The 92,623-nt window shown below is 61.0% G+C and carries 84 protein-coding genes and 1 pseudogene (1 of these 85 cut by a window edge); 49 read left to right on the forward strand and 36 right to left on the reverse strand.

Annotated elements, in window-relative coordinates:
- From HNQ39_RS24535 to HNQ39_RS30705, 3 genes are all read left to right on the forward strand, one after another.
- Positions 1-45, forward strand: partial view of a phytanoyl-CoA dioxygenase family protein gene (locus HNQ39_RS24535; protein ID WP_184203119.1) — the final stretch only. 849 nt of this gene lie to the left of the window's left edge; the window shows 45 of its 894 coding nt (coding positions 850-894); its start codon lies beyond the left edge, outside the window; it ends in the stop codon at positions 43-45.
- Between the two features lie 383 nt (positions 46-428).
- Positions 429-1,448, forward strand: a complete 1,020-nt coding sequence (locus HNQ39_RS24540; RefSeq protein WP_184203121.1) for a Gfo/Idh/MocA family protein — start codon at positions 429-431, stop codon at positions 1,446-1,448.
- On the forward strand, positions 1,445-2,362 hold the full coding sequence (locus tag HNQ39_RS30705; RefSeq protein ID WP_184203123.1) for an AAA family ATPase: 918 nt from the start codon (positions 1,445-1,447) through the stop codon (positions 2,360-2,362). The genes HNQ39_RS24540 and HNQ39_RS30705 overlap by 4 nt, the downstream gene beginning before the upstream one ends.
- Positions 2,363-2,540: 178 nt before the next feature.
- Here the strand turns inward: HNQ39_RS30705 and HNQ39_RS24550 are convergent, their stop codons facing one another.
- Both HNQ39_RS24550 and HNQ39_RS24555 read right to left on the reverse strand, forming a co-directional pair.
- Positions 2,541-3,248, reverse strand: a complete 708-nt coding sequence (locus HNQ39_RS24550; RefSeq protein ID WP_184203125.1) for an NAD-dependent epimerase/dehydratase family protein — start codon at positions 3,246-3,248, stop codon at positions 2,541-2,543.
- Complete coding sequence (locus HNQ39_RS24555) at positions 3,245-3,613, reverse strand: DUF423 domain-containing protein (RefSeq protein WP_184203127.1); 369 nt, start codon at positions 3,611-3,613, stop codon at positions 3,245-3,247. The genes HNQ39_RS24550 and HNQ39_RS24555 overlap by 4 nt, the downstream gene beginning before the upstream one ends.
- A gap of 97 nt (positions 3,614-3,710) precedes the next feature.
- Here HNQ39_RS24555 and HNQ39_RS24560 point away from each other — a divergent pair, with 97 nt between their 5' ends.
- Positions 3,711-4,328 carry a hypothetical protein gene (locus HNQ39_RS24560; protein ID WP_184203129.1) on the forward strand — a complete coding sequence of 206 codons (618 nt, stop codon included), beginning with the start codon at positions 3,711-3,713 and terminating at the stop codon, positions 4,326-4,328.
- 19 nt (positions 4,329-4,347) lie between these two features.
- Positions 4,348-4,965, forward strand: a complete 618-nt coding sequence (locus HNQ39_RS24565) for a hypothetical protein (RefSeq protein WP_184203131.1) — start codon at positions 4,348-4,350, stop codon at positions 4,963-4,965.
- A gap of 9 nt (positions 4,966-4,974) precedes the next feature.
- On the opposite strand, the gene HNQ39_RS24570 is transcribed toward HNQ39_RS24565, so the two are convergent.
- The 4 genes from HNQ39_RS24570 to HNQ39_RS24585 are packed head-to-tail and all read right to left on the reverse strand — an operon-like array spanning position 4,975 to position 8,357.
- A complete protein-coding gene (locus HNQ39_RS24570) occupies positions 4,975-5,280 on the reverse strand; it encodes a hypothetical protein (RefSeq protein WP_184203133.1) in 306 nt (101 codons plus the stop codon).
- A gap of 6 nt (positions 5,281-5,286) precedes the next feature.
- On the reverse strand, positions 5,287-6,105 hold the full coding sequence (locus HNQ39_RS24575) for a carbohydrate ABC transporter permease (protein WP_184203135.1): 819 nt from the start codon (positions 6,103-6,105) through the stop codon (positions 5,287-5,289).
- A gap of 3 nt (positions 6,106-6,108) precedes the next feature.
- Positions 6,109-7,014 carry a carbohydrate ABC transporter permease gene (locus HNQ39_RS24580; protein WP_184203137.1) on the reverse strand — a complete coding sequence of 302 codons (906 nt, stop codon included), beginning with the start codon at positions 7,012-7,014 and terminating at the stop codon, positions 6,109-6,111.
- Complete coding sequence (locus HNQ39_RS24585; RefSeq protein ID WP_184203139.1) at positions 7,011-8,357, reverse strand: ABC transporter substrate-binding protein; 1,347 nt, start codon at positions 8,355-8,357, stop codon at positions 7,011-7,013. The genes HNQ39_RS24580 and HNQ39_RS24585 overlap by 4 nt, the downstream gene beginning before the upstream one ends.
- Here HNQ39_RS24585 and kynU point away from each other — a divergent pair.
- The 7 genes from kynU (at position 8,330) to HNQ39_RS24620 (ending at position 16,671) form a co-directional block, all read left to right on the forward strand.
- Positions 8,330-9,562 (forward strand): kynureninase, encoded by a 1,233-nt coding sequence (gene kynU / locus HNQ39_RS24590; RefSeq protein ID WP_184203142.1) that lies wholly within the window; start codon positions 8,330-8,332, stop codon positions 9,560-9,562. The two genes, HNQ39_RS24585 and kynU, sit on opposite strands and share 28 nt — an antisense overlap.
- 96 nt (positions 9,563-9,658) lie before the next feature.
- Entirely contained in the window at positions 9,659-11,647 is a 1,989-nt protein-coding gene (locus HNQ39_RS24595; RefSeq protein WP_184203144.1) for an alpha-amylase family protein, read from the forward strand.
- A gap of 25 nt (positions 11,648-11,672) precedes the next feature.
- Positions 11,673-11,975 (forward strand): hypothetical protein, encoded by a 303-nt coding sequence (locus HNQ39_RS24600; protein ID WP_184203147.1) that lies wholly within the window; start codon positions 11,673-11,675, stop codon positions 11,973-11,975.
- On the forward strand, positions 11,972-12,373 hold the full coding sequence (locus HNQ39_RS30710) for an HNH endonuclease (RefSeq protein WP_184203149.1): 402 nt from the start codon (positions 11,972-11,974) through the stop codon (positions 12,371-12,373). The genes HNQ39_RS24600 and HNQ39_RS30710 overlap by 4 nt, the downstream gene beginning before the upstream one ends.
- A gap of 36 nt (positions 12,374-12,409) precedes the next feature.
- Positions 12,410-14,689 (forward strand): DUF1592 domain-containing protein, encoded by a 2,280-nt coding sequence (locus HNQ39_RS24610; protein ID WP_184203151.1) that lies wholly within the window; start codon positions 12,410-12,412, stop codon positions 14,687-14,689.
- Positions 14,690-14,755: 66 nt separating this feature from the next.
- Positions 14,756-15,193, forward strand: a complete 438-nt coding sequence (locus HNQ39_RS24615) for an NTF2 fold immunity protein (protein ID WP_184203153.1) — start codon at positions 14,756-14,758, stop codon at positions 15,191-15,193.
- 161 nt (positions 15,194-15,354) lie between these two features.
- The gene (locus tag HNQ39_RS24620; protein WP_184203155.1) at positions 15,355-16,671 is read left to right on the forward strand and encodes a DUF1552 domain-containing protein; all 1,317 of its coding nucleotides are present in this window, start codon (positions 15,355-15,357) and stop codon (positions 16,669-16,671) included.
- Positions 16,672-17,095: 424 nt separating this feature from the next.
- Here HNQ39_RS24620 and HNQ39_RS24625 read toward each other — a convergent pair whose 3' ends face one another.
- The 4 genes from HNQ39_RS24625 to HNQ39_RS24640 all read right to left on the reverse strand — a co-directional run bounded on the left by HNQ39_RS24625 (position 17,096) and on the right by HNQ39_RS24640 (position 22,347).
- Complete coding sequence (locus HNQ39_RS24625; protein ID WP_184203157.1) at positions 17,096-19,573, reverse strand: alpha-ketoacid dehydrogenase subunit alpha/beta; 2,478 nt, start codon at positions 19,571-19,573, stop codon at positions 17,096-17,098.
- Positions 19,574-19,770: 197 nt separating this feature from the next.
- Positions 19,771-20,817 (reverse strand): acyl-ACP desaturase, encoded by a 1,047-nt coding sequence (locus HNQ39_RS24630; protein WP_184203159.1) that lies wholly within the window; start codon positions 20,815-20,817, stop codon positions 19,771-19,773.
- Positions 20,818-21,556: 739 nt separating this feature from the next.
- A complete protein-coding gene (locus HNQ39_RS30715; protein ID WP_184203161.1) occupies positions 21,557-21,961 on the reverse strand; it encodes an HNH endonuclease in 405 nt (134 codons plus the stop codon).
- Complete coding sequence (locus tag HNQ39_RS24640) at positions 21,958-22,347, reverse strand: hypothetical protein (RefSeq protein WP_184203163.1); 390 nt, start codon at positions 22,345-22,347, stop codon at positions 21,958-21,960. The genes HNQ39_RS30715 and HNQ39_RS24640 overlap by 4 nt, the downstream gene beginning before the upstream one ends.
- Before the next feature lie 231 nt (positions 22,348-22,578).
- On the opposite strand from HNQ39_RS24640, the gene HNQ39_RS24645 reads away from it, so the two are divergent.
- The gene (locus HNQ39_RS24645) at positions 22,579-23,154 is read left to right on the forward strand and encodes a hypothetical protein (protein ID WP_184203165.1); all 576 of its coding nucleotides are present in this window, start codon (positions 22,579-22,581) and stop codon (positions 23,152-23,154) included.
- Between the two features lie 87 nt (positions 23,155-23,241).
- On the opposite strand, the gene HNQ39_RS24650 is transcribed toward HNQ39_RS24645, so the two are convergent.
- Positions 23,242-26,382, reverse strand: a complete 3,141-nt coding sequence (locus HNQ39_RS24650) for a DUF5695 domain-containing protein (protein WP_184203167.1) — start codon at positions 26,380-26,382, stop codon at positions 23,242-23,244.
- Positions 26,383-26,644: 262 nt separating this feature from the next.
- Positions 26,645-28,882, reverse strand: coding sequence for a glycoside hydrolase family 127 protein (locus HNQ39_RS24655; RefSeq protein WP_184203169.1), 2,238 nt, complete (start codon positions 28,880-28,882; stop codon positions 26,645-26,647).
- Positions 28,883-28,899: 17 nt separating this feature from the next.
- Here HNQ39_RS24655 and HNQ39_RS24660 point away from each other — a divergent pair, with 17 nt between their 5' ends.
- The 3 genes from HNQ39_RS24660 (at position 28,900) to HNQ39_RS24670 (ending at position 31,010) form a co-directional block, all read left to right on the forward strand.
- Positions 28,900-29,637, forward strand: coding sequence for a DUF1684 domain-containing protein (locus HNQ39_RS24660; protein ID WP_184203171.1), 738 nt, complete (start codon positions 28,900-28,902; stop codon positions 29,635-29,637).
- Between the two features lie 69 nt (positions 29,638-29,706).
- Positions 29,707-30,471: a prepilin-type N-terminal cleavage/methylation domain-containing protein gene (locus tag HNQ39_RS24665; RefSeq protein ID WP_184203174.1), complete on the forward strand. Its 765-nt coding sequence runs from the start codon at positions 29,707-29,709 to the stop codon at positions 30,469-30,471.
- On the forward strand, positions 30,471-31,010 hold the full coding sequence (locus HNQ39_RS24670; protein WP_184203175.1) for a DUF1579 family protein: 540 nt from the start codon (positions 30,471-30,473) through the stop codon (positions 31,008-31,010). Before HNQ39_RS24665 ends, HNQ39_RS24670 begins: the two co-directional genes overlap by 1 nt.
- Positions 31,011-31,022: 12 nt before the next feature.
- On the opposite strand, the gene HNQ39_RS24675 is transcribed toward HNQ39_RS24670, so the two are convergent.
- Complete coding sequence (locus HNQ39_RS24675; protein WP_184203177.1) at positions 31,023-31,724, reverse strand: DUF6062 family protein; 702 nt, start codon at positions 31,722-31,724, stop codon at positions 31,023-31,025.
- Positions 31,725-31,752: 28 nt separating this feature from the next.
- The gene (locus HNQ39_RS24680; RefSeq protein WP_184203179.1) at positions 31,753-34,125 is read right to left on the reverse strand and encodes a diguanylate cyclase domain-containing protein; all 2,373 of its coding nucleotides are present in this window, start codon (positions 34,123-34,125) and stop codon (positions 31,753-31,755) included.
- 81 nt (positions 34,126-34,206) lie between these two features.
- On the opposite strand from HNQ39_RS24680, the gene HNQ39_RS24685 reads away from it, so the two are divergent.
- Positions 34,207-35,376 (forward strand): serine hydrolase domain-containing protein, encoded by a 1,170-nt coding sequence (locus HNQ39_RS24685; RefSeq protein WP_184203181.1) that lies wholly within the window; start codon positions 34,207-34,209, stop codon positions 35,374-35,376.
- A gap of 69 nt (positions 35,377-35,445) precedes the next feature.
- Entirely contained in the window at positions 35,446-36,306 is an 861-nt protein-coding gene (locus HNQ39_RS24690) for an SMI1/KNR4 family protein (protein ID WP_184203183.1), read from the forward strand.
- A 52-nt stretch (positions 36,307-36,358) separates the two neighbouring features.
- Here HNQ39_RS24690 and HNQ39_RS24695 read toward each other — a convergent pair whose 3' ends face one another.
- From HNQ39_RS24695 to HNQ39_RS24715, 5 genes are all read right to left on the reverse strand, one after another.
- Positions 36,359-36,616, reverse strand: coding sequence for a hypothetical protein (locus HNQ39_RS24695; RefSeq protein ID WP_184203185.1), 258 nt, complete (start codon positions 36,614-36,616; stop codon positions 36,359-36,361).
- A 19-nt stretch (positions 36,617-36,635) separates the two neighbouring features.
- Entirely contained in the window at positions 36,636-38,708 is a 2,073-nt protein-coding gene (locus HNQ39_RS24700; RefSeq protein WP_184203306.1) for a prolyl oligopeptidase family serine peptidase, read from the reverse strand.
- 1,623 nt (positions 38,709-40,331) lie between these two features.
- Positions 40,332-41,753, reverse strand: a complete 1,422-nt coding sequence (locus tag HNQ39_RS24705) for an O-antigen ligase family protein (RefSeq protein ID WP_184203187.1) — start codon at positions 41,751-41,753, stop codon at positions 40,332-40,334.
- 40 nt (positions 41,754-41,793) lie between these two features.
- Positions 41,794-42,807 (reverse strand): sugar transferase, encoded by a 1,014-nt coding sequence (locus HNQ39_RS24710; RefSeq protein ID WP_184203189.1) that lies wholly within the window; start codon positions 42,805-42,807, stop codon positions 41,794-41,796.
- A gap of 55 nt (positions 42,808-42,862) precedes the next feature.
- A complete protein-coding gene (locus HNQ39_RS24715) occupies positions 42,863-43,189 on the reverse strand; it encodes a P-loop NTPase family protein (RefSeq protein ID WP_184203190.1) in 327 nt (108 codons plus the stop codon).
- A gap of 95 nt (positions 43,190-43,284) precedes the next feature.
- Between HNQ39_RS24715 and HNQ39_RS24720 the strand changes: the two genes are divergently transcribed.
- Positions 43,285-43,812, forward strand: coding sequence for a helix-turn-helix domain-containing protein (locus HNQ39_RS24720; protein ID WP_184202748.1), 528 nt, complete (start codon positions 43,285-43,287; stop codon positions 43,810-43,812).
- A complete protein-coding gene (locus HNQ39_RS24725) occupies positions 43,707-44,228 on the forward strand; it encodes an HARBI1 family protein (protein WP_246386085.1) in 522 nt (173 codons plus the stop codon). Before HNQ39_RS24720 ends, HNQ39_RS24725 begins: the two co-directional genes overlap by 106 nt.
- On the opposite strand, the gene HNQ39_RS24730 is transcribed toward HNQ39_RS24725, so the two are convergent.
- Positions 44,186-46,102: a GumC family protein gene (locus HNQ39_RS24730; RefSeq protein WP_184203192.1), complete on the reverse strand. Its 1,917-nt coding sequence runs from the start codon at positions 46,100-46,102 to the stop codon at positions 44,186-44,188. The genes HNQ39_RS24725 and HNQ39_RS24730 overlap by 43 nt on opposite strands.
- A gap of 141 nt (positions 46,103-46,243) precedes the next feature.
- Between HNQ39_RS24730 and HNQ39_RS24735 the strand changes: the two genes are divergently transcribed.
- From HNQ39_RS24735 to HNQ39_RS24745, 3 genes are read left to right on the forward strand one after another with little or no spacing between them, the layout of a single operon-like run.
- Positions 46,244-47,248 (forward strand): hypothetical protein, encoded by a 1,005-nt coding sequence (locus tag HNQ39_RS24735; protein ID WP_184203194.1) that lies wholly within the window; start codon positions 46,244-46,246, stop codon positions 47,246-47,248.
- Complete coding sequence (locus tag HNQ39_RS24740) at positions 47,245-48,297, forward strand: asparaginase (RefSeq protein WP_184203196.1); 1,053 nt, start codon at positions 47,245-47,247, stop codon at positions 48,295-48,297. Before HNQ39_RS24735 ends, HNQ39_RS24740 begins: the two co-directional genes overlap by 4 nt.
- Positions 48,275-48,952, forward strand: a complete 678-nt coding sequence (locus HNQ39_RS24745) for a DNA alkylation repair protein (protein WP_184203198.1) — start codon at positions 48,275-48,277, stop codon at positions 48,950-48,952. Before HNQ39_RS24740 ends, HNQ39_RS24745 begins: the two co-directional genes overlap by 23 nt.
- Before the next feature lie 180 nt (positions 48,953-49,132).
- On the opposite strand, the gene HNQ39_RS24750 is transcribed toward HNQ39_RS24745, so the two are convergent.
- Positions 49,133-50,023, reverse strand: a complete 891-nt coding sequence (locus tag HNQ39_RS24750) for an alpha/beta hydrolase (RefSeq protein ID WP_184203200.1) — start codon at positions 50,021-50,023, stop codon at positions 49,133-49,135.
- A 240-nt stretch (positions 50,024-50,263) separates the two neighbouring features.
- On the opposite strand from HNQ39_RS24750, the gene HNQ39_RS24755 reads away from it, so the two are divergent.
- The 5 genes from HNQ39_RS24755 to HNQ39_RS24775 are packed head-to-tail and all read left to right on the forward strand — an operon-like array spanning position 50,264 to position 55,485.
- Complete coding sequence (locus tag HNQ39_RS24755) at positions 50,264-51,928, forward strand: peptide ABC transporter substrate-binding protein (protein ID WP_184203202.1); 1,665 nt, start codon at positions 50,264-50,266, stop codon at positions 51,926-51,928.
- A 2-nt stretch (positions 51,929-51,930) separates the two neighbouring features.
- Positions 51,931-53,091: an AAA family ATPase gene (locus HNQ39_RS24760; protein ID WP_221290304.1), complete on the forward strand. Its 1,161-nt coding sequence runs from the start codon at positions 51,931-51,933 to the stop codon at positions 53,089-53,091.
- Positions 53,088-53,678 (forward strand): hypothetical protein, encoded by a 591-nt coding sequence (locus HNQ39_RS24765; RefSeq protein ID WP_184203204.1) that lies wholly within the window; start codon positions 53,088-53,090, stop codon positions 53,676-53,678. The genes HNQ39_RS24760 and HNQ39_RS24765 overlap by 4 nt, the downstream gene beginning before the upstream one ends.
- Complete coding sequence (locus HNQ39_RS24770) at positions 53,675-54,634, forward strand: ABC transporter permease (RefSeq protein ID WP_184203206.1); 960 nt, start codon at positions 53,675-53,677, stop codon at positions 54,632-54,634. Before HNQ39_RS24765 ends, HNQ39_RS24770 begins: the two co-directional genes overlap by 4 nt.
- A gap of 2 nt (positions 54,635-54,636) precedes the next feature.
- The gene (locus HNQ39_RS24775) at positions 54,637-55,485 is read left to right on the forward strand and encodes an ABC transporter permease (RefSeq protein WP_184203208.1); all 849 of its coding nucleotides are present in this window, start codon (positions 54,637-54,639) and stop codon (positions 55,483-55,485) included.
- Between the two features lie 62 nt (positions 55,486-55,547).
- Here HNQ39_RS24775 and HNQ39_RS24780 read toward each other — a convergent pair whose 3' ends face one another.
- The 4 genes from HNQ39_RS24780 to HNQ39_RS24795 form a co-directional block, all read right to left on the reverse strand.
- Positions 55,548-57,626: a hypothetical protein gene (locus tag HNQ39_RS24780; protein WP_184203211.1), complete on the reverse strand. Its 2,079-nt coding sequence runs from the start codon at positions 57,624-57,626 to the stop codon at positions 55,548-55,550.
- Entirely contained in the window at positions 57,623-59,680 is a 2,058-nt protein-coding gene (locus tag HNQ39_RS24785) for a redoxin domain-containing protein (protein WP_184203213.1), read from the reverse strand. The genes HNQ39_RS24780 and HNQ39_RS24785 overlap by 4 nt, the downstream gene beginning before the upstream one ends.
- Before the next feature lie 18 nt (positions 59,681-59,698).
- Entirely contained in the window at positions 59,699-61,201 is a 1,503-nt protein-coding gene (locus HNQ39_RS24790; RefSeq protein ID WP_184203215.1) for a DUF4139 domain-containing protein, read from the reverse strand.
- A gap of 195 nt (positions 61,202-61,396) precedes the next feature.
- On the reverse strand, positions 61,397-62,257 hold the full coding sequence (locus HNQ39_RS24795; protein ID WP_184203217.1) for an SMP-30/gluconolactonase/LRE family protein: 861 nt from the start codon (positions 62,255-62,257) through the stop codon (positions 61,397-61,399).
- Positions 62,258-62,312: 55 nt separating this feature from the next.
- On the opposite strand from HNQ39_RS24795, the gene HNQ39_RS24800 reads away from it, so the two are divergent.
- Genes HNQ39_RS24800 through HNQ39_RS24860 form a run of 13 tightly spaced genes read left to right on the forward strand, consistent with a single transcriptional unit; the run spans position 62,313 to position 72,476 of the window.
- Positions 62,313-62,543, forward strand: a complete 231-nt coding sequence (locus HNQ39_RS24800) for an AbrB/MazE/SpoVT family DNA-binding domain-containing protein (protein WP_184203219.1) — start codon at positions 62,313-62,315, stop codon at positions 62,541-62,543.
- A complete protein-coding gene (locus tag HNQ39_RS24805) occupies positions 62,536-62,928 on the forward strand; it encodes a type II toxin-antitoxin system death-on-curing family toxin (protein WP_184203221.1) in 393 nt (130 codons plus the stop codon). Before HNQ39_RS24800 ends, HNQ39_RS24805 begins: the two co-directional genes overlap by 8 nt.
- A gap of 2 nt (positions 62,929-62,930) precedes the next feature.
- Positions 62,931-63,773: a carboxylating nicotinate-nucleotide diphosphorylase gene (gene nadC, locus HNQ39_RS24810; RefSeq protein ID WP_184203223.1), complete on the forward strand. Its 843-nt coding sequence runs from the start codon at positions 62,931-62,933 to the stop codon at positions 63,771-63,773.
- On the forward strand, positions 63,770-64,510 hold the full coding sequence (locus HNQ39_RS24815) for a biotin--[acetyl-CoA-carboxylase] ligase (protein WP_184203225.1): 741 nt from the start codon (positions 63,770-63,772) through the stop codon (positions 64,508-64,510). Before nadC ends, HNQ39_RS24815 begins: the two co-directional genes overlap by 4 nt.
- The gene (locus tag HNQ39_RS24820; RefSeq protein WP_184203227.1) at positions 64,500-65,300 is read left to right on the forward strand and encodes a class I SAM-dependent methyltransferase; all 801 of its coding nucleotides are present in this window, start codon (positions 64,500-64,502) and stop codon (positions 65,298-65,300) included. Before HNQ39_RS24815 ends, HNQ39_RS24820 begins: the two co-directional genes overlap by 11 nt.
- Positions 65,301-65,344: 44 nt before the next feature.
- Positions 65,345-65,926 (forward strand): hypothetical protein, encoded by a 582-nt coding sequence (locus tag HNQ39_RS24825; protein ID WP_184203229.1) that lies wholly within the window; start codon positions 65,345-65,347, stop codon positions 65,924-65,926.
- Positions 65,923-66,564, forward strand: coding sequence for a hypothetical protein (locus HNQ39_RS24830; RefSeq protein WP_184203231.1), 642 nt, complete (start codon positions 65,923-65,925; stop codon positions 66,562-66,564). Before HNQ39_RS24825 ends, HNQ39_RS24830 begins: the two co-directional genes overlap by 4 nt.
- Positions 66,564-67,298, forward strand: a complete 735-nt coding sequence (gene lptB, locus HNQ39_RS24835) for an LPS export ABC transporter ATP-binding protein (RefSeq protein ID WP_184203233.1) — start codon at positions 66,564-66,566, stop codon at positions 67,296-67,298. Before HNQ39_RS24830 ends, lptB begins: the two co-directional genes overlap by 1 nt.
- On the forward strand, positions 67,295-68,434 hold the full coding sequence (locus HNQ39_RS24840; RefSeq protein ID WP_184203235.1) for an LptF/LptG family permease: 1,140 nt from the start codon (positions 67,295-67,297) through the stop codon (positions 68,432-68,434). The genes lptB and HNQ39_RS24840 overlap by 4 nt, the downstream gene beginning before the upstream one ends.
- 7 nt (positions 68,435-68,441) lie before the next feature.
- A complete protein-coding gene (locus tag HNQ39_RS24845) occupies positions 68,442-70,070 on the forward strand; it encodes a DUF3084 domain-containing protein (protein WP_184203238.1) in 1,629 nt (542 codons plus the stop codon).
- Complete coding sequence (locus HNQ39_RS24850) at positions 70,067-70,453, forward strand: hypothetical protein (protein WP_184203240.1); 387 nt, start codon at positions 70,067-70,069, stop codon at positions 70,451-70,453. Before HNQ39_RS24845 ends, HNQ39_RS24850 begins: the two co-directional genes overlap by 4 nt.
- On the forward strand, positions 70,450-71,955 hold the full coding sequence (locus tag HNQ39_RS24855; protein ID WP_184203242.1) for a sialate O-acetylesterase: 1,506 nt from the start codon (positions 70,450-70,452) through the stop codon (positions 71,953-71,955). Before HNQ39_RS24850 ends, HNQ39_RS24855 begins: the two co-directional genes overlap by 4 nt.
- On the forward strand, positions 71,952-72,476 hold the full coding sequence (locus HNQ39_RS24860) for a lysozyme inhibitor LprI family protein (RefSeq protein WP_184203244.1): 525 nt from the start codon (positions 71,952-71,954) through the stop codon (positions 72,474-72,476). The genes HNQ39_RS24855 and HNQ39_RS24860 overlap by 4 nt, the downstream gene beginning before the upstream one ends.
- On the opposite strand, the gene HNQ39_RS24865 is transcribed toward HNQ39_RS24860, so the two are convergent.
- The gene (locus tag HNQ39_RS24865) at positions 72,473-75,118 is read right to left on the reverse strand and encodes an ATP-binding protein (RefSeq protein ID WP_184203246.1); all 2,646 of its coding nucleotides are present in this window, start codon (positions 75,116-75,118) and stop codon (positions 72,473-72,475) included. The genes HNQ39_RS24860 and HNQ39_RS24865 overlap by 4 nt on opposite strands.
- Before the next feature lie 167 nt (positions 75,119-75,285).
- Here HNQ39_RS24865 and HNQ39_RS24870 point away from each other — a divergent pair, with 167 nt between their 5' ends.
- The 3 genes from HNQ39_RS24870 to HNQ39_RS24880 all read left to right on the forward strand — a co-directional run bounded on the left by HNQ39_RS24870 (position 75,286) and on the right by HNQ39_RS24880 (position 78,867).
- A complete protein-coding gene (locus tag HNQ39_RS24870; RefSeq protein WP_184203248.1) occupies positions 75,286-76,035 on the forward strand; it encodes a PEP-CTERM sorting domain-containing protein in 750 nt (249 codons plus the stop codon).
- 43 nt (positions 76,036-76,078) lie between these two features.
- Positions 76,079-76,315 (forward strand): hypothetical protein, encoded by a 237-nt coding sequence (locus tag HNQ39_RS24875; RefSeq protein WP_184203250.1) that lies wholly within the window; start codon positions 76,079-76,081, stop codon positions 76,313-76,315.
- Positions 76,316-76,719: 404 nt separating this feature from the next.
- Positions 76,720-78,867, forward strand: a complete 2,148-nt coding sequence (locus tag HNQ39_RS24880; protein WP_184203253.1) for an ATP-dependent helicase — start codon at positions 76,720-76,722, stop codon at positions 78,865-78,867.
- Between the two features lie 15 nt (positions 78,868-78,882).
- Here the strand turns inward: HNQ39_RS24880 and HNQ39_RS24885 are convergent, their stop codons facing one another.
- The 9 genes from HNQ39_RS24885 to HNQ39_RS24925 form a co-directional block, all read right to left on the reverse strand.
- Positions 78,883-80,583 carry a hypothetical protein gene (locus HNQ39_RS24885; protein WP_184203255.1) on the reverse strand — a complete coding sequence of 567 codons (1,701 nt, stop codon included), beginning with the start codon at positions 80,581-80,583 and terminating at the stop codon, positions 78,883-78,885.
- A gap of 20 nt (positions 80,584-80,603) precedes the next feature.
- Entirely contained in the window at positions 80,604-81,104 is a 501-nt protein-coding gene (locus HNQ39_RS24890; protein ID WP_184203257.1) for a hypothetical protein, read from the reverse strand.
- 28 nt (positions 81,105-81,132) lie between these two features.
- A complete protein-coding gene (locus tag HNQ39_RS24895) occupies positions 81,133-82,026 on the reverse strand; it encodes a molybdopterin-dependent oxidoreductase (RefSeq protein WP_184203259.1) in 894 nt (297 codons plus the stop codon).
- Between the two features lie 161 nt (positions 82,027-82,187).
- Positions 82,188-83,213, reverse strand: a complete 1,026-nt coding sequence (locus HNQ39_RS24900) for a hypothetical protein (RefSeq protein WP_184203262.1) — start codon at positions 83,211-83,213, stop codon at positions 82,188-82,190.
- 130 nt (positions 83,214-83,343) lie between these two features.
- The gene (locus HNQ39_RS30880; protein ID WP_184203264.1) at positions 83,344-84,372 is read right to left on the reverse strand and encodes a carboxypeptidase regulatory-like domain-containing protein; all 1,029 of its coding nucleotides are present in this window, start codon (positions 84,370-84,372) and stop codon (positions 83,344-83,346) included.
- Positions 84,373-84,438: 66 nt separating this feature from the next.
- Positions 84,439-85,251: a carboxypeptidase-like regulatory domain-containing protein gene (locus tag HNQ39_RS24910; RefSeq protein WP_184203266.1), complete on the reverse strand. Its 813-nt coding sequence runs from the start codon at positions 85,249-85,251 to the stop codon at positions 84,439-84,441.
- A complete protein-coding gene (locus tag HNQ39_RS24915; protein WP_184203268.1) occupies positions 85,248-86,132 on the reverse strand; it encodes a M56 family metallopeptidase in 885 nt (294 codons plus the stop codon). Before HNQ39_RS24915 ends, HNQ39_RS24910 begins: the two co-directional genes overlap by 4 nt.
- Complete coding sequence (locus HNQ39_RS24920) at positions 86,113-86,520, reverse strand: BlaI/MecI/CopY family transcriptional regulator (protein WP_184203270.1); 408 nt, start codon at positions 86,518-86,520, stop codon at positions 86,113-86,115. Before HNQ39_RS24920 ends, HNQ39_RS24915 begins: the two co-directional genes overlap by 20 nt.
- A 210-nt stretch (positions 86,521-86,730) precedes the next feature.
- Positions 86,731-87,348: a hypothetical protein gene (locus tag HNQ39_RS24925; protein ID WP_184203273.1), complete on the reverse strand. Its 618-nt coding sequence runs from the start codon at positions 87,346-87,348 to the stop codon at positions 86,731-86,733.
- 56 nt (positions 87,349-87,404) lie between these two features.
- On the opposite strand from HNQ39_RS24925, the gene HNQ39_RS24930 reads away from it, so the two are divergent.
- The 4 genes from HNQ39_RS24930 (at position 87,405) to HNQ39_RS24945 (ending at position 91,745) form a co-directional block, all read left to right on the forward strand.
- On the forward strand, positions 87,405-87,578 hold the full coding sequence (locus HNQ39_RS24930; protein ID WP_221290307.1) for a DUF4926 domain-containing protein: 174 nt from the start codon (positions 87,405-87,407) through the stop codon (positions 87,576-87,578).
- A gap of 47 nt (positions 87,579-87,625) precedes the next feature.
- The gene (locus HNQ39_RS24935) at positions 87,626-88,210 is read left to right on the forward strand and encodes a hypothetical protein (protein ID WP_184203275.1); all 585 of its coding nucleotides are present in this window, start codon (positions 87,626-87,628) and stop codon (positions 88,208-88,210) included.
- Between the two features lie 203 nt (positions 88,211-88,413).
- Positions 88,414-90,090 (forward strand): YncE family protein, encoded by a 1,677-nt coding sequence (locus HNQ39_RS24940; protein WP_184203277.1) that lies wholly within the window; start codon positions 88,414-88,416, stop codon positions 90,088-90,090.
- Positions 90,090-91,745, forward strand: a complete 1,656-nt coding sequence (locus tag HNQ39_RS24945; protein WP_184203279.1) for an NHL repeat-containing protein — start codon at positions 90,090-90,092, stop codon at positions 91,743-91,745. The genes HNQ39_RS24940 and HNQ39_RS24945 overlap by 1 nt, the downstream gene beginning before the upstream one ends.
- Positions 91,746-91,751: 6 nt before the next feature.
- Here HNQ39_RS24945 and HNQ39_RS24950 read toward each other — a convergent pair.
- Positions 91,752-92,213 (reverse strand): annotated as a pseudogene (locus tag HNQ39_RS24950) (transposase); the annotation flags it as partial.
- A 25-nt stretch (positions 92,214-92,238) separates the two neighbouring features.
- On the opposite strand from HNQ39_RS24950, the gene HNQ39_RS24955 reads away from it, so the two are divergent.
- Entirely contained in the window at positions 92,239-92,394 is a 156-nt protein-coding gene (locus tag HNQ39_RS24955) for a hypothetical protein (protein ID WP_184203281.1), read from the forward strand.
- The last annotated feature ends 229 nt before the right edge of the window (positions 92,395-92,623 follow it).

Below are 92,623 nucleotides of genomic sequence, written 5' to 3' on the forward strand. Positions count from 1 at the left end.
GTCAAGATGGGCGGTGGCATGGCTCCTCCCACTATGGGGGGATAGGGCCTGAAAGTCCCTGGCTAGGCCGCACTGCGTGCGAAGCGGGCCGAGCCCGCACCGAATCTTTCTCCGCGGCCTCGGGCCGCTTGACGCGAAGCGTCGCCTAGGCGGGGACTTTCAGGCCCCGACGAACAACGTCCAAAACGCGCTGCGGCCCGGCGGAATCTTGCGAATCCGCCGGGCCGCTCACGTCGGGGGAGCCTCGCCTCTGGGAGTCATCATGACCCATGAGACTGGCTCACGGGCTAAAATCAGCCCGCGAGACCCCCCCGGAGACTATGACTATTGTGCATGCCACCACCTCCTTCGTTTTGAGATGCCTGCATTTTAGGCCACTCCGAGGCAGGTAGCAAGGGATTTTTCCACCCTATGGCGAACTACACCCCATGAGCAAGACATACAAGCTGGGCGTCGCTAAACTCGTCCACGACCACGTTTGGGGAGAGCTGAGCCACTGGAGCGCCACGGGACGCGTCGAGGTGGTCGCTGTCGGTGAGGCCAATGAGCGCCTGCGCCAGCGCTTCGCCGAAAAATTCCCCGCCGCACGCCTCTACGACTCCTGGGAAGCCATGCTCGCCGCCGAGAGCGCGCTTGATATCGTCCAGATCGCCGCCGAGAACTCGGTCCACGCCGAGATCACTGAGGCCGCGGCGGCAAAGGGCTGCCACGTCATCTCCGAGAAGCCCATGGCGGCAACTCTAGAGCAAGCGAATCGTATGGTCGCGGCGTGCGAGAAGGCCGGTGTCCAGCTCATGGTCAACTGGCCCACGGCGTGGATGCCCGCGTTTCAGGAGCTGGAGCGGCTGATTCTCTCCGGCGCGATCGGGGAGCTACGCTACTTCAAGTACCGCTCGGCGCACAACGGCCCCAAGGAGATCGGCTGCGACGAGACCTTCTGGAGCTGGCTCTACGACGAAGAGAAAAACGGGGCGGGGGCCTTTATGGACTACTGCTGCTACGGCTCGGCGATGATGGCGCGCTTCCTGGGGCTCCCCGAAAAGGTGATCGGGATGCGCGCGGTCTTGGCCAAGGACTACCCGATCCCCGATGACAACGCTTTAATCGATGCCTGGTACAAGGGCGCGCACTGCGTCGCCGAGGCGAGCTGGACCCAGGTGACCGGCTATGTCACGGGCAACCCCTACGCCTACGGCTCCGAGGGCGCGCTCTGCCTGCAAGGCGGGAAAGTGCACTTGATGAAGCCGGGTAAACCGCTGGAGATTCTGGACCCGACCCCGCTGGAGGCACCCAAGCGCAACGCTCCCGAGTACCTGCTCCACTGTATCGAGACCGGCGAGGCGCTGGAGGGAGTCTGTAGCGCCAAGGTCTCCCGCGATGCCCAGGAGATCCTGGAGGCCGGAAAGCGCGCAGCGGACAGCGGGCACGTGCAGGTGCTGCCACTGTGATTCAGAAGCTAGAAGACAACCTCAGTAGCGTAATTCGGGGAAAGGACGAGGCGATCCGCTTGGTGGTGATCGCCTTGCTCGCGGGGGGACACGTGCTCCTGGAGGATGTCCCCGGCACGGGAAAGACGACGCTGGCCAAGGCGCTCGCACGCTCCATCGACGGCACCTTTCGGCGCATTCAGTTCACCCCCGACCTCCTGCCCGCCGATATCATTGGCTCCAGCTTCTACCGCCCCGCTGAGGGGACCTTTGAGTTCCGGGAGGGGCCGGTCTTCTCGCATATCCTGCTCGCCGATGAGATCAACCGGACATCGCCGCGGACACAGTCCGCACTTCTTGAGGTGATGAGCGAGGGCCAGGTGACAATTGAGGGGCTCCGGCGCGTGTTGCCGCAGCCGTTCTTTGTGATCGCGACCCAGAACCCGGTGGAGTACCATGGTACCTACCCGCTCCCCGAGGCGCAGCTCGACCGGTTCGCGCTCCAGCTTGCGCTGGGCTACCCGACCCACGACGATGAGCTGGCGATTCTCTTTGCCCAGAACGACGGCCACCCGCTCGACTCGCTGAAGGCGGTGCTCACCACCGACGATGTCCTGACACTGCAGGCGTCGGTGCGCCGGGTGCGGGTGGAGAAGGCGGTGGCGCAGTATCTCCTCAACTTGGTCGAGGCGATCCGAAAAGACGCGCGGCTACGGCTGGGGCTCTCCCCCCGCGCCTCGCTGGCGCTCTACCGCACGGCACAGGCCCGCGCCCTCACCGAAAAGCGGGAGTTCACCCTCCCCGAGGACATCCGCGCCCTCGCCGTGCCCGTGCTCTCGCACCGCATCCAGCTCGACACCAAGGCCAAGTACGGCGGTCTGCTGCCCTCCCAGATTATCGAACAAGCGCTGACGAGCGTCCCGGTACCCCGGTAACGTGGTTTAGCCATCTCCCCGCGCCTTAGAGCGCCTCCCCTCTTCCCCTTGTGCTCCTTCGTCGCGGGAAGAGGGGCTTGCCTCACCTGCCTAAAGCCCCTCTTCCCAACGAGGAACGAGTGCCAAGGGGAAGAGGGGTGGCTGAGTTCCACGAAGCCGGGGAGATGGCCAAACTCTGCTACGGGGCCGCCGGAACCACGTCCTCAGGCTCCCACCCAAGGTGCTCACGGGCGGGGGCGAGGCTGAGGAGCTCAAAGTCGGTCTTGGAGGTGGCGTGGACAATGGCGTAGCCGATGTTCTCCGCCGTGACGCAGCGGGCGAGGAAGCTGGCGGCATCGCGGGGGGAGAGCCAGATCGCGTTGGCGCGGCCCTCTTTGAGCCACTCGTGCTCGTAGTCTAAGAACCACCCGATCCGCACGGCGATAAACTCCAGCCCGTGCTTGTCGTGGTAGTAGCGGCCCATGGTCTCGCCCATCGCCTTGGTCACGCCATAGAGGCTCACCGAGCGCGGCAGGTCGGTGTTCTGGACCGTGTGGCCGTGGGGGTAGTAGCTCACCGCTTGGACCGTCGAGGCAAAGACAACACGCTTGACCCCCGCCGCACGCGCCGCCTCAAACACATTGTACAGCCCGACCACGTTGTTGGGAACCAGCTCCTCCACAAACGGGGCCTCGTCGCTGGTGGCCGCCAGGTGCACCACCGTGTCGCAGCCCGCCATCGCCGCGGTCAGGGTCTCGATACTCGAAAGATCGGCGACAATGGTCTCGGGCTCGCCCTCGATAGGCCGCCGGTCGAGGATCTTTAGGTCGAACTGCGCATGAAAAGTGGGCAGGATATGGGGGCCGATACGCCCGCCGGGGCCGGTAAGAAGGACGCGGTGTTTCACGCCTTGAGTTTACCCGCGGAGAGGGCAAGATAGCCCCAGCCCAGCAGAAAACAAACTCCCCCGAGCGGCGTGATCGCGCCCAGCCACTTGATGCCGGTCACCGCAAGCAAGTACAGGCTCCCCGCAAAGATAACCTGCCCGGCCAGAAAGAGCTTCCCGACCGTCTGCGTCACCTTGAGCTCCACCTGGCCCGCCAGGGCCGCCACGAGAAGGAGGGCCAGTGCGTGCGCCAAGTGGTAGTGCGCCCCGGTCTTCCAGACCTCCAGCCCTGCCGCATCGACTTTATCCTTCAGCCCATGCGCCCCAAACGCCCCCGCCGCCACAGCAAGCCCTGCGCTCATCGCCCCGATTCGAATGAGATTCATTTTTTATTTTTATCATGGATATTGTCGAGAATCCTTGCCTGAGGTAGGATGGGGGATTATCAAAAAAGTATAATTATTCGGAATAAAGGTCTTAAGAATGAACCGTCTTTTTTCTAGGAGCTCTGCGCCTGCACAAACAATTGTCGTGCCCAATAATTTTGCGAATACGGAGACGGAGTATATGTTGGGAACAGCTCCCTTTAATAATCCGAGTCGCTACCAGCAGATTTTTGATGCCAACCAATTTCCTGCCTCGCCTGGAGGTATTTTGATCTCGAAGATCGCCTTTCGTCCCGGATTTGCACAGGAATCTTTCCGACGGAAAATCACCAGTATTCAGTTTAATCTGTCTACAACAAAACAGTCTCTGAATGGCTTAGATGCAGCTTTTTCTCGGAATATAGGAGGGAATGAAGCTGTTGTCTACCGGGGAAGTATTACCTTTAGAGCCTCCGTGACAAATCGTAAAGGTGCTTTTAATTACGATATTCTAGTCACATTGGAAAAACCGTTTCTCTATAATCCTGCAGACGGGAATCTTCTGCTGGATATTCGGGATTTTACAGGAGATGGTATCGCGTTTTTTGTTGCGTCTACGGTCGATGCCACCACGCGGCTTGTCTATGCGGATACCAATCCAACTCTTGCCCAGGCAGGGCGTGTGCAACCAGGCGGCATGATTACGCAATTCACCTACACCCCCGTGACCAAGTAGCTCCTAAGGAATTTCCACAATGCGCTTTGTATTTCTTTCCCCGGCTGATCCCCAGCCCCTGCTTGTCCCGCAGACCGCGGCCACGTTCCAGACCGACGGCAAAATGCAGACAGCCCCGTTTAATGTCCCCAGCCGCTACCAGCAGGTCTACGATAAGAGCGAGTTTGCGGCCCTCAAGACCCCCGTGCGTATCACGGAGCTCGCGTTTCGGCCCGTTGAGGATCAGCAGGCCCAAGGGCACAAGATCGAGCGCATTCAATTCCGCCTCTCAACCTTCAAGCAAAGTCCCGCGGAGCTCTCGACGATCTTTGATAAAAACGTGGGTCGGGACGAAGTCGTTGTCTTTGAGGGGCCACTGACCCTGCGGACCCGGATGCGGCGTAGCCGTGGCAGTACGCTGCAGTGCGATATCGCCGTTCCCCTCAGCAAGCCGTTTGTTTATAACCCGGCGGAGGGAAGCCTACTCCTGGAGATTCGGAACTTTGGCGGTGCCAATGCGACTTTCTACGTGAACGGCTGCGATGCCCCCACGACCCGTATTGTCTATGCCGATGCTATTCCCAACAGAGTAGGGGCGGGGATCATCCAAAACGGCGGAATGGTCACCCAGCTCACGTTTGCCTCTGTGGCTAAGTAGGCGCTTCCGCTACTGAGGCAGGGAGTAGCTCTGAAGGAGAACTCTCAGTTTCTTTGCGATTCCCCACACCCAGTAGGCTTGCCCAAGAAACACGGCAGACATGAAGACCCCAATCACAATCGTCGCGGTCTCCATTCCGTCTGGAGCGCTGCGGTAGACCCGTAGCCACTGGAGCGGGTTGGCGATCAGGGCGATACTGAGGAGAGCACCCGCTCCGGCCATGGTTAGCCGGTAGCCGAAGCGGGTCATGCGGTAGTTGCGGCGACGTTGCTCGGGAGTGAGCTCGGTGGGGGCTGGTTGCTCCTGTCGCTGCACGGTTTCTCAGCCCTTCACGGCGCCGCTGGTGAGGCCGGAGATGAACTCTTTCTGGAGCACTAGGAACAGCGCGACCACGGGGAAGATCATCACGACCGTCCCTGCCATCATCATGCCGTATTTCTGGCTGTAGAGCCCCACTAGGCTGGAGAGGGCGATGGGGAGCGTGTGGTGCGCGGGGCTCTGGAGCATCATCGACGGCCACAAGAGGCTGTTCCAGCTTCCCATGAAGGTCAGCAGGCAGAACGCACCTGTCATGGGGCGGATGATGGGCAGGATGATGTTCCAGTAGATCCCAAACTCCGTGCAGCCATCGATACGTGCCGCGTTGAGCAGCTCATCGGGGACTCCGAGCATGGCCTGGCGGAAGAGAAAGATCCCAAACACGTTCCCCGCCGAGCCGATCAGCATTCCCGCATAGGTATCGACCAGCCCGAGCTGGTACATGAGCTGGTAGCCAGGGCCAAGGGTCACCGCGCCGGGGATAAAGACCGTCAGTAGCTGCACCGCCATCAGGGCCTTCTTCCCCTTGAACTCGTACTTGGCCAGGGCGTAGCCCGCCAGTGAGCAGAAGAAGAGCTGGAGAATCACGCCCGCGCAGGCCAAAAAGACCGAGTTCACGAGCGCCCGGATGTAGTTGGGGCTCTGGAGTTCCCAGAGGTCGGCGTAGTTCTGGAGAGTTGGGTGCGATGCCGTGAAGATCTCCGAGAACACCTGGTCCGTGGGGCGGATCGAGGCCAGCAGGAGCCAGACCACCGGAATCAGTGCCCCCAGTACCGAGAGGCTCAGGATGAGGTAGGTGACGATTTTTCCAAGAAGCTTCATGGCTTAGGCGTCCTTCTTTGCTGCCCCGGAGAGCCAGAGCTGGATGGCGGAGATCGCGGCGAGCATCAGCGCCAGGGTCCAGCCGACCGCGGCGGCGTAGCCTAGGTTCCCCGGGTTGAGGCCATTGTTAAAGAGATACATGATGATCGTCAAGCCGCGGTTGTCCGGCCCTCCACCGCCCAGCAAGAGGCGCGGCAGCTCGTAGAGCTGGAAGCTTCCCACGGTCATGGTCACCAAGACGAACATCAGCACGGGGGTGATCGCCGGCAGGGTCACGGCCCGGAAGCGCTGCCAGCCATTGGCACCGTCCACCATCGCCGCCTCGATCAGCTCCTGGTCGACATTCTGGAGGGCGGCCAGGAAGTAGATCATGTTGTAGCCGATACTGATCCACGCCTGCACCAGCACCAGCGCGGGCAGGACATTCTGCGGGTCGGAGAGCCACTTCTTGTCCAGCATCGCCTCGCCCAGCACCTTGGAGAGACCGATATTGACCAGGCCAAACTTGGGCTGAAGGAGCACGGAGAACAAGACACCCACCGCCACTTGCCCCAGCAGGTTCGGCAGAAAGACCGCGAGGCGCCACACCTTGACCCCCTTGAGCCACTTCTGGGAGAGCAGCATCGCCAGCCCCAGCGAGAGCGGGAGCTGGATCGCCACCGAGAGCAGTGCAAAGAGCGCCGTGTTGGCGACCGCCTGGTGGAAGTCCGGGTCCGAGAAGAGGAAGGTGTAGTTGCTCAGCCCCACAAACTTGGCGTCTTTGGGACCGCTGGTGGCGTAGAGCGAGTAGCTCAGGCTCTTGAGGTACGGGTAGGCCGAGAAGACCAGAAAGGTCACCACAAACGGCAAGACAAACCAGTACGGCGCGAGCTTTTGCTGCTTCTTAAAAAAGGATGAACTCTCTCTCAAAACGGATCTCTTCCCATCTGCTTGCGAACCTCATCGGCGCGGGCGGTGAGGGTGGTGCGGACAAAGCTATCCCAGCCGGCGTCCTCACCGTGGGTGTTGTAGTACTCGACACACTGGATCAGCGCCTGCCCAAGCTTGGCCTTGCCGAGCTCGACAAACGGGCTGGCGTACTGCGGCGGCACCTGGGGCGCGAGGGCGGCGTAGTCGCGTCCTATCTTCTGGCCGGCGTAGTAGTCGTAGGACTTATCGAAGGCGGGCTGGTTCCAGGCGGAGGGCACGGGCGGCAGGATATTGGTGTCGGCGTAGCGCTCCGCGAGGTCCTTCTCATTCAGATAGAGGAACTTGGCGAAGTCCCAGGCAAGGTCCTTGTTCTCACAGGCCTTCGTGATCCCGAGCATCGTCCCGCCCCAGGTGCTCGTGCGGCGGCCACCGGGCACGGCGGCGGGAAGGGGCATCAGGCCCATCTTCCCCGCGAGCTTGCCGACATCTTTCTCGTGGTTCTTGCTGCGCCAGTCTGGGGTCACCACACTCAGGAAGTAGCCGCTCTCCAGCGCCTGGGTCATGACTTGGCCAAACGAGCTGGAGAGGGCGTTGCCCATCTGGCGCTTGCTGTTTTTGGCCACCAGCGGGACATACCACTTCATGGTCTCGATTCCAATGGCGTTGTCGAAAATCACCTTGCCGTCGGCATCGAAGTACCCGCCGTCGCGCTGGAAGAGGCACAGCTCCAGCTGGGAGCCGCTGGAGTCAGACATCTCTAGGAGGTACTGCTTGCCCGGCTGCTTGACCCGCACGCCAGCCTCGATAAATTTATCCCAGGTGTCGAGCTGAGTCGGATCGAGCCCGAGCTCTTTGAACTTCTCGCGGTTGTAGGCCAGCATCACGGGGTGGACATCGTGGGGGAGGCCGAAGATACTCCCGCGGTTGGTGTAGGGCGCAAAGCGGCTCGCAACTATTTTCTTATCGAGGCCGTCGTTTTTCAGCCGGTCGGTGATATCCAGGAAGCCGACATGCTCCTTGGGCCCCCGGAAGAACGACCCGGCGGCACTGATCTCGATCTCCACCATGTCGGGGACATCCAGGTCCGCTTGAAACGCCGCCCGAAGCCGCTGGTTGAGCCCCTGTCCATCGACCAGCTGCAGGTCCACACTCACCCCCGGGTGCGCCTCCAAGAACTTGGGGAGCGCCTTCTGGTAGGCCTCGTAGTGCGGACGCGCAAACGTCCAGTAGGTCAGGGTTGCCTTCTTCGGTTTTTTGGCCTGATCTTTGGCCAGGAAGAGCCCGGAAACAACGGCGAGACAGAGGATGGCAAGCGGTGCCGGGCCGTAAGGAAATACGCGCATCGTCCGATATTATACACAATTTCTGTGATTCTAAACGATTAGATAAAATTGGCGCTAGGTACAATCCGGGCATGATCTATCTCGATGGCAACTCGCTGGGCTTGCTCACCGACGAGGCAGAGGCGGCGGTGCTACGGACGCTGGCGGAGTGGCGGGAGCTGGCCATTCATGGCTGGACCGAGGGGACACACCCCTGGCTCTTTCTGGCGGAGCGCACCGGGGCGCAGCTGGCGCGGCTGGTCGGGGCGGAGGCGGCAAGCGTTATTGCGACCGGCTCGATCACGGTGAACCTGCACCAGCTCCTCGCCACCCTCTACGACGGCAAGAGGAAAGTGCTGATCGACGAAGGGGCGTTCCCGACCGACCGCTACGCCCTCCAGAGCCATCTCGCGTTGCGCGGCGTTCCGGGGGCGCTGGAAGCGGTCGCCCCCGACGAAGCGGCGGTCGAGGCGGCCTTTGCGACGGGAGAGTTCTCCTGCGCGGTCTTGCCGTCGGTGGTGTACACGACAGGGCGGCTCCTCGATATCGCGCGGCTGGCGGCGAGTGCCCGTGCCCAGGGCGTGGTGCTTCTCTGGGACCTGGCGCACTCGATTGGAATCGTCCCGCACCAGCTCGATGCGTGGGGCTGCGATGCGGCGTTCTGGTGCGGCTACAAGTGGCTCGCGGCGGGGCCGGGGAGCGTGGGAGGACTCTATCTCAACCGGCGGCACCACGAAAAAACGCCGGGGCTCCAGGGCTGGTTTGGGAGCCGAAAAGAGGCGCTGTTTGCCAACGATGACACGCTCCAGCCGGCCGACGGCGCGGCGCGGCTCCAGCTAGGGACATCGCACGTGCTCTCGCTCGCGCCGCTGGAGGTCACGGCAAAGGCCCTTGCGGACTACGGGATCGAGCGCCTGCGTACCGAGTCGCTGGCCCTCACGAGCCTACTCCGGGCCGAGGCCGAGAAGGCAGGCTTTACGGTAGCGACGCCGCGCGAAGACTCGCAGCGGGGGGGGCACCTCGCGATCCTACACCCGCAAGCGGCGGCGCTCTGTCGCGGCCTGCGCCGCCACGAGATAATTCCAGATCATCGCCCACCCGATCTCATCCGCTTCGCCCCACACCCGCTCTACACGAGCCCAGAGGACTGCCGGGCGGCAATCGCGCGGCTTGCCCAGCTTGTCGCTGAGGGCGTACACGCCGAGGGGGGGGGGCTGGTGCCGTAGAGCGATTTTTTACCAGTAATTCGCCAACCCAGGCCATTGAAGGTTAGGGCGCGAAAGTATTAAAATCAACCAATAACCAAAGGGGTTTTATCACCTATGTCGCTACGTTTCCGTCAGGTTCACCTCGACTTTCACACCTCGCCCGATATTCCTGGAATCGGGGCCGAGTTCGATGCCGCAGAGTTTGCCAGCACGCTGGAGAGGGCCAGCGTGGACTCCATCACCTGCTTTGCCCGGTGCCACCACGGCTGGCTCTACTACGACAGCAAGGCCCACCCGGAGCGCGTCCATCCCCACCTCCGCAACCGCAACCTCCTGCCTGAGCAGATCGCGGCGTGCCATGCCAAAAATATCCGAGTACCGATCTATGTAACGGTCCAGTGGGACGACTACACGGCGGAGCGGCACCCCGAGTGGCTGGTGATCGACGAAGACGGCAGGCAAGTGGGGACAAAGCCCTTTGAGCCCGGCTTCTACCGCGTGCTGGATGTCTTTCACTCGGGCTACCGGCAGTTTCTCTTCGACCACATCAAGGACTTGTTTGCCTGTGTCCCCGAGGTCGATGGCCTCTTCTTTGACATTGTCCAGCCGCGCGCGTCGCTGGCGACCCACTGGATCGCGGCGATGGACGCGGTGGAGCTCAACCCCCAGGATGCCGGCGACCGCCAGCGCTTCGCAACCCAGGTGATCCAGGACTGGGAGGCGGAGATGACCGCGTTTGTGCGCACGCTCAGCCCGGACTGCACGATCTTCTACAACTCCGGCCATGTCGGAACCCGCCACCGCGGCGAGGCGGAGAGCTACACGCACTGGGAGCTGGAGTCGCTGCCGTCGGGGGGCTGGGGGTATCTGCACTTCCCGCAGGCACAGCGCTACGCCCGCACCCTGGGGCTGCCCTGCCTCGGCATGACCGGCAAGTTCCACACGTCGTGGGGGGATTTCCACTCCTTTAAGAACCCGGCGGCGCTGGAGTTTGAGTGCTTCCACATGCTCGCTCTCACCGCGCAGTGCTCGATCGGGGACCAGCTGCATCCCTCGGGCAAGATCGACGCCGCCACCTACGACCTGATCGGCGGGGTGTATAGTCAGGTGAAGGCAAAAGAGCCCTGGTGTGTCGGGGCGACCCCAGTGACCGATGTGGCCCTGATGACCAGCGAGGAGTTCACGGAGTACCACCCGCACGGGGGCCGCAACCTCGCGCATATCCATGGCGCGATTCGCATGCTCCAGGAGCTCGGTGTTCAGTTTGACATTGTCGATAGCCAGTCGGACTGGATGCGCTACAAGCTGCTGATCCTCCCCGACGAGATCCCCTTCAACACGCGCCTCTCTAGCAAGCTCGATGCCTTTGTCTACAACGGCGGCACCGTGATCGCGTCGTACAAGTCCGGCCTCGGCGACGACGGCCAGTTTGTGACGGGCGAGCTGGGTGTTAAGGCCGTGGGCGATGCGCCGTTCTCGCCAGATTTTATCGTCCCTGGCAATGGGATCGGGGAGGGGCTCCCGAAAACGGGCCACGTGATGTACCAAAAAGCGCTGGAGGTCGAGCCTGCCAATGGGGGGAGCGTGCTCTGCTGGACCGAGGTTCCCTACTTCAACCGCACCTGGCGCCACTTCTGCTCCCACCGCCACACGCCGTCGTCGGGGGAGCGCAAGTACCCCGCGGTGGTCGCCAGCGGGGCTGGGGTCTACTTCGCCCACCCGATCTTCCGCCAGTACCAGGAGAGCGCTCCGCTCTGGGTGAAGACCATGCTCAAGGACGCTATCGCGATGCTCCTGCCCAAGCCCGTGCTCACGGTCAAGGGGCCATCGTCGCTGCTGTCGTCGCTCAACAAGCAAGAGGCCGAGGGGCGGCATATTGTCCATCTACTCCACTACATCCCCGAGCGGCGTGGGCAGGCCTTCGATGTGATCGAGGACGTGATTCCCGTGCACAACATCGAGGTCGTCGTGCGCCTCAGCCAGCCTGTCAGTAGCGTCACCCTCGTCCCCGGCGGAGACTCTCTGCCCTTCACTACTGAGGGCGGTGCGGTAAAGTTCATCGTCCCGACCGTCAACGGCCACGCCATGATCGAGGTTCGGTAGCCGCGGAAAGTGATACAATTTTCCCATGGAAGATGCTCAGTTTCGCGCTTGTGCAGGTGACATTCAGGGCTTTGGACGGACACCGTTCGAGGCCCTGGAGGCACTCCTGAGTCGGTTGCCGCAGGAGCTACCCTCGCCGATTACAATCTGGCCCTTCAACCGCGGTGACAACTTCTTCAGTGCCGAGCAACAGGCTCGCCTACAAGAGCTGAAAGCGCGCCAAATGAGCCTGACCAGTGACGAGCAGAGTGAGCTGGAGACCTTGGTCGCTCGCTCGTTTGAAGCGACAATTACACGGGCACAGTCCCTCCAGCATGTCAAGGCATGAATGCGTTCTATCCTCGTGTGGCTGAGCGAGCCGGTCATCGGTGTGAGTACTGCCGCGCCCCTGAGAGAGTCTTCAACTTTGCTTTTCAGGTGGAGCATATCTACCCCGTTCACCTGGGCGGTTTGGATGTGCTCACTAACCTCGCGCTGTCGTGTGAGTCGTGCAACCTCTACAAAGGCGGTGCGATCACAGGCTGGGATGAGCTCAGCCAGCAAGAGGTTTCCTTATTTCACCCACGCCTGCAGGTATGGGAAGAGCATTTTGAGTGGGACACAACTCTAGGACATCTGGAAGGCAAGACTGCAACAGGGAGAGCTACCGTCCATCGGCTTCGCTTGAATTCGGATTTTCAGTGTCGCGCACGTCGGATATGGGCACCCATGGGACTTTTTCCGTGAACTCACCCGGATAAAATTGCGTTTATATAAACAGCTATGCTCTCTAAACGACTGCTTCTCGGAACCAGCCTGACCTTGGCGCTCACGGGCCTGGGGGTGGCACAGACCAAGCAAAAAGCTAAACCTAAGTCCTCGGCGATGGCGGCAAAACCGACGGGCGCGCAGCTTTTTGCGGCCCAGTGTGCGCCGTGTCACGGGGCGAAGGGGGAGGGGGGCGCGGGCTACCCCAAGGCGCTTGCCGGGACCCAGACCACGCAGGAGCTGGCGAGCTTTGTGAGTAAGACCATGCCGCCGGGGGCAAAGCATATCGCGGTAGCCGATGCGAGCCTTGTGGCGGCGTTTATGCAGGATGCGTTCTACTCCCCGATTGCCCAGGAGCGCAATCGCCCCGCACGCGTGAGCCTCTCGCGCTTGACGGCGCGGCAGTTCAAGAGCGCGGTGGCAGACCTTGTGGGGAGCTTTCGGGGCAGTGCGACTGTCGGGGCGGAGCGGGGACTGAAGGCGCAGTACTTCAAGGCCAAGCGCTTCGACCAGAAAGAGCGGGTCCTGGAGCGCACCGACCCGCAGGTGGCCTTTGACTTTGGGATAGTTGGCCCGGTCCCCGATCAGTTTGAGCCGCACCAGTTCTCGATACGCTGGGAAGGGAGCCTGGTCGCGCCCGATACCGGGGAGTACGAGCTGGTGGTGAGGAGCGACCACGCCGTGCAGCTCTGGATCAACGATAACAAGAAATCCCTGATCGATGCCTGGATCAAGTCCGGCAAAGACACGGAGTTTCGCGCCCCGATCTACCTCCTGGGCGGGCGGGCGTATCCTATCCGGCTGGAGTTCTCAAAATCGACGGTCGGGGTGGACGATACGGAGAAGAAGAAGGGCAAGCCCGCGCCGCCTGCCTTTGTGACCCTGGCCTGGAAGCGTCCGCACCTCACCGATGAGCCCATCCCGAGCCGCTGCCTGGTGCCGCGCTCGGTGCCGGAGACGTTTTTGGTGAACACGCCGTTCCCGCCCGAGGACCGGAGCATGGGCTACGAGCGCAGTAGCATGGTCTCGAAGGCCTGGGACGAAGCGGTGACCAGCGCGGCTTTGGAGACCGCGCAGTTCGTGGCGAGCCGCAAGTGGGGGATGGACGACAAGGTCTTCGCCCGGACTTTTGTGGAGCGTGCCTTCCGCCGCAAGCTCACCGAGCCCGAGGTGGAGCGCTACGTGACGCGGCATTTTTCGCAAGCACCCGACACCGAGACCGCGCTCAAGCGTGTGGTCTTACTAGCGCTCAAGTCCCCGTTTTTCCTCTACCGCGAGAACAACACGGCATCGAAGCTCGCGCTAACCCTCTGGGACTCGCTGCCCGATGAGGCGCTGCTCAAGACCGAGCTAGCGACTCCCGAGGCGGTTCGGGCGCAGGCGGAGAAGATGCTGGCCGACCCGCGCGCCTGGAGCAAGGTGCGCGAGTTCCTGCTGACGTGGCTCAAAGTGGACCAGTACCCCGACCTCGCCAAGGACAAGAAGCGCTTCCCAGAGTTCGATGACGCCGCGGCGTCGGACCTGCGGACATCGCTGGAGCTCTTCCTCGAAAATACCGCCTGGGGCGAGAATTCCGACTTCCGTGAGCTGCTCCTGAGCGACAAGGTCTACCTCAACGGGCGGCTGGCCAAGGTCTACGGCGCGTCGTTGCCGTCGGACGCGCCGTTTCAGGCGGTGAGCCTGGACGGCAGCAATCGTGCGGGGGTCTTGACCCAGCCGTATATGCTGGCGAGCCTGGCCTACTTTGCCACCAGCGACCCCATCCACCGGGGCGTGCTCATCACCCGCAACTTCTTAGGCCGCGTCCTCGCCCCGCCGCCTATCGCGGTGACTCCCACGCCCCCGGACCTGCAACCCAAGCTGACCACTCGCCAGCGGGTCGCGCTCCAGACCAAGCCTGCCGCCTGCAATACGTGCCATAGCATGATCAACCCGCTGGGCTACCCGCTGGAGCGCTTCGATGCCATTGGGAAGCTGCGCGACAAGGAAAACGACCAGCCCATCGACGCCACGGGGAGCTACCAGACCCGCAAGGGGACCCTCGCCAAGTTCAACGGCCCCCGCGAGCTCGCCCAGTTCCTCGCCGACAGCGACGAAGTCCACGCCACGTTCGTCGAGCGGCTCTTTCAATTTGTCACCAAGCAGCCCATCCGCGCCTACGGCCCCAAGACATCGCTGGAGCTTCAGAAGCGCTTTGTGGAGAGCGGGTTCAATATCAAAAAACTCCTCGTCGAGATCGCCGTGGTGGCGTCGTCCCCCGCACCGACGGGGAACTCGGGTTCGGGCGGCGGATAAATACGGGCGCATAAATGGGCCCGCTGTTGCGGCAAGACCCATAAATGGGCCTGAAGAGGAGATTTGATGAATCCTGAGGATGTATTGAAGGAGTTTATTATTGCGATGAACGCTTGGGAGACATCAACGTGGCAAGCATACCAAGAAGCAAAAGATAATGGAGATCAGATTGCCTATGCAATATTTGAAGATTCTAAAGAGCCTCTCAAGACTATATTTGAAAAATATTGCACGCGGCGAGATAGACCTTATGGGCGATATTCTGAAAACTCATTGCCTAGTTTCTCACACCCTTCGGATTATGATCCTGAGAATGAGCACATTGTAGAAGTGATTTATGCATCTCCTCGAAGAGTTATTATCTCAACTCATAAACCCAATAAAGCGTTACCGTCAGCCCGCACCGTCACCGAATATGTTCTTCTTAAGAAGGCAGGCGAATGGCGAGTAGACAACAAAAAAATCTTATACGATGATGGCACCAAACTCCCCTACTTTCTTTAGGTATTTGAGGCCCATTCATGGGTCTTGCCGCAACAGCGGGCCCATTTATGCGCCCGTATTTATCCGCCGCCCGTTCTCGTCCGCACGAACGCGAAACGCCGCCCGTCCGAAACACACCGCCCGTGAAATGCGGCAATAGGAACAAGGTACAATAAAACACCATGCAAAACACACGACGAGACTTTCTGCGCGAGCTAGGGCTCAGTGCCGCCGCGCTTCCATTTCTGGCCAACCTGCCGTCGCTGGCGCACGCGCAGACCGTGGGCAAGCGCAAGCAGCGCCTGGTCGTGCTGTTCTCGCCCGATGGCATTGTTCCCAGCACGTTCTGGCCCGATGAGGTGGGGGAGAGCTTCACCCTCAAAGAGAGCCTGACGCCGCTGGAGCCATTTAAGAAGCAGACCCTGATCCTCAACGGGGTCTGCGATAGAGTGCGCGGCGATGGCGACAGCCACATGCGTGGGATCGGGTGCTTGCTGACGGGAGTCGAGCTCTTTCCCGGCAATGTCCAGGGCGGCTCGGACACCCCGGCGGGCTGGTCGAGCGGCATCTCCATCGACCAGGAGATCAAGAATTATTTGCAGGCCAGCCCGGCTACCCGGACGCGCTTTGGCTCGCTGGAACTGGGTGTCATGGTGCCCGAGCGCGCCGATACCTGGACCCGCATGAGCTACGCCGGGGCCAACAAGCCGGTCGCGCCCATCGACGACCCCTACCAGCTCTTTGGCAAGCTCTACGGGCGCTTGAAGGACCAGCAGAGCCTCAAGAGCGTCTTGGACGACCTCAAGGCCGACCTCGACACGCTCCGCAAGAGTGTCTCGGCGCAGGACCGGCAGATTCTGGAGGAGCACACGGCGCTGGTGCGCGATCTGGAAAAAGAGCTCCAGGCCGCCAGTGCCGCAAGCGATGTGGGCCACGCCGTGCCACAGCTAGAGCCCGGTGTCCGCCGCGACAACGATGCCATGCCGCAGCTCAGCAAGCTCCAGATCGACCTCTTGGTGCGTAGCTTCTCCGCCGACTTTGCGCGGGTTGCGACCTTTCAGTACACCAACTCGGTGGGGCAGGCGCGCATGCGGTGGCTCGGGATTCAGGAAGGCCAGCACGATCTGTCGCACGAGCCGGATACCAACAAAGACGCGCAAGAGAAACTCACCAAGATCAACAAGTGGTACTGTGAGCAGCTCGCCTACCTTGCCAAGCGCCTCGCCGAGACCCCGGAGCCAGGTGGGACGGGGAGCCTGCTGGACAACACGCTGATTGTCTGGACCAACGAGCTGGGCAAGGGGAACTCGCACACGCTGGACAATATTCCCTTTGTCTGTGTGGGGAACATGCCTGGCCTGACCATGGGCCGCTCGCACAAGTTCATGCGCGTCCCCCACAACCGCCTGCTCCTCTCGCTCGCGCATGGCTTTGGGCACCGCATCACCAAGTTCGGCAACCCGGACTTCTGCGGCGACGGGCCCTTAAATTTGGCCTAGGCTGTTTAGCAGACCAGTGCCTTCTGGCGATAGAGAAGTATCTTCAGACGAAAGGAGGCGCAAACTTTGAACGATTTGTTCACGTCCGCCTCCGGGGTCGGACGCAACTAGCCTGCTTTAGTCGAGTGGGTGGGGTGCAAAAAACTCCGGACAGAGGGGCACGAGAGGCTTTGGTCTCCCGTGCCCCTCGCTATTTGTCGTAGAAAATATTTTTTGAAAATTTTAAGTGTAACCCGAAGTGTAAGGGGAGTGTTATTTCGAGGGTCTATAGTGTCTTCAAGTTCCTTGCAGTTCCCCCCACTTAGGAACGAATATTAAGCTTCCGCAGACCACAGACCTGTTGCGGGGTGGCAATCCAACGTTGTTCACCGCCACCCCAGACCTCTAGCGTGTGTCTTCGGAAGCTTAATGTGCGTTTAAGGGCCTACACCCCGGCGCTGTTGCGGCGTAGCAGGTCCGCTTCGTCGCAGGCGCGCTTGGGCTCGTAGCCGTCGAGCGGGAGCAGGTGCGTGTGAACCGCGTCCAGGAAGTCCACTGGGAAGGGGAAGAACGCGTCTTCGACCTCATCGGGCGGGGTGATCCAGTTGCGCGCACCCACCACGATGGGCGGGGCATCCAGGTACGAGAACGCCGCGCGGCCGATGTGCGAGGCCATGGTGTGCAGGAAGCTTCCCCGCTCGCAGGCATCCGACGCTAGCAAGATGCGCCCCGTCTTCTTCACGGACTCGATCACCGGCTCGTAGTTGAAGGGAACCAGCGAGCGGGCATCGATAATCTCCGTGGAGATATTCCAGTTGTCCTCCAGAATCTTTGCGGCCTCCAGCGCGCGGTAGAGGGTCGCACCGACCGTGAGGATCGTGAGGTCCTTGCCGGCCTTCTTGATCTCGGGCTCGCCAATCGGGACGGTGTAGGGCTCCAGGGGGATTCCGGCGGTGCCATGGAAGCGCTCAGGCATGTTGTAGAGGCGCTGGCTCTCGAAGAAGACCACGGGGTCGGTGCCGGTGAGGGCGGACTGCATCAGGCCCTTAGCATCGTAGGGCGAGGCGGGGAAGACCACCTTTAGGCCTGGAATGTGCGCCACGAGGCTGGTCCAGTCCTGCGAGTGCTGTGCGCCGTACTTGCTGCCCACCGAGACACGCAGCACGACCGGCATCTTCAGCATCCCGCCAGACATCGACTGCCACTTGGCGAGCTGGTTGAAGATCTCATCGCCCGCGCGGCCCATGAAGTCGCAGTACATCAGCTCGACCAGTGCGCGGCCTCCTTCGAGGGCGTAGCCGACCGCGGTGCCGACAATCGCGGCCTCGGAGATGGGGGAGTTGAAGAGCCGGTGGTAGGGAAGCGCCTCGGTCAGGCCACGGTAGACCGCAAACGCCCCGCCCCAGTCGCGGTTCTCCTCGCCGTAGGCCACGAGGGTCGGGTCGGCGTAGAAGCGGTCGATAATCGACTCAAAGAGCGCGTCTTTGAAGCCCACGCAGCGTGCATCGGAGAGCAAGCTGCCATCGTCGGCGATCCCCGTGCGGCTCTTGCTGGCCAGCTGCTTGGTGCGTGGGTTGTCGTCCTTGGCCAGCAGGGTCTCGGGCGTCCGATTGGAGTCTAGGTTCTCGACATGCTCGTTGGAGTACATCGTGCTCTCCAGCAAGTTGCCCACCGCAAAGAGATTGGCACGCGGTGAAAGATCAAGGTCGATCGCTTTCTTGTAGGCGCGGAAGAGGATGCTATCCAGGTGCGCGTACTCGGCCTCAAAGTCTTGCCGGAGCGCGACCCCGGCGTTGATCAGGTCCTCCCGGAAGGTCACCAGCGGATCGACACTCTGCCAGGCCTCGATCTCGGACTTCTCGCGGTAGCTGGATTGGTCCGACGGTGAGTGGCCGCTAAACCGATAGGTGACGGTATCAAGGAGGACGGGGCCCTCGCCGGCCTCCAGCAGGGCTTTCTTGCGCGCGATGGCATCGATCACGGCGAGGGGGTTGTAGCCATCGACCCGCTCGGCGTTCATCTGGTCCGGGTTCAGGCCCGCCCCGAGGCGCGCTAGGACCCCAAAGCCACCAGTCTCGCCCACGGGCTGGCCGCCCATGCCGTAGAAGTTATTGACAAAGTTAAAGATAATCGGCAGGCCACCGCGGACGTGCTCGGGCCAGAGGGTCTTGAACTGGTCCATGGTCGCAAAGCAGAGCGCCTCCCAGACCGGGCCGCAGTTGGCGCTGGCATCCCCGATATTGGCGATCACGATGCCCTTTTTCTGGTTCACCCGCTTGTAGAGCGCCGCCCCCGCCGCGATATCGGCCGAGCCCCCGACAATGGCGTTGTTGGGAAAGACCCCAAAGGGTGTGAAGAAGGCGTGCATCGAGCCGCCCATTCCCTTGTTGAAGCCGGTCTCGCGCCCGAAGATCTCCGCCAGGGTGCCGTAGAGGAGAAAATCAATCGCCAGGTCCTGCACCGTGTTGGCCGCCGCGTCTTTCTCCACCACACGCAGCACCGAGCCATTGTCGTAGCTGCGCATGATCTCCAAGAGGGCATCGTCGTTGAGCTTCTCAATCGCGGAGAGGCTCTTGGCGAGGATCTCCCCGTGGCTGCGGTGCGAGCCGTAGAGGTGGTCGTTGGTATCGAGCAGGTAGGCCTGCCCCACGGCGGTCGCTTCCTGTCCGATGGAGAGGTGCGCGGGGCCACGGTGGTCGTAGGCGACCCCCCCGAACTGGCGCTGGGTCTTCACTTCTTGCAGCAGGCTCTCAAAGACACGGATGATCGCCATATCGCGGTGGATGCGGCGCAGATCGGAGTCGGAGTAGCGGCCACGCTCCTCGGAGAGCGTCTTCTGGTACTGGTTGACGGGAATCGGGTCGAAGGTTACCTGTCCCGGTTTGCGAACGTCTTGCGGGACAATGGAGATAGACTTGGGCATAGCGCCTCTATTGTACCGCTTCGCGCCCTCTCCCCGCGTACCATCTCTCCGCCTTCGCACCGCTCAGGCACCTCTCTTCCCCGGTTTGCTCGTACCTCGCGGGAAGAGAGGCTTTTCGGTAGTCCCTCTTCCCAACGAGGAACGAGTGGCTGGGGGAAGAGGGGGGGGCTGAGTTCCACGAAGCCGGGGAGATGGCCTTACACTGTCAGGAGAGTCTTGGTGGTGCTGGGGCGCTGCGTGGGAATCGTGGGGAGCGAGCGCAGGCGGGGATAGAGGGCTTGCTCGGCGATCTCGGCCTTGGTCTCGATCTTATCGGCGAGCGCATCGGCCTCGTGGCTGGGGAGTCCGGCGGTCTTGAGCATCGTACGGCTGATCTGGAGGTCCTCTAGCACGGGCTTACGGATCTTGGCCAGGTACATCTTGGGGCCGTAGATCCCCGATGCCTCGATCTCCGCGCCGCGCCGCTCCCACTCGGGGATGAGGGCGTGGGCGGGCATGGCGAAGTGGTCAAAGACATACTTCAGGTCCGCGACCGTGCCCTCGGGATCGAGCGCCAGATAGGTCTTGACCCCCTTGCGGAAGAAGTTGTAGTGCGCGCTCTCGTCCGACGAGAGCCAGCGCAGGGCCTTGTCGAGACAGGGGTCGCCCTCGCCGGTCTCGTGGACCAAGCGGCGCAGGTTGATGTAGTTGAGGCCCGTGGCGAGCTCTTGGACCATGGTGTAGCAGATCATCTGGCGCGGCGTCTCAAAGGGGAGCTTCCACTCGGCCCCGAGTAGCGAGCGCTCGAAGTCCTCCATCTCGTCCTCGGTGCGCTTGCCCGACGCGATCAGCCAGCCCTCCAGCGCGAGGGAGTGCTTACTCTCTTCGTAGCCCCAGTTGGCCTGAAAGAGTGCCCGGCCTCGTGAGCGACGGATGAGCGCCATGATCTTGCTGGTGTAGTCCGGCAAGAACGACTCCACGGCGCAGAACGACTCAATAATCGAGACAACCAGCTCCGACGCATTGCCGCGCGCCTCCGCCCACGGGATATCGTCCACGACACTCCAGCGGCGCTTGGCCTCCGCGTTCTGGAAGTAGCGCAGGTAGTGCTCGTAGAACGTGTCCTCGATCTGCGACTGAACACTGGCGGTCTTCAGGGCGACCACGGGCTCATCGGGCCAGTGGGTGCGGCCTTTCTCGCAGTACGCGGCGATCTGCTGCTCTTCGCTCAGGGGGGCGGAATCGTGGGGGGTGGCTTCGCTCATGGTGGTTCTCTGAGCCTATCCTACCCCTGGCCCCATGGCAAGGCATGGGACAAAAGTCCCTAATTTATTCAGAGCCGCTCACCAGCCGTGGAACCCGAAAGGTGCTTGCTGGCCTGATCCTGCTGTACCATACTTTTCTCTGTGTTAAAAATTTTCACAGTGGGGCCAACCTCTTTGATTTGTTCAATAACACTCCCCACTAGGTTAGGCACACCATGACACAAGGGCTGTTGGTTCTTACTTTGGTTGTGTGTTGTGTTCCGGCTATCCTCACCCTAGCCTGGACCGTGCATCGCGCTTTGGGACGCCTTTGTGAGCGACATGCCAAGCGGTTTTGTCAGCGAAGCGGTTTGGAGGTTTCCCGAACCCGATGGCAGCCGCAGCTTGAGCCAACGGGCGTCAAGACAGAGTTTACGCTGGTGCAGCTCGATTGCTTCGATTCACAGAAGCACCGCCGCCTTATTTTGTTGTCCGTCTGGCCTTTTGGAGTCCGTAAGCTACTAAGTGATGAAGAGTATCAGCGTGGCTACGATGAACAATGGCCCGTGCAGGGCGCCTAACTCGCCCTGCATCTGATGCCATCTTGTTCGGTTCTCGCCCGGCTTCGCAAGGCTTTCCGGGTACAAAGGTGGTCAGGGCGAGACATGCGTAAACTCGCCGAGTTGGCGCATGGCTGGGGAGAAGCCCGGGACGATCTGATCTTTGCGGATTCCTGCTGCCACACGTTCGTCGTTTGGGATCAAGGGTGAAGATCAAAGGCAGCCAGAATACGGCGTAGATTGACCGAAGGCGTTCGGTTCATTTGCAGTCGCTGGACTGAAGCACGCCCTGTTGGGGTGATTCCCTCGACGGAGAAACCATCTTGGCTCCAGCGAAAGTGCTCCGCCCAGCTATCCTGTCGCGGATGAAAAAGTGGAACCAATAAACCGGAGTCAGGATCGGGGGCCTGTGTAGCAGCCGCTTTGTGATCGTTGCAGGAAGGACAGGCCCAAGCAAGGTTGAGGAGGTGGTCACTCCCCTGCGCCACCCGTGGAAGGATATGGTCTACCTCAAAAGCTGCGGACGAGTAGTCGGCAGGTAGGCCACAGTACTCACAACGCCCCCTCGCTCTTGCGGCGACTGCGGCGCGCAGGGTCTCATTCACCCCGCAACCTCCAAAGGACGCACCCCGAAGCGCTCCATGCAACTTCGTAGCGTCACCCCCTGGCGTTTCGCAAGCTCCGCGACAGCTTCCATGCGCCGGACGTGGTGGGAGTCGAGATGCTCCAGCAGGCGTAAAAGCTCGTCGCGCTCCGGTTCGGAGAGGGGCGTCTCACGCTGCCGCGCTGCCAGCTCTTGGTAGGCACTTCGTAGATGCTGTGCAGGCTCCTGTCGCGCGATACGCTCCAGCTCCGCGTCACTAGGGGGATTCGGTGCGGTGGCGAAGTGTGCCGCAACCACTCGTTGAAGAACCTCTCCGACAGGTATCCCCGTGCGTGCTGCCTCGGAGAGAAGGAGCTGTTCGGCTTCGGGAGAGACGGTCAGAGTCATGTCGCTATTTTACCGCCTGACACCTTCTCTGGTACCCCACCGGGGCAGGACAGTTTGAATATTTTGCCGCCACGTGGCATAATCCGAAGGGATGAAGATACCTATAGGAAACTCATCAGCTGCCTACGGCATAACACCCCAAAATCGTCATTATGACCGCTGCGGCATAACACTCCCCATGAGGGAGCAAACACCTCTGCGGCAGAAACACTAGTTATGCTTTAGGCACACATGCCGAAACAAGAGATGCTCGAAATACTGAAGCGCGACCGCGAAGTGCGCGATATTCTTTCGTGGCCTTTTGATTTCGACCTATCAGTATCCGCACGAGATGCCGATTGGTTCCAGGTGAAGCCCGAAGCCGACACGAATATCCTCGCCTGCGACGGGACCGGCGGCATCTTCCTTCTTTATAGTCCGGACCAGAGATTGATTCACCTGACGTCAGAAGGCCAGGCCGGCGTGATCGCAAGCGATCTCGAAGAAGGCATCCGACTGATGGTGGCGTATCCGTATTGGCGCGATCTCCTGAAGTTCTCTGGAGGAGGCAAGCTCAAAGAGATGCGAAGGGTCGCTCCGTATCTTGAACGTGAATTGCACGGGGATCAGCCTGACATTGACAAACAGCGGTCAACACTTAAGAAAAGGCTGTCGCTTCTGGAAGCTGTCGACGCGATTGCATCATTGCATGCCGCGGTTTCAACGCTCGGGAAGGGAATTGTTGTCACCGCGCCCGATGGAACCGAATTCGAGAGTCTGTTCAACACGTTCACGGTCGAAAGCAACCCAGCGTGGAAGCAGGCATAACAAACGGATGAAGCTGACCGGGGCCGCCATCTTGGTTTCGCGCGGCATGAAGGTTTTGCACGCGGCCCCGGCAGCTTATCCGTATCGTTAGATATTTATCAGGTTTATAGTACGGCCCCTCGCTCCCAGCTCAATCACAACCGCGCCGCGCTCGGTGGGGAGCTTGGGGGTGGGTTTGTGCTGGCCTTCGATCCGTAGCCGGGCGACGGGGGCGTGCTCGGTCTTGGGGGGGAAGGTGAGGGTGACGGCCTTGGTCTTGGTGTCCAGCGTGACGCGCTCGAACTGACCGGCGTCCAGCACCAGCCAGAGCTTGAGGGGGGCGATAAAGACGCGCTGGCGGAGGCTGTCTTGCGGGGTGACGGTGATGGTGGTCCCACGTTGCGTGAGTGCGCCGCCGAAGGCTTGCCAGCCGAGCTCGGGGTCGTTGACGATATAGCAGCCGGTGTTGAGGGCGTGGCCGAGGAAGCCGGGGCCGTAGTCGCCGGAGTAGTAGTCCCAGCGGAGCGTGTCTGGGTTGGAGTGGAACGCCGCCGATGCGAAGCCCCCTTGGTCGATATTGCTCAGGGGCGCCATCATCCCGCCGTAGCCGATACGGAGCAAGTACGTGTCGTCGGGGTGGGAGCGGAACTCTGCGAGCACGGGGAGCGCGTTCATCCCCGAGCCGTAGTGGTGGAGCTGGCGCTCGATGCGCGGGAGCTTGCCGCCGTAGAGAAAGTCCCAGTAGCGCCGGGCGTTGCTGTTGTAGCCCCAGTGCGGGATCGGCTGCATGTAGCCCAGGATCGAGTTCACCGAGACCGTCGCTTTATCGTCGTAGCCGAAGTGCTTGGTCCAGGCGTAGACCTCCTCCTGCCCGGTCGAGTCCCAGGCCATCTCGGAGCCAAACGGGTAGGCCTCTTGACGCCACTTATCCGCCCGCTTCTTCGTCAGGGCTTCGAGCTCGCTGGCCTGCGCGGTCCAGCCCTCGGCCTGTAGGTCCTTGAGCAGGCGCAGGAAGACCGTCCCTTCCATGAGGCCTAGTTCGGCGTAGCCCACGCGACCGGAGAAGAGGAACTTCGTGGTCTGGAACGCCTGTTCGAGGTACCACTTCCAGTCGTGGCGCTTGGTCATCCCCGGCGTGTTGCGCGCGATCCGGTAGAGACTCCAGTAGGCCGCGACCACGTGCGGGTAGTTGAAGCCCCGCCCCACGTCGTCGCTGGTGCGCTTGTTCCAGCTCGTCCACGAGCCCCAGTTGATGTCCTTGCGGTAGGGAAAGTCCGGGAGCACCTTTGGGTCGTAGAAGAAGGTCGTCTTGCGCACGCCGTACTTATTGGGCCCGCTAGAGAACTGCAGATTGCCCCAGAGCACGCCGTCCACAAAGCGCTCGAACTTTGCGACTTGCGCGGGGTCGGGCTGCAAGAAGAGCTTCATCGCCGCGGTCAGCCACGACGAGCCGCCTTCGTCGCCGAGACCCGCGATCCAGGCGCGGCTGTCCTGCTCGACAATCTGGTTGAGCTCCCTATCGTAGCTCATCACCGACGGGCTCCGTCCAAAGGGGTCGTTGGGCTTCTCGTACCACTGCTTGGTGAAGAGAAACTCGCCTAGGCTCGCGACTGCCTGTGCGGCGGGCTTGGTGAGCCAGTAGTGGACGGTTTGGGTCAGGCCATCGGCGTAGGTCAGGGTCAGGCGTGCGCGGCCCCAGCCCGTGGCCTTCACCGCGTAGGTCGCCCCGCCGGCGGGGGTCTTCCCGGCGGGCGTGAGGGCCAGCGCTCCCGCGGGCTCTACTGTCATGCTCTTGACGGGCTTGCTGTAGTTGAGGATCAGCTTGGCATCGGAGCTTTGGGGGACAATGTAGCCAGGGACCCCCACGGCCACGGGGCGTCCCGCCGCTGCGATTGCCTTCTCCAGCCCCCGGATGCTCTCCGCGAGGACAAAGCGCAGGCCGTAGGTGCGGGACTCGCCGGGCGCGAGGGTGGCCTTGGTGGGGACGTTCCAGGGAGTCGCCTTGCCCCAGTCTTTCTCGGCGTAGGCCGCACTGTGCGCCAGCCAGGCATAGGCACCCTCAAAGGTCTGGCTCGGGCCGATCGGCTCGCGCAGGGGCTGGTAGGCCTCAAACGGGGTCTTGCCATCGGGGATCACGGCGAGCGCGGGGCCCGCGCCGGAGAGCCGCGTGACACGAAGATAACCGGCGTCCTGGCCGATATAGGGATCGAAGAAGACACACTTCTCGTGGGCTTGTGGCAGGTCCCGGTCCGAGATGATGTTGTTGAAGATCACCGGGAAGCCCACCGCGCCCAGCTCAACCGCGCTACTCCCCGTGTTGGTCACGGTGGCGCGCAAGACCAGCTGCCCGCGCTCGGCGAGCCACTGTGTCTTGGTCTCGACGGGCCCACTGGCGCGCACCAGAACATCGCCCAGGTGGTGGAAGCCGTCGCCAAGACGCGTGAGGAGCCGATCGGTGGGAAGGAAATCAAAGCCCGTGGCATCGGCGACCAGGCCGAGCGGCTTGTTCTCGCTCTTCGAGACCGTCAGGGTCAGCCCGCCCGCCGAAACCTTCGTGACACCGCCCTCGCGCAGGCTTGCCAGTGTGAGTGGCGCGACCGCCTTGAAGCGCTCCTGGTCGGCCTTAAACGCTGCCTGCACCTCGGTCTCGGTCAGGGCAGAGTCATGGAGCCGAAGCAGCGCGATCCCCACGGGGCCGGACATCGCGGAGCCGTTGTACTCGTTCTTGAAGGCGGGGGTGCCGTTGGCGGCGTTCTGCACCGCGAGGCGAATGGGGAAGCTCTGGGGGGTCACCAGCCGGATATCCATGCTGGCCTTCTCCGCCCCGTTGTCGTAGAGGCGCGCGGTCTTGCCGTCGTAGGTGTAGACCAGGTGGTGCCACTGTCCCGCGCGCGGCGTTCCGTGCCAGCCCATGTCCGCCGCCCAGTGGGTCGCGCCGCCGTAGGCCCCGTTGTTGCCCCAGTTCAGCGCCAGATTGCTCGCAGTTGGCCCACCGCGTCGGCCCCAAGCTACTAGCGTCTCTTCGTCGCCGCGGACCGATTCCTTAAATGCCCAGACCTCGATGGTTCTGGCGTGTGCGCCGCACAGCGCCGCGGGCGCGGCGTGCTCGTAGGTATCGCCCTTGCCATCGAAGAAGACCGCGTACTGGCCGCCCATCAGCCGGAGGGTGGGGCTACCGACGCGGCGAAAACCGCTCCAGAGCTCTCCCCCCGCATCGGGAGAGCGTGCATCGAGTTCAAAGAGCTTCATGGCTCACAGAATAGCACTTAGAGCCCTATCCGGCCATGCGTCAAACGCAGGAAAATCTTCGTGAGAGCGCCGGAGGCCCTCTACTTAGTGGCCATCTCCCCCGGCCTCGTGCCTCGGCCACCCCCTCTTCCCCTCATGGCTCGTCCCTCGCCGGGAAGAGGGGCTACCGGAGAGCCTCTCTTCCCGCGACGAAGGAGCAAAAGGGGAAGAGAGGTGCCTGAGCCGTACGAAGGCGGAGAGATGGTACACAAGCCGCCCCTCTCTACTTCTTCACCACACGCGCCCCATAGAGCCCGCCTGCCCACTTGCCAGGGTGTGCCTGGAGCCGCACCGTGATGGTCTTCTTCCCCTTGAGAAGCTCCGCGGGAAGGGGATAAGCTTGGTCGAAAAAGACCTCGGGCTTGTTGTTTTCGAGGGTCTGTGTTGCGAGCTTAGTGCCATCGACCAGAATATCAAAGACCCGGTTGCCGCGATCGCTGCCCCAGTAGGTGAGGATTAGGTCTTGTGGGCCATCGCCGGCGGTCTTGAGCACGAACGAGAACCAGCCGCCGTCGGTGGCGTGGCGCCACTTACGGGAGTTGAAGTCGCCCGACTCGGTCCTCTCGCCCTTGAGCTGATGATCCCGCTCGGGCTGCATCTCCCCGATGGCGAGGTAGTCTGCGGTGCGTGCGGCCAGGGCCTTGGCCTCCGCCTCCTCCGCCCGGTAGCGTGCCTCCTGCGCCGCCCACTCGTCCTTGGTGAACAGGTCGAAGTAGACACTGTAGCGCTTGTCGTGAATCGCGTAGAACGGGGAGAAGGTCAGGGGGGCAGGTCGCACCGTGCCCTGCTTGGTCTCAAATGTCAGGCGCTTCGTGGCGGGCTTGAGGGCGCTCTCTAGCGGCTTGCCCTCGGTGAGGAAGACGGGGATTCGGGTGGGGGTGGGAGCGCTGGCTGCCCCGAGCTCTCCGGCAAGGACAATCGGGCCGTAGAGCGCCGCGACCCGCTTGGGGTTGTCGGGCATGGGCTCGGTGGTGAGGGCGAGGGGGAGCTTGAGCGAGAGCGTGTCGCCGGTCTTCCAGGTGCGCTTGACGGCGACGTAGCCATCGGCCTCGGGCGTGAGCGCCTCGGTCTTCCCGTTGACCTTGACCACTAGCTTGCCCGAGACCCACCAGGGCTTACGTAGCCGCAGAGTCAGGGCTGTGGGTTGGTGGCAAGTAAGAGTCAAGCGCGTGCTCTGCTCCTCGGGGAAGCGCGTCTCCTGGCGCAGTGTTACTCCCTTCTCGCGCCAGTGCACCTCCGAGGCCACGTAGAGGTTCACCCAGAGCTGGCTGTCATCGTGGTAGTAGAGCCCGGCGCCGTAGCGGGCGTGGTTCTCCATCCCCGTGCCGACACAACACGTAAAGTCATGGTCGAGGCTCTGGAAGGCCTTGGTGCCACCGGGGGCCAGCGAGACAAAGTAGCAGACACTCCCATTTACCGGACTCTGGCTGGCGAGGATATGGTTCCACTGCGCCCGCTCCATAAAATCCGCGTACTCGGCCTTGGGCTCCCAGGCGAAGAGGTGCGTCGTGAGCTTGAGCATGTTGTAGGTGTTGCAGGTCTCACAGGTCGCGGCCCCGAGGCGGGCGCTGAGCTTGCGTGGCTGTCCAAAGTACTCCCCAAGCCCATGGCCGCCCATGGCATAGCTGTGCTCGTGCACCACGGTACTCCAAAAAGTCGTGGCGATGGTCTTCCAGCGCTCCTCGTGGGTGAGCTCGTAGAGCCGCGCGGCCCCGACAATCTTGGGAATCTGCGTGTTGCCGTGCTTGCCCGCCAGAATCCCACCGTCGCCGCGCCCCAGCGGATCGAGGATTGCCTTATGATCGAACTTGCGGGCGAGCGCTAGGTACTTGGCTTGGCCCGTGCGCTGGCTCAGCTCCGCCAGCGACTCGTTGATCCCGCCGTGCTCGCAGGCCAGCATCTTCTGCCACTTGGTCTCATCGAGGTTCTTGGTCACGTCGATTGCCCAGTCCGCGAGCCGCTCGGCGACTTTGAGCGCGTCGGTGTTGCCGCACCACTGGTGGGTATCGAGCAGGCCGGCAAAGAGCTTGTGGAGCGTGTACCAGGGCACCCAGGAGCCGTTCAAATCAAAGCCCTGGGAGCGAATCTCACCGCGGGCGATCTCCCCAAAGATCCGGTCGGCATCGGCAAACGCCGTCAGGCGGCCATCTTTGCGGGCGCTCTGGCAAGCCATGAGCTCCGAGACAATATAGGCGGCTCGCTCTTTGAACTTCACCTCGCCCGTGGCCGCGTACATCTGCGCGCAGGCCGAGAGGTAGTGTCCTAGCGAGTGCCCCGCGATCCCCTGGCTCTCCCAGCCGTCGTAGTGGACCGCCTTGGGCCTCAGGCCCGCATCGGTGCGGAACTTCGCCAGTAGTGAGTCGGCGTGGAGGCTCAGGAGCCACTTGGCATCGCGCTCCTGCGCGGCTTGAAACGGTCCCGCAAGCAGGCGGACATCGGTGAGCGGAAAGGCGGTCGGCATGGCGGTATTATATCCGTATGCAAACCTATTCCGACGAGCTGGCGGCGTTCCGAAAATCGCAAGAGGAGGAGCTCACCAAGGACGGTGGCTGGCTGAGCGTGGTGGGGCTCTACTGGCTGAGCGAGGGCGACAACGCTCTGCCGCCCGCGCTACGCAGCCTCGGGAAGCTCGTGCGGCAGGGGGAGACGGTGCGGCTCTACACGCCTGAGGGCGAGCGGCGCCTGCTGCGGCCCAATAGCGACGAAAAGCTGGCCAAGGGCTCGGTGACGGCGTTTATTTTGCAGCGCGGCAAGCGGTTTGGGGTGCGGGTCTACGATCGTGAGAGCCCGGCTCGCAAGAACTTCAAGGGCCAGCACTGGTATGCCCCGGACGAGGCCTACAAACTCACGGCGGAGTTCCATCCCTACCCGCAAGGCAAGACCCTCGCGATCACCAATGTCCTCGGCGACACCCAGCCCGTCCCGTGCCCCGGCTATGTCACCTTCCCGCTCAACGGCAGGCTCTGTCGGCTCGAGGCGCAAGGGACACCGACCGGGCTCTTCTTTAACTTCCGCGACCTGACCAGCGGCAAGACAACCTATCCCGCCGGGCGCTTTCTTGAGACCGAGAAGCCCACCAACGGGAAGGTGGTGCTGGACTTCAACAAGGCGGTCAATCCCCCCTGTGCCTTCACGGAGTTCGCGACCTGTCCGCTACCTCCTGTTGCCAACTACCTCAAGATTGAGATTCCCGCGGGGGAGAAGAAGACCCACTAAACAAAGGATAACCGGCGAAGGCAGGGGGTAAAATTTGCTAAGATTTTGTGGCTTCAAGTAACATTCGTTATGTCTAGAGCCACCTCCCTGCGGCGAGGCTTTACCCTGATAGAGCTTCTTGTCGTCATTGCCATTATCGCCATCTTGGCCGCGATCCTCTTCCCGGTCTTTGCTCAGGCGCGGGAGAAAGCCCGCACGATTGCCTGCCTCTCCAACACCAAGCAGATCGGCAACGCGCTCCTAATGTACCTTCAGGACTACGACGAAGCCCTGCCCGCGCCGGACTGGGGTGCCGTGACTGCCACCAGCGGCCCTGAGCGGAGCGCCTTCGCTTGGGCGGGTGGGGGAACCGTTCCCCCCGGCCCGAACCTTCCTTGCTGGGCGGACCTCTTCATGCCCTACATCAAGAGCACCGATGTCTTCAAGTGCCCCGATGATGGCACGGGCAACCCCAGCGCAGGCGGCGTTTTCTACAAGGGCAAGCCCATCTCCTACGGCCTCAACACCTACTTCTACCGCACGCCGGAGGGCAACTTCTTTGGGACCAACTACAACGGCAGCGCGTCGTATGCCAAGATGGCCAACCCCGCCAGCAAGATCTATATCGCTGAGGTGGAGTCCGGACGCGGCCAGGAGCTGGTCTACCCGGCACGGCCTTGGGCGCTGACCCGCCACACCCAGGGGAGCAACTATCTCTACGCCGACGGCCACGCCAAGTGGCACAAGATGCCTAGCTGGAGCACGACCACGACCTTCTGGAACGACCTGCCCACCGCGACAGCAACTCAGTACCAGCAGTGGTTCCCCTGGACCGATGCTGAGGAGAAGTGGTGATGCCCTTCCGACAAGACAAGCCTGCCCCCCAGGACAAGAAAGACCCGCAGTCGTTCGAGCCGCGCTCGGGGCCGGGGGCGGGACAGAAGTACATGGAGCAGCTTGTGGGGAACTGGGAGGTGCTTAAGACCCTCTCCCCCCCCGGCCGCGACCCGGTCAAGAGCAAGGGCAAGTGCCGCCAGACCATGATCCACGGCGGGCGCTTCTTACAGTCCGAGTTCACGTTTGAGCAGCCCGATGGCTCCAAGTCCACCGGGCTTGGGGTGCTGGGCTACGAGCCGACCACCGACACCTTCACCAGCACCTGGACCGACTCGCGCTCCACGAAGATCTCCCTGCGCCAGAGCAAGGACAAGTTCAACGGTAAGGAGATCTTCCTGTTCGGCAAGACCCTGGAGAACGGGGGAGCGGATGCGCGTCACTCCCGGACCTGGTCCCGCCTGGAAGACGGTGGCAAGACCTTGGTGCACAGCCAGTATGTCCCCGGGCCGGATGGCAAGGAGTTTGTCATCATGGAGCTACGCATGACCCGCCGCTAGAGGCGCGGCTGGCTACGGAGAGAGCTGGGCGAGCGTGCGCTCCCAGCTCTCTTTTTTTTCGCTGCCCTCCCGTCTTCCCAGGCGGTAGGCCTCCAGCTCGGACTCTAATAATTCCCACTTGGCAAGCTGCGTCTCGGTGAGCCAGCGTACCGAGGGCTCGTCGTGGGAGAGGCGGAGCAGGCGCTGGAAGTGGGGCAGGCAGGCACCGGGGCTCGCCTGGTAGAGCTGGGCGAGAGGGGCTTGGCCACCCTGCTCGCTCAGATCCTCGACAAGCTGCCCGAGCGCGAAGGCATCGTTTTCTTCCGCGTGCTCACAGAGCAGGCAGGGACCTTGTGGCTCCAAGCGTGTGGCAAGGCTCGCCCCAAGGGTGGGGGGAGCGGTGCGGCGCCAGCGCGATTTTGTGGGGGTCAAGGGGGCTTCTACGAGACCGGCAGCCAGCTCGGCGCGGACACTCTGTAGCACGCTGGAGTAGAGGGTCGCGACACCGCCCCCCTCGCCGCCGCGCTGGCGAACCAGGGCCTGAACGGTGGTGGCGTGAGCCGAGCAAAACCCCCGTGAGCGTGCGAGCCGCTGGTGGATATCGGCGGCGAGAGTCAGCTCCGTGAGCAAAGAGCCGATATAGCGCACGGTGGTGGTGTCGCGGAGGGCACAGAAGGGGCAAGTGGGGCTCTGCGCCGCGCGGCGAAAGTCGGCAAGAAAGAGGGTATCGGTCAAGGTGTAGGGCCAGTCTGGCTACAGCATATCAAACCCTGATCTCTCTTGCTGTCAAAAAAGCATGAACCAGCTCCGCGTCCCACTGTACTCCTGCCCCTTCCTCTAGGATGCGCAGAGCACGTGCTTCTGGCATGCCCTGGCGGTAGGGGCGGTCCGTGGTCATGGCGGAGAAAGCATCTGCGACCGCCATCAGGCGTGCCAGAAAGGGAATCTGCTCACCGGCTAGACCGGTAGGATAGCCCAGACCGTCCCAGCGCTCGTGGTGGTGGCGGATACAGTCTAGGGTGAACCCAAGACCCGGGACCGCACTGACAATGGCGGCACCCATCTCCGCGTGCTGCTTGACCACCGCAAACTCGGTGGCGGTGAGGGTGCCCGGCTTGCGCAGGATCGAGTCCGGGACGCCGATCTTACCCACATCGTGGAGCAGGGCCGCCACCGAGAGGGTCTGCTGGACATTGCTGTCGAGGCCCAGCCCGCGCGCGATCTGCAGGCAGTAGCTGAGGACATCTTCGGAGTGCCGGCGGGTGTAGCGGTCCTTGTTGTCCACGGCGGTCACGAGGGCATCCAGCATAGAGAAGCCCTCTACCTGGCTCTGAAAGAGAGCACGGGCACAGTAGGCCTCGTTCTTGCGCTCCGCTCCCGTCTTGGCGCGGCGGAGCTGCTCATCGGCGAGCGGGATCAACCGGGTGCGGTCTGCCGTTCGGTCGGGAAAGAGCACGAGCCCGAGCGAGAGGGTCAGCGGAATTCCGACCGCCTGTCCTTGTGGCTGGTAGACCAGCCCTTGGAGCGCCTGCAAGAGGCGCTCCTCCAGTGCCTCCGCTTCCATGGCGACACCGGGCATGAGAAGAGCGAACTCATCGCCGCCAAAGCGTGCCAGGATATCGTAGGGGCGACAGATCGCCTCCAGCCGCCGCGCGATCAGCTGGAGCACCTCGTCCCCGATCGCATGGCCATAGACATCGTTGAAGAACTTAAAGTTATCGGTGTCGAACATGACCACGGCGAGCTGACGGCGCTCGCGCTGGGCACGCTCGGTCTCTTCGTAGAGGCGCTTGTGAAAGGCTCGGTGGTTGAGCAAGTTCGTGAGTGGATCGCGGTCGGCGCGCTCCTGCGCCTCGAAGAGCGCCCGCTCCCGCTCGGCCTCGATCGCTTTCTGCTCGGTGATGTCCTGGGTGACACCGCTGAGATAGCGCACCACCCCGTCGGCATTGTAGAGAGGAACTGCCGATGTATGCAGCCAGCGCAGGCTCCCATCGGGCCGCAGGATCCGGTACTCGGCCTCGTAGCCCTCGCGGTGCTGCTGGGCTTCGTGGATACTGCGCGCCACCAGTGCCTGGTCCTCGGGGTGGATGCGCTGGAGAAAGTCGCTCAAGGTTGCCTGAGCTCCCTTCGGAATCCCAAAGAGCGCGTACCAGGTATCGGAGAGCTCGATATACTGCCCTGTCTCCACATCCCGACAGAACGTCCCCAGGCGTGCTTGGTTGAGGGTGGACTCCAGGCGCTGGTGGGTCAGGTGGTGCTTCTCCTCCATGGCACGCAGGGCCTCTTCGACCTCCTTACGCTCCGTGATATCCATCGTGGTGCCAACGACCTTAAGGACTTTGCCATGGTGGTCGGTAATGGCCTGTCCACGGCAGTGCATCCAGCGGACACTGTTGTCTCTGCGTAAAAACCGGAGATCCTGGGAGAACGAGGACGCGTCTTGGAGAATGGTATGGTATGCCAGGAAGGCTCGCTCGAGGTCATCGGGGTGGATTCGGCTGACAAACGCCTCGCGGGTCGGTGTACCGTCCTCCCGCGGAAAGTCCAAGACGGAAAAGAGCTCCTCGGACCAAAAGAGCTGGTTGTTGATAACATCCTGCTCCCAGCTTCCCATCCGCGCAATGGCTTGACCCTCGCGCAGGCGTGCCTCGAGGAGTTGGTACTCGATATTGGTGACGATCTGGCGGGCGAGGGTGTGCAGGTGGTTCTGCGACTCGGGGGAGAGGGTGCGTGGCTCCAAGTCGCCCACACAGAGAACCCCGATCACGAGACCGTTTTTTAGCGCCAAGGGGATACCGGCATAGAAGCTAAGCGGGCGGCTGCCGAGGCAGAGAACACTACCCTCCAAGCGCGGGTCACAGGTGGCGTCCTCGATCACCAGGAGCTGTCGGTGCTGCACCGCTCGGTCACAGTAGGAGCCCTTGCGGGGAACCTCGGTGATGGGGAAGCCCACACGCGCCTTGAGCCAGACACGCTCGGCATCGAGAAAGGTAATCGCCGCAAACTCCGCACCGCAGAGCTGGGCCGCGAGCTGGACGAGCTCGTCGTAGAGGGGATCGGGTGGGGTGTCGAGGAGACGGTAGGCATGGAGGAGGGAGAGGCGTGCTTGCTCGTCGGGGATGGCAACAGTAGACATTATGGTAGTGATTCTCCAGACCTATAGTTGGCATATTTCTATATTCTCTAGAGTGCGCCTCTCTTTTGGTACAATCGCGCTATGGACAACTACTTTCCGCCGCCGGATAGTGCCGGTGGCTGGCGAACGCTCAAAGACGCGAAGGGACTGCGACAAAAGGCAGGGGTGGACAAGACCCGCTTGGAGCAGGCATGGGAGCAGTGCCAGCGCTGCAGCGCTAACTCCGGCCTTGTGATCGTCCGGCGTGGCTGGCTGGTCTCGGAGAACTACGCGGGCCGCGCTAGCCGGATGTGCAACCCGGACATGGCCTCGACCGGCAAGTGCTTCACGAGTATCGCCTGTGGGATCATGCTCAAGGAGTTTAGAGACAAGATTCCCCAGGGGCTAGATACCAAGGTCTTCACCCGTGAGTTTCTCCCCGAGGCCTTCCCGCTCGACGATCCCCGAAAGGCGGAGATCACGCTGGGGCAGCTGCTGTGCATGTCGGCAGGCTTTCACGGCGAGGGGAGTAGCCCCGGATTCGCCGATGGTAAGATCGTCCCTCTGACCCCGGTTCCTGGCCAAGACATTCGCGATGTGGATGGCTCGTCGCTGCGGACCCCGCTCTGGTGCGATCCGGGCAAGGGCTACTCGTACTCGTCGCCGGCCCCGCATATTGCGTCGATGGTGCTGCGTCGTGTGACGGGCATGGAGCTTCGGGAGTACATCGACACGCGCCTCGCCAAGCCGCAGGGCTGGGGGGCATGGGATTACTGCCTCCAGCGCGGGGACTTTCTCATGCCGCACGCCAACGGCGCGGGCAGCACGGCGCTCCACGCCACCGACGCCGTGCGCTTTGCCTACTGCCTGGCACGGGGCGGCAAGTGGGCGGGCAAGCAGCTCGTCCCGCCGGAGTACCTGGCGCTCTGCAACAAGATGCTCCCCTACAACCCGCACGCCCCGTTTAGCCTCCAGTTCGAGCACAACGCCGACGGCCACGTCGCCGGTGCGCCCCGCGATGCCTTCTGGAAGTCCGGCGCGGGCGGCTTCTGCCTCTATGTTGTGCCCTCGCTGGACCTGGTGCTCTACAAGATGGGCGGTGGTAACTTCCAGTACGACCCGTCTTACACAAAAATCCCACAGCCCCCACAAGACACCAGCCGCGACAATTGGAAGCCGACTCCCCGCAGCCTCTTCCACGACGGTACCCTCGGCGGCGACGACGGCCTCCGTCGCGTCTTGGAGATGGCCTGCGCCGCGATTGTAGATTGATGAGCGAGGGGTTGAAAATCCCTCGCTAGAGGCGTTTCGCGCCGAATGCCCTCCGGGCAGGAGTAAGATGTGACCAATCCGCTAGCTGCGGCCTTGCCACCAGCGCATCAGGCATTTCTCCTGCACACCAACGGCGGTGAGCTGGAGTTTCTCTCCGTCAAGCTCTTTGGGATTGATAGAGACGATGCGCTGGATTTTGCCGAGCAAGTTGCGTTTCTGAGCCGCTTTATCGAGGGCGTCTCGGAGAAGACACGCCTGCCTTTTGCGGTGGATGCCGGAGGCAGCGTCTTCTGCTACGACCTCACGCGGCCCACGGAAAGCGGTGACTATCCCGTGCTCTACTGGAATATCGAGTACTCCGAAGAGCCTGACGATGCGCCAAAACTCTGGTCGGAGTATGCGCCCGGCTTTACGGCGTTTCTGCTGCGGCTACGAACCACAGAGGCAGAGATGGCTCTTACAGAGGCTCTCCATGAGCGTGATTGGGTGATCCAGCACAGGCCCGATGCCGTGCTTCCTGAGGCAATAGTGAGCCGATACCCAAACCTGCCTGGGGAAGTGACTCGGTTTCTCAGCTCACTTGCAATCTGCCATAATCCCTCGCAGAGTGTTTGGTTTCTTATGCCAGATGACTATGCACGAACACCTAGCAACCAGGTATTTGACTGGAATGAGCTGGAGCGCATGGGCGGTGCGAGCTGTTTCTGGGATCAGCACTTTCCTTTTCTTTATGCCGTCCACTCCAACTACGACTACCTCGCAGTACGTCTTACTGACGAAGGCTTTGGTGCTATTGTCCATGGTTTCGCGCCGGAGTGGGAAGAGCCCAATGTGATCGCACCTGACTTGACAGCATTTCTGGAGGCGTTTACCACGGCGGCACAGTCCGATGTACCTGCGTGGCCATATAGCGTTTTCTTGAGACGATAAAAAAGTCCCCTCGGAACACTCCAAAGGGACTTTCAAGCTAGCTTGTGGTTTGCTACTGGGTGATCTTGCTGCCACCCGCGGGAGCGCCGCCTTGCATCGCGGCGGAGGAACCTGCGGGGGGCGGGGCCCCGACTCCGGGGACATCCTTGGCATCCACGCCCTTGGGAAGCGCAGCTCCAGCGGCGGGAGCACCGGCAGCAGGTGGCATGGCATCGCTCTTGAGAGAGTCTGCAGGGGTGGGCTCACTCTTGCAGCCGACAAGGGCAAGTAGGGCCGCGAGAACGGCAGTGACAGTTAGTAAAGATCGCATTATCTTTTCTCCTTGGGGACTATCTTAACACAGCTTCCATCCCAAGGGCACGCATCACGAAGGCGAAGATATCCGCCTGCTCCTCAATGATCTTGCTCGTGGGCTTGCCGGCACCATGTCCCGCCTTGGTCTCGATTCGGATGAGGGTTGGTGGGCCGTTGGGGTCTTGGGCGGCCTGAAGCCGTGCGGCAAACTTGTAGGAGTGCGCCGGCACGACCCGGTCGTCGTGATCCGATGTCGTGATGAGAGTCGCCGGGTAGCGCGTCCCAGGCTTGAGGTTGTGGTAGGGCGAGTAGGCCAGTAGTGCCTTGAACTCATCAGCGTTGGCTGGGTCGCCGTAGTCGCTCTTCCAGGCCCAGCCGATCGTGAACTTGTCAAAGCGTAGCATGTCCAGCACGCCTACAGCCGGCAGGGCGACTCCGAACAGATCGGGGCGCTGGGTCATGCAGGCCCCAACAAGCAGGCCGCCGTTACTCCCTCCAGCAATCGCGAGCTTCTCAGGGCGCGTGTACTTCTGGGCGATCAGCCACTCCGCGCAGCCGATAAAGTCATCAAAGACATTCTGCTTGCGTAGCTTGGTCCCTGCCTCGTACCACTCCTTACCGTACTCACCGCCACCGCGCAGGTTCGCCACGGCATAGACCCCGCCTTGCTCCATCCAGGTCAGGGCGGCCACGGAGAAGCCTGGTGTCAGGGAGATATTGAAGCCGCCGTAGGCATAGAGATAGACCGGATTGTTACCATTGAGCTCCAGGCCCTTCTTGTAGGTCAGGAACATCGGAACCTTGGTGCCGTCTTTGCTCGTGGTAAAGACCTGCTTGGTCTCAAACTGCCGGGGATCGAAGGCCACTTTGGGGGCCTTGAAGACCGTGCTCACTCCCTCGGTGAGGTCGTAGCGGTAGAGGGTGGTGGGGCTGGTGTAGCTGGAGAAGGCAAAGAAGGTCTCGGTGTCTTCGCGCTTTCCATCAAAGCCCACCGCGGTGCCGATCCCGGGAAGCGCGACTTCACGGATAAGCTCCCCCGTGGAGAGATTGTGGAGCCGCACGACCGAGCGGGCATCTTTGAGGTAGGTGGCCAGCACGGTCGAGCCAAAGAGGCTGGCACCTTGGAGCGTCTCCTTGCTCTCGGGGAGGACCGTCCGCCAAGCGCTGGGAGCCGGGTTGCTACTATCTACTGCGACAAGCCGCTTGAGCGGAGCATCACGGTCTGTCACGAGGTAGAAGACACTGCCGTCGTTGCCCACGGGGCTGTAGGCCGCATCGCCTGCCGCCAGGAAGTCTTGTACCGGGGCACTGGGCTGGGTCAGGTCCTTCAAGAACAGGTAGTTGCGCCGTTCGGTTCCCTTGTTGGCTACAAGAACAAGCCAGCGGCCGTCGTCGGTGACCATCGCCCCGAGGTTCCAGTCAGGATGGTCGGGCCGCTCATAGACCAGGGTGTCGGCGCTCTGCGGAGTTCCTAGCTTGTGTAAGTAGACCTTGTGGTTGTAGTTGGCTCCCTGAAGGGCGGTTCCGGCATCGGGGGCGGCGTAGCGGCTATAGAAAAAGCCCGAGCCATCCTTGAGCCACGAGGCACCACTAAACTTGCTCCACTCAATCTTATCTGCAAGGTCTTTTCCGGTGGTGACATCGCGAACATGCCACTCTTGCCAGTCGGAGCCCGAGCGTGCGATTGAGTAGGCCAGCAGGTTGCCGTCCTCCGAGACACTCATGCCTGCCAGAGCGACCGTTCCATCGGTAGAGAGCATATTGGGGTCCAGTAAGACCCGGGGCTCAGCGTCCAAGCTCTCCGCGACATACTGGACAGCCTGGTTCTGGAGGCCATCGTTGCGGGAGTAGAAGTAGCGGCTCCCATGATGGCTCGGTAGCCCGAAGCGCTCATAGTTCCAGAGTGCCGTCAGACGTTTCTGTAGCCCCTCTCGTGCGGGGAGCGACTTGAGGATGGCACCAGCCGTGTCGTTTTGAGCCGTGATCCAAGCGACGGTCTCAGCGCTATTGGCATCTTCCAGCCAGCGGTAGGGATCAGCGACAGGCGTGCCGTGGTAGGTATCAACAACCTCCACTGTTCGCGAGGTAGGGTAGGTTACTTTGGTCATTGGATTTATCGAGCTCGGTCGCGGAGCGGGGGGAGTGGTCCGGACGGGAGTGGGGGGTGTTCTCTTGGTGGGCGAGGGAGTCGGGGTGGGCTTTACGATAGGGGGCGCTGACCTGACAGGAGCAGGAGTGGCGGGGAGGGCTATCCCAGTGGGCGGCCCCAACACTAGAGGAAGGGGAGTACCTGGTCCGACACGAGCAGAGAGGGTTGCCATTCCCCCTCCGATGCTATACTGCGCGAAGGCCTCTCCTGTCCCGGGAACCACTGCGGATGCCGTGAGCTTGGGGCCAATGGTTGCAAAAGGCTTCAGCTTCCCACCCACCAAGAACCGACCACCCGGAAGCGCTCGGCTCTCTCCATTGACTAAGAGAAGCTTTGTGGTATCCCCCTCGACCTTTGCTTGAAGGCGAAGGTTTAAGACAGCCGCACTGACCTCAGAGAGTGCTGCTCTGAGTCGCGCGACAGGGATTCCTGGAAGCGTATCGATATCGGAGAGGGCTTCATGGACCTTCTCCACGACCCGTTCCGGTTTCCCCCGTGAGCAGAACTCTTGCGCCTCTCCAATTCTTGTACGCGGCGCTACGAGCTTCCCTGGCAGTGCCTCCTGCGCAGCGCGACAGGCAGTATCCGCCTCCGCGAGGGTCTCGATTGCACGGACAAAGAGGGTCTCACCTGCCTTAACAAAGATCGTCTTAGTGACTATCCCTGGTTGTCCGAAAAAGACCCCACCTGCCTTCCAAGCTCGAACCGGCCCGTCAGGACTCCCCGCTGCAAACTCTAGTCGCCAGGCACCACGTTTGAGTTTTAGACTCACTGCCACAAGGGCATTTTCGGTGGTACTAGGATTCGTGATCGCGAGGCCGATATGGGCCTTGCTCCGTGCCACCCAGACCGTTACATCGCTCCGGGACGCCTGCCCCGCGCTTGGATTGTCTAAACCTGCCCAACCGGCAAATGGTTGCTGCCAACCCTCCATCGTGGCCCCCTTCGACTCATTTGGGGCTCCTCCGAGTTGATCCGCGACCACTGTATAGTTCAACGATGCCTGGAAAGTCTGCGCTTGTGCCGAGGTACCCAAGGCAACGCAAGCCACGATTCCTAACTTTCGCATGGTGCATTGTACCCTACACCAAGGTGCTCTGAGCACCCTCATATTCTGCATCGCGGGCAGACCTTGGGCGGGTGAGCCTTGGCTTCATCGGGCTCTGTCAGCGTTGATGATCCAAATTTGTGGATGGATTCTGTATACTGCCTCCCTATACTGCCCCCAGTTTGAAGTAGACCAGTTTTAGTCGTTCTGGGTATCCTCGGGATAGTCCCGATTTAGAGGTTCAGGATGGCAGTATTGGAAGGGAATCGCCCTCGCTCGAGGGTAAGTCGGCAGTCGCTGAAGAGGAGCAGGCAAGCCGCTGGACCGCCAAGCGTCCCTCCTCCTTAGTGCTTTCACTTCTTCGAGGAGAGACTTCGGCCCAGGAAGCAGCGCGGCAGCATGGGTTACCTCGCGCCGGTCGCGTGTCGTCATCAAAAAGAACGGCTATTGGTGGCTGGACAAATAAAAGGCATTACACTTGGAACAAGATAAAGCCAATAAGTTAGTCGAAGGAATACTGTGAATTTATCTCCACTATCTTTTTATAATCGCAATAATGTATATTGTAATTATAGAAATAATACATATGGAAATTATGTTTAAAGGTTTAATAGTATGGCTTTTGTGCGTGGTATTTACTTGCGTATGCGATATATAGTATGCTGTAGGCATAGACATCAATATGTAGAAATTAGAAATGTATGTTCTGGAAATCCAGAATATGGCAATTAAGTATCCTGAGAGAGCTAATTTTGATCCTGCTAGCGAAAGTGTTTCGGAGTTATTTGATGTGTAGTCTTTTTTGGGGTTTTTTGAGATTGAAATTGTCAGATTGTATAAAATGCAACCAACCCAAAAGAAGTAACCTATTAGCCCCGTTTCGGTAAAGCATAGCACAAAAGAATTATGAGCTGTCATACCACCATTGATATCGGGAAATCCGCCATATCCAATCCCTAATAATGGTCTTTGTATAAATACTTCAATGCCAGTGGACCAAAACCAAAATCTACTGTTTGCAGATGCTTCAGTGGAATCAAAATTAACAATTCTACCACCCAGTGAAGCAAGGATAAGTAAAGACGACATTATGATGATAATGATAGATATCTTTTTATTTTGTGATGTTTGGTATATGAACATATTAATTGTTAGAATCGTGGCTAATAAACCTCCACGAGAATTTGTTAGGGTAATCGCAAAAAAGAACAAGATCGATAGCACAAAGTTGATAAACTTGACCGATTTTTGATCTGATCGAGTTTGAAATAAGGACATCCCCAACCCTGCGACGATAGTTGCCGATAGATCATTAGGGTCAGAAAAAATACCCGTTGCTAGAGCTTGAAACTCGTTGTCACGTACTAATACACTTCCTGTTTGGTACAGATATATTGAATAAGTCGCAAGATATCCGGTTAGTAAAATCAAAAATTGAGAAAAGATTCTGAATTTCTTGGGAGTATTGACGAGATTGATGATAAGTAATACTAATATGGCGTTTTTAGATATATCTGTCATGGCTAATTCTAATTGATTTGATTGCATTGAAGATGCAATTGCGAAAAAGGAAAAACCCACGATGAAAAAATTTAACGGTGAATTTTGTATCTTTTCCCGATTGACTAATTTATGAATTAAAGCAGATAACAGGGTTGTTACAGAGATGATAAATGGTAATCTGATCCCTTGGATTTCCTGAATTGATTCTTCAGGACGTATATACAGTAGCATAACGAATAAAATGAGCCCCCAGAATGGACGTGCGAAAATTACTAATCCACCAATTGCGGCAAGTGTTATCGAAAAAACATATGTCTCCTTGACGGTAATTAATTCATAGGATAGTATTATTGGAACCACTAATACTATCAAAAAGATCAATATTGGTGGGGTTTTTGAAGGATTGGTTGGGTCGGATTGTTGTGCTGGAGCTGTTTCGAATAACGATGGCATTTTTTTGCTTGAAATAGTTTATAGTTTTGATTGTGAGTGCTTAGCACCCATTAGGTTTGAAAATCATATACTGAAGGGTTTTTAAAATAATTGTGATGTCGAGAATTAGTGATCTATGAGTTATATAAAATAGATCAAACCTAAGTTTTTCGCGTGCATCGGTGTGGTAATTTCCATAGACTTGCGCAAGTCCCGTAATACCTGGTCTCACCTGATGACGGTAATTATATGTTGGCGTGTGGGCAACAAATTTGTCAACAAAGAAAGGTCGCTCTGGACGTGGTCCGACAATGCTCATTTCACCACGTAATACATTGATCAATTGTGGAATCTCATCTAATCGTACCAATCGTAACCAGCGACCAACCAATGTTAGGCGAGCATCCGCTTTTCCTGATGACAATACAGGGCCAGTATTATTTTCTGCATCTACATGCATTGTACGGAACTTCAGAAGAGTGAAACAGTTATTGTGTTTTCCTACTCTAACTTGTGTGAATAGTATTGGGCCACGGGATGTCACTTTGATGATGAATGCAATGGCAATAATAACTGGCGATAGTAAAATAATTGATAATAACGCGATAGTGATATCGAAAAAACGTTTGACTGTGTCTGAAATCTTGTTTTTAGTTTCAGTAATTCGTAATATCCCGAATTCCCCTAGATTATACAAAGTACTGGAAGCTAGAATTATGTCATAAGAAGAAGGTAATATGTGGATATTAATATCCTTCTTTTGAATGAGTGTTTCATCAAGTAATTTTTGTTGCCATGTTGGAGAGTATGCAATGAATATATCATCAATCGCATATTGAGTACTGATCTCAAGGATGTCGTCTTTTGAGCCTAGTACCGGCCACTCACAGCTGTCAAGGGCGACGCCTCCTTCATCGACAAAACCTACTACTTCAAATTTTGTATTTGCAGCGATTTCTGTTGCAAGAGATCTTGCAACAAAACCTGTTCCTACTATGAGAACCCGTTGACGAGATGATGAAGGCTCTGACTTTTGAAATACGTTTTCAGAAATGGGGGAGTCTGGCTGAGACATTATTTGATCTGAAATTGTCTCTTGCTGTCTTGGGACTGTGGATCGGAATGCCATTTTAGAGTGGCTCCTTTTTTTGCCCCTGTATTTCATCAACTCTAGTATCTTGATCCTGAGGTATATCTAATAGATTTTGAGATTGTATGCCACTCGAAATTCCATTGGGAACAGTTGAGACTCCTGGGGCATAGTAGTGTTGGTAGTTTTCATAACCAGCCACCATAGAAACAGGTACATCTGTAAGGACACCGCCTAAGACCGTTACATTGCTCTCATTAATGAGATCTAGTAAATGTTTTTCTACTCCAGTTGGTGTTTCAAGGGCCCGGACACACAAAAATGCACCATCGATAATTGGTGATAGGTTTAGTGCATCCGTGAACATAATTCCTGATGGGGTATCATATAATAGACGTTATCCTGTTTCATTGTCCCTCCATGCGTGGTGACGCTGTTCTCAATTGCTGATATTATTTCGGCATGTCGGGATTAACTTATACCAAAGCATGCGCCACCTCGGGAAGACTATTGGCCCTCACGGGATTGGAGCCCAGCGAGTTCAGAACTCTACTGCCCTACTTTCAGAGTGCCCTAGAAGCGCACCTAGAGAACGTCACCGTCGAGGGCAAACAAAGAGAGGGAAAGAGCTTTTCCGTCTACAAAAATGCTCTCCTGCCTACCACGGAGGATAAGTTGCTCTTCGTTCTGACCTTCGTCAAACAGAACCTCATTCAGGAGGTCATGGGAGCACTTTTCGATATGTCGCAGCCTAAAGTCAACGACTGGCTACAGCTCCTTGTAGTGGTCCTCAGAGAAGCACTTCGCCAAAGTGGCGATGCTCCCAGCAGAACCGTACAGGAGCTCAAAGCAAGCGTGGAAGCAGAAAACAGCCCCCTTTTTGTCTGGACGTTACGGAACGTCCCGTCCCCCGACCAACCGACCAGCAGCGTCAACGCGATCTTTACAGTGGAAAAAAGAAGCGCCACACCCTCAAAAATGCGATCCTAATAGATGAGGACTGCCGAATTGTGCATCTGAGTGAGACGGTCAAAGGCACGATGGCTGACAAAAAGATCGCTGAGTCGGTGGGCTATGAGTTGCCTGCCGATAGTGCCGTTCTACAGGATCTTGGTTTTCAAGGATTTGAAGTTGCTGATGTGGAAACCCTGATGCCCCACAAGAAACCTCGTGGGCGTGAACTGACTCCATTTGAGAAAGCTGTCAATCGTATCATCAGTCGCTCTCGTGTCTACGTGGAACACGCCATCTCTAGTATCAAGCGGTGTCGAGCCGTTCGTGACTCTCTACGCCTGATTCGTGCCGAGATGTCGGACATGGTAATGGAGATTGCTTGTGGTTTGCATAACCTGCGTTTGCGGCTTTACCCCTGGCAAAAAGTCCCTATGCCGGGAGAGCCTTGGTGAATCAGGATAACGTCTAATACATAATCAGCAATATCTCTTAGCTGTTTCGATACCATCCGCAAATTCGATGATCGGTATGTTTCCCAGGGGTTTTCGGGTGACGTTCCACTTGTGATGATCTGGAGATTTTCAACGGTTGTCTGCATTAACGCTTTTTCAAACGAACTAATTGTCGGATTCATTAATAAATCGGTGAATCCAAAGTCATTTGGTGTCTTGAAAACTTGATGTAACTCTGCAGTTCTTGTGTTTGCATCGACTAATACTACTTTTTTACCCGCTTGAGCAAGAGTGATAGCAAGGTTTGTAATAGTTGTTGTACTGCCTTGTTCTGCCTTTGCTGAAATCACCATGATAGATCGCATATTAGGAGTCACATCATTTAACATATGTAATCCTAAAAAACGATATGCTTCTGTTGCTAATGCTCGTGGCTTTAATTCCGCGATTCTTGCTAAATCTGCGTAGGACATTGTGCCCTCGGGTTGAGGAATAGTTGCAAGTATGCGAACAGGATAGGAACGTTCTGCTTCTGAAACACTTTTAATTCGTTTGTCGACACTATCCAAGGCGATAATTAGGGCACAACTACCAAGTAATGCACATATTGCGGACAGGCCAATCAGTTTAAATGTACGGCCTGAACTGATATTGACTGGAGGATTAAGACTGTTGACACGCTCTAAAATGACGAGTGGATTTTCTCGTTGGGCAACGTCGTGGGCCATTAATGCTGCATTTAAACGGGCTAATATCGCAGCCCTTGACTCCGATTTCGAATTGACTTCATTCGCTAGAGAATTTACAGGGTCGCTCAGGTTTTTTGATTCCATTGCACGACTCTCTTCGTTCGTAATTGCTTTTGAAAGCGTTTCTTGCCGTGCTTGTAACTCTAAAATTCGTGCTTGTGTATCTTTATTATTTTTTTGAATATCTGCTTGCTGAGATACTTTTTCATCGTAAGTAAGAATTGTGCGCTCTAAGTCTTGTGCTGTCTTTAAACGCTTAATAAGATCATCTCTGGTGATGAGAGACCGCTTGACTTCGGGGTATTCTGCACCATATCGTGCTTGTAGGGAGGCTAAAGTGCCTGTGATACGGTCGATCTCTGCTGAGATCGCCTTTGAATTTGCTCCCGTAACCGCAGGTCTAGGCGATCGCAACAATGACTCAATCTCAGCTAGACGGCGCTGATTATTGCTCAAACGCGTTTGACAGACTGCTAGCTCTTGCTGGACTCCATTAATCTCAGCCCGGTAAGTATCGATCTGGGTACGGGCACTTCGTGTTTCGTCATCAGATGTCCCTATGACTTTATGTTCTTGTGAGTAATTGCTGTACTTTGTACGCGCCTTTGCAAGCTCAGCATCCGCTTTTCTGAGTTGCTCTTGAAGTATTTTGACAACGCTATATGTATCTTTGGTATTTAATACGTGGTTATATTCTACAAAGCTTTCAGCAAGGGCATTGGCAAGTAGCTCTGCTTTTTCAGCTTGATTGGTCGTAACCTGAATTTCGAAAAGGCGCGGTCCTACCACGACAAACTCAACCTGTTTAGGGAGCTCTCCTCCCGTTGGGAGGTTCTCCTGAATCTTCTTAAAAGCGGGCTCAACTACCTCCCTACTCAGGAGGATTGAGTTGTACATGGAGGTGATTGCTTTGCTGTTGGTAGGATTGACATCATAACCATCATGTCCCTGCTCTGTACCATTTGCCCGCGAGGCAGTTTGAGGAGCTAGCAATTTTACCGTTGCTTCCCACTTCGATCCCACAAGACGTGTCGCACCGAAGGTCAGAGCGGTTGTAATCACCACGCTAAATAAGATCAACCACTTACGCCGGTTGAGAATCGCCACCGCTCTCCAAATATCCATGAGTTCTCCAATACCAAAGTGCAGAGTAAAGAAGACACGTGCAAATTTTAGACACTTATTGGGCGTTTCTCTCAGGAGGGTGAAGGCAGGTACAATCCGGAAAGTGTTATGAGACAACAACGAAATTTGAAAGTTTTGGGGATGCCAGACTCTTTCCCGATCGCGGTGTGGCTACAGTCGCCAGAGAACGCACATCGATACCGGGCAGCGGGTATCAATCTCTATGTAGGTCTGTGGCAGGGGCCAACCGAGGCGCAGCTCGCGGCGTTGAACGCGGCGAAGATGCCGGTGATCTGTGAGCAGAATGCCGTGGGACTGGCCCACAAAGAGGACCCGATTATCGCGGCTTGGATGCACGGCGACGAGCCCGATAATGCACAGCTAGTGCGCGATCCCGTGACAGGCAAGAAGAGCTGGGGCCCTTGTGTACCTCCGCAGAAGATCGTCGCTGATTACAAGCGGCTTCGTGCCGCCGACCCGACCCGACCTATCTTGCTTAATCTAGGGCAAGGAGTCGCCAATGATGCCTGGAAGGGGCGTGGAGCGGGCGCGAAGCTCTCCGACTACGAGACCTATGTCCAAGGGGGGGACATTATCTCGTTTGATGTCTATCCTGCTGCAAATAACCTCCCACTGGGGCTCGTCCCAAAAGGCGTAGACCGGCTCGTCGAATGGACAGAGGGAAAGAAGCCTATCTGGAACTGTGTAGAGTGCACGCGCATCGACGGTAAGGGGAAAGCCACACCTCGACAGGTACGCAACGAGACCTGGCGGGCGATTATCCATGGCTCGCGGGGCATTATCTACTTTGTGCACCAGTTTCAGCCCAAGTTCAATGAGCACGCACTCCTCGATGACCCTGAGATGCTAGCCATGGTTACTGCCACGAACAAGCAAATCCGAGAACTTGCTGGGGTTATCAATAACCCCCGGGGTAAGCGACGTGTGCAAAATGGTGTTGAGCTACTCACGGTCGAGCACCAGGGGGCGACTTATATCCTTGCTGCTGCCACGGGGGAGAGGACGGTGACAATCGAGCTGGACCCGTGCGGCAAGCTGGAGGTACTTGGGGAAGGGCGCACGGTCTCCGTGAGGGATACCTTTGCCCCCGACGACGTACACTTGTATCGGATGACCGGGCAATGACCCTCCCTCGTATTGTGGTGATTGGCATGGGGGGCACGATCGGCATGGTGCGTGGGGGCGATGGGGCGCTTCGTCCCGCCGCATCGGTGGGGGAGCTACTGGACCAGGTGCCCGCCGCTGCACGCTACGCCGAGCTCACGCTCGTACCGCTGGCATCGCTGGACAGCACCAATCTCGCGCCAAGCCACTGGACCGCGCTGATCGACGTCGTGGCCCAAGTCCAAGAACGATGCGATGGTGTCCTCGTTCTGCACGGCACCGATACCATGGCCTACACTGCCACAGCGCTCTCGCTTGCCCTGCCGCGTGGTGGGCACCTACCCATTGTCTTCACGGGCTCGCAGCTCCCCCTGAAAAGTGACCACACGGATGCGGCTCGCAATCTCATTGGTGCTTTGCTCACCCTACGGCTTGCGATTCGTCGCCAGATCGCTGAGGTTATGATTGTCTTTGGGGATCGTGTTCTGCGTGGCAATCGTGCCATCAAGACCAGCGAGATTCACTTTCCCGCCTTCGACTCACCCGCGTTTCCTCTTTTGGGAGAGGTAACGGCAGCGGGGATTCGGCTCACGGGGCTCCACACCGAGCGTACCCTAACTGCGCCTTTTGTCCCAGACACGCGCTTCGACGGGGCGATCTTAACCGTGGACATGACCCCAGGACTGCCGCCCGAGGTGCTGCGTGCGGTGCTCCACTCAAGGCACTGTCATGGCATTATTCTTCGCTCTCTGGGGACGGGGAATGTTCCCAATGTGGGGCCGCTCTCACTGGTTCCCGTGATCCAAGAAGCAACGGACGCCGGCATACCGGTGCTGGTGACGACCAAGTTTGTGGGGGGCTCCACCCGTATGGGCCTCTACGAGCCGGGGCGGGATGCGCTCGATGCGGGGGCGCTTCCCACGGGAGACCTGACTGATGTTGCGGCTCAGGTCAAGCTCATGGCCGCACTGGGGCGTGGGATCGACGCGCGTGACTTCCTACTCACCGATATCGCCGGTGAGCTCACGGTTACGGAGGACATGGAAGATGAGTCCCACGACGTTCTCTGAGGCGGTCCAGGCCGCTCTGGAGCGACACCGTAGCCCCGAAAAAGCCGCGCCGATGGCGCGCTACATGAAAAATCGCTTCCCGTTTCTGGGGCTCAAGCGCCCGGAGTTTCAGCCGCTCGTCCGGCCGCTGCTTGTTGCTGCAAAGCCAGTCGCCGACGAAGCCTGGCTCGCCGAGGCCACACGTCTGCTCTGGGCGCTCCCCGAGCGGGAGTACCAGTACACCGCGCTGGACCTTCTTGCCCGCTATGAGAAGCGGCTCACTACCCAGAGCCTCCCCCTCCTGCAGGAGCTGATCGTCACCCACTCCTGGTGGGACAGTGTCGATGGGGTGGTCGGGGCCGCGCTCAGCCCACTCACGCTGCGTCTCTCCGAGCTGCAAGTCTCTATGGATGCCTGGAGCCGCGACGATAACTTCTGGGTGCGCCGGGCGGCGATCCTGCACCAGCTCAAGCACCACCAAGCCACCGACTCTGAGCGCCTCTTTGCCTACTGCCGCGACAACGCCGCCGACCCGGAGTTCTTCGTCCGAAAAGCCATCGGCTGGGCGCTTCGCACCTACGCCTACACCGACCCGCTCGCGGTTCGGGCGTTTGTCGAGGCGAATAAAGCACAACTCTCCCGCCTCTCGGTGCGCGAGGCGCTCAAGCATCTCTGAGATCCCTAGCCCCTCGGACATCCCTCCCCCGGCCCCTCCCTTCGCTCTGTTTCCCGCTTCGCGGGGACGAAGGGAGGGGAGACGAGGAACGAGTGGGGGTGGGTTAGTTAGTCACCTCCTCCCTTCCCCCCGACGAAGTCGGGTTTCAGGGGAAGGGAGGAGGCAGGGGGGAGGGATGTACTACGGTGCCCCAACCTTTAAGTACCCCAGATCGGCGAGCCATTCTTGGAAGCGCACTTGCCACGTGCCAAACGGAATTCCCTTGCGCTCGCTGATCGCGCCGCCGTGGCCGCCGTGGCCGTAGATGTGCAGCTCCGCGGGGACCTTGGCATCGAAGAGGAGGTTGTAGTACTCGACCGTCTGCTTGGCGTGGAAGGCATCGTCGAGGCCCGCGCTGGTGAGAAACGCGGGGCCGGCACCGGCGGGAATCTTGAACTCCATCGGGGCCCAGCCGGCGTAGACCAGCGCGACAAAGTTGGGGTAGCAGCTCTCCCGCTCGATGGGATCGGTGGCGTCGGGCTTTCCGGTGTCGTTGCGCATGTGGACCAGCGCGGCGAGCGCGCCCCCGGCGGAGAAGCCCAGAATCCCGACCCGCTTGGTATCGACGCCCCAGGCTTTGGCGTTGGCGCGCACGAGTCGGAAGGCACGCTGGGTGTCTTGGAGCGCCTCGCCCTCGACCGTGTACTTGTAGCCGGGGGTGAAGGCCAGCCGGTACTTCAAGACCGCCGCCGCGACCCCGCGCTCATTGAGCCACTTGGCGATCTGCGTGCCTTCGTTGGGCCAGCCCAGCTCCCGGTGCCCCCCGCCCGGCGCGACAATGATCATCGTCCCCGTGGCCTTCTCCTGCGGCGGCAGAAAGACCTCGATAATCGGGTTGTGGACATTCTTGATATTGAAGTACTGCCCCGGCTTCGGGTTGGGCGGGGTGAGGATCTCCTTCTCGTTCTGCCCCTGGAGGGTGGGGTGGCCCGGTGGGTAGAGCGGGAGTACCTGGGACTTGGGCTGTGCCTTGGCCGGAGCCAGGAGCACGAGGGTGGCGAGAGCGAAAAGAAACGCAGCGCTGGTGTTCATGGGGGCATTATACTCCTGAAGGGGTGCTCCTGGGCAACGAGGTATGCCCGGACAACGAGTGTCCGGGCTTAAAAGGGCGACGACTGCCTTCGCAGCCAACAATTACGAAACGCAGCCAACCGAATCTACTGCTCGCGAAGGCGAGCGTCGTCCTCTCAAGCCCAAAGACTTGTTCTTAGGGCTTCCTCGGGCGATTCGGGCGACTCAGGTTTGGTGAGAACGTGCTATAATTTCCCCGTCATGACACCGTCTAATCCTCCTCAATCCTCCACCCTCACCCGGCGTGGGTTCTGTGCACTCAGTCTCTCCCTTCTCTCGCTGGCGCTGACCGGCTGCCCGTCGAGCAATAGCTCCGGGGGGGGAGCCGGAGGGGGGGGCTCTGTCCCCGGCGTCCTGCGCTACCCGATCGCCACGGAGCCCTCGACACTCGATCCGCACCGCGCACAAGATGGCCCGACCATCGACCTGCTCCAGAACGCCCACATGGGCCTGGTGGGCTGGAACGACAAGACCGAGGTAACCCCGCTCGCCGCCAAGGAGCTGCCTAAGATCAGCGCCGATGGGAAGGTCTACACGTTTGTGCTGCGCGACGGCCTCAAGTTCCACAATGGCCGCGCGGTGACCGCCGATGATGTGAAGTACAGCCTGACCCGCGCCCTCGACCCCAAGCTCGCCTCGCCCGTGGCAGGGAGCTACCTCGACGATATCCAGGGGGCCAAAGAGCTTGCTGCGGGTAAGGCCACCGAGCTCACGGGCGTGAAAGTGATCGACAAGAGCACGGTCGAGATCACGCTGGTCGGCTCCCGGCCGTACTTTTTGGGCAAGTTCACCTATCCGACCGCCTACATCCTTGCCAAAGAGGAGATCGAGAAAGGCCCGACTCTGCCAAGCGGTGCCAAGACGATCGGCTCCGAGAACGCGGCGACTGTCGGCTGTGGGCCCTTCAAGCTGACCAACTACACGCCCCAGAAGTCCGTGACCCTGGAGGCCAACAAGGACTGGGTGCTCGGGGCGCCCAAGCTCACGAAAGTGGAGCGCCCGATCATCCTCGACACCAAGACCGCCCGCCTCCAGTACGACTCGGGGCTCGTGGACATTATCGCGCTGGAGAAGGGCGACTACGAGAAGGACAAGTCCGACCCCAAGTACGCCGGTCAGGTGCAGACCTTCAACCGCGCCTCGACCTACTATGTCGGGCTGAATCAGAAGGCCTACGCCCCGTTCAAGAACGCCAAGGTCCGGCAGGCCTTTGCCCACGCTACCAATAAGGAAGAGATCAAGAAGGGCGTCCTCCTCGATGTCAATACCGCCGCCGAGTGTGTCGTCCCTGAGGGCATGCCCGGCTACGATCCCGCGTTCAAGGGGTACCCCTACGACGAGGCCAAGGCCAAGGCGTTGCTTGCGGAGGCAGGCTTCCCCGATGGCAAGGGCCTTCCGCCGCTCACCCTCTGCTTCCGCCAGCAGCAGCCGGATATCGTCAAGACCGCCCAGGTTCTCAAGGAGCAGTGGAGCAAGGTCGGGATTCCGGTGGAGCTGCGCGAGATGGAGTACGCCTCGCTCATCAACGCCATGGACCGCGATGAGGTTGTCTACTTCCACCGCTGGGGCGCGGACTACCCCGACCCGCAGAACTACCTCTCACTGCTCCTGACCACCACGGGCGCGGAGAACCATGTCGGCTACTCCAACCCGGAGTACGACAAGCTCTGCGCCGCCGCCGATGTGGAGACCGATCCCAAGAAGCGCCTGGAGATGTACGCCAAGGCCCAGCGCATGGTCGTGGACGATGCCCCGTGGATTCCGGTCTACTACCAGCGCGACATGGAGCTGATCAAACCCCACGTCACCGGCATCAAAGACGGCCTCCTCGGCCACCTTCCGCTCGTCACGGTTGAGGTCAAATAGTCGTGGCGGAACCGTTTCTGCGCGAGATTACTCCCGGAAACCTACTCTCCTTCGGCCCAAACCCGGAGCCTATCAAGCTCAATCAGCTCAATATCCTGATTGGAGCCAACGGCTCCGGTAAGTCCAACCTCATTGAAGTCATCCACGTCCTCCGCTCCACTCCAATAAATTTAAGGAAAGCTTTCAGCCCTGGATTTGCAGATTGGATTTGGAAGGGGAATCCGACTGAATCGCCAGAACTAAGTGCCATTATTCGTTACGATGCTGCCGATAAAAAGTTTGATCTTGTACACTCGTTACGATTTGACTCAGAAAGGCCGTTTGTTGAGATAGAGAACGAAGTTATAGGGATACCTTATAGAAACGACGACGAGAGCACATTTTATACACGAGATGGAAATATTGCGATTCTGAGAAGTGCTTCTGGTGATGATGAATTGGTAAATGAACCTTTGCTAAAAGATTCATCAATTTTATATCAAAGACAAGACCCGAAAAGGCTTCCTGAACTGTATTTTTTGACTCAGAAATATAAATTTATTCGGATTTATCGTGAATGGCAATTTGGAAGAAATAGTGAGTTGCGGGAATCTCATAAAACGGATTTACGGCATGAGGTTTTAGAGGAAGATTTCTCGAATTTGGCGATGTATCTGAATTACCTCCGAAGCTTTCCACCGGTTCGGCGGAAGCTGATTGAGAAACTTCAGAATGTCTTTGCGGGGATTACGGATTTTGATGTTTCCGTTGTCGGTGGGACGGCGCAGCTTTATCTGATCGAGGGGGACTATCGTATCCCGGCGACGCGGCTTTCGGATGGGACGCTTCGGTATCTGTGTCTGCTGGCGATTCTGTGTAACCCGGAGCCACAGCCGCTGATTTGCTTGGAGGAGCCGGAACTGGGGTTGCACCCGGACTTGCTCTCTGGCTTGGTTGATCTCATTAAGGAATGTTCCGAGAGAACCCAGATGATTGTCACGACACACTCAGAGTTTATTGTGGATGGCTTTTCAGAGAATCCAGAATGCGTTGTTGTCGTTGATAAAGAAGATGGGATCACCAAAATGAAACGCCTAAGCCATGACTCTCTCAAAGTTTGGCTGGAAGAGTATAGCTTAGGGCAGCTTTGGAACCGTGGTCAGATTGGGGGAACGCGCTGGTGAAGACGGTGACAGTTTATTTAGAAGGGGCTGAGAAGAAAAACAAAAAGCTGGTCAATGATTGCCGCCGTGGCTTCTCCGAACTTTTTGGGATGAGGCATGTTGTATTCGTTCCATGTGGTGGTAGGAAACAAGCTTTTGATGATTTTGAGGTGGCCTACAAAAATCCCGATGGCACTTGGCCAGTCTTGCTTGTAGATAGTGAGGACGAAGTGGTTGATGCATCAAAAATTGAACACCTCACCAAAAGAGATGGCTGGAAGTTCCCCGAAGGAGTCACCGAACGACAGGTTCAGCTAATGACAACCTGCATGGAGTCATGGCTGATCTACGAACGAAACGGCCTCAGGACGTTCTACGGAAGCTGTTTACAGGAAAGTGGTTTGCCCTCCAAATTTGAGATGGAAACACGCCACCGTCACACTCTCTTCGATATACTGCGACATGTGACCCGAGATTGTGTGAGAGATAAAGTTTATGGAAAAGGGATGGCATTTCAAATATTAGCGCTGGTCGAGGGGGCGACGCTCCGCGAGTTAAAGTATTTCGAGATGGCCTATACAGCGATAAAGGGGCATACCAAGATATGATTCGCCTCATCCTCACGCGTCTTGGGCTGGCGATCCCGACCCTCCTCGCGATCTCGTTTCTGGTGTTCTTCGCCACCTACCTCTCGCCCGCCGATCCCACGGATATCCTGCTGGGGCAACACGCGACCCCAGAGAGCAGGGCACAGCTTCGGCACCAGCTGGGGCTCGACCTGCCGCCGCTGGTGCGCTACGGCAACTATGTCACGGGAATTGTCTTCCACGGGGACTTTGGGCGCTCGTACTACAACAACGGCGAGGCAGTGACCGCGCTGATCAAGCGGGGCTTTCCCAACACGGGGACCCTGGCGACCCTGGCGCTTCTCTTCTCCTTGGGGATTGGGATTCCGATTGGGATTCTGGCGGCGGTGAAGGCCAACAAGGTGATCGACCGGGCGGCGATGAGTGTGGCGCTGCTCGGGGTCGCGGTGCCGTCGTTTGTGCTCGCGCCGCTCCTGACCCTCTTTTTTGCGGTGCAGCGGAACCTACTGCCCCCGATGGGCTTCGCGCTGGGAGACGCCGTCCGGGCACAGCCACAGTTCTTTATTCTGCCGGCGATTGTCCTGGGCGCACGCTCGGCGGCGCTGATGGCACGCATGACCCGCTCGGCGATGCTGGATGTGCTGGGGCAGGACTACATTAGGACGGCACGGGCCAAGGGGCTCTCGGATGGTGTGGTGCTCTTTAAGCACGCGCTGAAGAACGCCTTCCCCCCGATCATGACGGTTGCAGGGACGACCTTTGGGTACTTGCTCTCCGGCTCATTTGTGGTGGAGACCTTCTTCCAGATTCCGGGGCTGGGCTACCAGTCGATCTTTGCGATCCAGCAGCGCGACTACCCGGTGATCCAGGGGCTGGCGCTTCTCATGGCCTTTATCTTTGTGGTGGTGAACTTGATCGTCGATATTCTCTACGGCGTCCTCGATCCCCGAGCACGTGCGGCGGGAGGGAAGCGCTAGCCATGCAAGAGCTCAAGAAAAACAAGCTCGCCTTTGCCAGCCTGATCTTCCTCGGGGTGCTGGTGCTGATCGCGCTCTTTGCCAATGTGCTGGCGCCCTACCCGTTTGCGGAACAGAAGCTGGCCGACCGGATGCAGGGGCCGAGCGCGGCACACCGGCTCGGCACCGATGACCTAGGGCGCGATGTGCTCTCTCGGCTAATCTACGGCGCACGGATCTCTCTGTCCGTGGCGGTCTTGGTCGAACTCGTGGTGGTGGGTATTGGCGTCACCGTGGGGCTGATCGCGGGGTTCTTTGGCGGCTGGGCGGAGACCTTGCTCATGCGCCTCACCGACACGCTCCTGGCCTTCCCCGATGTGCTCCTCGCCATTCTCCTCTTGGGAACCCTCGGCGCGGCGGCATCCAAGCCCGAGGTCTCGCTCTTTCTGGTGGTGATGTCGCTGGGGATCACCGGCTGGCCCCCGCTGGCGCGTCTGGTGCGGGGCCAGGTGCTCTCCCTGCGAAAGCGCGAGTTTGTGGAGGCCGCGATTGCAATGGGGGCGAGCAATGGGCGGATTCTGCTGCGCCATATCCTCCCCAACCTGCTCTCCCCGATCATTGTCGCGGTGACGGTCGATGCCGCCGGCGTGATCCTCTCCGAGGCGACCCTCTCGTTTCTGGGGATCGGTGTCCAGCGCCCGTTTCCCTCGTGGGGGCGCATGATCAACGACGCGCTCGACTACTACCGCTCCGAGCCGCGCCTCGTGGTCTGGCCCGCGGTCTGTCTCTCGCTCACCGTCATCGCCCTAAACTTCCTCGGCGATGGCCTCCGGGACGCGCTCGATCCCCGAAAACGCTCTGGCGGGCATTAACGCCCACGGCACCGCTTCGCTGCTGGCGTCCCGCCACGATGTCGCTCCGCGACGGAAGGGGTTTAGCTTGGCCGTAGCTGTACCGCGATATCTCGTGTGAACGAGGGGAGCGTGAGCGTGAGGGGTTTATGGGGGGGCGAGAGGCGCTCCGTTTTGATGATCGTGCCGCGCCTGGTATCCCACCACTGAGCGGTGTACGGGGTAGCTTTAGGGACGGGGACGGTGAGCTGGACGCCGGTGAAGGTCTGGGGAGTCTTGCCGTCGCGGTCGTTTTTCCAGTTGCTCTCCGGGTCTTGAATCCAGATAAGGGTCTCGCCTGAGGCGGCGTCTTGGAGGGCGACCGTGCGTAGGTGGACAAAGCGCGATGACCACGCTCCGGTAAGCGTGTAGCCACCCAGGCTCACCCAGTCACCGTCGGTGTTCTCGATGCGGAGGGTGTGGGTTCCCGCGGGGAGCGCCACCTTGCGGTCCTTGTTGTAGAGCGCCTGATAGATCCCGCCGTACTCGGGGAAGTGCTTGGTGGAGGTGTAGTCTTGGCCCGTGTTGGGGGCGGCGTTGAAGGCAAAACTCGCGGCGGGCTTGTCGTCGATGGAGACAACGAGCTTGGCACGATCCGAGACTGTCAGGATGCGCAGGATCAGCTCGGCGGGCTGGGGGAGTGTCACTTTGAGTAAGAGCGGCGCACGTAGCTCGGGCTTGCCGGGGCCGTAGAAGAAACCAGGGAGAGCGCCGTTTACGGCTCCGTCGGAGGCGATGGTGGTGAGTCCTGTTGCCTTATCGCCCCAGCCGCCGGTTGGGGTGAGGACGAGGTCGCGAAAGGTCTCTTTGCCGCTGGCGGGGATGTGGGCGGCGGGGAGCGCGAGCGGCTCGAAGTGGCGCTGGTTCCAGGGGATGGTTGCGGCGAACTTGGCGAGGCCCGTGAAGGTCGCGTAGAGGTTCTTGGGGTGGACATAGCTATCCCACCACCAGATCGCCGCGCCCCCGGCGGCTCCCGAGAGCGCACTCGCCCAGAGGCCATTGTGTAGGTTGGTCGCGGTGTTCTTGGGATCGAACTGCGTGTCCGGGCCGCGCCAGGAGATTCCAAACTCACCCATCAGGTGCGGCTTCTGGAACGCCTCGTGCGCCTGCGTGTCGGTGACAACCAGCGGCGCGATATCCGGCACCGAGCCCTCGTCGCCGTAGCGGTGGGTCTGGGTGAGATCAAACTCGGGAAGCTGCCAGGCGGCGGCGGGGCCGGTGGTGGAGTAGGAGTGCGTGAGGGGGTGCTGGTAGGGATCGAGCCGCTTAATGGTCTTTGCCATCTCCGACAGCCAGGGAATGGGGGCGTCTTTCTCGTTCCAGAGCTCCCAGAACCCGAGGCTGGCGTAGGCGCTGTAGCGGGCGACCAGGTAGCGTAGGCGCTGCTTGTAGGCGGCCTTGGCGGCAGGCTCGGTGAAGAAGGCCTCGGGGTTCTTCTCGGGGACCGGGCCGCCGTTCTTGGCACTGTAGGGGCTCTCGGGCCACTTGCCCTCGTTGAAGTAGCCGCCGGTCGCCAGCTCGCCGTAGGTCATGAAGCAGAGCATGCAGCGGATTTCGTATTTTTCGGCGAGCGCGAGAACCGAATCGAAGTAGGCAGCGCTTGCGAGGTCGTAGCGCCCCAGGCCGGTTGCCTTGGTCTCCAGCGGCTGAAAGGCCATCCAGAGCCGTGCGAAGTTGCCGCCCGCCTTGCGCAACGCCGAGAACCAGTCGTCGTAGTCGGCGAGGCCGCGCTTGCCCGCCCAGCAGATATTCTCCCCGACCAGAAAGTAGGGTCTCTTGTTGGAGAGCTGGAAGTAGCGGGAATTTCCTGGGGGGCGCTCCACAAAGCCGGAGCGCGTGCCAGGAACTGCTTGGAGTTGGATAGGCTTGCTGGTCTCCGTACCGGCGCGTGCAACCAGGGTCCAGCGACCTGGCCCCGGAAGCACGACCCGCAGCCGGAAGTTTGCGCCATCCCAGAACGCCGGGATCGTGAGCTTCTGACTTTGTGGCCCCAGCAGATACCCCTCGACAACGAGGGCAAAGGGGTTGCCGGTTGGGAGCGGTGCGAGCTCGATAGCGAGCTCAACCCGCTCCCAGACCTCGTAGGGGCGCAGGGGCGCGAGCGGCCGAAGCGTCAGGCTCATCGCGACAACAGGCGCTGGGCCTCACCCAAGACAAACTTGGCATCGGTGAAGGGGGCAAAGCCCGTGTCCATCCAGCGCAGCTTGCCCGCCGGATCGACCACAAAGGTGCCGTGGAGCGCCATGTCCTCGAAGTCGTCGAAGGTGCGCCAGGCCTTGAAGGTCTTCAGGTCGGGGTTGGCAAGAATGGGGAAGGGGAAGGGCTTCATCTTCTTGACCTCGTCTTGCGGGTCGGGGCTGATGGCGACAATCTCAAACCCGGCCTTGCGGAAGCTCTCCGCCTCGGCGGCAAACGCATTGATCTGCTCCATGCAGCGCTCGCAGGCGGCCCCGAGGAAGAAGAGGACGATCACTGGCTTGCCCGCATAGTCCTTGAGGGAGACCTTCTTGCCGTTGCCGTCCTTGAGCGAGAAGCCAGGAGCCACGGGGGGGACCCACGAGAGCGGCCCCAACCCCTCGATCTTCGGGCGGGGAAGGGCGAGAGGGTCGGCGGGCGGTGTCCCGCGCCAGTCGCCTGCGGCCCCGCACTGCTGGGCGACCGGAGCGAGCGCCGCAAGGAGGGGCGTGTCTAGCTCGGCGCGGGCGGCGAGGGGACGGAGCTTCTCTAGCTCGGCCTTGGCTTGGTCGAGCTTGCCGTTGGCGTGGAGGACGCGCACCAGGGCGGCTTGGGGAAGCACCTGGTTGGGGCGGCTCTTGACCGCGCTCTGGGCGAGAGTGAGCGCCTTCTCCCGCTCCCCGAGCTGGAGCCGGATCAGGGCCTCGCGCTCGGCAGGGAGTCCGGCGGCATCGAGGTGCTTGCTCGCCTCCACGGTGTTGTTCTCCCCGAGCGCGGCGTAGCACTTCACCGCGGCGATTGCCTTCTCGCTGTCCTTGAGCTTGGTGAGCTCGTCGAGGTAGGCCATGCCCTGACCGCGCTTGCCGGTGGCGTAGGCGGCGCAGCCTAGCAGGCGCAGGCGGTTGCGCTCCTGCTCGGTCTTACTCGGGACACTCTCGATCTTCTCCGCAAGCGCGATCTCCCAGAGCTCGTAGCGCTCCAGGGTCTCGATCAGGCGCGGGAGGCCTTGGCTGGCGCTCCCGGAGAAGCCATTGGGGACATTGAGCTTGGGGTGGCGCGGGTTGGCGACCAGGTTTCGCGCGACTTCCAGCGCCTTCTGGGGCTGCCCCGTGAACTCCAAGCTCTCCGCGAGCCACTGGTTGTTGTGGGCGTAGTTGAAGATCTGGTCGGGGATGATCTGGACACGGCTCATGTGGGCATGGTCCACCCGCGCCGAAGCCTCTTGGGAGACCGCCGCATCGCCGTAGCGCTTGAGCTGGGTGTAGATATGCCCTTCCATGTGCCACATGTGGGCACTGGCCTGCTCCGACAGCCCGGACTTGTGCGCCGAGTCGAGTGCATTGGTGTTCTCCGGGCGGTCCCAGAGGTGGATTCGGTAGTGGTGGATCGGGTGCATCGGGTTGGTGGCAAGCACCTCTTGGGCTAGGCGCTCCACTTCGTCCTGGCGTGGCTTGTCAAATGCCCGCTCCTGCAGCTCATGGGCGAGCTGCGCCGTGGCCTCGATATCCAGCGGGTTGTCCGCGACCAGCTTGCGAAGCGCGGCGATATACTCGTCGTTCTTGCCGTTGGCAAAGAGCGCGATGGCATCGATATAGCCCTGCTCGCGCTTGCTGGCGTTGCCGCGCTTCTCAACCGCCTTCTCCGCGAAGCCCTTGGCGCGGGTGCGGTTGTTCACATTGGCGCGTGCCATGCCCCAGTAGGCCATTGCGAAGTCCCGATCGAGGTCGGCGGCTTGGCGAAACGAGCGCTCGGCCTCGAAGTACCAGTAGGCGTGGATCTGCGCGACTCCTTGCTCGAAGAACTGCTGCGCCTTCTTGTTTTTGGTGCTGGTGGGAAACTCAATCTTCGGGATCCCCTTCATCAGCACGGCTTTCTGGCGCGGTCCCTCGTTGAAGGCCTCGCCCTGCATCGAGTGCCCAAAGGCGGGCTTGACGGGCTCCTGGGCGTGGGTGAGGGCGCTCAGGCCCAGCAGAGCAAAGGCAGACAGTACGCATCGTTTCATACTGGCATTTTACCTGAGCTACCACCAGTAGTGCGCGGTGTAGGTGATGACTTTCTCACCATCGGGGGGGATTGTCACGGTGTACTCGATCGTGTTGCTATCTTTCTTGGCAAACTTCTCAGAGGGCTCTTTAATCTCCCAGTTCCAGCTGCGGTAGAGCTTCTCGACAACGCGCACGGTGACCGCCTCTTTCTTGCGATTGCGCACCTTGATCTCAAAGCTCTCATCAATGGTGCTCTTGCCGGAGCTGTCCGCGTAGTTGGTCTGGCGTCGCTCCCCGACAATGTCAAAGGCATCGCCCGTGTAGACCCGAACTTTTTCTCCTTGGGGCGTGTGGTCGATCGTGTTCTCTCCCACAAACTGGAGCGCCTCGCCGTCTTTGCGGTAGAAGCGAACACGGCCTTTGGGGAGCGGGATGCCAAGGTGGTTCTTTTCCGTGTTCTCAAACTCCCGCATCACCCAGACCTTCGGGTTGCTCTGGGTGCCAAACTCTCGGGAGCTGCGGATGTTCTCGTAGCCCCAGCCTCGGTAGCGGTTGGGATCGATCCACGCTCCGCTGTAGACATAGACCCGCTCGGAGTCGATCGTCTCGGAGCGAACAAACTCGACTTGCTTGGTCTCACCGTCTTGGAGCGTTGTCTTGCGGCTCAGCGAGTAGAGATGGTACTCATCGAAGGACTTCTGGGTAACGGGCGGCGGTCCCATAAAGGCTCCCCCCCCCATTCCTCCAAAACCACCTATCAGTGTATTATCGCCATCGCTGCTGATGATCTCGTCGATTCCCGCGGGACGGAGCTTGCTCACATCGCCGGCCATGAGCTGAATCTGCGTATTGGGAAAGACCTTCCCGCTCCGGTTTTTCACGGTCACCAGGCCCGTCAAGCTGACTGTGTCGCCGGTCTCGGGCGCGACGAGGTTGTAGGCCGCCTCCCAGGTCATGCCACTGGTGAGGTAGGCCAGCTCCAGCCCGACCGGGCCAGCCTGCCCGGACTCCACGACAAGCGAGAGGGTGGGCTTGAGGATATCGTCGCCGCTCAGCGGGGGAAAGAGGGGGACACCGGGCAGGCCGAAGCGCGTCTTGCCCTCGACCTCAATGACGGGCTGTGCGGCCTGGGAGATCACCTGACCGTAGCGGCTGTACTGGGCAGCTCCTCCACTGCGGAGCACCTTGCCCGTGACTTTGCGCTTGCGACCGCCCGGCTCCATGACCTCAAAGTCGAGTAGCTTGCCTTCGTAGCGCTCCAGGAGCGTCTCGGGCGTGAGGGCGCTGGGGCGGAAGTTTTGCTCTAGGACACGCAGAGCGCGCTTGCCGGTCGGATCGCGGAGCACCACCGAGTCTGGCTCCAGGGTTCGGGTCACATCGGTGCGCGTGAGCGTGTTGATTCCCGCTTGGAGGTCCGTGGAAACAAGCTGGCGAACCACGGCGAAGTTCTGGTTGTAGATCGTCAGCTGGGTTTGCTCGGCTTTGGGCTGTGCGCTGAGGGAGAGAAGCGTAAAGAGAAGAGGAGCGACAACGTTCATGGCTCTTTTGAGCCGTTATTTGCCGCTCCCCTTCAATGTACGTCGCGCCAAAGTTGCCATAAGAGCCCAAGGAACAAGTCCTCAGGCTTAAGAGGGCGACGCGTCCCTTCGGACGCAGTAGATTCTCTTGGCTGCGAAGGCAGCCGTAGCCCTCTTAAGCCCGGAGACTTGTTCTCTGGGAGCTGTTCTCATCGTCTACTTGCTGTGGACCCCGTGGGTGCGGGTCTTGATAGCGTAGAGTCCCTTGCTGGCGGTGATAAAGAGGGTCTTTCGGTCCTTGCCACCGAAGCTGACATTGGCGGTCCAGCCCTCGGGCACGGGGATGTTCTCGATCTGCTTGCCGGTTTTATCGAAGACCGTCACGCCCTTGCCCGTGAGATAGAGATTGCCCTCGCTATCGAGCGTCATGCCATCGGAGCCCAGTGAGCAGAAGAGCTTCTTATTGGCCAGCGAGCCATCTTTTTGAATCTGGTAGGAGTAGGTCTTGCCCGCCCCGATATCGGCGACATAGAGCGTCTTTCCGTCGGGCGTCCCTGTGATCCCGTTGGGCTGGGTGAGGTCGGTCGCGACGGCCCGGAGGGTCTTGTGGTCGGGGGCTAGGTAGTAGACATACTGTCCGGCGGGCTGCATCTTAGGATCGCGCTTCCAGTACGGCCGGGCATAGAGGGGATCGGTGAAGTAGAGGCCACCGGTTTTCTTGGGGTGCACCCAGACATCGTTGGGGCCATTGAGTAGCTTCCCCGCCGGGTCGGTCAGCACCACAACCGTGACTTTCTTATCTTTTCCAATGCACCAGAGCTGGTTTAGGTCGTCGGCGCAGCTCCAGAGATTCCCGGCGGCATCGAAGTACATTCCATTGGAGCGTCCGCAGGGCTGCATAAAAGTCGAGAGCTTGCCGTCGGTGCTCCAGATAAGAATCCGGTCATTGGGCTGGTCGGTGAAGTAGACATTGCCCTGCGCATCGGCGGTCGGGCCTTCGGTAAACGAGAACTCTCCGGCCAGCTTCTCAAGAGCCGCACCGGGAGCAATCACAGAGAGGATAGTTGTAGTACTCATAGCCCTAGTGTACCTGAGTTTGACAAGTGTTATAACTAATGTTATAATTTTTGCTATGAAAGCAAAGATTATTAGTGTGGGAAACTCGGCGGGGATTATCTTGCCTAAGGAAGTACTGGACTCAATGAAGGTGGAGAAGGGAGACACTCTCTATATTCGAGAAACAGTGAGTGGCTACGAAGTCTCCCCGTACGATCCTGACTTCGATGAGTATATGGAAGCAGCCCGTATTATCATGCGTGAGAACCGCGACGCACTCCGACGACTGGCAGGGCACGATGACTGAGCCCCGCTGGGTATCCCGGCGTTGGGTCTTGGCCGTTCATGATGAGCAACTTGCTGAGCATGGAGGGGGAGCAGGAGTACGTGACGATGGGCTTTTAGAGTCGGCTCTTGCTCGTCCTCAGAACCTTTGGAGCTATGGTGAGCCTGCGCCTGATCTCGCAGCGCTTGCGGCGACCTATGCCTATGGTATCGCAAAGAACCACGCCTTTGTGGATGGAAACAAACGCACGGCGCTTGTGGTATCCTTTGGTTTCTTTTGGGTAAATGGCTATAAGATGACGACATCACAGAGTGAAAATGCCGTTGTTTTTGAGCAGCTTGCGGCGGGAGAGCTTAGCGAAGAGGAGCTTGCAAATTGGTTTCGAAACCACTCGGAGCCGAGGTGAAAATGAAATTACTACCCATTCAGTACGAAGAGACTGTCCGCGCGGCCCTGATCGAGGATATCGGGGCGGGGGATGTGACGACACTGCTCTCGGTGCCGGCGGAGAATCGCGCCCGTGGCGTCTTCTTGGTGAAGGCGGAGGGCGTGCTCTGTGGGCTGGAGGTCGCGGCGTGTGCGTTTCGGCTGGTCGATCCCGCCATTGAGTTTACGCCCCTGGTCGTCGACGGCACGCGGGTGAGCTACGGCGATATTGTTGCCAAGCTCTCCGGTCCGGCGCAGAGCCTGCTCACGGGCGAGCGGGTGGCGCTGAATTTTTCCCAGCGGCTCTCGGGGACGGCAAGTCTGACCCGGCGCTTTGTGGACGCCGTGGCGGGGACCAAGGCGCGGATTGTCGATACGCGCAAGACCACACCGGGGCTGCGGACACTCGAAAAATACGCGGTGCGCTGTGGCGGCGGGCACAACCATCGGTATGGGCTGGGCGACGGCGTGCTCATCAAGGACAACCACCTCGCGGCGGGCGGTGGGGTTGCGGCGTGTGTGGCGCGGGCGCGGGAGCACGCGCCGCATCCGCTACGCATCGAGGTCGAGTGCAAGACCCTGGCGCAGGTGGACGAGGCCGTGGCGGCGGGGGCGGATATTCTCTTGCTCGACAACATGAGCAATGAGCAGCTCCGCGTGGCCGTGGAAAAGATCGCGGGGCGTGCGCTGGCCGAGGCATCGGGTGGGGTGAATCTTGCGACCGTGCGCGGGATCGCGGAGACCGGGGTCGATATTATCTCGGTGGGGGCCTTGACCCACTCGGCGGCGGCGCTGGATATCTCGCTGGACTTCGACGAGTCGTGAGATTTGGGGGAACATGGCTGGCGTGTGGGAGTGTCCTCTCGACCATGGATGTCGCGCGGGAGCACCTCGCTAAGTCCGGTGAGTACGGCGCGGTGGTCCAGGCACAGGCACAGACCGCCGGGCGTGGACGGCAGGGGAAGGCGTGGTTCACCCCGCCGGAGGGAACTCAGGTCAGCATGACCGTGATCGGCCACCCGGTTGCGCTGCGGGATGCCTGGCGGCTGGCGCCCATGGCCGGTGTCGCGGTGGTGGAGGGGATCGAGGCGTGCCTCCCCGAGTGTGGGCTCCGGGTGCGGTTTCCCAACGACGTGCTTCTTAGTGGGCGAAAGCTGGCGGGAGTGCTGATCGAGACCATGAGTGTCCCGGGAGAGCCCGAGCTCTGCACGCCGCTGATTGGCATCGGGGTCAATGTCAATGTGCCAGCCAGTGCGTTTCCTCTGGAGCTACAGACCCAGGCGACCTCGCTGCGCCGCGAGCTGGAGCGGGAGATCACCGAGCCGATCGCCGAGCAGGTTGTCCAGGCGCTGGGACGGCTCTGGGAGCTGCCGGCCGAGGACTGGCTGGCACGCTGGCACGGACTGCTTGCTCCCCAGGCGACACGGGTCTTTGTTCTGGAGGGGCGTGCGCAGCGGTGTCGGGTGGTGCTGCTCGGTGCCGATGGGAAGCTCGTGGTGGAGACCGAGGAAGGGGAGCTGAGAGCGATCTCCGCCGCGCAGGTGATCCTGGGTGAGGAGTGACCTGCTTGTCACGACCAGCCACAAGCCCGATGCGCTCCTCTGGGCACGGGCGGAGGCCTACGCGACCCAGCTCGCCTGTCCGCTCGCGAGCCGGCATGCGGAGGGAATGCCCGTGGTCTTTGGGCGCTACCCCGATGCCCAGCGCGCGCTGATTGTCCAGAGCCACCGCCTGCTCCTGGTGGATCGCGCGGGCACGCAGTTCTTCTTTCACCCTAACCTCGGGGCGATGCGCCTGCGCAATATCCTCCGCGGCCAGCCGGACTATCTCTTGGAGGCGATGCAGCTACAGCCGGGCGACTCGGTGCTGGACTGTACCCTGGGCTACGCCGGCGAGGCATCGCTGTGTGCCCATGTGGTGGGCGACGCGGGGGAGGTGCATGGGATCGAGGGCAACCCGGAGGTAGGGCTGGTCGTGCGGGAGGGGCTCCAGGTCTTTGTCACCGATAAGGCCCTGCTCAACGCGGCGATGCGCCGGGTCCGTGTCGTGCACCTGGGGCACCACCTGGAGTTTCTGCGCACCTGCCCGGATAAGCGCTACGATATTGTCTACTTCGATCCCTTCTTCGATGTCCCGGTCGATACGGAGGAGACCCTGGTGCCGCTCAAGGCCTTTGGGGAGCACGCTCCCCTCACCGCCGAGGCCCTGACACAGGCACGGCGTATCGCGCGGCGGCGGGTGGTGGTCAAGACCGCCCGCTGGTCCGAGCAGCTTGCTGAGTTTGGGATCACGGAGCTGGTAGGAGGCAAGTCCGGGCGGGTGGTCTACGGTGTCCTCCCGGTGGCGGTGTGAGAAATACGTGCGACCCCGACGGCTGGCGCTTGTCTCAAGAAAGCGTGAGATACGCCGCCCCTCTGCTCTGCCTGCTTCCCTTGCTTTCCGTGGGGTGTGGGCCGCGTCCGGGAGGCACTCCGACCCCCAAGCCTCTGGCGACCCCAAAGCCAGCCCCCAGCCCGCTGTCCGTGACCGGGGAGCTCACGCAGAACCGGACGGTCCTCTCCGATGGTAAGGGCAGGCGAGTTCTGGAGCTGACCGGCGGGCGCTTCGAGCTCGCACCGGGCGCGGCCCAGGCCACCCTGCGAGGGACCCACGCGACGGTCTACCGCGCCGGGCTACCGTCGCTGGCCATCGCGGCCAAGGAGATCAGGGTCGAGCGAGTGAGCCACAAGCTCACCGCGCAGGGAGGGGTCTCCGCGGAGGCCGCCGACGGTCGCAAGGTGCGCTGTGATACCCTGACCTGGGTTGCGGGAGAAAACCTCGCCGCGAGCCTGAAAAGCAAAGCCAAGAGCTGGCGCGACGAGCTAGGCGTTGTTACTGGGGCGGGAAATGTCGCGTTTACGTCGGGGGCGGGCATGGCAGTCTATGGCTCGCGGCTAACCACCGATACCCTCCTGGGAACCTTTCAACTAGAACCATGAAAACTCGTCTACTCGCACTACTCTTTACGTCCCTGGCCGTGAGCGCACTGGCTCAGCAAGCCGGAGTGATCCAGCTTGAGGGCTATGAGATCGACTTTTCCCAGGGAACCTTCCAGGGCAATTTTCGCCCGTCGGGGAAGCTGAGCATCACCTACGTGGGGCGCAGTGGCCCCGCCCACGTGGTGGGTCAGGAGAGCGGGACAAAGCGCCTCTCGGGGAGCAAGGTGCGCTCGATCCGGCGAGAGTTTAGTGCGCGAAGTATTGTCATCCACGCCCAAGAGGTCACGCGAGGCAAGCAGAAGGTCACCGAGCTCAAAGACGCGATCGCCAAGAACGAGGTCATGGTGCTCGTGGAGCAAGTCAACACCGACGGCCAAAAGTCGACGCTCAAGGTGCGTTGCGACCAGGCGGTCTTTACGGCGGGGGCCAAGCCCAAGACCGGGCGTGTCGAGTTCTCGGGCAATGCCAAGGTCTGGGCCTATGGGATGAGCTTTTTGCAAGATGGCGAGCTCAATACCACAGGCGGCTGGATCGACCTGGGCGACCCGGATGACCTCGAGAACAAGCCTCTGAACTTTAGCCTGGAGGGGCTCAGCGGGGCGGTAAAGGTGCGCGAGACCGAGGGCAAGAAGAAGTGATGAGCCCGGTGACGCGTCGCATTGAGGTGACCGAGCTCGCCAAGGTCTACCGGAAGCGCCGGGTGGTCGATGGGGTCTCGCTCAGCTTCGAGCAGGGGGAGATCGTCGGGCTGCTCGGGCCAAACGGCGCGGGCAAGTCCACGACCTTCTACATGATTGTCGGGCTGATCCGCCCGGATAGCGGCAAGGTCCTGCTGGATGGCACTGAGGTCACCCGGATGCCCATGTACCAGCGCGCCCGACGGGGGATTGGCTACCTGGCGCAAGAGGCGAGTGTCTTTCGCAAGCTCACGGTGCGCGAGAACGTGCTCTTGGTGCTTGAGATGACGGGCTTCCCGCGCAAAGACCGTGCCGCCCGCGCCGACCAGCTCATGGAGGATCTCAAGATCACCCACCGTGCCAGCGCCCGCGGTGCCGAGCTCTCGGGCGGGGAGCGTCGCCGTGTCGAGATCGCCCGAGCCTTGGCCGCGAATCCCTCGTTCTTGCTCCTCGACGAGCCCTTTGCGGGGATCGACCCGCGGGCAATCGACGATATCCAAGAGATGGTCCAGGAGCTGAAAAACCGTGGGCTTGGCGTCCTCATCACGGATCACAACGCCGCCGCTACCCTCAACCTCACCGACCGTACCTACGTAATTGTCGATGGGAAGGTGGTCTTCGAGGGCACGCGCGACCAAGTGGCGCAGAACGAGGATGTCCGGCGCTTCTATCTGGGGGAGAACTTCAAGCTGTGACCCGCACGGACCGCATCGTCCTCCTAGAGATCGTCGGGCCGTTTTTTGGCTCGGTGCTTCTCTTTACCAGCCTCTTTTTGGCGGCGGGGGAGCTGCAGAAGCTGGCGGAGTTTGCGCAAAAAGGGGTCCCGGTCACCGAGCTGCTCACGATGGTGGCCTACACCATGCCCTATGTCCTGGCCTACACGATTCCCATGGCCATGCTCCTGGCGACCCTGCTCGGCTTCGGGCGGCTCTCAGGGGACTCGGAGATTGTCGCGCTGTTTGCCTCGGGGACCAGCTTTCCGCGCATCATGGTGCCCGTGATTGGCTTCGCGCTAGCCATCGCCCTGCCCATTATCGTGGTCAACCAGAGCATGATCCCGATCGCCAACCAGCGCCGGGAGGAGATGGCCCGCAGTGTCCGCCAGCGTGGCTCCACTGCCGCCGCGACCAGCGACGCCTTCACGCTCGTGGTCAACGGTGCCCAGCAGGACCAGCGCTACCTGGTGCGCTCCGAGGGCGGGGTGCACTTTGGCAAAGACGGTACCGCGTTTCTGGACCGCGTGGGGATTCTCATCTTTGAGCACGGCCTCGCCGTCAAGGCCGTGGGAGCGGCGCGGGCGGAGTGGAAGCTGGGAACCAACACCTGGACCCTGGTCGATGAGAAGCAGAGCCCCCTCTGGATGGCCGACAGCGCTACCCTGCTTGTCAATACCAGCAAGAGTGTCGCCTTTCGCGAGGTGACCCTGGGCAAGCCTAAAGACCTCTCTACTCTTGCGCCCAAGGTGACAGAAGTTACCAGCGCGGAGCTACCGACCAGGGCGCGGGTGCTTCGGGAGAACGGGGACCTGCCTGGAGCACGCGAGGCGGAGATCGAGCAACAGGGGCGCATCTCGTTTCCCCTCGCCGCGCTGGTCTTTGCGATGGTGGGCGCGCCGCTGGGCGTGCAGAGGACACGCTCGGGGAAGGGGATGGGGTTTGGGTTCTCGGTGCTGATTACCTTTGTGTACTGGACAACGGTGCAGATCTTCCAGGCAGTGGGCAAGGGCGGAGGGCTTCCTCCCGTGGCGGCCTGCGAGATTCCCAATGTGCTGGGGATTGTCGCGGGAATCTGGTTGATCTGGCGTGTGGCGCAAAAGGGCGCGGTAAACTAAGGATACTGTGAACACGACACTGATCTTCTTCACGCTCCTCGTGCCAGTCTCGGGCTTTATTGCCTGGGCCGGGGACAAGATCGGTCACGTGATCGGCAAGCGTCGCCACTCCCTGCTGGGGCTCCGGCCTCGTCACACCGCGACCCTGGTCACCATTCTCTCGGGTGTCGGGATCGCGGCGGCCTCGTTTGGGATGATGTTTGCCTCCAGTGCCAGCTTCCGCGATGTGATCCAGCGGGGCGGTCAGCTCCGGCGTGAGAACGAGGAGCTTGGCCAGCAGATTCGCCAGTCCGGCCAGCGGGTTCGGCTTCTCCAGCACGAGGCGACCCTGGCCGAGCAAGAGCAAAAGAAGGCGGAGCAGGCACGGGCTGAGGCGACCAAGCGCCGCAACGAAGCGGAGGCAAAGTTTACCAGCGCGAGCTCATCGCTGACCCTGGCTGAGGTGAGCCTGCTGGAGGAGAAGAGCCGCCTCGGGCGCACTCAGGCATCGCTGGAGGCCGCCCAGGAGCGGGTCGCGCAGGCACGGAGCGCACTCGATGAGGCCCGTCAGCGCCGCGAGCACGCCGAGGTCGCAGCGAAACTGGTGGAGGGACGGCTCGCGGCGGCGCGTGAGGAGGCCCGCAAGGCGCAGGGACTTGCGGACCGTGCGACAAGCGAGTTCAACCTCGTGGTTCAGGAGCAGAAGCGGCGTCTAGAGGGGCAGCGCGGGGAGCTGGAGCGCCTCAACACTCAGGTGTCGGAGCAGACACAGCGGCTCAGTGACCAGCAGCGCACTCTGGAGAACCAGAGCACTCAGGCCACCCAGCAGAAGCGTGAGGTAGGGCGCCTCGCCATGGAGCTGGAGCTCCTGGAGAAGCAGCGGCAGGAGCTGGAGAAGCGCCGCAACGAGGCCCAGGACTCGCTCAACGAGGTCCTTAAGGTTACCATTGCGCTCCGCAACGGGCAGATTAGCTACCGTGTCGGGGAAGAGGTTGCCCGCCTCTCGGTGCCCAGTGGCAATGAGTGGAAGGTGCACAACATCCTCGAGGGCCTGCTGATGACCGCATCCCGCCAGGCAGAGAAGCGGGGTGCCCGCACGGCACCAGGAGGGATTCGGGCGGTCTGGATCCCCGAGCGGCAGATCCAGGGCGACGATGGCAAGGTGCAGAACCTGGCCGAGGTGGATGCCCTCCACACGGCGGCCAAGAACATCAGCAAGTCCAAAGAGGAAGTGGTGGTCGTGGTGACGGCGGTGGGCAATGCGGTGGTGGGGGAGCCCGTGCCCGTGGACATCAAGACCTGGCGCAACCCGCTCATCCTCACGGCGGGACAGTCGCTGGGGGAGCTGACGGTCGATGGGAACAAGCCGGGGGCGGAGCTGGCGGAGACCCTCTCACGGTTTCTGCGTGGTGAGGTGCGCAAGCGGCTGCTGGAGGCGGGGACGATTCCCATCGGGGACACAGGGGAGCAGAGTGTGGGGGAGACCAGCTTGGACACGCTCCTGAAGGCGCTCGACTCCGTGCGCTCCCTGCACGCCCGCGCCCGTGTGACTGTCCGCGCCGCCCGTGACCTGCGTGCCGCGGACCCGGTCGCGCTGGAGTTCGAGATCAAGCCCGTGGAGGCACCGGTCGTGCCCCCGTTCCAGCACCAGCCGTGAGAGTTCTCGCCATCGATCCGGGAAGCGCCAAGTGCGGAGTCGCAGTGGTGGAGCCCGGCCAGCTCTTGCACCGGGAGATTGTCGCCCGGGACCAGCTTCTTGTCAGGGTCGCAGCGCTTCGGGCACAGCTTACTCCTGATGTGATTGTCCTGGGCGATGGCACTCAGAGTGGGGCGCTCCTCACCGCTCTGCCAGAGGCGCGGCTTGTGAAGGAGGCCTACACCAGCCAGCGTGCCCGTGAGCGCCTGCGTCGAAGCCTGCCTTGGTGGAGGCGCGTTCTCCCTCTGAGTGCCCCCTACGACGATCTCGTTGCCGTGATTCTCGCCGAAGACTGGCTGGCACAGCAGGAATCCCCGTGCGAGTCGCCGAACTCTCCGGCATGAAACGATTGCTTTTTCTTGCCGCAACGGTTGCCTTGGCGACAGCGGCGCACGCCGATGTCAAGCTCCCCGCGATCCTCAACGAGGGCATGGTCCTCCAGCGAAGCGCCCCCCTGAACTTCTGGGGCTGGGCCGATGACGGGGAGCAGGTGACGGTAGAGTTCCTCGGGCAGAAGAAGACGGTCACGGCCAAGAACGGCAAGTGGGAGCTCACGCTCAAGGCCATTCGTACCGCAGGCGGCCCCTTCCCCCTGACCATCTCCGGTAAGAACAAGATCGAGTTTAAGGATATTCTAGTGGGAGAGGTCTGGGTCTGCTCGGGGCAGAGCAACATGGAGTGGACACTCAAGAACTCGTTCCAGTCCGACGGCGATATCGCCAAGTCTGCCAACCCGAACCTGCGGCTCTTCATGGTCAAGAACACCCGCTCCGATAGCCCCAAGCAGGATGTCGAGGTCCAGCAGCCCTGGGGAGCGGCCTCGCCGGAGACCGCCGCGGGGTTCTCGGCGGTGGGCTACTACTTCGGGCGGATGCTCCAGGAGAAGCTGGGGGTCCCCATCGGCCTGATCTCCTCCGACTGGGGCGGCACCCCCGCAGAGGCCTGGACCCCGGAAGAGAGGCTCACGAGCAACCCCGAGCTGAAGAAGATTGTCGAGAGCTACCCCGCGGCCCGGGCCCGCTACGACGAGCAGCTGAAAAAGTGGGAGGCGGACTCCGCGCAGGCAAAGGCCGAGGGCAAGCGCGCACCAAACCGCCCCAACCTCTGGCGCTACTCCGAGCTCTACAACGCCATGATCGCCCCGATCACCCACTTTGGGATTCGTGGCGCGATCTGGTACCAGGGCGAGTCCAATGCCAGCCGCGCGATGCAGTACCGTGAGCTCTTCCCGACCATGATCGAGAGCTGGCGCTCGGTCTGGGACAAGAAGGACATGCCGTTCTATCTCGTCCAGCTCGCTCCCTACCAGGGAACCGGCTCGCCCAAGACCGAGTACGCCGAGCTTCGGGAGGCCCAGACCCTCGCGACCCAGCGCCTCAAGAACGTGGGGATGGCGGTGATCACGGACGTGGGGGAGGAGAAAGATATCCACCCCAAGAAGAAGCAGCCCGTGGGGGAGCGCCTGGCGCTACTGGCGCGGCGCGATCTCTACAAAGAGAAGGGCTTAGTGGCTCAGGGGCCCAGCATGAAGAAGGTGTCGTTCGACGGGGCCAAGGCGGTCGTGACCTTTGAGAACACGGGCACGGGCCTAATGGCAGCGTCCACGGACTCGCTGGGCAATAGTGTCGAGGCGGGCAAGGTGGTCGGCTTTACGGTCGCGGGCAGTGACGGTGTCTTCTACCCCGCCGAGGCCGTGCTGGAGGGGACGGACCGGGTCGTGGTGACCTGCGCTCAGGTACCCAGCCCCAAGGCGGTGCGCTACGCCTTTATCAACTTCCCGATCACCAATCTCTGGAACAAGGAAGGCCTGCCCGCCAACCCCTTCCGCTCGGACATGCCGAAGTGAGTCCGACCCAAGGCCTCGCTCAGCAGCCCTTGAATTCCTTCCTAGAGGCCGATGCGGCGCGCGCCGATGACGAGCTCAACCGGGTGTATGGGCTGCTGGTGGCGGCGCTTGCGAAGAATCCGAAGGGCACGACGGCGCTCCGCAGTGCCCAGCGTGCCTGGCTGGTCTTTCGCGATGCCGAGGTAAAGGCGGCGGGCGAGGCCTTTGGCGAGGGCACCGGGCGGCGTCAGGTAGAGGCGGGGACCCTGGGGCGCTTGCTTCAGGAGAGAAATGCCTGGCTCCTGCTGGCGCTGGCGGGCAAGTCGGCACTGGGCTCGGGCAAGGAGCGCGCGGCGGCAGATGCCCAGCTCAATGCCCTATGGAAGACCCATGAGGGGACGAGCCGGGGGCCGCAGCGGGCTTGGCTGGCCTGGCGCGATGCCGAGGTCGCGTTCTGGAGTGTCTACCGCGGGGAGAGCACCAAAGACGCTGTCCTTACCCGGCTGACCTGGGAGCGCTGCCGAGCCCTGAGCGGGGGCTAAGCCTTGGGGAGTGCGTGGACAAGCTGATCGAGCTCCTCCCGCGAGGCGGGAAGTGCCCCCAGAGGCCCCACACGCTCTAGGAGCTGCTGGGTGCCCTGGCGCTCAAAGGCCGTGCGGTGGTAGGGCAGAAGCGTCTCCACCGCCAGCAAGATCCGTAGATAACCGGGCGTCAGGTGCTTGCGATCTGGGAGCCAGGAAGCAGCGGCGAGCGTGTCGAGACAGACCAAGACACGCCCAAAGTCCCGCTGCTGCCACAGGGGGAGCAGGCACGCGGTGGCACGCTCCCACGCCGCCTCGTAGTGCCCCGATGCCAGGAGCCAGGTCGCCTCGATCGAGCAGACAATGTTCTCCACCGAGGTAAAGCGGAGCGTGTCCAGCACCGCTTGGCTCTTGTCGAGCAGGAGCCGTGCAGCAGGCAGTGCCTCTTGCTGGAGGTGGGCGATCGCTTGCAGGTAGTACAGGGTGGCGACCTGGCTATCGGGAGCTGTGGTTCTCTGGAGGTGCTGAGTGAGGGTCTGCTGGCACTGCTGGAGTGCTTCTTGCGCCCGACCGAGCCGCAGATAGGTCCAGATCTGGCTAATGCGTGCCTGCTCGCGGATATGGGCGGGGGTCTGGGGGTGGCTTTCGCAGCGACCGTTGAGCACCAGGGCCTCGTCGAGCTGCCCCGCTTTTTCATGCCAGTGTGCCAGCGCCAGCAGCCACTCGGGATTGTTCTCGCGCTCGGAAGCCGACAGGAGAGAGTCCGCCTTTGCCAGCCAGGTCGTTGCGGACTCCAGCCGCTGCTGGTAGAGCTCGAGGTGGAGCAGGTGTGCCAGGAGGGAGAGAGGAGTCTCGCCCCCCGCTCCTGCCGCCAAGCAAGCATCGATGTAGCCCCCGAGCTGCTCGCGTGCCTCGTCGAAGCCTGCGTAGACCCACCAGTAGCCCAGCTGGCTCAGGAGCATCGTAGCCAGGGAGTCGAGCTGCTGGGTCTGCCGAAGGTGCGCCATGGCTTGGAGGATATTCTCCCGCTCCCGTGGCGACTTCATCTGCGGGGAGTCCTGGCGAAGCTGGGCGAGGTACCACTCCGCGTGCCGCTGGCGTGCTTCGTCCCACGCCTCCGGGGCGAGCTGGGAGCGCGCAAAGCTACGAACTGCCTCCAGCAGGCGGTAGCGCGGCTCCGGCGTGGTCTCAATCACGAGCAGCGAGGCCGCCTGGAGCTCATCGCTGGCATCGAGGGCGAGCTCTCCTCCCACGGCCTCGGCGGCCTCCAAGCACCAGCCGCCCCGGAAGACCGCGAGGAGGGGCAGGAACCGCTGTGCCTCGGGGGAGAGCAGCTCGTAGCTCCACTCGATGGTTGCGTGGAGCGAGAGCTGGCGTGCAGGGACATCCTTGCTGCGGTTGACCAGGAGGTCGAAGCGGTCCTCGATTCGGGCAAGGATCTGCCCCAGAGAGAGAACTCCCGTGCGTGCCGCGGCCATCTCCAGCGCGAGGGGAAGTCCATCGAGGCGCTGACAGAGGGTGCGTATCTGTGCGACAGTCTCGTCGCTGGCCTCAAACTCGGGGCGGAGCTGGCGCACTCGCTCAAGAAAGAGAGCCACCCCCGCCTCGGTGCTAAGGGGGGAGAGCGTGATCACTTGCTCGCCGCGCAGGCTGAGCCGGCGCCGGGAGGTCACCAGGAGCCGCACCGACGGGGCCTGCTCCAGCAGAAAGCGCAGGATGGGGTGGAGCGTCTGGTTGTCGAGCTGCTCCAGGTTGTCGAGAACCAGCAGGGTGGGGTAGCGCCCGAGTGCTGCGACCACGCGGCGGGGGATATCCTCGGGGCCACTGCCGGGCAAGGGGCTGGGAAGCGCGACCCCGAGGCGCTCGAGCTGGCTTGCCAGCAGGGGCCAGAGGCGCAAGGGATCGGTCTCCTCCTCCATGCCCAGAAAGAGCACCAAGAGAAAGTGGGCTGTGGCGGCGAGCTGATGGGCGGCCTCCAGGGCTAGGTGGGTCTTGCCCGTGCCTCCTGCGCCAAGGAGAGTCAGCAGGCGCGCTTGTGGCACCCGCTCACAGAGCAGTGCCCGCTCCGCCTCACGGCCCACGAGGGAGGTGAGCGGAGTGGGCAGTGACGACCGTCGGCTGGGCTCGGTGCGGAGCGGGGGGAACTCCGAGAGGAGCTGGGGGTGACAGAGCTGGTAGATCGTCTCGGGGTGCTCGATATCCTTGAGGGTGTGCTGTCCTAGGTCGCGTAGGGTGCAGTCAGCAGGACACGCCTCGCCCAGCACGCTTGTGGTGGTCTCTGAGAGTAGGACTTGGCCGCCATGCCCTACGGCGAGAAGCCGGGCCACACGGTTGAGGGTCGGGCCAAAGTAGTCGTGGTCCCGTGCCTCCGCAGCCCCACTATGAAGCGCGATGCGGACACGGAGCTCAGAGTCTCCCGCGAAGGTCAAGGGCTGGCTCTGGAGCGCACGCTGGATCTGCAGGCTAGCACGGAGCGCCGCGACAGGCTCGGGAAAGACCGTACAAAACGCATCGCCGATTGTCTTGAAAACCTGCCCCCCTGCCGCTTCGACTTGGGTGCGGAGGAGGGCATCGTGGTGCTGGAGAGCCTGCCGCATCTCCTCAGGATGGCTCTCCCAGAGACGTGTGCTGCCCTCAATATCGGTGAAGAGGAAGGTTTGCATGAGTTGCGTGTGAACCGGAGGCGACTGGAGTGGTCCCGAGGCTATTATAGCAGAACGAGAATTTTCTGAGAAGCGGTTGACGGCCGTGGGACAACCAGGTATGATCGCCGGGTAGCCCTCTCCGCAAGGTGGCAGTGTGTGGCACATGTCGGAGAAGGGAACTTAGAATGATATATCGGATTTTGACGGGTGTGCTGTGTGCCTTGGTCTTTGCGGGAGCTGCCCAAGCGCAGACGACTGTCTTTGACTCCTTGACCAATCGGACGTCGACAAGTATACCGGCGGCGACCAATACGTTCATGGGGCAGATCTTTAGTGTGGCGTCTCCGGGGAGCTTCTTGCTCAGTAGCTTTCAGGTGGCGATTGTCAACGGGACCGGAACCAACTTCGCCAGCACCACGACATTTCGGCTCCGAACCCAGTTCTACGGTGCGGCAAATACCGGTGCCTCTCCTGTCTTTAGTAGCCCGGTAGGCTCGACCATCTCGGTGAACTTTACCAACTTTGCTTGGACATCAGGAACCTTCACGACGCTCACGGTCAACCTAGGCACTCCGCTCCTGATTCCCTCCACACCGACAACCAACCTGGGTGTGGTCTTTAACCTTCAGGCCGATACCGGAGCTGGCTTCGTCTCCCAAGACAACTTGACCGTCGCTGTTCGGGGCGGTGGCACCAACCCTGCCCCCCTGATCGGTGCCTTTACCGGCTACACCAGCCCCAACTACGGCTACCTGCGCAACGCCTCGGGGCGCACCGACTTTAACTTCGACTCCACCGATGCCCGCAGTATCGGTGTCAATAGTGGCCTCGCGTTCCGGTTGATCGCCGCGGCACCGGAGCCTTCCACCCTCGCCCTCTCTCTCTTGGGGGTAGCAAGCGCTGGGGGGCTGCTGCGACGCCGGCGGCAAGGCTAGGCAAACTACTGGCAAACGGACGGGCTTGACGGTACGATACGACATGTCTATTACGATCGAAGTGTCTGAGGAAACGGCTGCTGCGATACAGGCAACCCCTGAGGGGCTGGAGCGCGCCCGTGAGCTTCTGGAGGCTGCGTTCGAGGCTCCTGACGAGGAGACGCTTGCAGGGCTTCGGCGCGGGCTCGCGGACATTGTCGCAGGCCGTACAGCGCCACTAGAGGAGTCCTACACACGGGGGCGGGAAGCGCTTGTGGCAAGGATGCAACAAACAAAGTGAAGCGCTATGCTATCCGTTTCTCTCAAGAAGCGGAGCAAAATGCAATCGCTGAGGCGCACGCACTCTTTGAGCACACAGGAGACCAGCAGGCTGGGCAGCGCTCCACGAGGCGTTTTATCGTGCGGCAGGGGCACTGGCGACCCTGCCCGAGCGCCATTCCATCCGTGAGAGTGAATCAGAGCTCCTGGGCTTTGAGGTGCGGCGGCTCCTAGTCCAAGGGCGATTTCTGCTCTTCTATCGAGTCGAGGAGGCGCTGGATGGTCCCGTTGTCTTTGTCGTCTTTATTCGGTCCGGATTTCGTGATGGTTTAACATCCGACGAAGCGCGACGTATCCTGCAAAACCAGCTACCCTAGAGGCAAACTTGCTGGCAAACGGGCGGGCTTGGCGGTAGGATGAAGGCGCATGTCCGACTCCCCCTTGCCCTCTCCCACCCCAAAATCTATCGATCTGGATGAGCTCTCCGCAGGGCTCAATGCCCAGCAGTTTGAGGCCTACGCGCACACCAAGGGCGCGGCGCTTGTGTTGGCGGGGGCGGGCTCGGGCAAGACCACGGTGCTCATCCGGCGGATCGCACGCCTGATCGCGGAGGGCGTGCCTCCTGAGAAGATCCTGGTCACGACCTTTACCCGCCGCGCCGCCGATGACATGAGCGAGCGCTTGGTCAAGCTCCTGGGAGAAGAGGCGGTGGTCGGGCTGTGGATCGGGACGTTCCACTCGCACTGCCTGCGGATTCTGAAAAAAGAATGGGCCGAGCGCTTCGGCAAAGAGGGGCGCTTCGACCTGGCCGACGAGTACTGGCAAAAGCGGGTCTGTCGCGCCATTCTGGGCAAGATGGGCGACTACAAGTCCCTGCCTCAGCCGCCCTTTGGCCAGAACATGAAGCTCGATCCCAAGCTGGCGCTCCTGGCGATCTCAACCGCCAAGAACAGCGGCTTCGACTGCGAGCAGGGCGAGACCGCCCTCACCAAGATCTACCCGGACTGGGAGGAGCCGCAGGTACACAGTGTCGCCAAGTTCTGGCGCTGCTACGAGCAGGCCAAGCAGAAGGAGTTCGATGTCCTCTCCAAGGTGCCCGCCCGCCGCCTAGACTTCGACGATCTTCTCGTGGAGGCGCTGTATCTCCTGCGTGACGATAAAAAAGCCCAGGAGGAGTACCTCAGCAAGTTCGACTATCTCTTGGTGGACGAGACCCAGGACACGAGCGAGGTGCAGTGGCAGCTGGCCCGGCTGCTTGCTAAGAAGCACGGCAACCTGTTTATTGTGGGGGATGTGGGGCAGAGTATCTACGGCTTCCGTGGCTGTGATCCCAAGCGCACGGTGATGGGCTTTCAGGCGAGCTACCCCAACGGGGAGATCATCCGCCTGCCCGCCAACTACCGCTCGCAAGGGACTGTCGTGACGGTCGCCAATGAGCTGATCGCCCACGCGGACCTCGACGACCGCTACCGCCTCCTGATGGAGCCCACCCGGCTCTCGGCGCAGGAGCCCTGGCTCTCGCAGCACCTGGATGCCGAGGCGGAGGCCCTCTGGGTGGTGGAGCGCCTGCGGGAGCAGCTGAGCACCGAGCCCAACATGGCCTTCCGGGACTTCGCTCTGCTCTACCGCACCAATGCCTACTCGCGCTGCTTCGAGGACGCGCTCATCAACGCGGGGATTCCCTACCAGATCACCGGCGGCACGAGTTTTTACAATCGCAAAGAAGTCAAAGACCTGCTGGCCTACCTGCAGCTCTCGGTCGATCCCAACTCCGAGGCGGGCACGGAGGCGTGCAAGCGTATCCTCAATATCGCCAGTAAGAAGTTTGGCCGCCCGACCCGCTCGCTGGGGATGGGCTTTATCAAGAAAGTGGAGGAGCAGGCGGAGAAGAACAAGTGCTCGTTCTACGAGATGCTGAAAAAAGGGGTCTACACCACCCAGCAAGAAGTGGCGATCCTAGACTTCCGCAAGCAGATCAAGGAGATCCACGAGGCAGGCGAGACCGCCCAGACCCGCCTCATGGCCGCGCGGCTCTCGGGCTACGACGACTTCATTGTCAATGAGGACGGCGACAGCGAGGACGAGGGCGAGGGCTCTAGCCGCCTGGACAACCTCGATGAGCTGGTCGCGGCGAGCCAGCGCTTCTTCGCGCCCGAGGCGATGCTGACCTTTGTGGGCGGGCAGATCCGCAAGGCCAAAGACGCTGGCAAGGGGCAAGACGCGGTGAACCTGATGACGGTGCACAAGTCCAAGGGGCTGGAGTGGCGCTGTGTCTTTGTGGTCGGCTTTGCGATGAACCTGCTCCCGCACCACCGCAGCCTGCGCTATGTCGATGGCGAGCTCCTCCCGGACTCGCTGGAGGAAGAGCGCCGGATCGCCTACGTGGCCATCACCCGCGCCAAGGAGCAGTTCGCCCTCTCATGGCCGCAGTACCACAACGCCAAGGCCCTGGGACCATCGCCGTTTCTGATCGAGATGCCGACTCTGGCCCCGCTAGTGGACGATGCCCTGCGCTCGCAGCACAAAGAGGACGACGATGCCCAGGCCCTCGCCGACGAGGAGTTCGAGGAGTAGAGCAGGGCCACCCGCTTAGCGAAGCTCCCATACCTCGACTTGGTTGGCCTGAAAGACCCGCGTCCCGCGCTCCTGGGCGAGGCGCTGGCTGAAGCGAACCTGGTTCTCGGTGGGAAAGAGGGACGGGGCAGGCTGCGGTGCGCTCCCCACGACGAGATGCGTGATGCCTGCCTTGCGGACATCGGAAACAAAATCTTCGTAGCGGACGAGCCGGATCGCACCTTGCAGGTAGGGATGGGGGAGCCAGCAGGGGCGGTCGCAGTAGTAGGCCGTGTCCGCGACAAGAAGAATCCGAGCCGTGGGCGCGGTGTTCTGGTTGATCCAGGCAAGAGCCGGGTAGAGCGGTAGCTCACGGCGGAGAAAGCGCTCCCGCTCCTCCCTGCCCCCGATAATCGCCGGCAGAGCACGGGGCACGTCCCGTAGCGCTTGTGCCCCCACCAAGAGTGCCAGCAGGGCGGCAACCGCGGCGAGTGGGCGCACGTGCTGCAGGCGAAGTACGGCCAGCAGGGCAAGAACTGGGAGCGACGGGATCAGGTAGCGCGGGTAGGGCCCAACCAGCCAGAGAGTCAGGGCGAGCACCCCGAGCACGCTCCCCGCGAGCCGTCTCTCGACCACCGAAGCGGAGCGCCAGAGGCCAAAGGACAGCAGCGTGAGAGCGATCAGCACCCCACGAATCCCCTGCCGCGTGGTGGCGTCCCAGCTCTGGCTGCTTCCCCAGTTGTAGAGCTGGTTGAACGCCATGAAGATCTCGGACTGCCCCGACGGCCAGTCGCGTGTCGGGAAGACATGGGCTAGCGTGGGGTAGAGCGGGTTTCCGGTGAGCAGGGCCGCGCGGATAAAGTAGGGCAGTGCCGGCGCGAGCACCAGCGCTAGAAAGAGCACGCGGTCTCGGCCGGTGCGTGTGCCGCTGGCAAGGAGCAGAGACGGCCCCAAGGCGAGCATCGTGAGCTTGCACGAGCCCGCAAACCCGCTGAGGAGCGCGGCTAAGAGCCAGAGCTGGCGGTTGTCGCGCTGGAGAGCAAGCGTGAAGGCAAGCAGCGCCGCCGACACTTGAAAGGCAACCCCCAGGTCGATATAGGCCGAGCAAAACTCCCCGCGCGCCAGCAAGACCAGCGCCGCTCCTCCCAGCAAGCCCGCGGTTCGGTTTCCCAGGGCCGTCCCGAGTGTTGTCAGGGCAACCAGCGTCAGCGCCCCGAGTGCAAAGTGCAGCAGCTTGGCCGCCGTATCGCTCCAGAGGGCGAGCGGAAGTCCAAAGAGCATGTCCACGCCCATCGGCCACTGGGTCATGGTGAGGGTGGGGAGGTAGTCGAGGCGGCCTGTCCCCAGCCAGCGCTTGAGCGCCGTGAGGTGGTAGAACTGCCCATCGTGGTCGGTTACGGGAGCGGCTGCGAGCGGCAGGTAGCAGACGAGGGTAACCCCAAGCGCCCAGGCCAGCGGCTCACGCGGAAGGGAAATCTTCGGGAACGGCAGAAAGTCCCGTCGTGCCCAGAGCGCAAGGGCGAGCAGGCCAACCACAAGAGCAAGCGGCCGCGCCAGCCCGACCGCTCCCAGCCCAAAGAAGACATACGGAAGCGCCCCCAGTCCCAGTGCCAGTGCCAAAATCGGCTCCGCAGAGAGACCTTTCCCGAGGCGCACCAACCGTCGCCCCAGCGCCAGTGCCAGCCAGAGCAGTGCACTCACAAAGAGCGGATCGGTGAGCAGAGGGCAGGGAAGCATCGCCCCATTCTCCGGTGGCATTACTCTGGCCGAGGAGGCAGGCCGGCGTCTTGGGTATCGGCGGGGAGGGCAATGGCGGGGCGGCGCTCGGGGCGGGCGAGGTTGGCGAGCTGGTCAGGATTAAGAGGAGGAAAGGGTGGGAGAACCGGAGCCACCCAGAGCGTCCCCGGGCTAACAAACTCGGGACGCCCCAGAAGGTTGGAGTTGCGTGTCCAGACAGGAATCGCGTTCCAAGGATGGAGCCGGAGCTTCAGGAGGCGGTCGTCGCTGGTGAGTGAGCCAAGATAGCTCCCATCCCGCCGGAAGGTCTCCGTGCTCTCAGGGGCGACCCAGCCAATCGCCTTTGCCTGGTTGTCGTAGAGCAGGTTGCCCGCCTGGAGCGCGATCCAGTTGCCCTGGGAATCGAAGAGGTAGCGCACGTCGCGGCTGGTTCCCGGCGAGAAGCCCTCGGTGGCCACACCGCCGCCACAGCCAGAGAGCATGAGGCAGGCGAGCCCGGCGAGTAGTCGATAACGGTTCATAGGACAAACCTCCTGAGACAATTCTACCCTAGAACGTCGTGCCGAAGAGCGAGGCACCGGCCAGGTCGGTGCCGGTGAGGTTGGCCCCTTCAAAGGCCGCGCCCTCTAGGTCGCCGTCGGTGAACAGGGCGCGGGTGCAGTTGGCGTTTTCCAGGTGGGCGTTGGAGAGATTGGCGCGGGTAAAGTCGGCGTCGGTGAGGTTGGCACCCTCGAAGTGGGCATCCCGCAGCTTGGCGTCCACGGCCCTGAGGCCCGTCAGGTCCCGCCCCCGCAGGTCCACGCCACGCAGGTCGAGGCCGGAGAAGTCGCGGGTGGCGAGCGCGCGCTCCAGCACCTTGGGGTTGACGGTGGAGGCGATATAGCGCTCCTCGCGCCAGGGATCGGCACCGTTGTGGTAGCCGATCTCCCCCTCCCAGTACCCAAGTTTATCTTCCGCAAGCAGCTCGATCCGCTCCAGCCACTTGACCGACTTGTAGAAGTACCGCCCCGGCGTGACAATGCGCACCGGCCCGCCATGAATCTCGTCCAGCGGCGCGCCATCGGCGGTAAAGGCGACCAGGCAACCCAGCTCCAGCGCCTCGGCGAGCACCAGCGAGGTGCTGTGCTCGCGGTCCGAGCGTGCCACAAACGAGACAAACTGTGCCTCGGGGAGCGGGCCGCCACAGAGCGCGAGCAGGTCGGCCAGCAGAATCCCGGTGAAGGTCACGCCCAGCTTACTCCAGCGCGTCACACAGTGAATGTCGTGGGTCTGTGTCTGCTGTGGCAGGGCAAGGAGCGCCTCTAAACCAAACACCCGCCGTTCGGTCACGGCTCCGTGTACGGTTACGGTCCACGGCGCGGTGTCTCCCGCACGCGGCACCTTCTCCCCGACCACGGGCCACTTCCCCGGCGCGGCAAGTTTTTGGTTCGGCGGCAAGTTCATGGGGCTATTTTACCGGGGATTTGTGCGGGGATTGTGCGGGGATTGGAAATCCCCGGCACAGGGGAGGGAGCGCCCCGGGGGCGCGGAGAGGGCTTGTCTCTGCGTGTCCACGAGACGCTCCTCTTCTGTGCTGGGTAATTTATGCCCGGCTACTGCCCAGCTCAGAACCGTGCTAGTGGCTTCACCCCGCGCTCTGTCTCTGAGAGTGTTCTGATCTCTTGCCACAAGTCGTAGGTGAGGAGGGGCTCCCGTGCCCAAAAGCTCGCGTGGTACTCACCGTCGCCGCCGCCCCAGCTCCAGCTGTAGGCCCAGCCGGCTGTCTCTCCGAGCCGGATCAGCTCCTGTAGGTCGCTGTGGTCGGGGCGCTCAACATAGTCCTCCGGGTGCTTCTTTCGCGGCTCGTTACAATCGGCAAGTTGGCGTAGGAGAGCTCTGGGGTTGGCTAGCCCGGAGAGAACATAGCCTGAGAAGGGATCGTCGTGCTGACTCGTGCCGCAGAGAGTGTGAAAGATTGTTTGGTCTTTGCAGGTCACAAGCAACGCCCCAAAAGTTCGTCCATGGCTATCCCGCCACTCCCGACGACCCACTTCTGGGCACCAGCGCAGCGCCTTTTGTTGGGTGGGTGTGCCACATTCCAGCCCGTTCAAGAGGAGATACGGTGGGTTTTGCTCAACGATGCTCCGTCGCCATGCCCAAGTCCCCTCTGTCTTATAGTCGAAGAAGATCGCGCCCTTGAGCTGTTCCTCAAGGTTGGTTAGATTATCGTAGCGGGCAGAGATAATGTGATCAAGGGTATTGAGTTTCTTCCAGCTGCGGGTCTGCTTTTGGGCGGCGCAGTGGGCCACAAGCGCATCGGCGAGGGCGGCGTCCTCGGTGACAAAGGCGGTGATGTGCTCGCTGTAGCTGAAGTTCCAGGAGCAGAGTGCCCAGGTGAAGCTCGCCGCGAGGAGGTGGGCTTTTTTGATCAGTGCCTCTCGGTAGAGCGTCCCACTCGGAAACTCGACGGTGACTTCTGGCACGTCTCCGCGCCGTGCCCCGTGTAGTGCCTGGAGATTTGCGGTGGTGGTGGGGATGCTCTTGAAATCCTGCACGAAGAACGCGGGCTGGCCCTCGGCGGCGACAAACGCGGTGAGCGCGGCTTGAAGGTGCTCACTATGATGCCGTGGACTAAACAAGAGCAGGTGCATGCCAGGATTTTACCGGGGATTGTGCTGGGATTGGAAATCCCTGGCACAGGGGAGGGAGCGCCCCGGGGGCGCGGGGAGCAGAGTGCCTCTGCGCGTCCTCGGGACGCTCCTTTCTCTTCTGCCGGGTAATTTACTTCCCGGGCAGTGTGATGGGCTTGAGGGGCACCGTGCCGCCTGAGGGAAGCTTGACGGTCTCACTCTGGTGGTTGGGGCTGATTCCATTCTTGCCCTCTTTGCCCGCCCCGACCCAGTAGTGCTCACCCGGACGAAGCCCGGAGAAGCGGTAGTGTCCGGTGGCATCCGTGACTGCCTCGCCTTCCTGCTGTGAGTAACCGAGACCGCCTAGGCTTCGCGAGAGACGGACCGGGATACCCGCGAGTGGGGTGCCATTGGGGGCAACTACGGTACCTGTGAGCACTCCTGGCTTCTTGGTGAGGGAGAGCGTGAGCGCTTGACCTGGCGCGATAGAGATAGGCTCGCTGTAGCGTCCGTGGCTCTCCGCGGCGAGGGTGAACGGCTTGCGTGTGCGTAGCGGGATGGTGAAGCGCCCTGCGGCATCGGTCGTTAGGCCCTGAAAGGCGAACGCGTCCTCGAACTCCTTGCCTTCGATGCGTAGGGTTGCTCCCGCGACCGGCGCACCGCTGGTATCGCGCACGGTGCCGGTGACGGGTGGGAGAATCTCAGCCGTGGGGAGGATAAAGTCCTCGGTGTGGGCGGCATTTTGGGCAAGGGTGAAGGTGCGGTCTTTCTCCTTGGGGAGCGTGTAGCCCAGGGGAGGCTCGCCGCCTTGTAGGTAGAGATACTGCTCACCGGCGGGGACGCGCAGCTGGTAGCGACCGGCGTGGTCGGTCTTGGTCGTCTGTACCCACGCCGACGACTTGGGGTGCGCCGGGCCGTAGACACCGACGGAGTACCCGACAAGGGGGCGGTCGTCGGCACCGAGGACACGGCCCGAGATCAGGCAGCCACGCTCTAGGGTGAAGTCGATCCCCGTCAGGTTTTTTCCTGAGCGCACCGCGACTCCCTCGTGGGCACGCGTTGTCCAGTCGGGCGTCCCCGCAAGGTCGAGCGCGATGTTATAGTTTCCCGGAGGAACCCGAAGCGTGTAGTTCCCATGCCCGTCGGTCAGGCTTGTTCCCCAGCCCTCACTGTTGTTCATCCCTTGCGCATCGACTCGGACGAGGGTGCGGGGGGTGCCATCGGGGAAGAGGACGCGCCCGGAGACCTAGACGGCGTGGGGGAAGACAACGGGAGAGGGGGTGGTTTGTGTGGCACCCTGGCGGTAGTCGTAGGCGAGGAGCTTGGCAGCGTTGCAGTAGAGCTCACTGCCGATGCCAAGACGAAGCTGTGCCTCGGGAGGGAGATCGGTAAGCGTCGCAATACCCTCCGCGTCGGTGTGCGCAGTGACAAAGGGTAAGTAGGTCGCGTAGGATTCTGGCCCACCGAAATCCCCTGTTGAGAGGGTTTCGACGCCGATGCTTAGGTTGGCGAGGGGGCTTCCTGTCTCGTCTACGGCCTTCACTTGCAGACTCGTAGCGGTGGTGAGGGTGAGGTCTGCATCGGTTCGGTAGGTTCCCGCGGGGCCAAAACCGGCCTTGGTGACCACGATTGTAAAGCTCTCTCCTGTGTCTGTGATGGGAAACCGGTAGCGCCCCTCTGTATCGGTATCGCCAAGCCGGGCTATCTTGCGGTTTTCCCTTGTGCTACTCCGAAACCAGACCGTGGCTCCCACCGCAGGCGAGCCATCCGGCAGAGAGACACGTCCCCGGACTTCTTTGGGCCAGGTAGGTTCCCAAGAGTTAGCGGGGACAGGCTTGCCCTTGCCTGGAAGCGAGCGCTTGGGGGCGAGCAGCGCCACGAGACTAACCGAAGCGGCGGTGCCCAGCCCAATGCCGATGAGGGCGCGGCGGGTGAGGAGCTCCCGGCTGCGCGAGGTGTCGAGGATGGAGCGCACCCGCGCCTCCAAGCCCTTACCACTCTCTAGGGCGAGGGTGAGCCCAAGGGCTTCTTTGATCCAGAACGAGCGTAACGGTTTCATGACTTTCCTCCCGAGGCAGTGCGAGCAAACGAGACGAGATAGCCGGCGTAGTCCGGGGCCTGGACGCCGGAGCGTAGGACACGGTCGTCGCAGGCGGCTTCCAGCTCGGCGCGGAGCTGGCGGACGAGTAGATGGACAAGAGGGTGGAACCACCAGAGCGCGGCGCTGGCACGGGCCAGCAAGAGCACGAGCCAGTCCCGGCGGTGCAGGTGCACCAGCTCATGGAGCAAGGCAACCCGAAGCGCGGCGTCATCTGCCAGCGACGATTCCGGGAGCAGGACAACCCCACGCCACCAGCCAAAGGTCAGCGGAGAGGCGAGCGCTAGTGACTCACCAGCAATCCGAACCTGGGGGACACGCGCTAAGCGCAGGCGCTGTGCAAGGGCCACGACTTCGTCTCGGACCGCAGCAGGCGCGGGCTGGCTCTGGCGCACGAGCTGCTGCAGGCCGATGAGCCCAAAGACAAGCCGCAGCAGGCAGAGCACACTGCCCGACGCGAGAAACACCATACCGAGGCCCTCCCAGGGAAACGGGGCGGGTGGGGGAAGCGGCGTGGGCTCGGAGAGAGCGATGAACTCGGCGGCTGGTGCAGGGCGCAGGCTCGGCGTGCTCGTTGTCGTGGGCACTGGTTGTTTCGCGACAAGGGGCACAGGCTGAGGTTGTGCCTGCACCAGAATCGGAGCGGGTTGTAGTGGCTCGGTTGGGAGCGGCACGGAGATCAGCGGCGGAGCGACGAGGTGCAGAATCGGAAGCGCTGCCAGCCCGAGCAAGCCTGCGGTGTAGAGAGCGGCTCGGCGCGCGGCACTGGCACGTCGGAGGAGTCGGCCCAGGAGCAGAACCACCGCCAGCAAGAGTGTCGTCTTAGTGAGAAGAAGGAGCATCGTCGCTCTCCTTCCGTGCCGCCGCGATCAGCGCCTCCAGTGCCTCTAGCTCCGTCGGACTGACCGTGGTTTCGTCGTCGTTGAGCAGGGTCGCCATGAGCTCACGGGGCGAGCCGCCAAAGAATGTCCCGAGGAGCCCACGCAGAGCGCTCCGTGCCGCGGTTTTCGGGGAGCGGGTCGGGGCATAGATATACTGCCGCCCCGCCTCCCGGTGGCTGAGATGTCCTTTTTCCTCCAGAATCGAGAGCAGCTTACGGACGCTGTTGTAGCTGGGGCCAGTGCCGTCTGGGGCCGAGAGCGCTGCATGGATCTCCGCGACACTCGCCTCGCCTCGGGCATAGAGAATGTCCATGAGCTGTCGCTCACGTCGTGAGAAGTCACCGTTCATTTGCGAATATTTTCGCACATTGGGGATGTTGTGTCAAGGCGTATTGCGAATATTTTCGCAATTAATTCTTGTGTGGGTGGGTGCGGGCAATAAATTACCCGGCACAGGAAAAGGAGCGTCCCGAGGACGCGCAGAACACAAGCGCTCCCCGCGCCCCCGGGGCGCTCCCTCCCTTGTGCCGGGGATTTCCAATCCCCGCACAATCCCTGGCTATTGCCGCGTGGAGTAGATCTCTAGCACACGCTGAAAGACTGCGTCGGAGTGGAGCCAGGCCACATAGCGCGTGTAGCCCGCACTTCGCTTGTCCCAGAAGCTATTTCCGCCGTCGTTTTCATGGAGCGTGAGCAGGTTCGCACAAGCGGCAGCTGTGTCCTGCAAGAGAATATTAAGGCGCTCCGGCAGGTCATCAAGCAGGCTTCCCAGCCCACAGACTCGGTCGGCGGTGTCCCACTGCGCCTCTTCGGCAAACGAGGCAACCACGGCATCGAGGTAGCTCTGGAATGCCTCGCGGCGCGGCATGGGCCAGTGTTGCCAGCCATCCTGCGCCACTTTCTGGTAGATCAGCTCCGTGCACAAGACGCTCGTTTCATCGTGGGTGAGCTCGACCAGGCGGGGGAGAAAGTAGGCGAAGCTGTCTTCCGTAATCGTATTAAAGACCCCAAAATGGTAGTCTGAGAGGTCTTCGTCGGTGAGGGCACGCAGGGGCTTGGTGAGGAGCGGAGCGGTGTCGAGTTGCTTGAGGGGGCTATGAGGAATCACCGTCGGCCGTGGCGCATCGGCGAAGGCGGTGTAGAGCGCCTCAAGGGCAGCGGAAACGGCGGCTGTCATCTCGCCAAAACTATACCGCCTTTGAGGCAGGCGCCGTATTATTTGGGATAACTGAGATGGATACACTCAAACTTTTCGATGTGGTTGCGCTTTTGAAGGATCGGCCTGAAGAGGGGCTTGTGCGTGGGCAGGTCGGGGCCATTGTGGACGAAGATGCACCTGGTATCTTCGATGTGGAGTTTTCGGACACAGGGGAAAACCTACGCAATGGCGATTGTTCCTGCGGCTGAGCTAATGCGGCTTTGTCATCAGCTTGCTCATGCGGCATAGATGGTTTATGGATAGAGAAACGATTGAATCTGTTTTGGCAGCGGCACAAAGCTATGTGGCCTCGCTAGATGACGATGAAATGGGCTATGAGGAAATTGAGGCCGAAACTCAGCTCATTGATGCATTTGGGATTCAGGAAATAGGGAATGACGCTCATCGCTGTGTCACATGGCTCTGCGTGCTTGCTTCGCAGAAAGTGCTCTACGGTTGGGCAGCTCTGGAGTGTGAGGGCGATCTTCCCAGTCAAACGATTGAGGCTGTCTCCAAATGGGTTCAGGGAAAAGTCCAGCCCGCCGATTGGGAACCGCTATGTAATCCCGCTGAAGCCCGTCGCAACGGACGAGTTATCGTGGACTGCGATGCCTGCCGCGCGGAGCCTATCGCGAGTGCCGCTGCTCATACCGCTCGATTTGCGATAACTGCTTCTCCCGAAGATGCAGTTCAGGTGCTCAGTGATGTTTTTACGGCGATTAGTGAGGGAGTGTACTGGTCTGAGCGAGACCCGATGGACTTTCAAAAGTGGGTTGGGATGGTTGCCATACCTGCCGCTCTTGAACTTCGGCACCTCTCCGAAGCAGAGCTGTATTCGTAGGCGACGAAGCCTATTCGCCGCGCCCACGGGGCGCTCTCTCCCTTGTGCCGGGGCTTTCCAATCCCCGCGCACAGCCCCATCGACTGCCGCCGCCGCGCTAAAGATTCTTAAAGATTCTTCGGGGGCACTCATAACTATTCGGGAGATGAGGTATGATTTGAGCCAAATAAGCACCACTAGAGCTCTTGGACGTACCTTCGCACATGAACACCCGACGACAATTCCTGTCCCTAACTGCTCTCTCCCTTCTCTCCGCCGGTTGTGGCGGGGGCGGCTCGTTGGTTCCTGAGGCCTCCACCGGCCGTGCGACCATCCAGATCCTCTGGCCGGCTCGGGGCACGACACGGCTGATCCCCCTCCTGGCGCTGAGTATCCTGGTGGTAATCCAGCGTCCCGATGGCTCTGAGCTAGAGCGGCGTGTTCTGGACCGACCCGCCGTGGGAGACATCTCCACCACGACCTTCACGGCCCTCCCCAGTGGGACGCTCAATGTCGTGGCGACTGCCTTTCCCGAGCAGGGAGGGCTTGGGATCGCGCAGGCACGGGGGACGGCTGAGGCGGTCATTCGGACGAACACGACGACACCTCTGACACTCACGATGGGGACGACGATCACCCGGCTTGAGGTGATTCCCTCGCAGCTGATCCAGAACGAGACCGTGTTTCTGCGTGTCACGCCACGGGATGCGAGTGGCAATGTCGTGCTCACACCGCCGGACCGCCTGACCTTCACGTTCGAAGAGGGGGGGAGTACCGTGCAGTGGGACGCCGCGACAGGGCTGCTGACCCCGCAGAGTGTGACGACTGTCCGGGTCCGTGCGACCGAGGGAGAGTCCGGGGTCTCGGCGTCCCAGACCTGGAGTGTCCTCCCTTTGGTCGAGGGCCTTCAGACCTGGCAGATTCCTCACCTGGACCTTGCCTACGATCCGGGGCGCTACCTGCTCTGGCTGAGTGTCGCGGCCGACGGCGGCTCACGACCCAACTCCTTGGTCGCCGTTCACCCCGACACAGGCCAGGTGGTTCGCTCGATCACGCTCCCTTTCTCGCCCTTTCTGCTCTCGCTGAGCTCCGATGGCGAGACGATGCAAGTGGGGCAGCGCGACCGTACCCGTGTCTGGGCAGTGAACTTGACCACGGAGATCGTCAGCGCCACCGCGCTCACCCCGAGCCAGGCACACTACAACTTCACGGCACTCCCCGGGAGCCCCAGCAGCCTCATTAGCCTCGCCACGACCAAGGCCCTCACGGTCTACGACAGCGGGACGGCACGCACGGCCGCGGGGCAGGGCGAGCTCTCCCAGCCTCTGGCGACCGCCGATGGGAAGGCGGTCTTTGTGGGGATCGGGGGGGAGCTGCGACGCTATGCCGTGGCGGCGGGGGGGCTCACCCAGACCCATAGCATTACCTCGTCTGCCGTGCCCAACTACTTCCCCTACTCCACCACTCCGACCTTGCTGTTTACCAACGCGCTGGAGCTGCGGAGCCCCAGCACGCTGGAGGTTGTCCGCACCCTGGAGAGCCCCTTCTCGGGTGCGTTCACGGTCTACCCCGCCTATATTCTGGGCCACACGGTCGCGCCCGAGCGTGACCGAAACTATATCCTGTTTTGGACGGAGGGGGACTACCTGCACTTGCTTCGGTATGAGACCAGTACGGGCAACTTCCTCGGGGGCTACCGCCTGCCCACACCGAGTGTCGGAGGGGGCTTTGCCTACCTCTCCTCACCAACCTACTACCTCAACTACAGCAGCCGCTTCACCCTACTTCGTCCCGGACTCTTTGTCTTCCGGGGACTCGACAACCGGATCTACCGTGTCCAGATGCCGCCGGATAGCGTACAAACCAGCACGAACGGACAGATTATAGGAGGTATAAAGTAATGTCGAACTGGACACGACGGCAGTGTATTCAGCTCTCCCTTCTGGGGCTCTCGGGGCTCCTTGCGGGCTGTGGGGGAGGGGGCTCCGCGCTCCAGGACAACACCCCCGGGCGCCTCGTCCTGCGCGTGGACTGGCCAGAGCCGACGCGGCTGATCCCGCAGGCCACGGGCTACATCCAAGTGCGCGTGATGCAAGGAAACCTGGAGCTGGACCGGCAGACTCTCGTCCGCCCCAGTGGCGCGACCACCAGCGAGGTGACCTTTACCAATGTCCCCGCGGGCAACCTCACGGTAATTGGGGAGGCCTATCCCTACTCCTTCGATGCCCCTCTGGCGCGCGCGGAGTTCCCGGTGGTGATGGGAGCGGGGCAGAGCGTCCCTGTCACCCTGACCCTCGCCAGCACGATCCAGCGCATCACGATCTATCCGGGGAACTTCACCGACCTCGTCACCCGGCTCTACACCACACTCCGTGTGGCGGCGCGCGATGCCTCCAACCGGTACGTCCTCCTCACCAACTCACAGCTCACCTGGGAGAGTAGCGATAGCGCCATCGTCCTTCCCTCGACCACCGAGCCCCTGAAGTTCTTCTATGTGAAAGAGGGGACGGCCACACTGACGGTCCGGGATACCGAGTCGGGGGTGACGAGCACGACCCAGCTCACCTTGCAGACGGCGGCTCCCATCTCCGGAGTCCGAACCTTCACCGACTCCAAGCCCCACTATGTCCAGGTCTACGATGCGTCCACCGACACGCTGTACTCAACCCGCCCCATCTCCACCGGCACTGAGTTCGTCCGCCTAAACTGGACCGATGGGACCTTTACGCCCATCGGCTCGACAATCGGCGTTGCGACCCAGCTCATTGTCTCTCCGGAGCGTGGCCGGATCTACTTCACCGTCCGAAACAGCGCCGGCACCGACTATCGGCTGGGCTACTTCTCCTCGACAACGGGGGCGGTCACCATGCTCAACTACCCCGCTGGGAACCCGTTTACGGTTGTCTATCCCATCCCCAACGACCCCGAGGCCCTGTTTGTTCACCGGCTAACCACCAACGATATCGCGATCTTCGACCCGGCGACCCAGACCACACGCACCAAGGTCTTCTCCTCGACAAAGCCAACCTTCCTGGCAACCGAAGACACGGATCAAGTGGTTGTCTTCCAGCGGGTCACGGGGAGCCTGGGGACGATGTCCTGGATGACGCGGGTGAGTGCTACCGCGCAGGGGGTCGTCCCGCTGGACAACCTCTTGCCCGAAGCGGGTATCCGAGGCAATGTCGATAACAACATTATCTTTGCGGCCTCAGACAAGAAACAGATCTTCACCAGCAATATGCAGCGGCTGGACGCCCGAACCTATGGGTCTCTAGGGCTGGTCTTACCCACGACCGCCTACGGGTGTTTAGCCTTTGGATTTAACGCGGATAGTAGCCGGGGCTACTACCTAACCACGGGGGGAATCCCGGCAAGTGTCTCGTTTATGTTGGATGAGATCGACCTGACCCGGGGAGAGTTTGTCCGCACGAAGACCCTGATCGGCCACGTGGGTGTTCCGGGAAGCAACTACGTGACCTGGTGTGGCCCCCAGCGTATTGCGCTCTTTAGCTTCAACAACGCCTATGTCTCCCTCATCGATTTTTCCGTTCCCTAGAGGTTGTTATGAACTGAGGCCATTGATTTGCGGTAGTAGATTCAGGTGGTTTGCCTTCACCAGCATCAAGATGCCAAATACCAAGAAAGTCAAACCACCTACCGTCTCAGGCAGACGCTCGTAGTCACGAGCCAAACGCCGGAAGCGAGAGACCCAGGCAAAGGAGCGCTCTACTACCCAGCGACGAGGAAGAACCACAAAGCCCTTCTTCGCCTCAGGCAACTTGACTACTTCCAAACGGATACCATGATTCGACGCCGCAGAGGCAGCATCTTCACCAGTATAGCCCTGATCCACATAAGCCAACTCCACGTTTTGCCCTGTCACTTCCTGAACCTGAGTGCACAGTGCCTCGACCTGAGCGCGTTCCTGCTCATTGGCTGGGGTCACCACCAGGGTGAGCTGATAGCCCAGAGTATCCACGGCAATATGGGTTTTGCTTCCTTTTTTGCGTTTGCCCCTATCATAAGTTGAAGTAAAGGCGGCCTCGACGGTGAACCCTGCTGATTTCGAGGGACTGCGTGCTCTTCAGGAGGCGCTTGGGACTCGGTTTATCCGCGGTGTGTTGTTCTACAGTGGAGAGACGCTTCTCCCGTTTGGCGAGGGACTCTACGCCGTTCCTCTCTCTGCACTCTGGCACGGACTCTGAGCTACAGGTTACACGGAACCTTTCTCACGAATCGCTCATCCTGTCGTCAGGAGATTGCTTCGTGATTCTTTACTCGCTCGTTTTTCTTAGCCTTTCGGCTCTAGGCCAGGCGACTGCCGCAGGGCCACGGCCGCCGGCCTTAGATCGGCTCCAGGTCCCCATGACGCTCACCGATGGCACGAAAACTACCGTGGTTCGCACACGGAACGACCTGGGCTTTCGGCTTGTA

It is taken from the genome of Armatimonas rosea, from assembly GCF_014202505.1.
Taxonomy (GTDB): domain Bacteria; phylum Armatimonadota; class Armatimonadia; order Armatimonadales; family Armatimonadaceae; genus Armatimonas; species Armatimonas rosea.

Coding starts and splice junctions, on each gene's coding strand:
- HNQ39_RS24880 (WP_184203253.1), top strand. CDS start 76,720: ATGTCCGACTCCCCCTTGCCCTCTCCCACCCCAAAATCTATCGATCTG.
- HNQ39_RS24565 (WP_184203131.1), top strand. CDS start 4,348: ATGCGCTTTGTATTTCTTTCCCCGGCTGATCCCCAGCCCCTGCTTGTC.
- HNQ39_RS24940 (WP_184203277.1), top strand. CDS start 88,414: ATGAACACCCGACGACAATTCCTGTCCCTAACTGCTCTCTCCCTTCTC.
- HNQ39_RS24695 (WP_184203185.1), bottom strand. CDS start 36,616: ATGCGATCTTTACTAACTGTCACTGCCGTTCTCGCGGCCCTACTTGCC.
- HNQ39_RS24805 (WP_184203221.1), top strand. CDS start 62,536: ATGACTGAGCCCCGCTGGGTATCCCGGCGTTGGGTCTTGGCCGTTCAT.
- HNQ39_RS24775 (WP_184203208.1), top strand. CDS start 54,637: ATGCAAGAGCTCAAGAAAAACAAGCTCGCCTTTGCCAGCCTGATCTTC.
- HNQ39_RS24640 (WP_184203163.1), bottom strand. CDS start 22,347: ATGACTCTGACCGTCTCTCCCGAAGCCGAACAGCTCCTTCTCTCCGAG.
- HNQ39_RS24875 (WP_184203250.1), top strand. CDS start 76,079: ATGTCTATTACGATCGAAGTGTCTGAGGAAACGGCTGCTGCGATACAG.
- HNQ39_RS24705 (WP_184203187.1), bottom strand. CDS start 41,753: ATGCCATCGTTATTCGAAACAGCTCCAGCACAACAATCCGACCCAACC.
- HNQ39_RS24615 (WP_184203153.1), top strand. CDS start 14,756: ATGAATCCTGAGGATGTATTGAAGGAGTTTATTATTGCGATGAACGCT.
- HNQ39_RS24750 (WP_184203200.1), bottom strand. CDS start 50,023: ATGAACACCAGCGCTGCGTTTCTTTTCGCTCTCGCCACCCTCGTGCTC.
- HNQ39_RS24785 (WP_184203213.1), bottom strand. CDS start 59,680: ATGAAACGATGCGTACTGTCTGCCTTTGCTCTGCTGGGCCTGAGCGCC.
- HNQ39_RS24715 (WP_184203190.1), bottom strand. CDS start 43,189: ATGTTCACGGATGCACTAAACCTATCACCAATTATCGATGGTGCATTT.
- HNQ39_RS24795 (WP_184203217.1), bottom strand. CDS start 62,257: ATGAGTACTACAACTATCCTCTCTGTGATTGCTCCCGGTGCGGCTCTT.
- HNQ39_RS24595 (WP_184203144.1), top strand. CDS start 9,659: ATGTCGCTACGTTTCCGTCAGGTTCACCTCGACTTTCACACCTCGCCC.
- HNQ39_RS24710 (WP_184203189.1), bottom strand. CDS start 42,807: ATGTCTCAGCCAGACTCCCCCATTTCTGAAAACGTATTTCAAAAGTCA.
- HNQ39_RS24800 (WP_184203219.1), top strand. CDS start 62,313: ATGAAAGCAAAGATTATTAGTGTGGGAAACTCGGCGGGGATTATCTTG.
- HNQ39_RS24855 (WP_184203242.1), top strand. CDS start 70,450: ATGAAACGATTGCTTTTTCTTGCCGCAACGGTTGCCTTGGCGACAGCG.
- HNQ39_RS24735 (WP_184203194.1), top strand. CDS start 46,244: ATGCCAGACTCTTTCCCGATCGCGGTGTGGCTACAGTCGCCAGAGAAC.
- HNQ39_RS24910 (WP_184203266.1), bottom strand. CDS start 85,251: ATGAAACCGTTACGCTCGTTCTGGATCAAAGAAGCCCTTGGGCTCACC.
- HNQ39_RS24585 (WP_184203139.1), bottom strand. CDS start 8,357: ATGCGCGTATTTCCTTACGGCCCGGCACCGCTTGCCATCCTCTGTCTC.
- HNQ39_RS24560 (WP_184203129.1), top strand. CDS start 3,711: ATGAACCGTCTTTTTTCTAGGAGCTCTGCGCCTGCACAAACAATTGTC.
- HNQ39_RS24895 (WP_184203259.1), bottom strand. CDS start 82,026: ATGAACTTGCCGCCGAACCAAAAACTTGCCGCGCCGGGGAAGTGGCCC.
- HNQ39_RS24870 (WP_184203248.1), top strand. CDS start 75,286: ATGATATATCGGATTTTGACGGGTGTGCTGTGTGCCTTGGTCTTTGCG.
- HNQ39_RS24780 (WP_184203211.1), bottom strand. CDS start 57,626: ATGAGCCTGACGCTTCGGCCGCTCGCGCCCCTGCGCCCCTACGAGGTC.
- HNQ39_RS24890 (WP_184203257.1), bottom strand. CDS start 81,104: ATGAACCGTTATCGACTACTCGCCGGGCTCGCCTGCCTCATGCTCTCT.
- nadC (WP_184203223.1), top strand. CDS start 62,931: ATGAAATTACTACCCATTCAGTACGAAGAGACTGTCCGCGCGGCCCTG.
- HNQ39_RS24620 (WP_184203155.1), top strand. CDS start 15,355: ATGCAAAACACACGACGAGACTTTCTGCGCGAGCTAGGGCTCAGTGCC.
- HNQ39_RS24630 (WP_184203159.1), bottom strand. CDS start 20,817: ATGAGCGAAGCCACCCCCCACGATTCCGCCCCCCTGAGCGAAGAGCAG.
- HNQ39_RS24925 (WP_184203273.1), bottom strand. CDS start 87,348: ATGACAGCCGCCGTTTCCGCTGCCCTTGAGGCGCTCTACACCGCCTTC.
- HNQ39_RS24945 (WP_184203279.1), top strand. CDS start 90,090: ATGTCGAACTGGACACGACGGCAGTGTATTCAGCTCTCCCTTCTGGGG.
- HNQ39_RS24900 (WP_184203262.1), bottom strand. CDS start 83,213: ATGCACCTGCTCTTGTTTAGTCCACGGCATCATAGTGAGCACCTTCAA.
- HNQ39_RS24930 (WP_221290307.1), top strand. CDS start 87,405: ATGGATACACTCAAACTTTTCGATGTGGTTGCGCTTTTGAAGGATCGG.
- HNQ39_RS24720 (WP_184202748.1), top strand. CDS start 43,285: ATGTCGGGATTAACTTATACCAAAGCATGCGCCACCTCGGGAAGACTA.
- HNQ39_RS24755 (WP_184203202.1), top strand. CDS start 50,264: ATGACACCGTCTAATCCTCCTCAATCCTCCACCCTCACCCGGCGTGGG.
- HNQ39_RS24665 (WP_184203174.1), top strand. CDS start 29,707: ATGTCTAGAGCCACCTCCCTGCGGCGAGGCTTTACCCTGATAGAGCTT.
- HNQ39_RS24645 (WP_184203165.1), top strand. CDS start 22,579: ATGCCGAAACAAGAGATGCTCGAAATACTGAAGCGCGACCGCGAAGTG.
- HNQ39_RS24540 (WP_184203121.1), top strand. CDS start 429: ATGAGCAAGACATACAAGCTGGGCGTCGCTAAACTCGTCCACGACCAC.
- HNQ39_RS24685 (WP_184203181.1), top strand. CDS start 34,207: ATGGACAACTACTTTCCGCCGCCGGATAGTGCCGGTGGCTGGCGAACG.
- HNQ39_RS24745 (WP_184203198.1), top strand. CDS start 48,275: ATGAGTCCCACGACGTTCTCTGAGGCGGTCCAGGCCGCTCTGGAGCGA.
- HNQ39_RS30880 (WP_184203264.1), bottom strand. CDS start 84,372: ATGAACAACAGTGAGGGCTGGGGAACAAGCCTGACCGACGGGCATGGG.
- HNQ39_RS24865 (WP_184203246.1), bottom strand. CDS start 75,118: ATGCAAACCTTCCTCTTCACCGATATTGAGGGCAGCACACGTCTCTGG.
- HNQ39_RS24770 (WP_184203206.1), top strand. CDS start 53,675: ATGATTCGCCTCATCCTCACGCGTCTTGGGCTGGCGATCCCGACCCTC.
- HNQ39_RS24935 (WP_184203275.1), top strand. CDS start 87,626: ATGGATAGAGAAACGATTGAATCTGTTTTGGCAGCGGCACAAAGCTAT.
- HNQ39_RS24730 (WP_184203192.1), bottom strand. CDS start 46,102: ATGGATATTTGGAGAGCGGTGGCGATTCTCAACCGGCGTAAGTGGTTG.
- HNQ39_RS24885 (WP_184203255.1), bottom strand. CDS start 80,583: ATGCTTCCCTGCCCTCTGCTCACCGATCCGCTCTTTGTGAGTGCACTG.
- HNQ39_RS24655 (WP_184203169.1), bottom strand. CDS start 28,882: ATGCCGACCGCCTTTCCGCTCACCGATGTCCGCCTGCTTGCGGGACCG.
- HNQ39_RS30710 (WP_184203149.1), top strand. CDS start 11,972: ATGAATGCGTTCTATCCTCGTGTGGCTGAGCGAGCCGGTCATCGGTGT.
- HNQ39_RS24920 (WP_184203270.1), bottom strand. CDS start 86,520: ATGAACGGTGACTTCTCACGACGTGAGCGACAGCTCATGGACATTCTC.
- HNQ39_RS24740 (WP_184203196.1), top strand. CDS start 47,245: ATGACCCTCCCTCGTATTGTGGTGATTGGCATGGGGGGCACGATCGGC.
- HNQ39_RS24680 (WP_184203179.1), bottom strand. CDS start 34,125: ATGTCTACTGTTGCCATCCCCGACGAGCAAGCACGCCTCTCCCTCCTC.
- HNQ39_RS24575 (WP_184203135.1), bottom strand. CDS start 6,105: ATGAAGCTTCTTGGAAAAATCGTCACCTACCTCATCCTGAGCCTCTCG.
- lptB (WP_184203233.1), top strand. CDS start 66,564: ATGAGCCCGGTGACGCGTCGCATTGAGGTGACCGAGCTCGCCAAGGTC.
- HNQ39_RS24790 (WP_184203215.1), bottom strand. CDS start 61,201: ATGAACGTTGTCGCTCCTCTTCTCTTTACGCTTCTCTCCCTCAGCGCA.
- HNQ39_RS24830 (WP_184203231.1), top strand. CDS start 65,923: ATGAAAACTCGTCTACTCGCACTACTCTTTACGTCCCTGGCCGTGAGC.
- HNQ39_RS24555 (WP_184203127.1), bottom strand. CDS start 3,613: ATGAATCTCATTCGAATCGGGGCGATGAGCGCAGGGCTTGCTGTGGCG.
- HNQ39_RS24625 (WP_184203157.1), bottom strand. CDS start 19,573: ATGCCCAAGTCTATCTCCATTGTCCCGCAAGACGTTCGCAAACCGGGA.
- HNQ39_RS24650 (WP_184203167.1), bottom strand. CDS start 26,382: ATGAAGCTCTTTGAACTCGATGCACGCTCTCCCGATGCGGGGGGAGAG.
- HNQ39_RS24670 (WP_184203175.1), top strand. CDS start 30,471: ATGCCCTTCCGACAAGACAAGCCTGCCCCCCAGGACAAGAAAGACCCG.
- HNQ39_RS24610 (WP_184203151.1), top strand. CDS start 12,410: ATGCTCTCTAAACGACTGCTTCTCGGAACCAGCCTGACCTTGGCGCTC.
- HNQ39_RS24600 (WP_184203147.1), top strand. CDS start 11,673: ATGGAAGATGCTCAGTTTCGCGCTTGTGCAGGTGACATTCAGGGCTTT.
- HNQ39_RS24660 (WP_184203171.1), top strand. CDS start 28,900: ATGCAAACCTATTCCGACGAGCTGGCGGCGTTCCGAAAATCGCAAGAG.
- HNQ39_RS24915 (WP_184203268.1), bottom strand. CDS start 86,132: ATGCTCCTTCTTCTCACTAAGACGACACTCTTGCTGGCGGTGGTTCTG.
- HNQ39_RS24700 (WP_184203306.1), bottom strand. CDS start 38,708: ATGACCAAAGTAACCTACCCTACCTCGCGAACAGTGGAGGTTGTTGAT.